Source organism: Hydrogenophaga bisanensis (assembly GCF_042665135.1).
Lineage (GTDB): Bacteria > Pseudomonadota > Gammaproteobacteria > Burkholderiales > Burkholderiaceae_C > Hydrogenophaga > Hydrogenophaga bisanensis.
In genome coordinates this window covers 1-82,327 of record NZ_JBHTBX010000013.1, presented here as the reverse complement: position 1 = coordinate 82,327, position 82,327 = coordinate 1, and the positions used below count along the sequence as shown (strand labels likewise).

The 82,327-nt window shown below is 60.4% G+C and carries 86 protein-coding genes and 6 pseudogenes; 31 read left to right on the top strand and 61 right to left on the bottom strand.

The genetic code is table 11. The features are described 5' to 3' along the window. Both ACFQNJ_RS16515 and ACFQNJ_RS16510 read right to left on the bottom strand, forming a co-directional pair. The coding region (locus tag ACFQNJ_RS16515) for an RNA-guided endonuclease InsQ/TnpB family protein (RefSeq protein WP_382259525.1) at window positions 1-1,002 on the bottom strand (1,002 nt) is incomplete at its 3' end. Window positions 1,003-1,088: 86 nt separating this feature from the next. After that, window positions 1,089-1,922, bottom strand: coding sequence for an ATP-dependent DNA helicase (locus ACFQNJ_RS16510; protein ID WP_382259523.1), 834 nt, complete (start codon window positions 1,920-1,922; stop codon window positions 1,089-1,091). Between the two features lie 191 nt (window positions 1,923-2,113). On the opposite strand from ACFQNJ_RS16510, the gene ACFQNJ_RS16505 reads away from it, so the two are divergent. The 10 genes from ACFQNJ_RS16505 (at window position 2,114) to ACFQNJ_RS16460 (ending at window position 12,691) form a co-directional block, all read left to right on the top strand. After that, complete coding sequence (locus tag ACFQNJ_RS16505) at window positions 2,114-2,815, top strand: lysozyme family protein (RefSeq protein WP_382259521.1); 702 nt, start codon at window positions 2,114-2,116, stop codon at window positions 2,813-2,815. Between the two features lie 75 nt (window positions 2,816-2,890). Next, entirely contained in the window at window positions 2,891-3,631 is a 741-nt protein-coding gene (locus ACFQNJ_RS16500) for a toxin co-regulated pilus biosynthesis Q family protein (protein ID WP_382259519.1), read from the top strand. Between the two features lie 21 nt (window positions 3,632-3,652). Then, window positions 3,653-5,377: a hypothetical protein gene (locus tag ACFQNJ_RS16495; protein WP_382259517.1), complete on the top strand. Its 1,725-nt coding sequence runs from the start codon at window positions 3,653-3,655 to the stop codon at window positions 5,375-5,377. Between the two features lie 8 nt (window positions 5,378-5,385). After that, window positions 5,386-6,678, top strand: a complete 1,293-nt coding sequence (locus ACFQNJ_RS16490) for a hypothetical protein (protein WP_382259515.1) — start codon at window positions 5,386-5,388, stop codon at window positions 6,676-6,678. A gap of 23 nt (window positions 6,679-6,701) precedes the next feature. Beyond that, window positions 6,702-7,259, top strand: a complete 558-nt coding sequence (locus ACFQNJ_RS16485) for a hypothetical protein (protein WP_382259513.1) — start codon at window positions 6,702-6,704, stop codon at window positions 7,257-7,259. A gap of 102 nt (window positions 7,260-7,361) precedes the next feature. Then, entirely contained in the window at window positions 7,362-9,143 is a 1,782-nt protein-coding gene (locus ACFQNJ_RS16480; protein ID WP_382259511.1) for an ATPase, T2SS/T4P/T4SS family, read from the top strand. Continuing rightward, window positions 9,140-10,294, top strand: coding sequence for a type II secretion system F family protein (locus ACFQNJ_RS16475; RefSeq protein ID WP_382259509.1), 1,155 nt, complete (start codon window positions 9,140-9,142; stop codon window positions 10,292-10,294). The genes ACFQNJ_RS16480 and ACFQNJ_RS16475 overlap by 4 nt, the downstream gene beginning before the upstream one ends. A gap of 79 nt (window positions 10,295-10,373) precedes the next feature. Next, window positions 10,374-10,940, top strand: coding sequence for a type 4 pilus major pilin (locus ACFQNJ_RS16470; protein WP_382259507.1), 567 nt, complete (start codon window positions 10,374-10,376; stop codon window positions 10,938-10,940). Between the two features lie 23 nt (window positions 10,941-10,963). Beyond that, window positions 10,964-11,407, top strand: coding sequence for a hypothetical protein (locus ACFQNJ_RS16465; RefSeq protein WP_382259505.1), 444 nt, complete (start codon window positions 10,964-10,966; stop codon window positions 11,405-11,407). Window positions 11,408-11,416: 9 nt separating this feature from the next. Further along, entirely contained in the window at window positions 11,417-12,691 is a 1,275-nt protein-coding gene (locus ACFQNJ_RS16460; RefSeq protein WP_382259503.1) for a hypothetical protein, read from the top strand. Window positions 12,692-13,523: 832 nt separating this feature from the next. Here the strand turns inward: ACFQNJ_RS16460 and ACFQNJ_RS16455 are convergent. The 9 genes from ACFQNJ_RS16455 to ACFQNJ_RS16415 all read right to left on the bottom strand — a co-directional run bounded on the left by ACFQNJ_RS16455 (window position 13,524) and on the right by ACFQNJ_RS16415 (window position 18,977). Beyond that, window positions 13,524-14,123: a CAP domain-containing protein gene (locus tag ACFQNJ_RS16455; RefSeq protein ID WP_382259501.1), complete on the bottom strand. Its 600-nt coding sequence runs from the start codon at window positions 14,121-14,123 to the stop codon at window positions 13,524-13,526. Between the two features lie 121 nt (window positions 14,124-14,244). Beyond that, window positions 14,245-14,457 (bottom strand): hypothetical protein, encoded by a 213-nt coding sequence (locus ACFQNJ_RS16450; protein ID WP_382259499.1) that lies wholly within the window; start codon window positions 14,455-14,457, stop codon window positions 14,245-14,247. Between the two features lie 22 nt (window positions 14,458-14,479). Further along, window positions 14,480-14,776, bottom strand: a complete 297-nt coding sequence (locus ACFQNJ_RS16445; protein WP_382259497.1) for an H-NS histone family protein — start codon at window positions 14,774-14,776, stop codon at window positions 14,480-14,482. 109 nt (window positions 14,777-14,885) lie between these two features. After that, on the bottom strand, window positions 14,886-16,073 hold the full coding sequence (locus ACFQNJ_RS16440) for a hypothetical protein (protein ID WP_382259495.1): 1,188 nt from the start codon (window positions 16,071-16,073) through the stop codon (window positions 14,886-14,888). 3 nt (window positions 16,074-16,076) lie between these two features. Continuing rightward, entirely contained in the window at window positions 16,077-16,556 is a 480-nt protein-coding gene (locus ACFQNJ_RS16435; protein ID WP_382259493.1) for a polymer-forming cytoskeletal protein, read from the bottom strand. Window positions 16,557-16,561: 5 nt separating this feature from the next. Next, complete coding sequence (locus ACFQNJ_RS16430) at window positions 16,562-16,924, bottom strand: hypothetical protein (RefSeq protein WP_382259491.1); 363 nt, start codon at window positions 16,922-16,924, stop codon at window positions 16,562-16,564. A gap of 26 nt (window positions 16,925-16,950) precedes the next feature. After that, window positions 16,951-17,268 (bottom strand): hypothetical protein, encoded by a 318-nt coding sequence (locus tag ACFQNJ_RS16425; RefSeq protein WP_382259489.1) that lies wholly within the window; start codon window positions 17,266-17,268, stop codon window positions 16,951-16,953. Between the two features lie 88 nt (window positions 17,269-17,356). After that, entirely contained in the window at window positions 17,357-18,418 is a 1,062-nt protein-coding gene (locus ACFQNJ_RS16420) for a ParM/StbA family protein (RefSeq protein ID WP_382259488.1), read from the bottom strand. 25 nt (window positions 18,419-18,443) lie between these two features. After that, window positions 18,444-18,977 (bottom strand): hypothetical protein, encoded by a 534-nt coding sequence (locus ACFQNJ_RS16415; RefSeq protein WP_382259486.1) that lies wholly within the window; start codon window positions 18,975-18,977, stop codon window positions 18,444-18,446. A gap of 936 nt (window positions 18,978-19,913) precedes the next feature. On the opposite strand from ACFQNJ_RS16415, the gene ACFQNJ_RS16410 reads away from it, so the two are divergent. After that, on the top strand, window positions 19,914-20,831 hold the full coding sequence (locus ACFQNJ_RS16410; protein ID WP_382259484.1) for a DUF1173 family protein: 918 nt from the start codon (window positions 19,914-19,916) through the stop codon (window positions 20,829-20,831). A 144-nt stretch (window positions 20,832-20,975) separates the two neighbouring features. Here the strand turns inward: ACFQNJ_RS16410 and ACFQNJ_RS16405 are convergent, their stop codons facing one another. The 11 genes and pseudogenes from ACFQNJ_RS16405 to yfdX1 all read right to left on the bottom strand — a co-directional run. Continuing rightward, the gene (locus tag ACFQNJ_RS16405; protein ID WP_382259482.1) at window positions 20,976-21,632 is read right to left on the bottom strand and encodes a LysR family substrate-binding domain-containing protein; all 657 of its coding nucleotides are present in this window, start codon (window positions 21,630-21,632) and stop codon (window positions 20,976-20,978) included. Beyond that, on the bottom strand, window positions 21,633-21,908 hold the full coding sequence (locus tag ACFQNJ_RS16400) for a LysR family transcriptional regulator (RefSeq protein ID WP_382259480.1): 276 nt from the start codon (window positions 21,906-21,908) through the stop codon (window positions 21,633-21,635). 192 nt (window positions 21,909-22,100) lie between these two features. Next, window positions 22,101-23,252: a S1C family serine protease gene (locus tag ACFQNJ_RS16395; protein WP_382259478.1), complete on the bottom strand. Its 1,152-nt coding sequence runs from the start codon at window positions 23,250-23,252 to the stop codon at window positions 22,101-22,103. A gap of 24 nt (window positions 23,253-23,276) precedes the next feature. Continuing rightward, complete coding sequence (locus ACFQNJ_RS16390; RefSeq protein WP_382259476.1) at window positions 23,277-24,242, bottom strand: zinc metalloprotease HtpX; 966 nt, start codon at window positions 24,240-24,242, stop codon at window positions 23,277-23,279. Further along, window positions 24,223-24,717, bottom strand: coding sequence for a heat resistance protein PsiE-GI (gene psiE-GI, locus ACFQNJ_RS16385; RefSeq protein ID WP_382259474.1), 495 nt, complete (start codon window positions 24,715-24,717; stop codon window positions 24,223-24,225). Before psiE-GI ends, ACFQNJ_RS16390 begins: the two co-directional genes overlap by 20 nt. Further along, window positions 24,714-26,429 (bottom strand): heat resistance system K+/H+ antiporter KefB-GI, encoded by a 1,716-nt coding sequence (kefB-GI, locus tag ACFQNJ_RS16380; protein WP_382259472.1) that lies wholly within the window; start codon window positions 26,427-26,429, stop codon window positions 24,714-24,716. The genes psiE-GI and kefB-GI overlap by 4 nt, the downstream gene beginning before the upstream one ends. Window positions 26,430-26,432: 3 nt before the next feature. Beyond that, the gene (trx-GI, locus tag ACFQNJ_RS16375) at window positions 26,433-26,873 is read right to left on the bottom strand and encodes a heat resistance system thioredoxin Trx-GI (protein WP_058159135.1); all 441 of its coding nucleotides are present in this window, start codon (window positions 26,871-26,873) and stop codon (window positions 26,433-26,435) included. Next, complete coding sequence (locus ACFQNJ_RS16370; protein ID WP_382259470.1) at window positions 26,863-28,008, bottom strand: hypothetical protein; 1,146 nt, start codon at window positions 28,006-28,008, stop codon at window positions 26,863-26,865. The genes trx-GI and ACFQNJ_RS16370 overlap by 11 nt, the downstream gene beginning before the upstream one ends. A gap of 79 nt (window positions 28,009-28,087) precedes the next feature. Next, window positions 28,088-28,699: a heat resistance membrane protein HdeD-GI gene (gene hdeD-GI / locus ACFQNJ_RS16365; protein WP_382259468.1), complete on the bottom strand. Its 612-nt coding sequence runs from the start codon at window positions 28,697-28,699 to the stop codon at window positions 28,088-28,090. A gap of 96 nt (window positions 28,700-28,795) precedes the next feature. Further along, a complete protein-coding gene (yfdX2, locus tag ACFQNJ_RS16360) occupies window positions 28,796-29,683 on the bottom strand; it encodes a heat resistance protein YfdX2 (protein WP_033936157.1) in 888 nt (295 codons plus the stop codon). A gap of 103 nt (window positions 29,684-29,786) precedes the next feature. Then, window positions 29,787-30,392: pseudogene (gene yfdX1, locus ACFQNJ_RS16355) on the bottom strand (heat resistance protein YfdX1); the annotation flags it as partial. A 68-nt stretch (window positions 30,393-30,460) separates the two neighbouring features. Here yfdX1 and ACFQNJ_RS16350 point away from each other — a divergent pair. Further along, window positions 30,461-31,999 carry an IS3 family transposase gene (locus tag ACFQNJ_RS16350; protein WP_382259466.1) on the top strand — a complete coding sequence of 513 codons (1,539 nt, stop codon included), beginning with the start codon at window positions 30,461-30,463 and terminating at the stop codon, window positions 31,997-31,999. Window positions 32,000-32,035: 36 nt separating this feature from the next. On the opposite strand, the pseudogene ACFQNJ_RS16345 reads toward ACFQNJ_RS16350, so the two are convergent. Both ACFQNJ_RS16345 and ACFQNJ_RS16340 read right to left on the bottom strand, forming a co-directional pair. Continuing rightward, window positions 32,036-32,482, bottom strand: a pseudogene (locus ACFQNJ_RS16345) (Hsp20/alpha crystallin family protein); the annotation flags it as partial. Window positions 32,483-32,514: 32 nt separating this feature from the next. Then, window positions 32,515-32,796, bottom strand: a complete 282-nt coding sequence (locus ACFQNJ_RS16340) for a helix-turn-helix domain-containing protein (protein WP_382259464.1) — start codon at window positions 32,794-32,796, stop codon at window positions 32,515-32,517. Between the two features lie 284 nt (window positions 32,797-33,080). Here ACFQNJ_RS16340 and ACFQNJ_RS16335 point away from each other — a divergent pair. Continuing rightward, a pseudogene (locus ACFQNJ_RS16335) lies at window positions 33,081-33,374 on the top strand (IS110 family transposase); the annotation flags it as partial. 121 nt (window positions 33,375-33,495) lie between these two features. Here ACFQNJ_RS16335 and ACFQNJ_RS16330 read toward each other — a convergent pair. Further along, window positions 33,496-33,925, bottom strand: a pseudogene (locus ACFQNJ_RS16330) (transposase domain-containing protein); the annotation flags it as partial. A 139-nt stretch (window positions 33,926-34,064) separates the two neighbouring features. On the opposite strand from ACFQNJ_RS16330, the pseudogene ACFQNJ_RS16325 reads away from it, so the two are divergent. Next, window positions 34,065-34,358: pseudogene (locus ACFQNJ_RS16325) on the top strand (LysR family transcriptional regulator); the annotation flags it as partial. Between the two features lie 62 nt (window positions 34,359-34,420). Here the strand turns inward: ACFQNJ_RS16325 and ACFQNJ_RS16320 are convergent. Beyond that, a pseudogene (locus ACFQNJ_RS16320) lies at window positions 34,421-34,702 on the bottom strand (poly-gamma-glutamate hydrolase family protein); the annotation flags it as partial. A 226-nt stretch (window positions 34,703-34,928) separates the two neighbouring features. Here ACFQNJ_RS16320 and ACFQNJ_RS16315 point away from each other — a divergent pair. The 3 genes from ACFQNJ_RS16315 (at window position 34,929) to mobH (ending at window position 38,654) form a co-directional block, all read left to right on the top strand. Further along, window positions 34,929-35,687 (top strand): type IV toxin-antitoxin system AbiEi family antitoxin domain-containing protein, encoded by a 759-nt coding sequence (locus ACFQNJ_RS16315; RefSeq protein ID WP_013721903.1) that lies wholly within the window; start codon window positions 34,929-34,931, stop codon window positions 35,685-35,687. Then, window positions 35,680-36,600, top strand: a complete 921-nt coding sequence (locus ACFQNJ_RS16310) for a nucleotidyl transferase AbiEii/AbiGii toxin family protein (RefSeq protein WP_013721904.1) — start codon at window positions 35,680-35,682, stop codon at window positions 36,598-36,600. The genes ACFQNJ_RS16315 and ACFQNJ_RS16310 overlap by 8 nt, the downstream gene beginning before the upstream one ends. 203 nt (window positions 36,601-36,803) lie before the next feature. Beyond that, window positions 36,804-38,654, top strand: coding sequence for a MobH family relaxase (mobH, locus tag ACFQNJ_RS16305; RefSeq protein ID WP_382259461.1), 1,851 nt, complete (start codon window positions 36,804-36,806; stop codon window positions 38,652-38,654). Window positions 38,655-38,680: 26 nt separating this feature from the next. Here mobH and ACFQNJ_RS16300 read toward each other — a convergent pair whose 3' ends face one another. After that, window positions 38,681-38,980 (bottom strand): helix-turn-helix domain-containing protein, encoded by a 300-nt coding sequence (locus ACFQNJ_RS16300; protein ID WP_003282197.1) that lies wholly within the window; start codon window positions 38,978-38,980, stop codon window positions 38,681-38,683. Between the two features lie 105 nt (window positions 38,981-39,085). On the opposite strand from ACFQNJ_RS16300, the gene ACFQNJ_RS16295 reads away from it, so the two are divergent. After that, entirely contained in the window at window positions 39,086-39,712 is a 627-nt protein-coding gene (locus ACFQNJ_RS16295; RefSeq protein WP_382259459.1) for a LysR substrate-binding domain-containing protein, read from the top strand. Window positions 39,713-39,759: 47 nt separating this feature from the next. On the opposite strand, the gene ACFQNJ_RS16290 is transcribed toward ACFQNJ_RS16295, so the two are convergent. Next, entirely contained in the window at window positions 39,760-41,616 is a 1,857-nt protein-coding gene (locus ACFQNJ_RS16290) for a tyrosine-type recombinase/integrase (RefSeq protein WP_382259457.1), read from the bottom strand. A gap of 529 nt (window positions 41,617-42,145) precedes the next feature. On the opposite strand from ACFQNJ_RS16290, the gene ACFQNJ_RS16285 reads away from it, so the two are divergent. Continuing rightward, entirely contained in the window at window positions 42,146-42,544 is a 399-nt protein-coding gene (locus ACFQNJ_RS16285; RefSeq protein WP_382259455.1) for a helix-turn-helix domain-containing protein, read from the top strand. Beyond that, window positions 42,541-43,893, top strand: a complete 1,353-nt coding sequence (locus ACFQNJ_RS16280; protein WP_382259453.1) for a HipA domain-containing protein — start codon at window positions 42,541-42,543, stop codon at window positions 43,891-43,893. Before ACFQNJ_RS16285 ends, ACFQNJ_RS16280 begins: the two co-directional genes overlap by 4 nt. A 138-nt stretch (window positions 43,894-44,031) precedes the next feature. Here the strand turns inward: ACFQNJ_RS16280 and ACFQNJ_RS16275 are convergent, their stop codons facing one another. The 3 genes from ACFQNJ_RS16275 to ACFQNJ_RS16265 all read right to left on the bottom strand — a co-directional run bounded on the left by ACFQNJ_RS16275 (window position 44,032) and on the right by ACFQNJ_RS16265 (window position 45,901). Beyond that, window positions 44,032-44,634, bottom strand: coding sequence for a hypothetical protein (locus tag ACFQNJ_RS16275; protein ID WP_382259451.1), 603 nt, complete (start codon window positions 44,632-44,634; stop codon window positions 44,032-44,034). Between the two features lie 266 nt (window positions 44,635-44,900). After that, window positions 44,901-45,362, bottom strand: coding sequence for a DUF7673 family protein (locus tag ACFQNJ_RS16270; RefSeq protein WP_382259449.1), 462 nt, complete (start codon window positions 45,360-45,362; stop codon window positions 44,901-44,903). Between the two features lie 95 nt (window positions 45,363-45,457). Then, window positions 45,458-45,901, bottom strand: coding sequence for a helix-turn-helix domain-containing protein (locus ACFQNJ_RS16265; protein ID WP_382259447.1), 444 nt, complete (start codon window positions 45,899-45,901; stop codon window positions 45,458-45,460). A gap of 121 nt (window positions 45,902-46,022) precedes the next feature. On the opposite strand from ACFQNJ_RS16265, the gene ACFQNJ_RS16260 reads away from it, so the two are divergent. After that, a complete protein-coding gene (locus ACFQNJ_RS16260; protein ID WP_382259445.1) occupies window positions 46,023-46,334 on the top strand; it encodes an HU family DNA-binding protein in 312 nt (103 codons plus the stop codon). A 63-nt stretch (window positions 46,335-46,397) separates the two neighbouring features. Here ACFQNJ_RS16260 and ACFQNJ_RS16255 read toward each other — a convergent pair whose 3' ends face one another. The 4 genes from ACFQNJ_RS16255 to ACFQNJ_RS16240 all read right to left on the bottom strand — a co-directional run bounded on the left by ACFQNJ_RS16255 (window position 46,398) and on the right by ACFQNJ_RS16240 (window position 49,105). Further along, the gene (locus ACFQNJ_RS16255) at window positions 46,398-46,769 is read right to left on the bottom strand and encodes a hypothetical protein (protein WP_382259443.1); all 372 of its coding nucleotides are present in this window, start codon (window positions 46,767-46,769) and stop codon (window positions 46,398-46,400) included. Between the two features lie 35 nt (window positions 46,770-46,804). Continuing rightward, window positions 46,805-47,410, bottom strand: a complete 606-nt coding sequence (locus ACFQNJ_RS16250) for a hypothetical protein (protein ID WP_382259442.1) — start codon at window positions 47,408-47,410, stop codon at window positions 46,805-46,807. A 303-nt stretch (window positions 47,411-47,713) separates the two neighbouring features. After that, entirely contained in the window at window positions 47,714-48,445 is a 732-nt protein-coding gene (locus ACFQNJ_RS16245) for a hypothetical protein (RefSeq protein WP_382259440.1), read from the bottom strand. A gap of 54 nt (window positions 48,446-48,499) precedes the next feature. Then, the gene (locus tag ACFQNJ_RS16240) at window positions 48,500-49,105 is read right to left on the bottom strand and encodes a hypothetical protein (RefSeq protein ID WP_382259438.1); all 606 of its coding nucleotides are present in this window, start codon (window positions 49,103-49,105) and stop codon (window positions 48,500-48,502) included. Between the two features lie 176 nt (window positions 49,106-49,281). On the opposite strand from ACFQNJ_RS16240, the gene ACFQNJ_RS16235 reads away from it, so the two are divergent. The 3 genes from ACFQNJ_RS16235 (at window position 49,282) to ACFQNJ_RS16225 (ending at window position 51,585) form a co-directional block, all read left to right on the top strand. Further along, entirely contained in the window at window positions 49,282-50,418 is a 1,137-nt protein-coding gene (locus ACFQNJ_RS16235; RefSeq protein WP_382259436.1) for a PilT/PilU family type 4a pilus ATPase, read from the top strand. Between the two features lie 119 nt (window positions 50,419-50,537). Then, a complete protein-coding gene (locus ACFQNJ_RS16230; RefSeq protein WP_382259434.1) occupies window positions 50,538-50,993 on the top strand; it encodes a hypothetical protein in 456 nt (151 codons plus the stop codon). Window positions 50,994-51,021: 28 nt separating this feature from the next. Then, window positions 51,022-51,585, top strand: coding sequence for a chalcone isomerase family protein (locus ACFQNJ_RS16225; RefSeq protein WP_382259432.1), 564 nt, complete (start codon window positions 51,022-51,024; stop codon window positions 51,583-51,585). Here ACFQNJ_RS16225 and ACFQNJ_RS16220 read toward each other — a convergent pair. Next, window positions 51,582-52,427 carry a hypothetical protein gene (locus tag ACFQNJ_RS16220; RefSeq protein ID WP_382259430.1) on the bottom strand — a complete coding sequence of 282 codons (846 nt, stop codon included), beginning with the start codon at window positions 52,425-52,427 and terminating at the stop codon, window positions 51,582-51,584. The two genes, ACFQNJ_RS16225 and ACFQNJ_RS16220, sit on opposite strands and share 4 nt — an antisense overlap. Before the next feature lie 613 nt (window positions 52,428-53,040). Between ACFQNJ_RS16220 and ACFQNJ_RS16215 the strand changes: the two genes are divergently transcribed. After that, window positions 53,041-53,514 (top strand): hypothetical protein, encoded by a 474-nt coding sequence (locus ACFQNJ_RS16215; protein WP_382259428.1) that lies wholly within the window; start codon window positions 53,041-53,043, stop codon window positions 53,512-53,514. A 43-nt stretch (window positions 53,515-53,557) separates the two neighbouring features. Here ACFQNJ_RS16215 and ACFQNJ_RS16210 read toward each other — a convergent pair whose 3' ends face one another. From ACFQNJ_RS16210 to ACFQNJ_RS16135, 16 genes are all read right to left on the bottom strand, one after another. Next, on the bottom strand, window positions 53,558-54,778 hold the full coding sequence (locus tag ACFQNJ_RS16210) for a nuclease-related domain-containing protein (protein WP_382259427.1): 1,221 nt from the start codon (window positions 54,776-54,778) through the stop codon (window positions 53,558-53,560). Further along, the gene (locus ACFQNJ_RS16205; RefSeq protein WP_382259426.1) at window positions 54,775-55,092 is read right to left on the bottom strand and encodes a hypothetical protein; all 318 of its coding nucleotides are present in this window, start codon (window positions 55,090-55,092) and stop codon (window positions 54,775-54,777) included. Before ACFQNJ_RS16205 ends, ACFQNJ_RS16210 begins: the two co-directional genes overlap by 4 nt. 25 nt (window positions 55,093-55,117) lie before the next feature. Next, a complete protein-coding gene (locus ACFQNJ_RS16200; protein ID WP_382259425.1) occupies window positions 55,118-55,366 on the bottom strand; it encodes a hypothetical protein in 249 nt (82 codons plus the stop codon). 115 nt (window positions 55,367-55,481) lie between these two features. After that, a complete protein-coding gene (locus tag ACFQNJ_RS16195) occupies window positions 55,482-55,778 on the bottom strand; it encodes an ASCH domain-containing protein (RefSeq protein WP_382259424.1) in 297 nt (98 codons plus the stop codon). 43 nt (window positions 55,779-55,821) lie between these two features. Further along, window positions 55,822-56,085: a hypothetical protein gene (locus tag ACFQNJ_RS16190; protein ID WP_382259423.1), complete on the bottom strand. Its 264-nt coding sequence runs from the start codon at window positions 56,083-56,085 to the stop codon at window positions 55,822-55,824. Window positions 56,086-56,118: 33 nt separating this feature from the next. Further along, a complete protein-coding gene (locus ACFQNJ_RS16185; RefSeq protein ID WP_382259422.1) occupies window positions 56,119-56,505 on the bottom strand; it encodes a hypothetical protein in 387 nt (128 codons plus the stop codon). Between the two features lie 211 nt (window positions 56,506-56,716). Then, a complete protein-coding gene (locus ACFQNJ_RS16180) occupies window positions 56,717-57,253 on the bottom strand; it encodes a hypothetical protein (RefSeq protein ID WP_382259421.1) in 537 nt (178 codons plus the stop codon). Beyond that, a complete protein-coding gene (locus tag ACFQNJ_RS16175; RefSeq protein ID WP_382259420.1) occupies window positions 57,250-57,627 on the bottom strand; it encodes a DUF2628 domain-containing protein in 378 nt (125 codons plus the stop codon). The genes ACFQNJ_RS16180 and ACFQNJ_RS16175 overlap by 4 nt, the downstream gene beginning before the upstream one ends. A gap of 21 nt (window positions 57,628-57,648) precedes the next feature. After that, on the bottom strand, window positions 57,649-58,668 hold the full coding sequence (locus tag ACFQNJ_RS16170) for a hypothetical protein (protein ID WP_382259419.1): 1,020 nt from the start codon (window positions 58,666-58,668) through the stop codon (window positions 57,649-57,651). Window positions 58,669-58,767: 99 nt separating this feature from the next. Further along, window positions 58,768-60,570, bottom strand: a complete 1,803-nt coding sequence (locus ACFQNJ_RS16165; RefSeq protein WP_382259418.1) for a hypothetical protein — start codon at window positions 60,568-60,570, stop codon at window positions 58,768-58,770. A gap of 530 nt (window positions 60,571-61,100) precedes the next feature. Continuing rightward, window positions 61,101-61,448 (bottom strand): MarR family winged helix-turn-helix transcriptional regulator, encoded by a 348-nt coding sequence (locus ACFQNJ_RS16160; protein WP_382259416.1) that lies wholly within the window; start codon window positions 61,446-61,448, stop codon window positions 61,101-61,103. A gap of 18 nt (window positions 61,449-61,466) precedes the next feature. Further along, complete coding sequence (locus tag ACFQNJ_RS16155; protein WP_382259414.1) at window positions 61,467-61,805, bottom strand: hypothetical protein; 339 nt, start codon at window positions 61,803-61,805, stop codon at window positions 61,467-61,469. Then, entirely contained in the window at window positions 61,798-64,500 is a 2,703-nt protein-coding gene (locus ACFQNJ_RS16150; RefSeq protein ID WP_382259412.1) for a DEAD/DEAH box helicase, read from the bottom strand. The genes ACFQNJ_RS16155 and ACFQNJ_RS16150 overlap by 8 nt, the downstream gene beginning before the upstream one ends. A gap of 3 nt (window positions 64,501-64,503) precedes the next feature. Continuing rightward, window positions 64,504-66,108: a site-specific DNA-methyltransferase gene (locus tag ACFQNJ_RS16145; protein ID WP_382259410.1), complete on the bottom strand. Its 1,605-nt coding sequence runs from the start codon at window positions 66,106-66,108 to the stop codon at window positions 64,504-64,506. Window positions 66,109-66,248: 140 nt separating this feature from the next. Beyond that, the gene (locus tag ACFQNJ_RS16140) at window positions 66,249-66,896 is read right to left on the bottom strand and encodes a DUF4124 domain-containing protein (RefSeq protein ID WP_382259408.1); all 648 of its coding nucleotides are present in this window, start codon (window positions 66,894-66,896) and stop codon (window positions 66,249-66,251) included. A 22-nt stretch (window positions 66,897-66,918) separates the two neighbouring features. Beyond that, window positions 66,919-69,423, bottom strand: a complete 2,505-nt coding sequence (locus ACFQNJ_RS16135) for a helicase C-terminal domain-containing protein (RefSeq protein ID WP_382259406.1) — start codon at window positions 69,421-69,423, stop codon at window positions 66,919-66,921. A gap of 79 nt (window positions 69,424-69,502) precedes the next feature. Between ACFQNJ_RS16135 and ACFQNJ_RS16130 the strand changes: the two genes are divergently transcribed. From ACFQNJ_RS16130 to ACFQNJ_RS16115, 4 genes are all read left to right on the top strand, one after another. After that, window positions 69,503-70,372: a hypothetical protein gene (locus ACFQNJ_RS16130; protein WP_382259404.1), complete on the top strand. Its 870-nt coding sequence runs from the start codon at window positions 69,503-69,505 to the stop codon at window positions 70,370-70,372. Next, window positions 70,369-71,169, top strand: coding sequence for a type IV CRISPR-associated protein Csf1 (csf1, locus tag ACFQNJ_RS16125; RefSeq protein ID WP_382259402.1), 801 nt, complete (start codon window positions 70,369-70,371; stop codon window positions 71,167-71,169). The genes ACFQNJ_RS16130 and csf1 overlap by 4 nt, the downstream gene beginning before the upstream one ends. A 65-nt stretch (window positions 71,170-71,234) precedes the next feature. Continuing rightward, complete coding sequence (gene csf2, locus ACFQNJ_RS16120; protein WP_382259401.1) at window positions 71,235-72,473, top strand: type IV CRISPR-associated protein Csf2; 1,239 nt, start codon at window positions 71,235-71,237, stop codon at window positions 72,471-72,473. Continuing rightward, on the top strand, window positions 72,470-73,123 hold the full coding sequence (locus tag ACFQNJ_RS16115; protein ID WP_382259399.1) for a hypothetical protein: 654 nt from the start codon (window positions 72,470-72,472) through the stop codon (window positions 73,121-73,123). The genes csf2 and ACFQNJ_RS16115 overlap by 4 nt, the downstream gene beginning before the upstream one ends. Before the next feature lie 2,090 nt (window positions 73,124-75,213). Here the strand turns inward: ACFQNJ_RS16115 and ACFQNJ_RS16110 are convergent. The 8 genes from ACFQNJ_RS16110 to ACFQNJ_RS16075 form a co-directional block, all read right to left on the bottom strand. Beyond that, the gene (locus tag ACFQNJ_RS16110) at window positions 75,214-75,507 is read right to left on the bottom strand and encodes a transcriptional regulator (RefSeq protein ID WP_382259397.1); all 294 of its coding nucleotides are present in this window, start codon (window positions 75,505-75,507) and stop codon (window positions 75,214-75,216) included. Next, the gene (locus ACFQNJ_RS16105; RefSeq protein WP_382259395.1) at window positions 75,504-76,178 is read right to left on the bottom strand and encodes an ERCC4 domain-containing protein; all 675 of its coding nucleotides are present in this window, start codon (window positions 76,176-76,178) and stop codon (window positions 75,504-75,506) included. The genes ACFQNJ_RS16110 and ACFQNJ_RS16105 overlap by 4 nt, the downstream gene beginning before the upstream one ends. 125 nt (window positions 76,179-76,303) lie before the next feature. Continuing rightward, complete coding sequence (locus ACFQNJ_RS16100) at window positions 76,304-76,513, bottom strand: YqaE/Pmp3 family membrane protein (protein WP_382259393.1); 210 nt, start codon at window positions 76,511-76,513, stop codon at window positions 76,304-76,306. A 57-nt stretch (window positions 76,514-76,570) separates the two neighbouring features. Beyond that, window positions 76,571-77,002 carry a hypothetical protein gene (locus ACFQNJ_RS16095; protein WP_382259391.1) on the bottom strand — a complete coding sequence of 144 codons (432 nt, stop codon included), beginning with the start codon at window positions 77,000-77,002 and terminating at the stop codon, window positions 76,571-76,573. 68 nt (window positions 77,003-77,070) lie between these two features. Continuing rightward, window positions 77,071-77,544 carry a hypothetical protein gene (locus tag ACFQNJ_RS16090; RefSeq protein ID WP_382259389.1) on the bottom strand — a complete coding sequence of 158 codons (474 nt, stop codon included), beginning with the start codon at window positions 77,542-77,544 and terminating at the stop codon, window positions 77,071-77,073. A 34-nt stretch (window positions 77,545-77,578) separates the two neighbouring features. Beyond that, a complete protein-coding gene (locus tag ACFQNJ_RS16085; RefSeq protein ID WP_382259527.1) occupies window positions 77,579-78,052 on the bottom strand; it encodes a DUF1643 domain-containing protein in 474 nt (157 codons plus the stop codon). A gap of 64 nt (window positions 78,053-78,116) precedes the next feature. After that, on the bottom strand, window positions 78,117-79,466 hold the full coding sequence (locus ACFQNJ_RS16080; RefSeq protein WP_382259387.1) for a helicase associated domain-containing protein: 1,350 nt from the start codon (window positions 79,464-79,466) through the stop codon (window positions 78,117-78,119). Between the two features lie 317 nt (window positions 79,467-79,783). Further along, window positions 79,784-79,972, bottom strand: a complete 189-nt coding sequence (locus tag ACFQNJ_RS16075; RefSeq protein WP_382259385.1) for a transposase — start codon at window positions 79,970-79,972, stop codon at window positions 79,784-79,786. A gap of 44 nt (window positions 79,973-80,016) precedes the next feature. Here ACFQNJ_RS16075 and ACFQNJ_RS16070 point away from each other — a divergent pair, with 44 nt between their 5' ends. Both ACFQNJ_RS16070 and ACFQNJ_RS16065 read left to right on the top strand, forming a co-directional pair. Next, entirely contained in the window at window positions 80,017-81,342 is a 1,326-nt protein-coding gene (locus ACFQNJ_RS16070) for an RNA-guided endonuclease InsQ/TnpB family protein (RefSeq protein ID WP_382259384.1), read from the top strand. A 50-nt stretch (window positions 81,343-81,392) separates the two neighbouring features. Next, window positions 81,393-81,719 carry an SLOG family protein gene (locus tag ACFQNJ_RS16065; RefSeq protein ID WP_382259382.1) on the top strand — a complete coding sequence of 109 codons (327 nt, stop codon included), beginning with the start codon at window positions 81,393-81,395 and terminating at the stop codon, window positions 81,717-81,719. A gap of 41 nt (window positions 81,720-81,760) precedes the next feature. Here ACFQNJ_RS16065 and ACFQNJ_RS16060 read toward each other — a convergent pair whose 3' ends face one another. Next, window positions 81,761-81,961, bottom strand: a complete 201-nt coding sequence (locus ACFQNJ_RS16060; protein ID WP_382259380.1) for a hypothetical protein — start codon at window positions 81,959-81,961, stop codon at window positions 81,761-81,763. Window positions 81,962-82,327: the final 366 nt, after the last annotated feature.

Here is an 82,327-nt window from a genome sequence, read left to right as displayed (position 1 = left end):
GCGGCTGGTGTAGGCCGGGTTGACCAGGATCACCTGGCCACCCCTGCATTGCACCTTGTACGAGATCTGCCGTGCGAACTCGCCCCACGCCGCATCGAGGATGCTGCGGTTGAGGGCGGCCTTCTGGCGCACGTTCTTCCCCGGCTGGTCGGCAGTGCCCCTGGCACTGGTCGACATGTTTTTCACGCGCAGATCTTCCAGGGCGATGACCGGGTGCCGCCCGGCAATCTCTGTCGTGAGCTTGTGCAGCCAGTCGCTGCGCTGGCGGGCAATGCGCCGGTGCAGGCGCTCCAGGCGCTCTGCCGCCTTGCGGCGGTTGGCAGAGTCCTTCATTTTGCGCGAGACAGAGCGCTGGTACCGGCGGATGCGCACCTGCTGGCGCGCGAGCGCCTTCAGCGGCGCCATCACCACCCCCTCGGAGGTGGCGGCAAACGCCGCCACGCCCAGATCGATGCCCAGGGTGGGCGCAACATCCAGCGCAGGTAGGGTCTCGCTCACCAGCACCTGGATGCTGGCGTACCAGTGGTTCCTCTCGCGGGTAAGGCTCACGTTTCGCAGGATGCCAGCCACCGGCTGGCTCATGCGCATTCGCACCCAGCCGAGCTTGGGCAGCTTGATCCGGCCGTTGGCCGCATCAAGGCTGAACTGCTTCGCATCGGGGAAGCGCACGCCGGGCTCCTGGCCGCGGCGCTTGAAGGAAGGAAAGCCGCCCGTCTTGGCGAAGAAGCGCTTGTACGCCTCGTCCAGGCGCTTGAGGGTCTGCTGCTGCGGGTGGATGGGGCCTTCGGCCAACCACCCTGTCTCGGCCGCGTTGCGCCAGGCGGTGAGCCACTTACACATCTCGCCGTACGCAGCATACTTCTCGCCGCGCGCGTGCCGCGCCCGCTGCTCGGCCAGCGCCTGGTTCCACACCCAGCGCAGGCCGCCGGCGATACGCCGCAGCTGCGCTTCGTGCGCAGGGCGCAGCCGGAGCTGGAAGCGGTAGGCTCGAACGCTGGACATACGTACAGGTTACAGGAGCAACCCGAAACACGCAAACGGATCCGAACGCGGGAACGGGTTCGACTGCAGGCTACCGCCTGCCGACGCTATCCCTCCCCGCCCTGAACGGCGGGGCTTGACGCGAACCGGGTCAGCAACTCCGCCGGGAAAAGACCGAGGTCCAGACGTCGGGCAAAGGTCCCCAAGAGCTTGGTGCCCAAATGGTGCGCCTCATCGAAAACGTAGATCGTGCCCTCCTGGGCTAGGGGGGAGCTGGGAATGTGGGCCAGGCAGCTGAGCAGATAGTCGTGGTTGGTGATCACCACATCGGAATTGCGAATGGCCTCCTGGGTCAGGTAGTAGGGGCAATCCTCGTACAGGTGGCAGCGCTTGCCGGTGCAGGTGGCTGAGGTGTTGTTGATCCTGCGCCACTGATCCGAGGAAAACCTGACGGGTGCTGTGTCTCGAAGACCATTCCACTGCTTGGCTTCAAACATGCGAGCGGCGGTGTCCAGGTCGGCATCCTCCTGGCCGTTGAACATGTCGCGTGTGCTTGTCGCATCGTCGAGGCGATGAGGGCAAACATGTCGCTCACGGCCCTTGGCCACAGCCATCCTGATCGGCTGTCCTCCGCAGGCGACGAACGCTTGCGAAAGCATGGGGATGTCCTTGGCCAGCTGATCCTGCAGTGAAGCCGTGGCGGTGGAAACCACCAGGGTGCGCTTGTCCAACTGGGCGGCCACCAGTCCTGGGATCAGATAGCCAAGGCTTTTGCCGGTTCCGGTTGGCGCCTCCACCAGACCGACTTTCTCCCCCATGAACAGGCGCAAGGCGGCGGTCATCATCTGTTGCTGCTGAGTGCGAACGATGAATCCTGGCAGCTGAGACTTGAGCTCACGGTGGACGTCGGCAACCAGTTGGGCGTGAGTGGAGTGAGTCATGGATGGGGCCAATAAGGTACTCACTCATGCTGCAGCACGAACCTACGAAGTCAACTTTTCGTCTCCGTTAGGTGGGAGGCAGCCAAATCAAATGAAGGCTTCGTGGGGCCTGCATTCGAGAAAAAAAACTGATCGCGGCGTTGTGCAATCGGTTCATGCCAACACTTCGGCCCGTCTCAACCGTTGCAACCATGCTTGCTGCCCTGTGCTTTGTCGCACAGGTGCACGCATCAGGCATGCGCTCCGGGCACGTCCTGGTGTGCGAGGAAAGCCGGGCTGGCGTTGTAACGGTCACCGAAAGCCAGTATCCGCAGTTGCTGCAGCTGGTGCGCCAGGGGCGGGCGACTTGGGCACCGTCTGTGCTGGATTCGGTCACCAGTCACGCAATGGCCGAGGGAAAGGGCATCTGGCGGCGGTTGACCCCGGGGGCTCTATTCGAAGCTGCAGGAACTGCGACGCCATCGGCGGTGATGGCGTCCATCGCCATGCGCGAATCTGGGCGTAGCGGCTGGTATTGGCCCTGGACGATCAATCACGCGGGCAAATCCCTCTACTTCGACTCGAAGGAAGAGGCCGTCGCCGCTGCTCAGCGGCTTCTGCAGTCGGGTAGCACGAGCTTCGATGTGGGCCTCATGCAAGTGAATTGGCGCTGGAACCACGAGAGGTTCACAGGCCTGGCGGATGCGTTTGAGCCGCTGACCAACATTCGAGTGGCTGATCAGATTGTGCAGGAGCACCTTCGCCAAACCGGCTCCATCGGTGAAGCCGTCGGGCGATACCACTCCAAAACGCCATCGCTCAAGCACCGGTACCTGACGGCGGTCAATCAGCAGTACATGGCGCTGGCCCGCGTTCCCGCCAGTTCACTGGACGAGGCCTGCCGCAGCGGATGAGCGCTGTCTCACTACCGGAACCAGGGCATTTCACTTATCCATTTTCAACACGCACGTGCAATCGAGAGGTATTTCATGATTCGAGGACTGGTGATTCTGGCTGCATTGAGCGTTGGTTGTGCATATGCGCAGCCGCGCCTTCAGGTGATTGGCGATCTGGGGCATCAGCCTGTATCGCCTGTTCAGCAACGCGTGGAGGGAAGCTTGGTGACAGTGGCCAAGATGATCGCCCCGCATGGCTGGGTGGGCTATGCAAGTCGATCGCTGGATGTCAATCGACGCAGCACCATTGATGTCCAGCAAGGTGAGCCATGGACGGGCGCATTCGAGCGCTGGCTTGCTCAGGAACATCTGTTGGCGCGCGTGGACACCTCCAAGAAGCAGTTCTTTCTTGATGCAGATCCCTCTGCCCGCAAAGCGCAGCCTGCAGGCGCAGCTGCCTCAGCTGCTGCAACTGTGGTTGTTCCTGCAGCCGCTCCGACCCAAGCAGCCGTTGCTGTTCCTGTGATGGCGCCGGCACCTGCTGCCGCGCCTGCCGCCGCAGTAGCTGGCCAACGCTGGCAGGTGCGCATCGAAGACATCAAGCTGGAAAACACCCTCAAGAGGTGGGCCCAGCAAGCCAACTACCAGCTCATCTGGGACACGGACCGTGAGTTCCTCATCCCCGCCAGTGACGAGTTCATCGGCAACTTCGAAGACGCACTGGATCGCTTGCTGCAGTCGCCGGCCATCCGAAAGTCTGAGCACCCACTCGAAGCCGTCATCTACAGCAACAACCCGCCGCTGGTGCGCATCACTCGCCTGGGCGAACAGTAATCCATCAAGGAAATCAGTCGCATGAACGCATTCAAACCTCTCTCCCTCGTGGTTGTTGTGGCCGCGATGTCCGCGTGCAGCACCCAGATCGAGCGCGATGTCCGCAGCAACGCTGCAGCTACCCCGACGCACCTCCATACGCAGCCACTGGCCAGTCCTGGGGTTCATCCTCTGGGCTCCCCAGCGTCAGTTCAGTCCAGTGCCGCCTCATTGAACCGCGACCGCCTGGTTCGAACCTCTGCCTCGCCTTGGATCGGTGGAGTTTCTACCGTCACCAAGCGAGATGCCCGTCTACCCGCTGTCTTCGAGCAGAAACACGTCCTGGACTTTGGCAATGAGCGCGTGTCTCTTGCCACCGTTGCTGCTCGGCTGACCCGTCTGACATCCATTCCGGTGCGCATTCGCGGGGATGTCTACGAGGCGATCGGTGCCGAATCCGTGCCCGTGGTGGGGGATCTGTCGAAGCTGATGCCCGCACCCATGGATGGAATCAAGCCTGGGGCCGCGCTTCCTGCTGCTGGCGCAATGCCGGCCGTTTCCGCAGCGATGCAGCCGCTTAGCCGCGCAACACCCAACAGCATTGACGCCGTCGAGATGCGTTGGAACGGACGGCTTCGCGACTTTCTGGACCACCTGACGAACACCCTGTCCTTGAGCTGGGAATACCAGGACGGCGCCGTTGTGATCATGCGACTGGTGACCGAGTCCTACCAGCTGGCCACCACCCCTGGCAAGCAGACCTATACCCTGACTGCCGGTGGAACAGGTGGCGGCACCAGCAGCAGCGATGGTGTCAGTGTGACCTCCCAAGCCGGTACCCAGATCTCAAGCACAGGCATTCTGGACGTCAAGGAATCCATCCTCAAGACGGTCAACAAGATCATCGAAGGTGTGCCCAACAGCTTCGCATCCTGGTCGGATGCGACGAGTCGCCTGGTGGTTGCGACATCCAAGGAGGGCCAGGCCCGGGTTCGAGAGTACCTCGATCGTGAAAACAAGGCGCTGCGCCAGCGGGTCAATGTCACCTTCGACATCTATTCGGTACGCAAGAACGTTGGTGATGAGCAGGGTGTGAACTGGAGCGCTGTCTTCAACAGCCTGAACACCCGCTACGGGATCGAGTTCCTCTCCCCCATGCAGCTGACCAGCAACAACTCCGGCGGCCTGAAGATTGCGACGACTTCCCGAGACCTGACCACCACGCACGACGCGATGCTGAACCTGCTGGCGCAGCACGGTGAGTCTGTGCAGCACCGCCCGGTCTCTGTGACCTCCTCGCAGGGGGTGTGGGATAGCACAGGCAGGCTCTCGACCACCGGCTACCTCAAAGAAACGACACCAGGCAACTCCAGCGGTACGGGCGCAGCGGGTGCCCCTGGTCTGAAGACCGACATGATCACCACCGGCGACCAGTACAGCGTGCTGCCGATCGTTCAGTCAGACAACACCACGCTGGTGCGCTTCAACATCACGCTGAGTGATCTTCTGGGCCTGTATGACGTGTCCACAGGTTCTGGAGACACCTTCCAGCGCGTGCAGACACCCAAGGTCGAAGCCATCACCAAAGGCAGCATGGTCAACCTCGCGCCGGGTGAAACAGCTGTGATCACCGGTCTTTCCCGTCGGGTGTCCAACCGCGAGGAAAACAGGTTGACCGAAGACGCCCCGCTGCTGGCCGGGGGCTCGCGACGGGCCTCGATTTCGACCGAGCACCTGCTCATCCTGGTTCGCGCAACCCCGCTGTGAGGTGATCGATGAGCGTCATCGTCTTTCAGGACAAGAAGCTTGCGATTGCCTCAGGATTGCGATGGTCGCTCCTGGCACAAGACAGCAAGAAGAAGCAGAACCGGACCGAGCAGATCCGTGCGCGCGTTCGCAATTCCAACGGTGCCACGCGGTATGTGACCACTACTTCTGCTGAGGATGCACCCTACATTGGGCTGTATACCCCGGATCGGATGGGAAAGGCACCCAAGGGTGACATCCACTCGATTGCCCTGGTGTTTCTCCATGCCCTTCTCAAGGCGCATCGTGGCGAACGCAGCACGATCAATGCTGCGTTGGTCATGGACGTTGAGAATGCGCAAAGCACCAAGAAGGCGGTGGTCATCATTCTCGGTGGGAACATCGTCCACGACACGGTCGAAGACCAGTTCAGGGCGCACGCGATCGTCGAGCAGAACCAGAACGAGCTGGGTGGCTTCCTGCAAGTGCTCAGCACGGAAGGCGATATTCCCGGGGCGGCCCATGTCTCGTGGGAAGACTTGCTGGTCCATGCAACCAAGGAATCCAAGACATCCCCTGTGCCCCAGGGGGCGCTGCTGATCCCTGCAGTTCTTGGTGTACTCCTTCTTGCTGGTTTGGGTGCCGCCTACCACTTCCTGGTCATCGTGCCAGAGCAGGAGGCTGAGCGGCGCCGCAAAGCCCAGGAAGCCGACAAGACGCAGCAGTACTTGCAGCAGTTGGCTGCGGCGATGCAGAACGCCGGTTGGGTGTCCACGTCCTACATCAATCAGCTGCAGGCCATGCGCAGTGATCCGTACTGGATCAAGGGCTGGTCATTGGCCAAGCTCGACTGCCAACACCAGTCCCAGAGCTGCCAGGAGCATTGGGTTCGTCATGGGGGCAAGCTTCCAGAGCTCGTGGCCCAGCGTGCCAACAGCGTCTATCAGCCTCAGACCAACCCACGCGACAGCGAGGCTTCTTTCTCGCGTAAGGCTGTGGTTGAGCCTGCTGTGCTCACTCACGACTTGATCCCCGCAGATGACAACGAAGCTGACATGCGACTGCGGCCGGTGATCAACGAGCTGGTCAATGCCGGGATGGCCGTACAGCTGAGTGCACCAACGGTCTGGCCCAGCTTTCCCATGGCTGGCGTCAAGCAGGACGTGGTGATCAAGCGCAGAAAGATGACCATCAATGCGGACTACTACCTGGCCGAGCAGGCAGTGCGTCAGCTCCCGCCACATGTCATTCCCGACTCCATCTCCTTCAAGACGATGGACCCTTTCACCGTCCAGCTGACTGCCCACGTGTACGTCAAGTAAGTCCCGAGTTCGAGGCCTTTGTCATGATCAAACCAATTTACCTCATCGCAGCGCTGCTCCTGACGGCAGGAACCGCCTACGCACAGCAGTCGGTCGTTGGTGCCCCCAAGGCGGTACCAGCAGATGACAAACAGTTGACCTATCGAGATCCGGCAGAGCCGATTTCGATCGGCGAGATGTCGGACAAGCAGGCGGCTGCGGAGACCGAGAAGTTTCTCAACAAACTCGGATACACCGGCGTCAAGCATGTGGAAGCTGTCAAGTCGGCGGTCGAGGCGGCCAAGGTGGAGCCTGAGACGCCACCTAACCAGATGAAGCTGCTGGGTGTCTACGGACAGGACGGCGCTTTGTCTGCCGATCTGTCAGTCAATGGCCAAGTCCACAAGGTAACGGGACAAGCGGCGGCCGGCATCGTCAAGGTGCTTGAAGTCAAGCGTGATGGCCTCAAAGTCACTTACAGCCTGAACAAGCGCTGCCCGGTGCGTGTGGCAGATGAGAAGACCGGTCGGATCACCAAGAAGCGGGTGCCTTGTGTCAACGAGGCCAATCTGGCCATCGGTGACTCCATCGAGTGGCGCTGAAGGAGAGCGAACATGCTCGGCTCACTCCTGCGTAGGTCTGATCCCGAAAGGGAGCAAACGCGACAACCGACGCGTGTCGCTGAAAGTCCCTTCGCCGCGTCCATGCCTCTCTCACCGGACTCCCTTCTTGGCCCGGACGTGAGCGACTTCGTCGACAGCGAAACCGAAGAGCACAAAACGGTCATCAAGTCCTTTGATGCCTTCCCAGGCATCAAGCAGGTGATGACCACGAACGATGCATCGGAAGAGGCTTTGCGTCTTCCCTCCGAGGTGCGCGACTTCATCATTGCTGTGCAGGTGGACTCGCGCGCTGGGCGCATCTACATCGATCCAGCCAAACGGGCGCTGGTCAACAAATACATACCCGGAATACGCGCTGCGCTCAGCGCCTTGGGTATCAGTTCAGGCGGTGACCGCGTCTATCTGGCAGATAGCGCAGTGATCGTTCAAGTCCGAAAGAGCCAGGAACGCGTCCACGAGCGCAAGGGTGGCAGCATCGGAGCGCAAGGGCAGGGCGCGCAGCTGTTCCGACGTTGGATCGCACACTGTCACGCCGAGAAGGCCAGCGACCTGCATGTGAGCATCATTGCCGGAGGCAAGGGGTTGGTGCAGATGCGTGTCAACGGTGAGATGGAGGATCTCCCCGGAACGTCCAACGGACTGGTGACAGAGGGGGATGCCCTCTCGGCCCTGCGCAGTGGCTACGACGCGCTGAGCGACAAGAACTCCAACAACCAGGGCACGTGGTCGCAGACCACCACGCTCAGTTCCATGATTGACTCGACGCTGGGCATTCCGAACCTGCGCGTGCGTTTTGCCCAGGTGCGAGGCTTGCATGGTCCCAAGGGTGTGATGCGCTTGCTGCCGACGACGGATGACGGCAAGGGCATGACCTTCGAGCAGATGGGATTCGCGGACGATCACATTCGCTTGTTCGAACGTGCCCAGCGCATGGGAATGGGTGCAGTGGGTCAAATGGGGGTTACCGGTAGTGGAAAGACCACCGCTGCCAAGGCCTTCATCGAGACCCATCCCGGCTTGGGAAAGATGGCCATGTACCAGGTGGCCGATCCTATCGAGCTGCCGATCGACGGATTGCACCAGATCTACGTGCAGCGCGACCTGCTCACCATCGCGGACAGTGGCAAGAAGGATGCCTACTCGGAAGTCATCGAGTCATTGCTGCGGATGGACCCAGAGCTAGTGGATGTGGGAGAAGTGCGTGACCTGCTGTCAGCACGTGCCATGGCCAACGTCGCGAAGTCGGGCCACATGGCCATGTTCACCCTGCACACCGGCTCGATCCAGGGCGCCATCACCCGACTGACTGACCCCAAGATCGGTCTCTCGCGTGAAGAGCTGACGGCCGGTGACATGCTTAGTTTGCTGTGCTACCAGTCGCTGGTACCGGTGCTGTGCCCGCACTGCAAGATGGGGTTGCACGACTTCATGACTGATCTGGTCAAGCGCAAGGATGTGGCTTCAGCACGCGAGCTTCGCACAACCAAAGACACGGTGGACCAGCTGACCAGTCGCTTCAAGTTCGATCCGGCGATGCTGCGCTTCCGTAATCACGATGGCTGTGAGCATTGCCGTCATCGCGGAACTTCAGGCCTGACCATCGTCGCCGAAGTGCTCATGCCAGAGGCGCCGTGGCTCGACTATGCAGCCAAAGGCCTGGATCGCGAGGCCATGCGGTGGTGGCGTCGGGAGCACTCCAACGGAGACGTCTTTTCCGGCGCCCAGGACGGCAAGCTTGTCATGGAGCACGCCATGTTCAAAGCATCTCGGGGAGAGATTGATCCACGGGTGATCGAGACCTACGGGCAGCTTCGAACCCTGGAAACCCATGAAGAACTCAAGCAGATCCGGAGGGTGGCATGAGCCTGGCCAATTCATTGAAGCGGTGGTGGACACTGCGCGGGTTCTGGGCGGAGCGTCCGGACTTCTATCGTGACGTCGCCCGGTCGCTGGAACGCAAAGAGCTTCTTCGAGACTTTGTGGAGGGGGAGCTGGAGATTTCGCTAAACCCGATCACTGCGGACAAGGCTCGTGCGGAAGGCCTGAAGTACATGCGTGACGTGATCGAGAGCGGTTCTGTCACGCTGGTCGATGTGCTGCAAGCGACGATGCCGGCCGATGATCGGATGGCTCTGGGGACGATGCGTACTTCCTCGAAACAGACCGAGGGATTGCGGCACTTGGCAAACACGATCGAAGAGCAGAAGAAGCTGACGAAAGTCATCTATGCGGCCCTGTTCGCGCCCATGGTCCTGGTGCCCATTGGCTTCATCTTCGCCTTTGTGGTGGCTACCGTGGTGTTTCCTGAGTTCGCCGCGGCTGCGCCTCCGGAAGTATGGAAAGGATTCAACCTCGTTCTTCGGCTGTCGGCTGACTTTGTGGCCAAGGTGGGGCCCTGGATCATGGCTGCAGTCGCTGCATTCAGCGTGTGGATGTTTGCCTACGGGTTCTCCAACCTGACTGCGGACTGGCGCTATGAGGCAGAGAAGGCAAGAGGCTTGAAGGCCTTCTTGTGGAGCCTCGTCTTCCCTGGCCAGTTCGCGCTGCGCATGTACCGGGACATACAGGGTACCAAGATGCTCACAGATCTGGCCTTCATCCTGCAGACCGGCGCCCTCTTGAGCGAGGCCCTGGAGACGATGGCAGCTGACGCACAGCCCTGGATGAAAAAGCACCTCTACAAGATCCTGGATCACCTGCGCGACTACCCCTCGGACTACGTCGGTGCTTTCTCGCACGGAATTCTCAGCCCGTTCCTCACTGGCCGAATTCACAGCACGCATCGACTCGATTCACGAGGGAAATTCGACCTCATTCTTGTCGAGATTGGCTCCAAAGGGCAGGAAGATGCTCGTGAGTCGGTCAGGCGCTCGGCCACCAAGATCAACACGATCTTGCTGGCCCTGACGCTGGGAACGATCTTGTACTTCTACGGCGGCCAGATGGTTGTTCTGCAGTCCATCCAGGATGCCACCAGTCCCTCGGCAGTGATGAAGAAGGAGGCTGGCCGGTAACCGTTGAGAGAGTACCTGTTGTCCGATTTCAGACCTTTGCCCAGAAACGTTTTCTTCACCTTTACTCAGGAGCTTTGACATGAACCAGATTCACACCAGCACCAAAGTGCACCCCAAGAAGGCCCAGCGCGGCGCGACCTCCATCGAGCTTGGACTTGTGCTGCTGATCATCATCGGCCTGATCGTGGCAGCTGTTTGGGGCTTCCGCGAGAACAAGCGCCGTACCTCGGTCAACGAGAACACGCAACAACTGCTGCACATCTCCTCGAACATGATCACCAAGTACGGCAAGCCTGGTCGCTACGCTGATGTGACCACGGCAGTGGCGGTCCGCGGTGGTGTCATTCCTGCAAACCTCCGCGATGGAAATGCTGAAACCGCGACCAACGCGTTTGGTGGTGCGATTGCGGTCACGCCGCAGTCCCTGACGGGTGCCAACGACTCCATGCAACTGGCGTGGCCTGCGGTTGTGTCCAACCAGTGCTCCGACATCGTCTCCAACGTGGTGGGCGAATTCCGACGCATCGACGTCGGTGGTGCGACGGTCAAGCCGGACAACGGCCAGCTGGACATCGCTGCACTTGAAGCAGCCTGCGACGCGGGTGACGACACCATCGACCTGACCTTCTTCATCGGTCGCTTCTGATCATCAACCAAGAGGACAGCTGTATGCGTTACCTGAAACATGCGATGGCCCTGTCTCTCGCCTCTGCTCTCGCAGCATGCGGAGGTGGTGGTGATGAGAACGAAACCGTGGCCGCTACCTTCCAGACCAACGTGGTCAACGTCAGCAGCCAAACCGTCAAAGCTGGCAACATCATCAACGGTGTGGCCGAGTTCAAGACGTTTGGCCCAACCATCGAGTCAGTGGTCTGGAGTGTGATGGCGACCACCGACTCTGTGGGATCTCTGGCATTCAGTGACGCTGAATGCGAGTCGCCGGAGATCAACAACCGTGATGTGAGCGCTGACAAGAAGTCATCCCTGTGGCGTTGCCAGACGGAGATCAGTGCGCCCAAGGGCAGCAAGGGCAACTTCCGTGTTTTTGCAACCGCTACCGATTCCAATGGCAATACCGCCAAGGATGAAATCCTTGTGACGGTGACCCCGTAAGGACTGGCGATGGCGAGAGCAAATATGCCGCGTTTTTCGACCGGCCAGCGCACTCAGCGGGGCTACTTGATGCTCTCGCTGTCGCTTGCCCTGATCATTTCAAGCCTGTTGGCGGTGCAGGCATGGCGCCAAGAGCGCCGCCAGGATGACCACAAGACGGCTGAAGCCCAGGCGCTGGTTCTGAAGAACCTGCGCAACAACTACGAGACGCTTCTGTACGAGGTCTACACAGACCTGCAGGCTGGTAACGCTATCACACGAAACGGTGTGACGATCCCGTTTGGCTTTGCACCTGGTCAAGCCATGGCACCGACTGTGGCGCAGTTGGAGGCAATGGGATTGGGCGTCAACGGGATGGCCAACGGCGGCAGCTACAAGTCGCTGCTGGATGCGGGTTTTGTCGTCCGACAGGAGAGAATCCCGGCCGGCTGTGAAACCGCCTCACTCAACGGCAGCGAGTGCCAGATCACGGGCCTGATCTGCTTCGACCGGCCCTTGCGCGATCCGAAGACGCCTGTTGGTTCAGTGGACGGCGAGGCGATTGGGCGAATGATGCTGGCCCTTGGTGCAGATGGTGGTGCATCGCTGACTGGTGTTGCTGGTGGCCAGATCATTGGAAGCCAGGGTGACTGGGAAGTCCCGAACCCTGTTGCTGGATCTCCAGAAGGCGTCGTCTGCTCGCGCTACGGCTTCGGCTCCAGCCTGTTCATGAACTTCCTTCGCGTACGGGATTCACGTGATCCGCAGTTCCAGAATAACGTGACCATCGCGCGTGGCCTTCACGTTCAGGAAAACGCTACGGTGAATACCAGTTGTGCCGGCCGAACAGAGGGAACCGCCGTTTGGGGTGAATCCAACGGGAACCCTGTCTGGTTGCGCTGTGAAGGTGGCACCTGGGTCACCGGAAATGGCATCACCTATGCCAACGCCGGCGACACCTGTACGGCAGAGGGCACATTTGGCATGACTCATACCGGGGTACAGCTGGTGTGCTCGGCCGGTAACTGGGTGATTGCCGATAACAAGGGGCTGCGTGCGGCAGCTTACTACGGCCATGGCTCCACGGTTCCAGTCCCCACATGTGGTCCTGGGATGACGCCTTCGGCAGTGATCTCAGCTGTCTCGGCCAGCAACATCATCGGCATCAACAACGCTGGCAACAACACAGGGAGCTTCCAAGCATCGATCAATGCAAGTTGGGGGATCACCGTGACTGGGGCGGACGGCACACCGGCCGGCAACAGCGCGACCGCATTGGTTCTCTCTTTCTGCAATCCCTCATGAGGAGCGATCAGCTATGAACTTCAAGTATCAAGTGCTTGCGTCCCTGTTTGCCTGTGCCCAAATTGCCGCACAAGCACAGCCGGCTCAAGGTACGCCTGGATCAGGGTGGAGCATGGATCCATCAAGACAGGGTATGCAGGATCTTCGAGCAGTCAGGCCTATCGAGGGTTGTATGACTCCTGGCGGACTTCAGCGGATCATTTCCAGTGACGAACCGGGTTCTGGGGCATTCTGGTGCGGCACGCCACCGTACTGTTTGACTCAGGCCGCAGTTCCAGGCAACTGGCATTGCACCATCGTGCAGTACTCCCGTCGTGATCCGCGTGGTGACCCAAACGGCCGGCCAGGAGCCAACCCTGTGCGGAACCCGGATGATCTGCGTTGTGTCAACACTGGGAACCCGCCGGTCAACGGACGGTGTCCGTTGCCCCCACCACCGCCACCCCCACCGCCGCCGCCAGATGATCCGGGCGATCCTCCTGAGCCCTACGATCCTCTACCTGGTAGCTGCGGGCCGTCAACTCACACCTATGGGTATTGGACGGCACGCACTTGTGAATTTGGGATATGCGACGGGCCTAACCTCGTACCGTCTGCGCGTTGGCGGGTGCCTGGTGCGAATAATGGGACTGTCTTGGTCCCATATCGTGGGAGCTACGGTTCAATCACCAAGCTGTGCAACGATGCATGGTTCATCATGGATTACCGTACTCAAGCCGTGTGCAGCAATGGAAGTTGGCGCTTCCAAGGAGGCTTTGACTGTTCTTCCGGTACTGGAGCAGACTGAAATCAAGGTAGGCAAGAAAAACCGCTCATCTAAGAGCGGTTTTTTTTAGTTTGCACCGAAGACTACCGTGACATATGCCGAGCTACCTGCTAACACGCATGCACCACCAACTTCCTTGTGATCAGACTGCATGATGATGCTGCAGTGTCCCGGGCTTTGCGTCCAAACCTTTACGAGTTCTCTCGCATTTCCGGCTCCCCGTCCGGTAGTTTTCATCAGAATCTCTCCACTACCGCCATTCACGTAGCCGCTAGCGAGCACTCGTTCAGCCGGCTGTGAACCATCACTTCCAGTGTGGCTAAAAAAGTTTTTCGATGCCATGTCACTGCTGTGGCGCACCGACGCATCAGCCAGCCTTGTATTCCAGAACCCAATTGCCGGTGCGGCCGGCATAGCGGTGGCACCACAGTTGCGAGCTTGGGCACGGGCAGCGTTGATTTCAGCGATCAGTGCTTGGGCGAAGCCGGGAATGTTGCAGGTCTGGCCACCAGGCATACTGACCGAACCGACATCGACGGTGCCGTTGCGTCCGACCACCGGACTGCCACCACTTCCTGCGCCATCGTCATCACCTCCACCGCCACCACACGCCGCCAGCGCAAAGGTAACTGCACTGAGGGCTGCGAGTTTGAAGGTCTTGTTCATCTACGTTCTCCTGTTGTGTTGGGATGACTTCAGGATCTCACACATCAACCCCAAGTCAAATCTGAAAAACTTACTGGAAAGCCGATCACGCCGATCGCTCAGTGCGTGAAAACTCATGGCTTCACTTGTTTTGAGAGGACAGGGATTCCAGTAGCTTCCTGTCATGCTCGTAGTCGGCCTTCTTCCTGGCCTTGTATTCCTTGATGCGCTGTTCCTGGGCTGCTGCCTCACGGTCAGCTGCGCTGTCGCAACCGGTCAGCAGGATCATCCCTGTGACCAGAACGCCTAGAAAACGAAACATTCTTCCTTCTCCCTGAAAAAAGCCGGCGATCATCGCCGGCAACCTGTGAACTGCATCAGATGCGGTATTCCTCAATGCTCTTGCCAGCATCGATCACCTCACGAACCCACTGAGGCTTTCGGCCAGGTCCGCCCGACCAAAGTTCGCCATTCGGACCGCGGTACTTGGGCTCAGCCTTGGACTTGCTCTGTGCTGGCTTGGACTTGCCCTCCAGGTCAGCGACCGTGATGCCGTACTGATGCATCTTGGCTCTGATGTCTGCGATCACACTGGCGAGTTCTTCTTTTCGGACCTGCTCGGCCTTGGCCATCAACTCCTTGGCCTGGCTCATCAGTTCGCTATAGGTGCTCATGCGGAAACTCCTGTTTTGGTTGGACGGAATGATAAGTGCGCCTCGCTCAGTGGCAGCGGGCAAACATGCAGGGCTATGATTTCTGATAGGTGACAGCTGCAACAAGTCGCTATTCGGCCATGTAGGCGCCTGTGCTTTCGTTGACGCTGACCAGACGTTTGCCGTTGGGCAAGACTTCACCGATGCGCACATGGGTCACTTGCTGGCCAGCACGAACCAGAAGTCCCCCGGTGAAGTGGGAAACCACAGAGAAGGGACGTGAGACCGGAGCTGTCACCTCCTTGGCGTCGGTGCTCGTCTTGGCTTGAGACGTCGCGGCAGGGCCTGCTGTGGCTTTGGCGACTTTCTTCGCGGGCAGATCCACAAACACACCATTGACGCTCTTGACGGGCTGTTTGGCATCGGTGGCTGGATCGACTTTCGATCGGGCACTGTTCACCGCGGCGACCAGCTCCGGGGAGACAGCGGGTTCTACCTGTTCCGGCTCCACCCGGGTGGGCTGGGCGTCCGATGTCAGGTTGCGGGGCAGGGGAGAGGCCTTCGGGGCTGGGCCCACAGCAAGTTTCGGTGGTTGTACCACCCTTGCTGACGGCGGTGCCTCGATGGGCAAAGGCATCAGCACCACGGGTTTGACCGAACGCGCGGCGCTGGCGACTTCGCTGGGAACCGTCTTGGATTCCGATGGGCCGGTCGATGCTCTTGTCGGCTGGACCTGCGGGGCTGGAGTCGCTGGCGCAGCTGCGGGTGCAGATGTGACGGTCGGTGTGGGTGCCGAGGAAGCGACAGCAAGTGTGGCGACGTTGTGCGCCGAATCGTCATCAGGTTCGGACTCTGGTGCCTGGGCGGGTGCGGCCTCAGGTCCCGCCGTCGTCGAGCCTTCTTGATCGCCTTGTGCAGCGCCTTCCATCTGGGCAAGGGTCTGAGGGGTGACCAGATCGGGCGTTTGAGTGTTGGCATGGCCTACAGGTACAGGCGTGACCGGAGTCGGGGCGGCGATCTGACCTGGCGTTTCCTGCGCTGGAGCCATGGACTTTGCCAGTTCAATCACGCCTTGAGCAATCACATGCCTGTTGTCTACGATGGCAGTGGCCGCCACCAAGCCAAAGGCAGTACCGGCCAGCGTCAGTCGCACAGTGCGGTTTTTCCAGAAGTTCATCTTCATGCGCTGGCGACTGGCGACATCGATCACATCTCCAGTGTTGATGAGGTAGCGGTTTTTAGCGCCCTTTGCCCTTGCTGCAGCTTCACGGCGTGCTGACTCAATGTGCTCTTGTTCGTCTGGGAAATCTGTGGACATGGCTCAGGCCTCTTCAGGGAGATGCTGCTGCCGGACAGCTTGGTCGAGGGGGTGGGTCTGAATTTGGGGACGCACCAGCTCAGCGCGAGCGGTCATGCGCTGCACTCTCAGCTTTCTGCGATCGACCAGTGGACCAATGATCAGTTCACCGCCATAGCGGATGAATCCCGCAACCCGCGCGGTGTTGGTGATCTCCACGTCACCGGCGGCCTCGATCTCGCCGGCAAAGTCTCCCTCGATCAGCACGTCCTGACCTTCGATATGACAGCTGAGCATTCGGCCCAGGACTGAGAGAGCAATGGGATTGTTCTGCTGAGCGACGACGCGACAGTTGCGCATGCTGGCGTCGATCTGCATGCCACCGCGGACGTAGATGGTGCCGCCATCAAGGATGATGGTGTTCTGCAGAACCTCGTCTGGGGCTTCAATGCGTTGAAGCACCTCGGCCTTGCGTGAGGCGGTAAAGAGCACGTACTTGGCCATGGTGGTCAACGTCCCTGATGGATCGGACTGTCGATCATGTCGGCGGGATCGCGCTCAGTGCTGAGGAACTTCTGGAGTTCATCATTGAGGGCGAGCGTGACCAGCCGAAGGGCTGATGCGGTCCCCATGAACAGTCCGATGGTGAAAACCACCGTCAACCACCAGGTCAAGCTCGAAGGAGCCGATTCTGGCAAGACGGATCTGACCAAGAGCGCCATATGGCCGACGGCCATCCAGGCAACAGTCGCTCTTACCGACCACCAGCGAATGATCGCCAATAGCCGAAGGTTCGCTGTGTCAGGGGTATCACCCGCTTCACGCAGTGACTGGTACAGGCGCTTTCGCGCGAACGTGAGCTGGAAGACCATGTCCAGCACCACGAGTAGCCTCAGGATCAGCGCTTGTCGTGACCGCGCTTGGTCATCTCTTGCAGTGCCTTCTCGCGCAGACCCTGGCGCACCATGTCGCCCTTCCACATCAGAACGCCAAAGGTCCCCAAGAGAATCATCATGAGGCCAAGCGGAATGAGCAGGGAGAACGGGCCTTTGTCGTCCACCAGGTTCACCAGCAGAGTCCCCACGAACACCTGGATCACCGAGGCCGTCACCGCTCCGCGAGCGGTCAGGTTGTCCCCGAACTTCTCGTTGAGGTGATCGATCACCTCCTCCGTGTCCGTCTTGTCGAACAGGTCGATGTTGTTCTTCGGCTTCATGTTGGTCAGTCCTTTCAGTGATGAGTTGACTTGTTGGGTTCACGTTCGATGTACCTCCAAGATGACACAAGAATGGTCCAAGTCAAGTTCAGGCGTTCTGGTCTTCGAGTGCGTCACAGCCGGTGAGCCAGTAGCCACGGGCGTTGGACATGACACTGGCTGGCATGGTCTCGATCTTGTAGCCGGGCAGCTTGTCCTTGAGGGCGGCCTCATAGAACTTGGCGCCGCCGCCGGTCAGGAGAACGCGGGAAAGGCGAGCGCGGTTGGCATCGATGCGACCGAGGAACGCGGCGATCTCGCGCTTGGCAGCATCGGCCGCGACTTTCCGGTATGGCTCGGTGTCGATCACTTTGAATCCCAGATTGATGCTGCCGGACTCCAGCCCTTCCTCGATTTGGTCGAACTCCAGACTGCCGGTGCCATGCTCATAGCCGATGCGCTGGCTGACCTCACGAAGGATGTTGGAGACGCCGCCGTCGAAGCTGCCGCTGAGCTTGAGCTCGGGTGACATGCCGTTGCTCACGAACCAGTCGAGCGTGCGATAGCCCGGGTCGATGATCATGCTGAGCTTGCCGGACTGGTAGATGGGGTCATCTGCCGAAGCATTCTGCGATGCAGCCCGCATGCCCCCGTAGGGCTGAGGCAGGATCAGGCACTTCTTGGCAGTGACGGCGATGCTCGATGGGCCATTTCCACGCAGATGGCGAGCCACGGGGATCTGACGTGGTTGCAGGGCGATCTCGTTCAAGCGTGCCCCGCGGCTTGCGAAGCCACTGACTGGCAATCCCAGTACCAGCATGTCGATCTCGCTGGTGAAGCGCCCCAGCTCACGCATGGCCAGATGGATGGCCACACGCAGCAGCACCTCGTGCTGGTCGGTCTCGATGTAGTTGGGGTCCAGCGCACGGGCCTCTACGCCCATGGTCGCGGCTGGACCCGCGTAGTAGGACTGGCCGTTGAGCTCGATGAGGACACGGTCGGGGTTGCTGCCGATGCCGGTCGATTCTTCATCCACCACGACGGGGGGAGTGATCGAGCGAAAGCAGATTTCGCCCCACCGGGACTTGCCCTGCCGGTCCAGGGTGTGGCTCCAGACCACTTTGGTGTTGCCGTAGCCGATGTCGATGGCAATGACGGTGCGCGGATTCATTGAAGTGCTTCTCCTGGTATCTGGTTCAGTGGTCGGTGTTCTTCGAGAGCGTCAGGTCGAACGCTTTGATGGCGTTTCGATACGCCTTCTTGCGCACCAGGTCGTCGGCGGGATCGACGCTGGTGGCTTGGGTGTCCTCGGTGCTCACCGGTGTGGTGGCGGTGGGTGCGGGTGTGGGTGAGTAGGTCGCTGTGGCCGGGGAGGGCGGCGTTGCATTCGATGTTGTGGAGTCGGTGTGCAAGCCCAGGCTCTTGGCCATGAGGGACTTGAGCCAGGTGGCTCGATCGGAATCAGGCATCGTGCCCAGTCGAGCGATGACCCATTGATGGCAGGGATCTGACTCAACGAGGTTGATCCGTACGGTTAGGGAGCGAGGCAGCTGACCGTCAGCTTCTGGCATGGATGTGAACCACCGCGGAAGCTGCCCTGTCTCCAGCAGCATGGGCAAAGCACTGCGAATTGCTCGTGCCCGATAGCCCTCGTCTTGGTGGTAGGCCAGACGAAGGAACACCGGGCTCAACGCCACTTCGGTCTTGATGAGAGTGATTCGAATCTTCATGGTGTCCTTCCTGTGCCGACTTCCGGTTCTGGGTGCCGATTTCTGGTTTTCTGTGCCGACTTCCGGAATGCAGTCCGATTTCCGGTTTCCTATGCCGATTTCCGGCACGGGCGACCAAGGAAAGTCTCACCGACCATGGCGTCTTCGCGCGCTCGAAAGCGTGTGTCAAAACATCCGCTTTCATGGTTCGATTTCGAAGGGACTAGCTGATAGACTGTGCGCACGCCCAAGAGGGCACAGATCACCAAGTCCGCAATTGCGGGAAGATCTGGAGGACCACACACGTGGTCAACCACTGTGAAAACGACCTCGGCAGCTCCCACGCTGCTTTTTTTGCTGGCCCTGATGGCGCCGGCATTACTTGGGTCTCACAGAATTCAAGTTCAGAACCATACAGAGTGTCAAAAACACGCAAAAAAAGCTAAGCGCATCAATGGCTTACGCGAGTTTGTCAGTGGCTGAACGCATACAGAACGGTTTACTGAACGTGGGTTTTCAGTGGATTTGTGAGGTTTGCTGATGCTGTTGACGGTTGAATCTGAGCTTTGAAGACTGCCCGTCCAGGTAGCGCTGGGCACCCTTGAGAGTCACCCATGAGGGGTGAATATGGGGTGAGATGGGCATCTCCAGTAGGGCTGGAGCAGAGGGGTGGGTAACGCCACACCGCAAACAAAAAGGGGGCTGGTGCATCCCCCGTCTGCCCTTGGTTGGCAGGATGCACTCGATTGGGTCGCGTGAAGGTCCTACTGGAAGGGGAGAGTTCTACTAAGGAACGCCTGTCCAACCCGGATACCGTGAGGTCCGGGGGTAGCAAGCTGAGGCACAGGCTTGCTATCAAACCGATTTCGTTTAAGTACCGTGCTGTGGAAGTCTGATCGGTTTATTGGTTGGGGGTGGTTGGCAAGGTCAGTGTGAACCTGTCCAGGAGGTGATGTGATGCTTGATGGGTCTGGTCATCGGGACCGAGTCCGGATTGCTGGTGAGGTGGTTTGTCGTGGGTTGAGGGAGGAAGACCCTGGCCGCTGGCAACGGTTGCTGCGCCGCGCTCTGGGATCTGCTGAGCGCCCCCATTGCCTTTGCCGTGGTGGGTCGGTGTCATTGCCGATGGTCATCGCTACGCATGGCCGCACCCTGGTGATGAAGCGCATGCCAAATACAGGGATGGATCACCACCCTGATTGCGAGAGCCATGGCGGCCATGAGAGCCGGGTGGCCGGCGTTGGGAAGACCTCCGGTGCGCTCAGACCACTGCCCGGGGGATTGCTGGATGCGAAGCTGGATGTCCCGTTGCACACCCTGACCGGAGCAGGCCGCTGCGCACCCCCCTTGGCGAAGAAACAGGAAGGGCAGTCCAGGGACCTGGTGTCACGCAGCGCCATGGGCCTTCGGGACTTCCTTGTGCTGGTGTGGGAGCGGGCTGGACTGACGTCGCTGCCGCCTGGGGCTGGGGTAGGTCGCCGTCTGGGTGAGGTCTACGCAAAGATCGGCGAGGAGCTAGAAGAACTGGCGCTGTGTGGGCGACCTGCGCGGGAGAGGGTGTTTGTCCCGGATACCCGGCTCGATGCCCAGGCGATGGAGAGCAAGCGCGAAGAACCGGGTGTTCTCTATATGCAGCTACAAGCGAGTGCATCAGAGGGAAGGCGCCCAGTGCTCCTGATTGTTGGCGAGGTACGCGACCTGTTCCCCAGCCGGTACGGGATGGGAATGAGGCTCAAGGGCATGCCTGATGATCGCCCTGTGTGGCTCAGCCGTGGCGACCTCGAAGACCTCTTGGAGAACTTCCCTGGGGTCAAGTCCTGGATGGAAGAGGCCGCTGCAGGTCAAGGGAACATCATCGTGTTCCCAACTCGTTGATTGATAATGAGTTTTCCGCACTCAGCGAACCGAGATGGACATAATTATGGACTGAAAAACCACGCTTGGTCAACGCGCGCTCCGAGCAAGTCCAGTGCGAGCCATGGACAGCCAGCAGTAGCCAATGTACCCGAGCGCTCAACGTCACGAGGCCGGTTCATCTCCCTTTGGCAGGAACTCCTCGCGGGCGCGCTGCAGAAACCGCTTCATGGGCTCAGAGGGTTCGGCGCTGCGGCGCAGCAGGTAGGTGGACAGCATGGGCGGCGTGCCGGCCAAGGGGCGAACGGTTATGTCGGGGCGGTTCAGGGTCTGCACCTGCGAGGCAATGGCGAAACCTAGGCCATAACCGGCACCGACCAGAGTCAGCATCACGCCTAGGCTCGTCACCTGATCTACCAGCTTGAGCGGCTTGGACGCACCTTGAAGCACCGCCTGGATCTGGTGGTGGCAGCCCGATCCCGCGTCCGGATGGCACAGTACCAACGGAAACTTCAAGGCTTCATCCAATGGCACTTCCGCGTGCGCCAACAAGGGGTGGCGCACGGGCACGATCACCGACAGAGGATCGGTCCACACGGGCTCGGCGACAAGGCCTTCGCTCACCGCGTCCGACAGCGCAAAGCCGATGTCCAGCAGATCGTTGTGCAGGCCCTTGAGCTGCTGCGCGAAAGGCAGCTCGAAGACGCGAATCTCCAGTTCGGGCTCTTCCTCGCGGCTGCGCGCCAGCAAGGCGGCAATGTGGGGCTGCGCCGGCGATGCGCAGATAACCCTGATAGCCCTGCGCCGCCGCCTTTGCGGCACTCACCACGGCTCAACGGTGGCCAGCACACGCCGGCACTCACCGAGGAACACTTGACCGGCCCAGGTCAGTCGCGTCTGGTGCGCGCTGCGGTCGAACAACTGCACGCCGAGCGTGGCTTCGAGATTGCGCATTGCGGGCGACACAGGCGATTGTTCTACGCCAAGGCGCTCGGCCGCTCGCGCGAAATGCAGTTCTTCCGCGACCGCAACGAAATAGCGCAGTAGTCTGAGTTCCAATGCGGCCTCCTGTTTGCCTCGTTCCTGGCCTGCGTTCACCTCATGCGGATTGCGCCTCGCTTTCTCCTTCGATGATTGGCAAGAGGTTCCGGCGTTGCATGCTTGCCTATTCGGATAGGCAGATCGCATCCGAAAATAACGGAGGTTGAGGCGGAACGCTACCTGGCCGAAGACCTGAGAACCTCAATCGCCGCGACGCTGCACTACCGCCTGATCACAGGTTCAGTTCAATCAATTCCCGGGTTGCAGCTCCACACGCACCTCGCGCGATTTGCCGGCCCGTTCCACTGACAAGACCACCACATCGCCGACCTTCCTGTCGTCTAGCCGCGCGAGCAGCTTGGCCACATCGTCCGTCGCCTTGCCATCAACATCGATGATGCGGTCGCCCGGCACGATGCCTTGAGGCGTGACTTCGACACCCGCGAGGCCGGCCTTGTGCGCTGCCGAACCAGGGGTAACACGCAACACGAACACGCCCTTGCTTCCGGTCAGTGCAAGCAGGCGCTGATTGAGCTGTTCGTCCACCTCAATGCCCAGCGCCGGACGGATGTACTTACCGGTCTTGATGAGTTGCGGGACTACGCGCATGACGGTGTCCACCGGCACGGCGAAACCAATCCCGGCCGAGGCGCCGGAGGGGCTATAGATCGCCGTGTTGATGCCGATGAGCCTTCCTGCCGAATCGAGCAGCGGCCCACCGGAGTTGCCAGGGTTGATGGCGGCGTCGGTCTGGATCAGGTGATCGATGGCCGGGCCGCCCGCTTCTCCGGGTAACGAGCGGTCGAGCGCGGAGACGATGCCGGTGGTGAGCGTCCAGTCCAGGCCGAAGGGGTTGCCGATAGCGAACACCTTCTGACCCACCTTGAGGTCGGCACTGGTGCCGACCGGCACGGCCGGCGGGCGCTTGAAACCGACGCCAATCTTGAGCACGGCGATGTCGTGCGCTGGGCTCGTCCCCACCAGCGCGGCCTGGTAGTCGCGGCCATCGGCGAGTTTGACCGTGGCTTCAGAAGCACCCTGGATGACGTGGAAGTTGGTGACGACGTGGCCGGCATCGTCCCAGACAAAGCCCGAACCGGTGCCGCGCGGCATGGAAAAGACATTGCGAGTCCAGACGTCGCGCACCAGCTGCGCGGTGGTGATGTAGACCACCGAAGCGCGCGATTCTTCGAACAGTTCGATGGTGGCTTTCTCTTCCGCCGCCAGATCGCCACGCGCCGTCACGGTGCGTTCTGCCGCCTCGCGCGGACTGAACCAGGCCTCGATGGCGGGCAGAAACTGCCACAGCAGCATGAGCGCGGCAATGCAGGCGGTGATGAAGAGCCAGCGACGGATGAAGGGGTCCGGTGCGGGGCGTGGGTACGGGTCGGGGTAGGCCATGAGAAGTCTCCTGTTGATAGGCAATCAGCGCCACAGCCCGCTCGGGTGCCAGCGCGGCGGGCGCGGCGTCACAGCGGATTCCGGCAAGAAATGGGGCGCGTGGAGTGGCAACGCTGATGCTGACCCAGGCGCCAACGTCAGTAGGCGTGAGATGCGTTCTTGCGTGGCCGGATGCGTGCGCAACCAGGAGGGTTCGGGATTGCCCCATCCCGGCCACAACCAGGCGCGCCAGGAGCGGCTGACCCGCTCGATTTTCGCCAGCGCGGACGCAAGCCCCTGCGGTTCGCCAGTCAGTTCCGCAGCGAGGCGGTCAGCGTCGAACTCACGCACGCGAGACAAGCCGAGCTGTGCGAGCAGGGCCAGCTGGGGCGATGCGGCCAATAACAATAAACCAGGCCAATAGACCTCCGCCGCACCAACCAGCAGCGCGGGCAGGCTCAGCAGGATCGCGATCTGTCCCATAAGGGCCAGTAGGCTCGTGAAGCGACTGACGGAATCCGCCAGCCCCATGACGCGCAGATCCTCACTGGCGATGTGCGCGATCTCGTGCGCGGGCGCACCCGTCAGCTCGCGTGGGCTCAGGCGGCGCAGCAGGCCATCGGTGAGGGCGATCGATGCATGCTGCTTCGAGCCGGTGGCGAAGGCGTTGACGACGGCACTGGGCACGTAGTGCGGCACCGGCGTGGCGGACAAACCCGCACGGGCGGACAGTTCGCGCAACAGGGCCCAAATCTCGGGGGCTTCGTGCGGGTACAAAGCCCGTGCGCAGTACAGGCGCAAGGTCAAGACGGATGCGGCTGCCGGTTCCAGCAACAGCGTGCCTGCAACTGCAAACAGCGCGAGCCACAGGCCGCTTTCCCCGAACAGCAGGCTTCCTGCGGCGGCTGCGATCCCGACCAGGGTCAGGCTCAACATCCCGGTCTGCAGGCGGTTGAGCCAGCGATGTTGCAACCACGCAGCGCGCAGGTCACTAGGATGATGACGATTCATGCCCAGATTTCTCGGCGACGCGGTCGTCGCGATCGCGCAGCAGCCAGTAAGTGGTACCAAGCGCCAGTGTGGCGCCTGCCAGCGCGGCGATTTTGGCGGGACTCGTGTCGGGGTCGAGGACCACGAACTTGCGTGCCAGCGCGATCAGGCCGATGAGGATCACGGTCTTGACCTGGATGATGCTGTCCCGACGCAGCGCCACGCGCACGATGGAATGCTTGAACTCCATAGCAATCAAAAGCGTCATGATCATGCCGAACACGCTCTGGAATACCTTGTGATCCAGGGGATTGAAGGCATCGAGAACCAGCAGCGTGAAGACGATGGAGATGAGCTGGAACAGCGACACCACGATGATGACGGCAATCACCGCCGACAGCACGAGCGCGACGACCTGCTCGAAGCGCTCGTAAAAACTCATGATGGCCCACTGGTCACGCAAGACCTGAAATGGGTTAAGGCGTGTTGATTTCATGACGATGAACTCCCTGGAAAACGGCTGCTGTCGAGACGGCGGCGCATTGCGCTGATGTGTCCTTCAATCAGCTCGGTCGACATGCCAAGCGTCGACATAACCTGTTCCGCCAGCCCAATAGCTGCGGCAAAGGATTGCTGATACACGCGCACGTTGGGCATGGCGCGAAATGCATCGGCCGCGGTCGTAATTCTGCATGACACCCACAAGGTCAGCGCCGGACGGCGCTCGGCAATCGCCTGGGCGATGCGCAACGCTTGCTGGGCATGGGCGAACGTCAGCACCACCATGTGCGCATGCGTCAAGCCGGCAGCCAGCAAGGTATCGGGCCGACTGGCATCGCCATGGAACACCGGCGCGCCGGCGGCACGCGCGGCCTCGACCTTCTGCGCGTCCGCCTCCAGCAACAGATGCGCCACGCCGGCGTGGCGAAGAATCTCGCTGACTGTCAGGCCAAGCTCGCCCGCGCCGCACACGATGACATGGTCTCGATATCGCGCCGTCTGCGCGGCGATCTCAACTTCTTCAGCCTGGGGTGGCTGAATGACGCCGCCGGTGCGGCTCAAGAACCGGGCAAGTACATCGTGATGGCGGATCAGCAGCGGTGCCAAGGCCATGCTGAGCACCAGCGCGACCAGCATGGGTTGTACGACGGTCGCGGGAATCAGATGCTGCTGCAAGACCATGCCCAACAACAGCAGGGCGAACTCGCCGCCATGCCCCAACGCTATGCCCGTGCGCCAGGCATCGAGGGCGGACAAGCGCGTCGCCCGCAAGGCCAGGGTGTTCAGCCCGATCTTGACCGGTACCAGCACTGCCAGCCACGCGAACACCGCCAGTGGTGCCGAAAGAATCTGCGCTCCGTCCAACTGCAGGCCGATGGTCACGAAGAACACCCCCGACAACACATCGCGAAACGGTTTGAGGTGGCTTTCCATGTGGTGACGGAAGTCGCTCTCGCCCAGCACCATGCCGGCCAAAAACGCACCCAGGGCGGCGGATACGCCGACCGCGTGTGCAGCAGCGGCGGCAGCCACCACCACGCACAAGGAAACCAGCACGAAGGATTCTTCGTGGCCCTGCCGCGCCACCCAGCCCAGCAGGCCATGCAACAGACGACGGGAGGCGAGGGCCGCTGCCGCGAACAACATCAGCACGCCCAACACTTCGAGCAGCACGCTCTCGATCTTCGGCGACTCGCCGCGCGCCCAGATCGCCAGCAGGGCCAGCAGGGGCACGCTGGCCAGGTCCTGAAAGACCAGCACGGCGATGGCGCTGCGGCCGTGGCGGGTGGTGAGCTCGCCTTGGTCGGCCAGCTGCCGGCTGACCAGCGCCGTGGAAGACATGGCCGCCGCAGCGCCGAGCAGCGCAGCGCTCTGGGCTGGCTGCCCCAACCCGATCAGCATCAGGGTCAGAGGTGCGGCCACAACGACCATCTGCAAACTGCCAGCCACCAGTACGGTCTTGCGAGTGAGCCAAAAGTGCCCGAGGGAGAATTCCAGTCCGACCATGAACAGCAGTAGCGCCACTCCCAGCTCGGACAGAAAATCAAGCGCTTCTCCCGGCGCGATCACGCCGGTGACTGAGGGGCCCAGTAAGGCGCCGGCGGCGAGGTAACCCAGCAAGGCGGGCACTCTGAGCGCAGCCGTCACCACGGCCGCCAGACTGCACGCAGCCAGCAGACTCAGCGTAACGCTCAGCAGGCCCTGCATCGGTCAGCGCCCAAGCTGTGCCGATACCCAGCGCACGATGTCCTGCGCGCCCAAGGCGCCGGCCTGACGCCCGATCTCCCGCCCACCCTGGAACAGGGCGAGCGTCGGAATGCTGCGGATGCCGAACTGCGCGGCCAGGTGGGGTTCTGCCTCGGTATTGACCTTGGCAAGCCTGACCCTGGGTTCGAGCTGGCGCGCCGCTTGCTGAAACTGCGGGGCCATCATCTTGCACGGCCCGCACCAGGGCGCCCAGAAATCGACCAACAGTGGCAGGTCGCTGCGCTCCACGTGGCGCGAGAACGTCGCCGTGGTCAACTCGATGGGTTCGCCCGTGAACAAGGGCTGCTGGCAGCGGCCGCAGTTGGGATGTTCCGATAGCTTCGCAGTCGGTACGCGGTTGATGGACTGGCAATGCGGACAGACGAGGTGAAGATCATTCTTCATGGTTCGCCTCCTTGGACCACAGTGAGGCTGCCGCGCTTCGGGTCACAGACAATGCCGACCAATCAACGCCTTGGAGCCAATCGTTCCCGTCTTTGCTTACTCCGGCCTCTTCCAAATGAGCAGCGATGAACGCTTCGGCCTGCATGAGCCACCTTTGGACAGTATCTTCCTTACTAGGAATCAGCAGGATTTCAGAGACGCTGCTGGCATCCAGCCCGTCCACACGGATAAGCAGAAAAATGCGCCGCCACAAACGCGGCATGTCCTTCAGCAGGTCGAATGCAAAAGCGAACTCGCTCGACCGATCAACTAGCTCCTCCTGTTCCGCGATCGTTGCGGCATCGGGATGCTGACTGTCAGCGATGATATCGGCCAGCCTGAGTGTGTCATCGGGCTGATAAAATTCGAAGACTTCCTCTTCCACCATGGCCTCGGCGACGTCCTGGGCATCCGCTTCGACCGGCGCGTCCAGAGAAACGAATTCGCCAAATTGCCGGCTGATTGCCACTTCGTGATCCAGGACGGCGAACAGATGCTTCAGAAGACCGAAGTAAGCCGCTTTTTCTTCCGGCACGGATTGCCATTCCACCTCAGCTTGGACAATCGCTTCATCCACCACGTCGCGCAGCGTCGGATAATCGCGCGGTAAATCGCCGACGGCACGCAGATAAGCCAGCTCACGCCTTGCGACAGCCTCAAGTTTCGACAGTAGAGGCATTCGGGTCACTTTGGCCTCATGGGCGGCTGACGCGGGTTTTGCGGCAATTCGCACCTTGAGCTCGCGCAAGCGCTCGCGTCGTGCTTTGCGCTTGATTTGGTCCTGAGCATGCAGCCGGTCAAAATGCTTCTTGGCCTGACGGAACAACGACTGTGCGAGCATCTGCGCGAGGGGCGTCAGCTCGTCATGTGATGCAGTAACGCTGACAATCTTTTTGCCGGGCAGGTGCATATAGCCACTGGCCAGAAATTGCCGCTTGGTCTTGTCGCGATCAAGGACGATTTGAAGTCGCACTGAATCTTTAGTGTGTTTGTCGAGCAATGGCTTGAGGGCGTGCTCGATCACATTTCCCAAAGCTCTCTGCCATGGTTCATGAAACTCTTTGTCGATAGCTCGATAGCTATATTGAATCTGCATGTATGACTCCTTTGATGTCATTTCTATGGAGGCGCGAACCGAAAATGCTCATATCCATAGAATTTAGTTTGACCCGATCTTATCCCTGGCGCGTTTTGCGAAGACGCCAACTCAAGAACAAAAGCGTGACACCAGAGACTGCCGCATAGAAGCCCAACAGCCAGCCTGCGGCCAGGAATGACTCGACCGGACGGGAAAAAAACATCCACAAGACGATAGCGCCAAGGACAATCGAGAGCAGTCCACTGAAGGCAAGCCAGATTTCACCCTTGATTTCTTGACGCAGCCGAACGGCGGCGGATATCTCCAGCACACCGGTGAAAATCGCCCAGAACCCCACGCTAGCCCATAAAAAAGAAGCCATGACCATCGTGGCGACCCAAGGAGCAACCAGGACGACGACGCCGGTAAGTATGCCGACAATGCCGCTGAACAGCAGCCAGCCCCAGCGCTCTTTTTTCTGGATATGGCGCACCGCTGCAACCAAGTTGAAAGCGCCATTGACCAAGGAAAATGCGCCGAACACTAAGGTCATGGCCAACAGAGCCGATTGTGGCATCCAGAACGCAAGGGCTGCGAAAATCAATGCCAAGACACCGCGCAACGCAAAAATCCACCAATTTTCGGTCAATGAACACAGTGTTTTGGTGGGCTCATCCGCACTCGAATCGGTGATCGTGTCTGTATTCATGCTATATCTCCTAAAGATCTAATGGGGTGAAAAAGCAAACACTCCTGAGCCAAGAGAGGGGCGCGACGCGCCCCTCTTACGCCCTATCCAGCGGTTTCAGAACAACTTGGACAGCTTTGCCTTGATTTCATCGAGCCAGCCTTTTCCGCCGCCTCCCCCAGCCGTCTTTTGCTTGACTTTCTTGAGTTCAGCATACAGGGGCTCAAAGTCCTTCTTCTTTCCATAGCCCAGCAGTTCTGCCATTTCCAACTGCTGCCGCGCTTCGTTCAATAATGTCTCCAGGCGCTCATTGGACGCTTCGCTCCGCTGACCATCTTCTACCAAGGTCTCGGCGCGCTTCAGGAGCAGCCTGGCGCGCAGGGCGGGCAGCGGATGCACGCTGCGCGTCTCGACCAGCGTGCTGAGCGCTGCCTGCAGCGCGGCTTTGGCTTCTTCAATCTTGCCCTGATCGATCAGCGGCACGACTGACTTCACGGCTGCGGGATAGGACGCCAGAGGGATGTTGGTGACCGCGATCACGATTTCACTGGCCAGCAAAGCCAGCACGTGACGTGCCTGTTGCACCTCGCCATGTTTGAGGGCATCCAGCGCCTCGTCGGTCATCGCCTCAATGGTTTCCGTGTTGGCGAACAAGTCGTGCACGATGGTGCGCACATCAACGGGGGCCAGGGCGAGCGTGGGTTCGCGCGCAACGATCAGCTCCAGCTTTCCCGTCACTTCGGCCAGCGTTGCCAATGCGCGTGCAGCGTCCTTGCCGTCAAGTGCGGCCAGCGCTGATTTGGTCAGCGCCAAGGCCGAGACGGCCTCATCGAGGACTTGTTTACGTTTGTCTGCCGCCTGCGAGTCCGTTTCCTTCTGAACCTCAGGCTGTACCTCCGTGACGACTTCAGGCTTGGCCTCTGGACTGACAGGAAGGCTGCTTACCGCGGCCTGTTCGTTTATTTCTTTGTTCGTCGCATTGGGATTCGATGTTTGCTCATTCATGGTGATATGCCTCGTATGAGTTAGTGAAAATAGGCGAATCTATTGGGGGCTGACTGCGAACATCGCGAGACTGACCGACCGAACAGTCGGCCCCTTCATCACCTCAAAACAGCTTTTGGAGGCGCGTCTTCAACTCGTCGAACCATCCCTTGCCGCTTTTGCCACCAGCCGACTTTTGCTCAATGGACTTCACCTGATCGAAGATGGGTTTGAAATCCGCCTTCTTGCCATAACCCAGGATCTGCGCCATTTCGATCTCCGTGCGCACGGACGACAGCAAGGTGCTGAGCTCCTCGTTCTGCTTGGCATCGCGCTTGTCGGTCTCGGCCAGCTTTTCAGCTTTTGCCATCGCGGCTTCAGCCCGTAGCACGGGCAGAGGAAAGGCGACCGAGGTCACCACCAGCGTGTTCAGTGCTCGGGCGAGTTCCGCCTTGGCGTCGTCGATCTTGCCGCTGTCGATGAGCCGTGCGGCCGACTTGATCGCAGCCGGGTACGTTGCCATCGGCAGGTTGCCGGTTTCGATCACGATTTCGCTGGCCAGATTGGCGACGATGGGCCGGGCCTTTTGCACCTCGCCATCACCCAACAACTCCCGAGACAACTTGACCGCTTTCTTCACCGATTCCACGTTGGCGTGGATATCGTGGGTGATGACGCGTACATCGACCGGCGCCAAAGCAAGTTTGGCGTCGCGTGCCAATACCAGTTTGTTGAATCACGAGCAAAACTGAGCCAGTGGGGGTGCGGCTAAAAACTTGGACTACCTGGAGGTAGTTCATGTATTCCTACGAAGACCGCATCCGAGCCGTCAAGCTCTACATCAAGCTTGGCAAGCGCCTTGGGGCCACCATCCGTCAGTTGGGCTATCCGACCAAGAATTCCCTCATTGGCTGGTACCGGGAGTACGAGCGGAGCCAGGATCTGCGAGTCGGGTATTCGCGATCGGGACAGAAGTATTCCGATCAGCAGAAGCATGCGGCGGTGAAGCACTACCTTGATCACGATCGGTGCATTGCCTCGACCATGCGGGCATTGGGATATCCCGGTCGGGAACTACTGGCCGAGTGGATTGACGAGCTGCACCCCGAAGTTCGCCACCGAATGGTGGGCCGGGCACCGAACACCCTGCACTCCGACGCGCTTAAGAGCGCAGCGGTGATTGAGCTTTGCACCCGAAAGACCAGCGCACAAGAAGTTGCCCAGAAGCTGGCGGTGTGTCGGCCTACGCTGTACAACTGGAAGAATCAGTTGCTCGGCCGCGAGGTACCCGCATCCATGAAACGTCAAGACAATTCACCGCCAGTGTCTGATGTTGCCGAACTGCAGCGTCAGGTCGAGTCGCTTCAACAGAGTATTCACCGCCTTCAGCTCGAACATGACATCTTGAAGAAGGCCAATGAATTGCTAAAAAAAGGCCTGGGCGTCAACCCTCAGCTCCTGAGCAATCGGGAGAAGACTCTGCTGGTTGACGCCCTCAAGCCCATCTACTCGCTCGCAGAGCTACTTGGCGAACTTGGCCTTGCTCGCAGTTCCTACTTCTACCACTGCGCCCGCCAGCGAAGGCCTGACAAATATGCTGACGCCCGCGTTGCAGCTGCCGATGTGTTTCAGAGCAACCACTGCAGCTATGGTTACCGGCGCATGCGGGCGGCGCTGGGCAGACGCCGCTTGTACCTGTCTGAAAAAGTCGTGCAGCGTCTGATGAAGCAGGAGGGCTTGATTGTTCCCGCGCGCAAGAAGCGTCGATACGGGTCCTACCTCGGAGAGATCAGCCCTGCTCCAGACAACCTGTTCAATCGTGACTTCCAGGCGGCGGCACCGAATGAGAAGTGGCTCACCGACATTACAGAGTTCCAGATACCGGCGGGAAAGGTTTACCTCTCGCCTGTGATCGACTGCTTCGATGGCATGGTGGTGAGCTGGACGCTTGGCACCCGACCGGACTCTGAGTTGGTGAACACGATGCTCGATGCGGCCATTGACACGGTGCAATCGTGCGACAGCAAGCCGATCATTCACTCCGACCGTGGTGCTCATTACCGGTGGCCGGGCTGGCTCGATCGGATGCACAGTGCGAAGCTGACGCGGTCAATGTCGCGCAAGGGGTGCTCACCGGACAACGCAGCCTGCGAAGGTTTCTTTGGGCGCCTGAAGAATGAGATGTTCTACCCGCGTGATTGGAAGTCGACCACCATCGAGGTGTTCATCCGTGCGGTGCACGAGTACATCCTCTGGTACAACGAAAAACGGATCAAGATATCGCTGGGCTCCCTCAGCCCCATCGAGTACCGCGAAAGTCTGGGCTTAATCAACTAAAACCAGTCCAAGATTTACGCCGCACCCCCCCCGGCTCAGTTTTGCTCGTGATTCAACACTGCCGTAGGAGCGCTCCACCCGGTGGAAACCGCCGTCTTTCGTTTCCTGCTCCTGACGCTTTTCACCGCGCACCAGCAGCACGTCGTTGTCGAGCGTGATCTGGATGTCTTTTTCCTCGACGCCGGGCACTTCCAGGGCGATCTTGTACTGCTTGTCGGTCTCCTGGATGTCCAGCGCCGGCTTCAGCAGGCCCGGCCAGTCCGACGGCCAGCGTGGCATGGCCAGCGTCGGGAAACCGAAGCCTCGAAACGTGTCGTCGAACAGGCGGTCGATTTCGCGATGCAATTGCAGGATGGGGCTGACCGGCCCGCCTGCCGCCGGCAGGTCATTGCGCTGCACCGGCAGTGAGGCGGTGCTCTGTTGTTCTTCCTGCTCCTTTTTGAACCAGTTCCAGGGAGCCAATTTCTTGAAATCAATGTCCATGTCATACCTCCAGAAATCAATTGATGACTCACTCAATCCGTTTGCCCGCGGCGACGGACAGCGCGCCCTGGCGACACGGGATGTTCCGCTGACTTTGGCTGCTTATCTGTGCGTATCACCTCCTTCTTTCTGCCTGCTTGGATCTGATCATTGATCCATCGATCGATTTCACTTTGACGAAACCGCCACGTCCCGCCGACCTTGAAGGCCGGAATCTCCCCGTGCGCGGCGAGCCGATAGAGCGTCCGCTTGCCGACTTTCAAGTAGGCAGCCGCCTCGTCGAGTGTGAAGATCGCCTGCTGGCGCGCTGTCATACCACCCCCAGAAGTTCCGTCTTCGTGCAGCCTCGCTCGAGGAAGTTCTTGCAAGACTTTGCAAGATGTTGCGCCTAACATGCAGAAAGTCAAGAGCCAACATCCAGCGATCTGCTGGCCGATTGATGTGACTCAATCGTAAGCAGCCAGGAAACAAATGTTGGCTGCCACCGCGATGGTGCTCCCCAAGTCATCAATCTGCAGCCATGTGAAAGGGGAAGTCCATGAACGAGATTGCGCGAGTCGGGGTGGATCTGGCCAAGCGGGTTATCTAGGTGCATGCGGTGGATGCGCGCGTGGTGGTTGCCAAGGCGCTGGCCGCTGACAAGTTTGCGGCCTGGTGCGCGGAGCTGCCTCCCGGCTGCCTGGTGGCCCTGGAGGCCTGCGGCGGTGCGCATCACTGGGCACGCAAGCTGCGCGGCTATGGGCTGGATGCGCGGCTGATTGCAGGCCACTTCGTCACGCCCTACCGCATGGCCGGCAAGGGACGCAAGAACGGTGCGGCCGATGCCGCAGCGATCTGCGAGGCGGCAACCCGCCCGCACATGCGCTTCGTGCCGGTGAAGCCGCCGGCGCAGACGCTGCTGACCAGCCATCAGCTACGCAAACCTCCCGATTCACTCACGCAGCTGATTCCTGCTTGCCTAGGGACGACCATGTAAGCGGCAGATGGTCGGAGTCCTTTGCGACCAGCACCTACGCGAGCAGCCCGGAGGTGGGGATGCCCTTGGCGATGATCTCCGCCGGGACCGGCGCCTGGGTCAGCGTTCGGCACCTGTGCGCAGGTCCACTTGCCGCGGATGTGGCACTCGACCGTGAACACGCCCGGCGTGTAGTCCAGCTTCTCGCTGATGCGCTTGAGCGCACAGCCGCACGCGCAGCGGGTGTTCTCGGGCTCGTGGTGGCAGTCCACGCGCGGCAGGTCCGCCGGCAAGGCGGTGCGCTTAGGCATCGCGCCAGGCGTAGCCGGCGGCTTCTTCTTGCCCAGCAGTTCCTGGAGCTGCGCCTCAGCCGCGGCAAGGTCGGCGTCCAGAGCCTCGTCGAACAGCGCGCGTTGTTCGGCATCGAGCTGCTCGCTCTTCTTGCCGAACTTCAGGCGTCGCAGCTGGGCGATCTCGAACGAGAGCTTCGCCGTAGGCGCTGACATGGGCGAAAAGCATCCGAGCATCACCCCCCAGGATGGCTCTCATCTCGATACAGAGGTGAATCCTCCGCACTATTCGGCTCCCTACGATGATATGGACTGATCACATCGGTAGGGAGAAAGCATGAACTTACGCCATCTTCGCTGCTTCATCGCCGTAGCCGAGGAACTGCACTTCGGCCGGGCTGCTCGACGGCTGCACATCGAACAGTCTCCACTGTCGCGCACGATCCGCCAGATGGAGGCGGATTTAGGGGTGCCGCTGCTCAACCGCTTGCCACGCAGTGTTCGTCTCACACCGGCGGGACAGGTCTTCCTCGAAGAAGCCCGGCGCGTACTGCTGGCCTTCGAGCAAGCGCAGACCAAGGCACGCGCCGCAGCGAACCAGCGGAACACGCTGCGCATCGCACTATCTGGTGACACGCGCTGTGCCTTGCCGCCGCAGCCGTGGATCGCGACCACGTGGTCGCAGGCGGATAGCAGTGCCAGGCAGCGCGGTTCATCAAATTTGTGGCTGGTCAGATGAAGTGCAGCGTAGTTGCCAGCCTGACGAATTCCTTCGAACAGATAGAGATTGATGTCCGTGCCAGCGACCGCTCGCGCGATGTCCGACGTGAACTGCTCAATACCTCCGCCATGCGGTGCGATGACGGCGATGGATGATCCGGCGAACGGGCGTACATGCACCCTGTAGTCCGTTTCTTCGGCTTGCGCGCTGGCTAAGTCGGCATAGCCGCCATATCCATCGGCAAGGCTACTCATCGCGCCCCTCGACTGGGCGTGCCGGCCCTTGGAGCGATGCCAGCAAGATTGGGCACAGCGGCTCAGGCATCAGGCCCCCGTTCGAAGGATGCGGCTGGCCGAGCCGGGTTGGCTTGGGTCGCAAGGCGATTAGATTCTGCATTAGAAATCAAACCTTATGCTACTTTCTCTGCGAGTTCTAGCGATAGCTCTAGGGGCCGATTGGATTCCGTGCTATCTTTATAACATGGATGGAAATTCTAGGCACCAAGTAATCAAGCGGCTGCAGGCGGGACTCCCCCGCGGGGCGCCGTTCGACCTTGCCACCCTGAGCCAGTTCGGGGTGTCGCCCCAGCTCGCCGCCCACTATGCCGACGGCGGGTGGCTCGTGCGCCTGGCCCATGGCGTCTATGCCTTCCCGAACGATGAGTTCGGGGTCTACGGTGCGCTGAAGTTCCTGCAACAGCGCGTGCCCGGCCTGCACGTCGGCGGCAAGAGCGCCCTGGCCCTGCAGGGGGTGCGGCACAACCTGGGCAGCCGGGAGGCGCTGGTGCTGTGGGGCGACGGTCGTTTCGCGTTGCCGGCCTGGTTCACTTCGCGCTTTCCGGCCCGCTATGTCCACGCCCGCCTGTTCGACTGGCCGGACACGGCGCTGGCCGGCAAGACCCTGACCACGCCGCCTGGCCTGCCCGAGGATCTGCGGGTGGCAGCCCCCGAGCGTGCCGTTCTGGAGCTGCTGTACGAAGCCGGCGTCAAGCAGAGCCTCGAAGAGGCCCGCAACCTCTTCGATGGACTGCGTTCCCCCCGCAAGGACTTGCTCGGGCAACTGCTGTCTTGCTGCGCCAGCGTGAAGGCCGTGCGCCTGTTCCTCACCTGGGCGCGCGAGACCAGCCTCGTGGATGTCGATGCCCTGCTGGAGCAGTACCCGGTTCGCACCGGCAGCAACACGCGCTGGATGAGCCGGCTCGATGACGGCACCTTGCTGAGCCTGAGACCTCATGGATAAGACCTACGCGGACACCGTTCGCCTGCTGCTGGCCGTCGCGCCCGACGTGTTCGCCAACGACATCTTCGCCATGAAGGGCGGCACGGCCATCAACCTCTTCGTGCGGGACATGCCGCGCCTTTCGGTGGACATCGACGTGGTGTACCTCCCGTGGCAGACGCCGCGCGACGAAGCGCTGCAAGCCATCAACCAGGAGCTGGCCGCCATCGCCACGCGCGTTGCGCCACTGGGCGTGCAGACACGCCTGGTTCGCGCCAAGGACCTGGGAGACACCAAGCTGATCGTCGAGAACGACGCCAGCCAGGTGAAGATCGAGGTCAACGTCGTGTTCCGAGGCAGCGTGCTGCCCGTCGAGCGGCGGCCGCTGAGCGCAAAGACCAGCGATCTGTTCGGCGTCGAGTTCGAGCTGCCGGTTCTGGCACCGGACGAGCTGTACGCCAGCAAGCTGGTGGCCGCGCTGGATCGGCAGCACCCCCGCGACCTGTTCGACGTGTGGCAGCTCTACGAATCGGGCGACATCAGCGACGGCATGGTCGAGTGCTTCGTGATCTATCTGGCGGGCCACAACCGGCCGCCCCACGAAGTGCTGTTCGGCAACGACAAGGACATCGCCGGCGAGTACGAGCGGGCCTTTGTCGGCATGACCGAAGTGGGCTGCTCCCTGGAGACACTGCTCGACGCTCGCGCCAGGGTGCGGCGCGAGCTGCCACAGCGACTGAGCACCGCGCACAAGCAGTTTCTGAGCGGGCTGGCGCGCGCAGAACCGGACTGGTCGCTGGTGCAATGCCAGCACGCCGCGCAACTGCCGGCACTGCGCTGGAAGCTCGCCAATCTCGAAACCTTCCGCAAGCGCCGTCCCGACGACTTCGCAGCGCAATCCGCCGCCCTCGACACCGGCTTGGGCCAGAGCTGACGAACATCCCGCAGCTTCCGGCTTGCCGGGATTGCCCCATGCCGCATTCATCGTGGCACCCGCGCAGCAGCGGCCCTATACCCAAAAGCTTCCGACAAAGGCCAAAGGGCTGGGAAGGGGCAAAGGAAGGGCGCCAAGGGGAAAGGCCCTATCCTGAAAAGGCCAAAAGGCGCCCCCGAGCAGCCCGTCATCCGGGGTTCGCCATGCTCTCGCTGTTCCAGCGCAAAAGGGTGCCACCCACCGCCGGCACGCCGCCCACCTCCGCCATCGAAACTCCGAAAGGGTCGATGCGGCCGGAGTCGGCCGCATCGCTGCTGGCCACGCCGCGCCGGCAGAAACTGCTGGAACACATCTGGCAGCGCACATCGCTCTCGCGCCGGCAGTTCGCCACGCTCTACCTCGCCCCACTGGAGCGCTACGCCGAGCTGGTCCAGCAGTTCCCGGCCTCCGAGAACCACCACCATGCCTATCCGGGCGGCATGCTGGACCACGGCCTGGAGATCGTCGCCTATGCGCTGAAGCTGCGGCAGTCATACCTGCTGCCTGCGGGCGTCACGCCAGAGGCACAGGCAGCCCAGGCCGAGGCCTGGACTGCAGGCACGGCCTACGCGGCCCTGCTGCACGACATCGGCAAGATTGCCGTCGATCTGCACGTCGAGCATGCCGACGGCAGCGTCTGGCATCCCTGGCACGGCCCGCTGCGAAAGCCCTACCGTTTTCGTTACCGAAAGGAGCGTGAGTACCGCCTGCACAGCGCCGCCACCGGGCTGCTCTACACGCGCCTTCTCGATCGGGACATCTTCGACTGGCTCAGTGGCTATCCCGACCTCTGGGCCGCGCTGCTGTACGTGCTGGCCGGCCAGTACGAGCATGCCGGCACGCTCGGCGAACTGGTCGTGCAGGCCGACCAGGCATCGGTCGCCCAGGAACTCGGCGGCGATCCCAGCAAGGCGCTGGCGGCGCCCAAGCATGCGCTGCAACGCAAATTGCTCGACGGCTTGCGCTACCTGCTCAAGGAAGAGTTCAAGTTGAACCAGGCCGGCCCGGCGGACGGTTGGCTGACCCAAGACGCCCTGTGGCTGGTGAGCAAGACCGTCTCCGACAAGCTGCGCGCACATCTGCTGTCGCAGGGGATCGACGGCATCCCGGCGAGCAATACGGCGGTGTTCAACGTGTTGCAGGATCACGGCATCGTGCAACCGACGCCGGATGGCAAGGCGATCTGGAAGGCTACCGTCACCAGCGACGCCGGCTGGTCGCACGCCTTCACCTTCCTGAAACTCTCGCCGGCGATGATCTGGGATGCCGCCGACCGGCCGGCGCCGTTCGCAGGCCGTGTGCAGGTCGAAGAGGAACAAGCGGAGCCGCCGTCGCTGGCGCCGGCGGTGGCCGATGGGCCGCGCGTGGAAGGCACCGAAGCTGCACCCGCGAGCACGGCGCCGATCGCATCCGCAGCCATGGACACCGGCGTGGCCGCGCTGCTCGACCTGCTGGGCGACACCGCTCCGCCCACAGCACCGGAGACCCCGAGTTGTCCTGTCGCCGAGCCCGAGCCGGCCCCTTCGACCGTGCCCACGCCACAGATGAGCCTCGCGCCTTCCCAGGATCGCGCGGAGTCCTCCGGGGCGCACTTCATGGCCTGGCTGCGCCAGAGCATCCAGACGCGCAAGCTCATCATCAACGACGCCAAGGCCCTGGTGCATACCGTCGCCGGTACGACCTACCTCGTCAGCCCCGGCGTGTTCCAGCGCTACGCGCAGGAGTACCTTCAAGTCGCCGCGCTGGCCAAGCAGGAGAAGCTGGAGGGGTGGCAGTGGGTGCAGAAGCGCTTCGAGAAGCTGGGACAGCACCGCAAGCAGCCGAGCGGGCTGAACATCTGGACCTGCGAAGTCACGGGGCCGCGCAAGTCGCGCCGGCTGCACGGCTACCTGCTCGTCAGCCCGGATACGCTGTTCCAGGAGACGCCGCCAGACAACCCATACCTGCGGCTCCTCAACGAGGCCGCAAAGCGCGAAGATTCAGCCCTTGGGGGCAAGGACGACGATCAGGCGTAGGCATGCGACCGCTGTGCGGGCCGGCTTCAATCCGCGGATGGGGCCGACTCCGCCAGCTTGGCTTCGGTCAGAGTCATCAAGTGGGCGGAACTGCATTTCAGCGCACGGGCAATCTTGAGGATGAGAGGGAGCGTGGGGACATGCTCGCCGCGCTCGATCTTGCCCATGTGCGACCGTTCGATGCCGGCCATGTGGGCCAGCGTTTCCTGAGCGATACCCTGGTTGGTTCTTTCTTCCCGCACGGCAGCCCCAAACGCGATGGCTGGTTCCGCTTCGTAGGTAGTGGTGCCGGTGGGGCGGCCCCTTTGGATCGAACGCTTTGGCATTGCCAAGAGCGTCGAACACGGTCACGATTTAAACCACGTTAAACTTAACTCATTCAACGGCTTCGAGATCAGTTGCCACGAGTTCACCGCCTGGGGGAGCTGGACGTGGAATCGAGTGACATCACCGCCGAAATTCGCATGGCCGTCCTCGGCGAATGGGTGCCTCCCCAGCTCGCCGACGTGCTCGCCCTGCAGCGTGCCGAAGAGCCGGAGACCCATGCCGTCCTGGCCGGATGGACAGATCCCGGTCGAGGCGCGGAGCTGCCGGGCGACGGCTTCGACTTCGCCTTGTCTGCGGTTGCCCGGCAGTGGCCTGGCTGGGTATGCGAGCCGCTGTGGCATGACACGCTGGCGGTCGCCGTGGCCAAGCGCTCCCACCTGCTGGCCTACCGTGAAGTGCCGTGCCAGGAAGTGCTCAAGCAGCCCTTGATCTGCGCGCAGTCCACGGCCGATGAACCATGGCGCATGACCGTGCAGCGCGTGTTCGAGAACGCGCTGCAGGAGCGGGAGCAAACGGTGGAGACATTCGATGTGGCGATGACGCTGGTTGCCGCCGGGTACGGGATCGCCATTGCGCCTGCCGCGAGACTGGCGAGCTACCTACGCCGAGGCATCGCCGTGCGGCCGCTGGCCGGCGCACCAACGATCGTGATGGCTTACCTGCTGCGCCGCAACGCTTCCTTGTCGGACACCCAGGCAAGATTCGCCCGCCGCGCGCGCTTGGTGTCCTGACAGACGCGCGGGAATCGCGGTTTCGCCACGATCCCGCATTCCTGCTGCTAGGCGACCCCGACTCGCGACGGGGTCCATTCGCTATCCTTCACGGCTGTGCTCACTGCCATGACGAGCTTGTCGAGATTGCCGGCCGTCACGCGCTCCAGTGCCGAATGCCCCCGCAGCATCGAGCGCGGTTGCAGCAGTGCATGGTAGATCTGCCAAGGGTCCGCACCCCTGGTCAACTTCAGGACGGACTGGATCAGCTCGTGCTTGAGTGGGTCGAGGTGCCAGTCCGGCACGCGCTGGCCGCGGTTGCCTACGTTCAACGCCAGCAAGTTGCCCGCCTTGATCTCGTAGCTGATCCACCTGCGGGATTTGCCCGCCATCTTGGCAAACGCAGCGACGGGAAGGTTGTGCGGCGCCTCGAAGACATCGAACAGCTCCATCCTCTCGCGCTGTATGTCGGACAGCGGTTCCTCCATGACGGAACGCGGCAACGGCACTGCGGGCAGCCGATGCGTCTCGGCTGACACCAGTGGCATCGCGTCTCCCGGCCTGGTCACGATCAGGAGCGGCGCCGACGCGGCCGCTGGTTTGGGTGGCGCACTCGCGGCTTCCTCATCCGAGAGGACGGGCACGCCCTCCAAATGAATGGTGAGCGGCATGCTCGCTGCCTCGACCATGTTCTGCTCGAAGAGATCGAGCCGGTCGGCCCAATCCTGCATCATCCGCCGCCGCTGCTCGACGTACTCGGCGTGGTTGTAGGTGGCACTGACCTTGTTGGGATCGACGTGCGAGAGTTGCGCGTCCACCCACACCTTCGGGTAGCCGATCTCGTTGAGCGCGGTGGACATCGTGCCACGGATGCCGTGCCCGGTCAGCAGGTCGCGATAGCCCATGCGCTTGAGCGCGCCGTTGAGCGTGTTCTCGCTCATGCGCTTCTTCAACTCGCTGTCGTGGCGGAACAGATAGTGCTGGGCCGGTTTGAGCTGTTCGAGCAGGTGCCGGACGATCTCGATGGCCTGCACCGACAGCGGCACGATGTAGGGTGGAATGTCCTTGGGCAACTGGCGCTTCCTGCGCATGTCCACCTGGAGCTGCTTCACGACCTCGGGCGGGATGATCCAGAGGCCCCGATCGAGGTCGAACTGATCCGGCGTCGCCAGGCGCAGCTCGCCCGTGCGCACGCCGGTGAATAGCAGCAGCCGCAGACCGAGCTGGGTCTGCAGCCGGCCACGATACTTGCGCAGGCGCTGCAACAGCTTCGGCAACTCGGCCATGCGCAGGAACGGGTTGTGGTTCACCGGGGGCAGCGGCAGCGCCACCACGTCGAGGTCGGAAGCCGGGTTCTGCTCCAGGCCCGGCACGACCACCAGCGCGTAGCGGAACATCTGGTTGAACCACGTCCTGACTTTCTCGGCGACGGAGAGCGCCTTGCGCCGCTCGATCCTGGCGATCACTTCCAGCAGGTCAGGGCGTTTGATGTCGTAGATCGAGCGCTTGCCCAGCAAGGGCAGCACATCCTTGGCGAAGACGCGAGGGAGGATCGAGAGGGTGGTCTGCCGGCCCTTCTTGAGGCCGAGTTCGCGGTGGGCAAGCCACTTCTTGTAGATCGCCTCGAAGGTGTTTTCACCGGCGAGTTTGACCGCGGCGCGCTTTTGCTTGCGGTGAAGGCGCGGGTTGATGTCCTTGGCCACCAAGGCGCGCGCCTCGTCACGCAGGGCGCGTGCCTCACGAAGGGACACCTCGGGATAGGTGCCCAGCGACATGCGCTTGGGCTCCTTCATCCAGTAGTAACGGAAGTGCCAGCTCTTGCTGCCGGTGGCCGTCACGGCCAGGGAGAGACCATCGATGTCTGGAAGTGTGTAGGCCTTGCCGGTGGCTTTGGCTTGGCGGACCACCAAGTCTGAGAGTGCCATGCTCTAGCTCCTGAACATGAGTCAGGAACCAGATGCTTAACCCATCGACCTCAGCGCCCTAGCAACAATCCGGAAGCCGTCGTGCCCGCAAAAATGGACACAAAAATGGACATAAACGTCGTGGCTTCAGGTGGATTTCCGTGGAGCCCACTGGAACATCGAGGTGTCAAAAACTCAACCAGAATCAACGACTTACGATGCTTCTTGGGCTTCCTCAGAATTCCCTGGAACGATGCAGTGGAGCGGGTGAAGGTCTCCATACCAAGGCCATGGTGATCGCTGGTGTCCAGATAAGCAGGGATGGGAACCTTAACTGGGTGTACGGTGGCTGGATGGAAGTCGGCCCGGACTACCTACCACATGGGTGATGGGCTAAGCAAACCGTCCGGGAAACTGGGGGAAGGTCAAACAGTTTCGGAATATCAGGAAATGTTTTGACAAATCCTTGGCGGCAGTACAAGATTTCGGTTTATCAGAAACTTCTTTCCCATGGGATCGAAGCTGTAATCAGTTTCTGAAAGTCCGAAATATGGCTACTCGCACACGCAAAAGTCACCTCCTGCTTGGAACTGACGCCACGCCATCCAGCGGCACCATGTTGGGCTCAGCACACAGGCGAATCGCTCTCGAGGCAGTCCCGCTGGTCCAGGAGCTACGAGGTGCCGATGTTATTGGACTGCAGGTGCGGGCGCATCGCAAGAAGCAAGGCTTGCGCATCGATGATGCTGCGGCGCTCACTGGCGTTTCGGTAGACCTGATGTCCAGGCTTGAGAATGGGGCGGGCAGCGTCCGCCTTGACAAGCTCATGAGCGTCCTTGATGGCCTTGGCCTGACATTGCTAGTCCTTCCCAAGGGACATGAACTTTTACACCACCTGCCCACGGGAAAAGTCCTTGGCTCAAGTGACACCACCAGCTCAGAGTCATGACTGTTCATCACCTGTGTATCTGGCACCAGTCAGAACTGGTAGCCACCCTGACTCACGACACGATGGAGAACTCATGGGGTCTTGTCTACGCCCCAACCTGGAAAATACGGCCTAAGGCCTTTGGGTTTTCACCTGCCCTGTCGCTGGATGCAGAAAAACACGACTCGCAATCAATCCGTCGCTTCATCGAAAACCTGTTGCCCGAGGGCCGGGCACTCGATATCGCAGCCTCGGCAAATGGCGTTGGCAGGTCCAACATTTATGGGCTCATCCATGAGCTTGGCGCAGAGACCACCGGCGCCTTTCGCTTCCTGCCAGAGCACGTAGACGGCAGGCTTGAGCCCGCACACGCTGAGCGTCGTCAAGTGAGCATTCAAGAACTGGATGCGCGTATCAGAGACCGCGACAAGGAAGAGTTCGTTGTCTGGGATGGGAAGGTTCGCCTCTCTGTTGCCGGCTACCAGGACAAGCTGCTTGTCTATGTCGACGGAAGAATTGAAGACGGGGGGGCAATGTACCTGCCTGACTACCCTCTCGCGTCGACCCACATACTGAAGCCGCAACCCGTTGACTCAAGATTTCCGCACATGGTGGTTAACGAGCACTTCTGCATGTCATTGGCAAAAGCGATGGGTATGCCGGTGGCTGACGTATTCCTACTGCGAACCCCTCGCCCAGTCTTGGCAGTTACACGCTTCGACCGCACGCCTATCAAGACGCCTGCAGGTGTGCCCAGTGTTGCTAGGCGCCATGTCATTGACCTTTGCCAGGCTGCGGACGTGCCGGTCAGCTACAAGTATGAGCGCAACATCGGTGGCTCTGGAGTTGCAGCACAGTACCGAGACGGTACGAGCTTCCCAACCCTCTTCAACCAGCTCAAACACATCAACAACAAGGCAAGCGACAAGCTGCTGATGATGCGCTGGGCACTGTTTCAATTGCTGATTGGCAACTGTGATGCCCATGGGAAGAACTACTCATTTTTCATGGACAACCAGGGCCTTAAAAGCGCACCCTGGTATGACCTGGTCAGCGTCGTTCAATATCCAGCCATCTCGCACGAGCTGGCCATGGCATATGGGGACGTCTTCAATATTGAAGAAGTGAAAGGTTTTGCTCTCGCCGACTTTGCTGTGCGCTGCAATATCGACCGCAAGCTCATGCAGCGCGAAGCAAAGAAGATGGCATCGAGCGCTCGAAAACATGCTCAAGGGCTTGCGCAGACCGGCCCTTATCTGGAAGAAGAATCGGACTTTGCGGCTCAGCTCGCCAGCTACGTCCTGCTGCAAGCAGACCGCCTTGAGCAGTACGCGGGGGAAGCTGTTCACATCAAGTCCGCCCGGCTCTAAGTGACACCACACTGGGACTGCCATCAAGGGTGTCCGGAATTGTCTGTGTGAGGCATACGATGTCAATCACCCCGGGGAGGAGCTGGCGCTGGGAGGTCGTCCAGGCCAGCTCAGGCACCAACGAGCCACGGACCGGCCCTATCGCGAAAGCGCTGCCGCGAAGAAGATCTGTGAGGCCTTGCGTGCTGCGCGGTGCTCGGGCAGCTCTCTTGACACTGCGCTCCAGGACGCCTGGCCGTGCCGACTGACCACGGGCATCCGATCTCGGCGGGCGACCGCATTGAGCATGACACGGGTGGTGTCATCCAGGGACGCCTGTTGCGGGCCAGTGCCTTCGTTCAGCGATTCGTCCAGGAAGCGGACGAAGGCTGCGTCCACGCGAGCCCACCTGTCCTTCATCACCCACAGAACGTGTGCCGGCCGGTAGCACTCTGGTCCTGGGCTCTGTTGGCGCTCGCGCAATGGAATCCTCAGACGCTCAACAAGCACATGACGCGGCATGGCCTGAACCACGATCGGTTCGGCTTTGACGATGTCGCAGATGTCCTCAGGCGCGACCCGGGTCATGAAGCCGCCGGGGGAACGGATCTCCAACTGCTCGCCGACGACACATTGGAAGAACCAGAACGGAAGGTCGATCACCCCGGGCGAGTCGAACCTTGCATCACGCAGCGCCGAGCGGGACTGCAGTTGGACCTTGGACAAAGGTGGAATGGCCAGGAGGGATGCAAGGGATGTCATGCATCCAAGGTACCAGGCAGTAGGGTGATTTCAAGTTGCATCCCCCGCTGTTCGAGCAGACCCCCGCCTGTTTTAAGGGGGGGCAGGTGGTGAACTCGGCGTTCCTTGGGTGGGCTCGACGCGATTTCTGCTGCGCACGCAAGCGAGTTATCCACTGTTTGAATTCCTATGTATTACAAAATAGGACCGGACAAATTTGTCCGCAAGTTTTTTGGATATAGACGCGCGAGATAGCCGACTTTTTGGAATAAGTGGATTTCGGCCGCTCAGGACAGGTAGCGCTCCCTGAGTTCTTTGAGGTCCATCTCCATCTTCGAGACGTCACGGATGCCATGGCGCTGGGCCATTTCCTCGAAGCGCTTGCCACCGTTCTCGAAGTACCGGTGGACCTCCTGGAGTGGCTGGCTGTCCATCCGAAGCACCGTCATGCAGTCATCGAACAGCTCGTAGTCCAGGCCGCGAAAGTCGGTGAGATCGAATGGGAACCGGGTGCCGTTGTAGCAACCCAGCAGGAACGCGGCGACGCGACGGGACTGGCCGGTGTCGCGCTGGGCAACCTCAAAGAGGCGCATGAGGGCCTGCTTGCCGGGCTCCTCCATTGCCATGCGCTCCTTGCGCCGCGCGAGCACTTCCTGCAGCAGACCGTTCATCGCCGTCTCGCTGTCGGAGCCTTCGCTGATGCGCGGGGCATCCATGGCGGGAGGAAGGTTGTTGAGCTTGGAATTCATGGACTCACTCTCCTTTGACAGCGCGGGATGTGATCTGGTGACTTCAACACTGGTCAACGAGGCCGACGTCTGCACGAGTGCCAGGTCCGCGCGGCTCAGCTCACGGCGGCCAGGCGCTGGGCCGCTTCTCTCTTGCCCAGACCGCGAAGGCCTGCGATGCGTTCGGCCTGCGCTGCTCTTGGTACTGCCTTGCCGGCTTCCCATCGAGCGACAGAAAGCGCGGAGCACTCCAGCAGTTTGGCCATGTCTGCCTGAGACACACCCAACTTGGCGCGCTGCGCAGCGAATCGCTCAGGGCTGAACGCCCGCGTGCGGCGGCTCCTCGGTTCGGCGGGCGCCTGCTCCGGCGGGGCGACCTTCTTGACCACCTTGCCTTGAGCCCTGAGCTGGGCACGCAGCTCCTTGACGTCGCGTTTGAGCGCGGCGATCTCTGACCGGTAGGCGTGTGATGACCTTTTCAGGGCCAACAACTCGTCGCGAAGGATCTTGCGGGTGACCCGCGAAATCTCGGTCTTCAGGGCAGAGGATAGGGTGCTCATGGCGCAGATGGTAAATCACAGGCCAGACGGACGGTGGCCAACGGGCGCCCAGCCGCGCATTTTCACAGCATGGCGGGTGGTATAACCCGCGGCTTGTCATTCACACTGGAGATCCTGAACCATGAACCGCGCAGAACTCGTCGAGATCCTGGCCACCAAGAACGAACTGTCCAAGGCGGCTGCCAACGCCGTGCTCGATACGCTGATCGAGACCATCCAGACCGCCGTGAAGAAGGGCGATTCGGTTCAGCTGGTGGGTTTCGGGACCTTCAAGTCCGTCAAGCGCGCGGCCCGTGCAGGCAAGAACCCGGCCACGGGCGACAAGATCAAGATCCCGGCGGCCACCCTGCCCAAGTTCGTCGCTGGCGCCAAGTTCAAGGACGCCGTCGATCCCAAGGCTGCCAAGCGCCGCGCTGAAAAGGCCGGCAAGTAAGTCGACATCCGGCCCGCAGCTTCTCCGTGGGGCTGCGGCCGGGCATCATGGGGCGCACCGGCTCTACGGTGTCTGGGCGCCACCCATCGCAAGCTCCTTGGCAAGTTGCTCAAGGGCTGCGATGTTGATCGCTGTGATGGCCTGGTTATCGGCCAACGCCTTGGCCACCAGGTGCGCCAGCCACAGATCGTTGCGCTCAGCCACGGGCGCGGCTTGGGCGGCCATCTGTCCCCGGCGGCCAGACATGAACTGTATGGCTCGCAAGGATGACCAGCTGCTGCCCAGCGCAGTCTTGAGTTCCTGAACGGGAACATCCACGGGCTGACAAGTCATCATGGCCAGAATGACTCGGCTGCACAGCCGGGCCTTGGGCACCTCCAGGGGCGCATTCAGACGGGTTTGCTCGATCTTGTGCTGAAGCGACTTGGAGGTCATTCGGGCGTGAGATGTGGTCGGTGGATGTCTGGATGCTATCTGCGCGAGACAGAGATCGACCAGTTGTTCAAGGGGATGCCTTGGATACTCGATCCCCATATGTGCATGAACTCGACCTTCAGAGGGCCGTCGTTCCAGACGTAATGGGTGCTCCTTGTGGGGGGGATGGACTTCTCGGCCATCGCTGGCGCCCCGATCGAGTTGCGTAGTGTCGCCATCACCCGCTGCGCTTGGACGGCTGTCACCGTGCATCCTGCACTCGGTGTGGCCGGGTTCGAGCTGAAGCTGATGTCGGCCAGGCAGATTCGCTCTCCCTGGAAGCGAATGAAATCGTCGTGCTTGGTGGTGCACATGTCCCCAGCGCAGAAGACAGCTGGATCCTTCAATCGTACCTTGGCCAGATCGGCAGGCTCGAGCTGGAAGAACTGAGCGCTCTTGCTCTGACTGGCCTTGATGTCTTTGGTCGCAGCCAATGCGGCCGTGCGAATGCGGTTGCAGATGGATTCCGAGGTCGCGTACACATAGGCTTCTGGCCCTGTGCGTGTCTGCACCTCAACGCTCATGATGCGTCCCTCGGCATGCTTGGCATCCTGAACCACCCGCATGCTGGCGGTACCGAAGTGGCTCGCCAGCGAGCTCAAGGGCTCTTCGTTCAAAGGGATGCACCCAGGGCGATCAGCCACCTGAACGTTGACCCAGTACCAGCGGGGGCGCGGTGGCACTTGAGGGGGGACCACGCTTTTGGGCTTCGCTGCAGGCGGGCTCTTGCGCGAATCAGCCTCGTCAGAGTTGCGGGGCCTGGCCGAATCCTGTGGCGCTTCTGCTGGCTCCTCGTCCGAGAAAAGCGAACTGAGGTTTCTGTCTCGGGGCTGTGCCGAACTGGCCGAGGCGGCGACGGCGAGGATGAAACAAAGGGTCGGTCGGATCATGTGAGCGGTTGTACATCAAAGCCGGGTTAGGCCTCTGGATCGAGCCAGGGCCGACGCACTCAAGCGCAACTGCCTATCTTCTTCTGCCGACAGAAGTCGCCAACCCTCCACGGACACACACGGGAGGAGATGCCGCAAGGGCTTATTCGGGCGCATCTGCTGCAGGATAGCCACCGGATGACCTCGGTTGCACACGCCATGGTCGACTTGGTAGCCGACGACGACCATCGGGACCCCCTTTGGGGATAGCCAGGTTTGTCCAAACGTGAACGCTCCATGGTTGCTGATCTTCATGCCCATAGTCGGGTCAACGAGGAGTGAAGACTCGTCGAGCGGATAGAGCATGACCCGAGGCCAGGCCAAAGATCCATCCACCTTGTGGTCATGGAAGCGAATCATTCGTCTGCCAGCAATGATCGATCGAAGACCATCCTCGTAGGCTTCCATGACACTGTAGTCTCTTCGGTTCCAGTCCCACTTGAATCGGTAGCCTCCACCGAAAATCCTTTTCAGGGTCCGGCCTGGTTTTCGATCCATCTCCAACTCTCGCGTCCTGATCGTCCGAAACTGAATGAGCAGATCAAGGTCCGATGGGTTCGCAGCACCCTTGGCGGTACTGCCAAACACCCAAAGACGGTCGATCTTGAGGGCCTCGTGGAAGCAGCCCGGTGTGCTGATGATGCCCCCCAGTCCTCGCAGGTGCTCGCCGATACTCATCGCGTGGCGAATTGCGGTATCGCGCTTCATGCGCCGTCTCCAGCTGGTTGAGCCATTGCGTTTTTCTGTATTGCGAGCGACGCTTCAGATGGTGCTTGAAGTGGCCACACGATGGATGTACTGATCCTGATGACGCCTCCTCAGATAGGCCAGAAGCCGCTGGTAGGACGTGGTGTGGCTCAGGTTGAAGACCGGGATCGAGTGACTGGCCGCGAGCATGATCGAGAAATGCGAGTGACCCGTGGCAACGCCGGCGCCCGCGCTGCCATCGAAGCCATCCTGGGTCCAGCAGATGACGAACTCGACCGGTCTGCGCATTTGGTCACCCAAGATGAGTGCCACGCGACCGGCAACCATCTGTTTGAGCTCGGGGCTGAGGTACTTCCAGAGCGGGTGTACCTTGGCGGCCATCGCATGGTGATGGTCACCGGGTACCAACCCGGACTCGTCGTAGCCGTTGAATCCCTTGTGCGGTAGCCAGATCTCTCGGGAGCCTCCAGCGTTGGTGCACCCCCTGGAGAACGCCGTCTCCGCACCCGCTGAAGCACCAGAGCGCAATTTGTAGCCACCGCGTGCCAGACGCCAGGCCATCTGCTCCATGAAGGCAGCCACAGGTGCGGGCGTGGAGCGTGAGCCGATGCCCGCATAGGCCGGTTCCGGGCGAACCAATAGAGGTGGGTTGGTGGTCATCTGGCGAGCTGGGTTGACCCCTTGAGCATGCCATCTGTAACAGCTTGTGCAAGTCCGAATCTGACACCCGCGGTAGAGCCATTCGGCTTATAGAAGGCTCTGCTGATTCAAGAGCGTGTCTGGCAAGGGCCACTTTCGACACCGTAGTGAGCCGAACGGGACTGAACAATCTGGCCATGGATCGAGACCAGGCCACCAAGTTCATGTACGAGCTGCTCAGGCTCATGCTCTCGCGCGGGGGAAGCGACCTGTTTCTGACCGCTGGCTTTCCTCCCGCCATCAAGGTCGATGGCAAGGTGCATCGAGTCTCCTCGGACTCGCTGCGTGATGCTCACACACTGGCGCTGGCGCGGGCCATCATGAACGACAAGCAGGCGGCCGAGTTCGAGCGCACCAAAGAGTGCAACTTCGCCATCTCGCCGCCGGCGATCGGACGCTTTCGGGTCAGTGCCTTTGTCCAGCAAGGCAAGATTGGCATGGTGCTGCGGACCATCCCGGCGACCTTGCCCAGTATCGATGCACTTCGCCTTCCAGCGGTCCTCAAGGACGTGGTGATGAGCAAGCGCGGACTTTGCATCCTGGTGGGCGCCACCGGCTCGGGCAAGTCGACGACGCTGGCGGCCATGGTCGACTGGCGCAACCAGAACACTCACGGCCACATCATCACGATCGAGGATCCGGTCGAATTCGTGCACCCACACAAGAACTGCGTGATCACCCAGCGCGAAGTTGGCATCGACACCGAAAGCTGGGAAGCGGCCTTGAAGAACACACTGCGGCAGGCGCCCGATGTGATCCTGATGGGCGAAATCAGGGACCGCGAAACCATGGAACACGCGATCCAGTTCGCGGAAACCGGTCACCTGTGTCTGGCCACACTGCACGCCAACAGCGCCAACCAGGCCCTGGACCGGATCATCAACTTCTTCCCCGAGGACCGCCGGGCCCAACTGCTGATGGACCTGTCGCTGAACCTTCGCGGCCTCGTCTCTCAGCGCCTGATCCCGCGTCAGGACGGCAAGGGGCGATTTGCTACCGTGGAGGTGATGCTCAACTCTCCCCTGATCGCCGATCTCATCTTCAAGGGTGAGGTCGCCGAGATCAAGGAGATCATGAAGAAGAGCACCAACATCGGCATGCAGACATTTGACCAGGCGCTCTTCAAGGCTTTTGAAGCTGAGTTGATCACCTTCGAGGATGCCCTGCGCAATGCCGATTCCGTCAACGACCTTCGGCTTCAGATCAAGCTCAACAGCCAGCGTGCAAGGAGTCATGACCTTGCCCAAGGTACCGAGCACTTGGCCATCGTATGAAGAACACGGCGCACTGAAGTCACTCACGCCTCACCAGCTAAGCCTCGGCCGAGGAATCTGGATTCACCCACCAACCCTGGAAGACCAGGTCATTTCATCCCAGCAGAGAAGGTATCCACATGAAGCATCTCAACTACGCAGCCAAGTTCGCAGCAGCAGCCATGACGGCAGCCCTTTCATTCGGTGTGCACGCACAGGCGCCAGCGAAGGGCGCATCGTTTGACGTGGAGGTCCAGTGGAAAGCCATGCCCAACAGCTCTCCTGACGCAGTGGTCAACGAGGCGGTCGTCAAGCAAGTGATTGCTGACGGTCTCAGCAGCTTGAATATCAAGCCCTCGTTCGTGAAGAAATCGAATGATCACGTCTACATCAAGATCCGCGTGTACTACCTGCATGATGCGGGCACTGAAACAAGGGTGTTGACCGGTGTAGCAAGCGCGATGACCAAAGCGGGCGAGGTCTGCAGCGTCGACGCATATTCCTGGCACCGGGGTAACAACATCCCCGCAGGCAACATCATGGACAACCTGAAGAGCTGGATGCCTAGCTTTCAAAAGAACTGCAGGCTCGTCTGAGTGGTTGGCTTCGATGACCGCACAGTCGATGCGACATCTTGCCCTGGGGCTGGCCATGGCCACGCTCGCATCCCTGTCCTGGGCAGCGTTTCCGGCCAAGGTGCAGACCGCTGGTGCGGATCTTCAGCTCAATGGCCAGGGCATTCGCTATCGGGTGGTATTCAAGGTCTACGAGATGGCGCTGTACACGCCGCGGCCGGCGGCCACGGCTGAGCAGTTGCTGGCCATGCCAGGTCCCAAGCGCCTCTCGTTTGTGGCGCTTCGGGAGCTTCCCGGAACAGATCTGGGGATGGCATTCCTCAAGGGACTGTCTGCCAACTCGCCAAAGGAGCAGGTCCAGCGGCATCTGGCCTCCACCAGCCGCTTGATCGAAATCTTCTCGGGCAAGTCCAAGCTCATGCCAGGCGATCACTTCGCCATGGAGTACCTGCCGGGCAAGGGCACACAGTTCTTCATCCTGGACCAGCCTCAGGGAGTCCCCGTCGGTGATGAAGAGTTCTTCCGGATGATCTTGCGGATCTGGGTAGGCCCTTCGCCTGCCGACCACCAGCTCAAGGATGCCCTGCTGACTGGTGATCGTTCTCGACCTTAGTCCACCAGCCGCTTCTTGATGAACTCGCCAAAGTCATTGTTCATCACGATGGCTGAGCGTTTGCAGGCCTTCACCGGCTCCACGCCGCGACCTTGCTTACAGACCACGTCAAGCATAACCACAGCTGAGGTTCCAGCACCTGGAACCTTCATGGCGGTCGCGCCCATGGCACCATCTTTATTGGGGTTGTAGGTCTCGATCAGAGTATCGTTGGCCAGCTGGATGCGCATGTCCGAATTCGTTGCGATGAAGATCTGGGTCAGCGCGAATGCCTTCTCGCATTGAAGTCGATCTTTGCAATGAAACACTGCATTGCGCCTGGAAGCTTCGAGCTGGCGGTCCAGCTCCTTCAGCTCTTCGAGCTGCTTGGCCAGCGCATCGGCTTCCTTCTGTTTGGCAAGAGCCTCCGCTGCTTTGCGCCGCTCCTCTTCAGCGAGCAGGCCTGCCTGATATCCAGAGGAAAGGTTCTCGAAGTTGGAGCTCGCCACCCGGTACTCCGCATCTGTGGCAACGAGGCGATACATGCTCAGGCGGTACTTCTCGATGGCCACACCCGTCGCGTAGCCCTGCTTTTCGAATGAGGTCTTCAGGGCCTCGGCAGTGAAGGTTTGAGCCGCTGCAGATCGTAACTGTGGGGTGTCAGCATAGAGCTGAAGTGCCTTTGTGCGCACAGCTTCGTTGGGGGAGGCGAACACATCTTCGAGATGCCTGTATGCGACCACCCAGTTTCTCTCCGAGATCGCGCGTTCAGCCTTCGCGATGGGCGAGGGCGACTGTCCAAACTGAGGGCCAGCACACCCAGCCAGCACTGAAATGAGTGCCACAGCGAGCATCCTGCTCATCAGCTGACGAAAACTTCCTGTCATTGCCTATCCTGTTGGGTTCGAATTGTCGAAAAGACAGTATCGCTCAGGACTTAGGCGATGACTCGTTCAGAGCCTTCGTGAGCTCGTCGACAGTTCCTTCGGTGTAGACCCGATCGCAGCCCAGGTGAGCATAGAAGCGGACACCATCGGCGCTGGTGATTACGCCTATGCCAGGGTGAAGGTTGTTTGGGATCCGAAACTTGGCTTCCGAAGCGGCTTTCTGTGCGTCCTGCTCTGCCCACCGTACAACTTCGTCATCTCGAATGCGTTGGCGGTCTGCAAGGACGTCAGAGAGATAGATTGGTTTGGGCATGTTCTACGGAGTTCGATCGATAGGGGGCTCGGGTTCAGCTCAGATGGATGCTACGGTCTGACCCGACGGCGTGCTGAGAGAAGGCTGTTTCGCGCTCATGGCTCCCAGGATAGTTGGGAAACCAGGCTGTTCAACTTGCCATGTGGGGCTTCCCTAAACCATCGTGATCAGGCTGATTGCTTGGTCCTACGCCCCGATAGGAGCTTTCCAAGCCCAGGCCCACAGCCGACCACTTCGCAAGTGGCTATTGGGAGAACATCACGTAACATCTGCCCGATGAGACTGTCCTTAAATCTATTCCTTGCTGTAGCAATGTCGGTTCTTCTGGCATCTTGCGTCACGCTGCGCGAACCATATTTCTATCCAATCAACAGCACTGCGTCGGCTTTGACTGCCCAACCATTCAAGGCAAAAATGGTCCCGGATACGGGTGGCGGTTGGACAGCTGGTTCCATAGAGGTTGCTGTCCCTGGCGGAGAAACCTACCGTGGGCGATTCAGCATCGCGGCAGGAGGCTCCGTAGGTGTCTCCACTTCAATGTCGAGTGTTCTCGTTCCTGGAGCTATGCCCATCACAGGAACGGGTCTTGCATTTGGCGTTTCGCAGAACACCAAAGGCCAGGGTGTCGCAATGGCGGTGAGCCCTAGCGGAGCTTCATTGCAATGCGAGATCACCCAGGACTTCACGACGTTTCATGGATTTGGAACCTGCCGTTCAACGGATGGCGCGGAATATCGATTCATGTACTGAGTCACTTCGGTGAGTCCCTATTACGGTCGCAGTGCAGTGGGACCTAAGTGATCCAGCGTGATGCTGCGATGGCCACAGCGAACGGCACAGCACTGGCCAGAACGACGCCAGTGGGGCGAACGGCCACCGCCGGGGGCTGAATCAAGCCCTGCTGCGATCGAAGCTCCTGGAGTCGGCTGTAGAGGTCCCGCACGCGATTTGTGCCATCACCGGGGAAGTTCTCAGCCAGCCAGAGCATGTGGTGGATCTTGGCATCGGGCCGCCGATCCATCTTGGCCAGTAGTGCATGCCGCACCTCTGCGAAATCGATGGGGGCGCCATCCTTCCTCGCGCGGGCCTGGATGTGTTGGCGCAGCATCAGGCCGAGGTCGGCCGCTCCTGTCAGGTAGCGGGTATCGAGCTCCAGCGGCACGGCTGCCGGGCAGAGGTTGGGCAGCACGACGACGCTGTGCACCGGCACAGAAGGGCCCAGCAGCGCTTGCAGTCGCTTGACCTTGCCCGCGGACTGCCTGTGCGCCGGCGGCAGCAATGAACCATCCGTGGTGCGGTGACCGCCATCAGGCTCGATGTGCTTCCAGCCCTTGACCTCGACGACGTAGAGGCCGGCATCGGTCAGCAACAGGTCGTCCAGCTCCTGGCTGGGCGTGCCGTGCGCGTCTGGCGGCAGCACGATGCATGTGATCCCATCGTCGGCCGGTCGCCAGGTGCTGTGGCGGGAGCCGGCGGCCTGGCGCAGAAGGTCCAGCTGTGCTGCAGCCAGAGCCTCGGCGTGGCTTCCCTGACTGATCTCTGCATCGATCTCGGAGACCACTCGGACGATTTCGGCTTCTAGCGCGCGATCCCGTGCTGCGTTGACCATGGCAGCCAGCGCCGCGTGCAGCCGGGGGTACAGGGCTTCAACGAAGAGTTGCCCGCCCAGGATCCACCGCGGCAAAGACAGGGGAGAGGGGGCAACGCGAAGCAGGCGCTCTTCGACGGCCGAACGGTCCATCAGTCGACCCCTCTCGACCTCAAGCAGGAGTTTTTTGGCGCCCCAGAGTGTTCCCAGGGCCAGCCGCTGGGTCCGACTTGCGGCAGCAGAGGGCGGGTGACGCTGCACCTGAGGGCCTGCCGTCAGGGCAGCAGAGGTGCGGGTTGAGACCAGGGCGGCCGGGTAGTTGGCCAGCCGCCCGACTGCACGCCACAGGAGTGTCGCCAGCGCATGAGCCAATCCCAACACAATCCCGATCAGGGTGCCCACCGCCCAGGACAGCGCATGTGTCATTGCAGGCTACCGGTGTGAGCTGCCCAGGTGCCCTCATCGTCGCCGGCCGCCGAATGATCTCCGTCGGCCGCATGCAAGCAGACGTGGCCAGATGTGCTCGCCCAGTGGGCATGCTCAGTGACCAACACCCCCTTGGGATGGGTGTTGATGGCAGCGCCGGGTGCTTCGCTGCCAGTGAGGATCTCGGTGTGCTCGCCGGCCAACTGGCGAAGCAGGTCAGCGACTTCCGGATGATCTCCTTCAAGGAACGCGACGGCGTTCAGGATCTGATCGATAGATGGTGTCTTCACGTTGAGTTCTCCCTTGTCGTTCATGGGCGCGGATGCCGCTCCCTCGCGATTAGCCACGTTTGCTCGCACGGTCGGCCAGCATCAGTTGGGCCTGCGTGACTGCCCGCTGGGCGTGCTCGATCGAGGCGATGATGGTCCGCACCTGGGGATCGCTTTGATCGACCTGCAGTTCATCTCTGGCTTGCCTCAGATGGCGTGCCGCGCTTTCGAGCTCGGCCTGTGTGGAGCCTCCCAGGCACTTGGCGATGAATGCGTGAGCTTGCCGGGCGACTTCATAGGGACTGGCGGGTGTGGTCATGCTGTATCGGGTGCTTGTGGCGTGGGGGGCTCCACTTGTCATTGACGTTGGCCGTCCTTGATCACTGGAGATCGGATCCGGGACATCCACTGAAATCAGCGTACGCGATGAATCGTCAGGTGCAACTTGAAAACACGCTGGATACCTGCACGTTGATGGCGTAGACCTCGACAGGCTCCGGACCAAAATGCGGGTGAGTGATCGTTGTTTCCCGCATACCGCGCCATGGGAGCACCAGGCGTTTTTCGGAGTCACTGCTGCTCGGGTAGCCAAGCGTGAGGACCACGCGAGCAAAAGTCTTGCCCTCCAGGCGCTTGCGCCAGAACGGCGTTTTCAGTCTGAACTCCTCCGACTTTGTGCCGGCCTTGATGGCGTTGAAGTACTCCGCCTTCAATGGCAATACAAGGTCCATGCTCTCTCGCGCGTTCGTATGAAAGCCGTCGACGAAGGAATGCTCACTGCGCCAGCGTGATGGTCAGGCCAGCAATGACGACGCCCGCGACGAGCCAGGCTGCCGCATAGCCGAGATCAGGAGGAGGCTTGATGCCAGTCACCAGCTTTGCAACGATGGGATCTGCAATGGGCACTTCACGATGCCACCGAAGCCACAACCCGCGATAGGCATACCAACTCGCAGCGACGATGCAGCCAGCAGCAGCCGGCAAGGCAATGTACGGTAGCCACCAGAGCAACGAAACAGCGGACTGGGCAACTGGCATCGAACCTCCTCTTGCAACACCTCGCCGTGGACTCTACAGCCCGGGTCGCGCCTCGAATTTTGCCCCGATTGGCGATGAGATCACGTCATTGAGTTTGTCTGCGTTCATCTGCTTGGCAGCAAGCGTGAAATCTGCGGCGACAGCGATGTCGTTGTTGATCTTTTGCTCGATGAGCTGCAGCTCCTGCAGTTTCTCGGCGCTGGGTGTCGGGTAGGCCCTGCGCCAGTCCCGCACGAACTCGGAGACCTTCGCGTCCTTCTTGGCTTCCAGGCGCGTGAGGATGTCACCTTGCTCCTGGACGAGCTTGGAATTCGATTCAGACTGATGGATGGCCAGCTTCACATCTGCCTCGCGGCCGAGGCCGTCAGAGAGGATCGAGACCGCGAACAGGGCGACAAGGGCAAGCAACAGAAAGGGCATGATGTCTCCATGAAAAGGTTGTTGCGGGATGCATGAACCGCTCCCGCGTCAATGGCCGTTTTCATCGTATGTATTTGCCCAGGAATGCAACTTCTGCGTTTCACTTCTCGCCTGGGTGCGTCGGGCGATTCGCAGGGCCTCAGGCAGCCTCACCGGAAGCCGTACGCTCCATAGCCTGGATAACGTCTGCTTGCTCGGGGCCCTGTGGTGCTCACCGGACGGGAGAGATCACCCCTGTATTGAGGTACTGCTCATATCGGCCGCAGTGGCGTGCCACCTCTGCTCCGGTTGTGTAGCTGTTGAGTGCCGCGTCGGCCTCCTGCCACTCAGTGCAAGTCCGGCCAAGCTTCGTGCCCGTGGGATCAGCCGCCCGCTGTTGGCGCAATTGCTGACGCCGAGTAGCCTCCTGCTCGGCTTGAACCTGCCTTGCGCGCTGTGTCTCCTTCTGGGCGGCTTGCGCCTGCTCACGCATGGTCTTGTTCACCTCTGCCAGGGCTTGGCGTGCTTGGTAGTCGGCGAAGGCGCCTATGGCCATCGTGGACAGGATATTGCCCACAGCAACGGCCAGGGCGATGACGACGAACCAGAGGAGGTAGTTGACCTCCGGATTGCTGGATCTGCTAAATCTGGGTTCCATGTGGCCTGCCTGAACACTGCTGTGATGGGGAGTCTTGACTGGAGGAACGTCGACGGTGAGAACGGGCTCCTGCCGACCACCATCCGATGCGGGTGTCATACGCTCGTTCATCGGTTGTCTGAAATTGCTGCCAGGGCAGCCTCAGGCGAGTCGGCCTGGATGGCTTCCTTGAACGTGAAGTTGCGGTTGACCAGATTGGCTTCCCGCCAGGCGTTGCCCTTGAAGGCTGGCACGAGCCACAACGCGAAGTAGCCGGCAGCGATCAGCAGCAAGAGCACGACAGCGACCATGCCTCGACCAGTCTCCTTGATCAGGTGCTCGAAGAAGTAAAGGGCCACGTAGACGGCCACATAGCCGGCGGCATGGCTCCAGAGGTTCTTGACTGCCATCCAGATGACACCGAAGAAGAAGGCTGGCCAGGAGAAGCCGACTTTGACGGCCTCGGCGGGCAGGGAAGAGTGCGTATAGATGTTGAAGGTTTTCACAGTTGGGTGGGAGAAAGATATCTAGGCGCCAGGTTTCGTGGGTTCGACTTTATTGAGGGGTTGCGCTTCGGAATTCGACTCAGTGCCATTTTTCAAGTCTTCAAGAACCTGCGCTGGCGATATTTCTGGCGCTAATTCAAATCTCTTTCGTAATTCATTCAAAAAGAGGCTGATTGTCTTGGTGTCGTTTTCAAAGCCGGCGTTCAAGAGTCTGCGTTTATGGGTGAGATCGTCTGCTGCGCTTTTGGCTGTCTTCTCCAGATCGGATTGGATGCGACTGAGAGCCGAATCAGCTCTTTCTGGGTGCCCATTTTCGGCGTCCTCGAATGCTTGAATCAAGGAGTTAATGAGTTTGGGGTTGCCGAGATAGTCGATAACTGCGGAATAATGTTGGCCTGTTGGATGTTTTGGCGTCGATTTGATGAACTGCTGATTGAGTGTGGAGAATTGGTCGTTAAGGCCTAAAACGGTAGCCAGTTCGTGGCTGGCAAATGCGACCTCTCGCTCGCATAGTGCGATTTCGTCTTGCAGCTTTGATAACTGTACGGATGCTTTCGTGTAGTGTTCGAAAATCTCCTTGACAATTGGCAGTATAAACTTGGTATTGTCAAGCGAGAGTTTCTCTTTCCGATTTCTGATATCCTTTAAGTGCAACAACACAAGCTCGCTCGTGTTGGAGACTATCCTGGCGTTTGAAGTGGCTTCAATTCGAAGCTCATGGCATTTGAGGCTTTTTTGTCTCAGTGGCTGATATAGTTGGGTAACTGCAAATGTCCTTAGAGCCTCCTGCGCCTTGAAGGACTCCAGATAATTTATTGTCAGATATGCAGCTGCTGCCGCCCCAAGAAATGAAGTTACCAGGGTGATGGATGCCCCCGCTAGAGTTCCGGTTGCCCTTGCAATGATATTAGAAAAGCTTGAAGCAATTAAACGCCACTTCTTCTTTGTCGGTGGCGTTTCGTTCTCCGTTCTTGCTGCGGGGAATGATTTGAGTCTTGCTCTACTCGCTATGTGTTGATTCTTTTTTGATATCCACAGCATTTTCGTCCTCCACGATCGTTGCTGATCTGAACTTATGACGCGACCGTGTTGTGTTTTGTTTGAAGGCGCACTACCACGGTTACACCAAGAGTTAGATCATTAAGCTGATATTGTCTCCGATTTGTCTTCGGAATCTGGGATCGAATAAGTTTTGCCGGGCACATCGAAGATGATGTCGAATCGCTCACCTGGCCCTATGCCTAATGACAGAGCAGCCTTTGCAAGCTGCCGGATCTGGTTCGCGGAGCCGATAGTGATCTGGGGCAACACACCATCTTTGTGCTCGAACACGCCCGTTATCTTCCCTGAGAGGTAGCTCGGCAGATACACGACACGCAGGGTGGGTGACACGGTGGATGCCGACTGCGTCACGGTTGTTCGAATCGGGGCAGACAAATCGATCTCTTGCATCACCAGCTCGGCGTATGGTGACCGGGCATACTGCTCAGCTGTGCGGCGTTTCCGTGCCTCCATAAGCGCTTCTGCTGGCAATGGTCGACCTCGAACGCCATAGATGGAGTGGTCGAGCTTGCACACCGCCGCTGACATTGCAGCGATTTGGCTTACCGCTACGTTGGTGACACCCAGGTTACCGATCAAGTGTCCTGCAAGCTCAGCTCGAGTGGCAGCACCCCCATGCTTTTCGATCACCTCGACTGCACCTACCTCGGTCCTCGAAAGTACCTCGTTGGGATCGATCGTCGTTCTGGCGGTGTACTTGTTATGGCCGTTGGCTTTGAGCCAGTCCCACCCCGAGAAAAGCTCGGCCAACACGTGCAGAGGTGGCAAAGCCAATGTGCGCCCGTCTTCGCGATGAAGCCATCTGTCGTCTGTCATGAGTGCTGAGGCGACGGTGTCCAAGTCGACGCTTCCGTCGGCAACTGCCATGATCTTTCGCATACGACTGGCGGTCGCGCTGCTCTCGCTGTCTGCCAGGGTGAACCACCCGGAATCAGTATCCAGCACACGAAAGCCAGGTGCATTTCCAAAGACTGTCTGAAGGGTCTCCAAGTCAGGGGCGATGCCTTGCTCCAGGGCAAGTAGCCCAGCGATGCGCAGGTAGTTGGTGCATCCAACGAACGTGCAGTCGCGTCGGGCGTGAGCCAACGCGTCTTTGGCCCATGAGGCCGGCGCATCGTACGCTTCGACCAGGGTGACCGGTTTGTATCCATCGTGAGTTCGCGCTCGTAGCGCCGTCTCCCGAACCGGGCTCTTCAGATCCATGAGGTCGGCAAAATTCATTGCCGCGCGAAGACCGTATCCCTCTCCCAGGAACGGGGCAAGCTGCACATTGGCATCCTCCATGGAAAGCGGCATGACACGCGAGGCCGCATTCAAGAGACGCTCCAGGGCTGGCATCTGGACTGGATGAGACCGTAGCCCGACGAGAACGCCGTCGCAGATCTGGCGAACTCTCTCGCGAGTTAGGCCGAATTGTTCACCCACCTTTTGAAGTTCGAGCCCACTCAAGCCGCCATGTCGGGCCAAGAAGATCTCCGTCCAGCGCTTCTTTGTCTCCTCTTTCCCTGGTCGAGGAGAGGCGTGCTCCATGGCCCAACTTGTGATGTCGGCCAGCTCTTGGGCCCACGACGCACTGTCGGCGGCCAGAAGCCGCTGACACACATCATGTGCTGCTGCGGGCATCTCCTTGCGTTCAAGATGGCCACCAAGCCATTCGGACAGTGTCTGGTCATCCAGTCTCGGGAACCTCAGATCGTGGGGATGCAGCGCCTTGACCCAGGCAGAGGAAAGACAAGCCTCCATTCGCTCCCGGAGGGCTGGGTCTACTGGAATCAGGGTGTGCATCTGGGCGCCGCTGGAGGACGAGCCTCGTTGAGGCGCAGGGACCCAGTAGAGCGCTTCCAGTTTGGCCAGCACCCCGAGTACGTCCGCAACGGGCATGCGCAAGTGGCTTTTGACGGTCCGTAGCGTCAGTTGTGGGAAGGCCTGCACCCCTTCTTCGTCTCTGACCAAGGGCAGCAGTCGTAGGCGCTCCTCGTCAGTGAGGGCTCTGCGCCACTCTTCTACGATGCTTACGTTGACACTTGCGTCCCATATCGCATCAAAGGTCTCCCGCTTGCGTCTGACAAACTGGGCTCGCAAGTGGCTTGCGGTTTTGCAGTTCGGCAAGCCCGGCCTCCGCCACGCAAGCAACTCTCGAGCTTCGACCGATCCCAAACTGCAGTCAAGTGGCCTCACCACAAAGGCCACCGCAAAACTCGGCAGCACTCGGGCGTGCCTTGGACTGGGCGCTCCGTCAACTTCCAGTGTCACTTTCAATCCCCTTTGTGTTTGTTCTATTGTTGCGGTCGAGGGCTTTCAGATACCGCGATCCGGTCTGCTATCAACACGCCACGTTCCTTCTGGGATCACGGCTGTGGAGCACAGGTGTGGCGCATATGGAGCGTCAACCGGGCCCTGAACCCTCAGGTCTAGCGGTTGATCACGTCGACCACTGAGCGAACCAGGCTGGCTCCTGCGGGCGAGAGGTTGTGAATCTGCTTGCGACGATCTGAGGGGGAGTAGCCCTTCTCGATCAGGCCGAGACCGACTTTTTTCACCTCGTTGTAGGGACCCAAGGTCTCCAGGTGTCTTGAGCAAGAGGCAAGTGTGTTCCCAGAAAGGTTTGCCAGTTCGGTGACACTGAGGCCTGGGTAGTGAGCCACGGTCACAAGGGTTGCTGCCATCTGAACGGGCATCTCCGGATAGGCTTTTCTGAACTCGTTCAGGATGAGCAACAGGCGGCCCAGTGCAACAAGATCAGGCTGGTGGTTGGACAAACGAAGCTCCTATTCAAATCAGGAAAAAGTAGATTGTTTTGAGGCCGACCATGTGCGTAGCAGGTCGATCTCCATGTGCACGACAGAGGCTGCCCATGCGCCGACAGAGCCATCCGATGCTGTCCACGAGGATGCCCGCCAGCGACGCAGCGAGCGTGCGACTTTGACGGCCTGAGCGAAGTCATACAGAAGGGGTGCTTCCCGATGGATGATGACCTCGCCAGGCCGCTTGTCCGGGCAGCCGTCATACCAGCGCAGTTCACCCAGTCGGAGCAACTGAGAAATATCTGGCTCGGATTCCGGATGACCGATCCGACCATTCTTGACCAGTCGATCCGGTGTTCCTTGGTCATCCAAGCTGCGAATCAATCCAAGCCCACTGCTTGTCTTTGACCATGACAAAGCGGCAGCGATCTCCAGACAGACTTGCCCAAAGATTGCCGATCAGACGGTCATCCTCTGCGGAAATCCAGCGATCTCCACCCTTGTACTCGACAGCCAGAACAGGCCCTGGCTGTTCGTTAGAAGAGGGTAGCTGGCAGATGAAATCCGGATAGAACCGCCCGTCTGCCTTTTGAAGGAAGAACGAACTGCCTTCACGGCGCACGAGGTTGCGTACCCAGAACTGAATGCGGCCCTGTTGTGCCCAGGTGTCCAGCTGACAAGCGCACTCGAACTCTTCCTTGCTGTCAAAGTCGCCTATCCGGCCGTAGTAGTGCTTCCTGAAGTCGAAGTGGCCAAAACGTCCGTCATAGTCACGGCTTGGGGCGTAGGCCTGGGCATGGAACTCGAACGCGTACTGATCCGTGACAGCGACCCGAGACGCTGCATCGTCACCGAACAGAGTGCGTTGGAAAGCGGCGGCAACGGCTTTCTTGCGAAGCTCACGGATACTTGCTTCCAGCAGGTTGCGGATCAGGAATTTCTGCAGATTGGCGCGGGCCAATGTGAAGTCATCCTGGCGCAGGAGGTTTGTGAGCCAGGCAGCGACAAAGGCCTGCTTGCTTGCATGGGTCAGCGATGGCTCAGGTAGGTTGCGGCAAAGCCAAGTGGCGATGCGAACCTCATCCCAGTTCTCGGGCTGATAGACAAGACCCAAGTCACGCTGCAGCTCCGGCAGGAAGCGCGAGACCATGTGTCCGCGCTCATCGATATCGACCTCGCCGCCCTGGGTTACTTTCAGCGCTGCGTTCAGAGTATTCAGGTCATCAGCTGAGGGAGTTGCATCGACAGGCGAGAGATCCCATGGGTATTCCAGTATCTCTGGGTCATCGAATAGCGCCAAAGTACCTTGCGTGCGCAAGGCCAGTTGGGGAACGAGCAGACGATCGCCAGCTTCAGCCGGTGTGAGGAAGAACTCCACGGCCGTGGTGCGGCTGACTTGAGCTGCCTCAATGATTGCAGCAGCGGCTGTTTCAGAGGTGACAGAGGCCTTGAGAGCGTTGGCATCCTCTTCAGTCAGTGGCGTGCTGATGGTCAGAGTGTTGAGCTTGCTGTCCCAGGTCACCTTGTCGCGCACCACCTTCGGAACGGCTTTGAGATCAGGCTTTTCTGTCAGGGTGATGGCCACGGGCCTGACGATCACACGTCCAGCATATCCATCGAGATCCAATCGAGCCTGCTCGGCGGTGGAGGCTCTGACGAAGTCAGTGACTTCTCGCCGCTCGAATCCAGCGCCAGCTACCAGGCGATCCCGCAAAGCGCCAGCTGTCTCTGCAAAGTTTTGCGAGACCACGAAGGCATAGGATTGGTTCAGTGCCTTGGCATTGCGATGGCTGGCCCCAGGCTGTCGAAGCACGCGTCCCAGCAGCTGCTCTACCGCAGTGGCCGATGAAAGAGAGGCCATGCTCACCAGGATATAGGCGAACGGGCAGTCCCATCCCTCTGCAAGCGCTTTTTGGGTGATGACGAACTTCACTGGACAGGTGGGGTCTGCAATGCCCAGTTTGTAGTCGGCATCGATCTGTTCCAGGCCTCTTTCTTCGCCCGTGGCGACCACGATCTCATTGGCGGGGATGCCGTGGTTGGTGATCAGCTCGTTCTTGACCTTCTCGAAGTCCAGTGTCTCGATGCCACTGCGCCGCGGCTCGGACTGGATCAACACCAGTGGGCGAAGATATGCTGAGCCGGCACGGCGCTCTTCATCGGCCAGTCTGTGCAGGGCATCGCGGCGGCCAATGGCATCCGCCAGGCACTGTTGCCAGTTGGGTTCTGTCTCCAGTACCACCGGCAGCTTGATCATTTCCTCGGCCTTCAACTCGGCGGCGGACACGCTGTGAAGCACGTTCGTGGGCGTCCGTTCCAGGTCTGGCGTGGCGGTCAACTCCATTACCCCGCTGGGCCGGAAGCGTGCCAGCATGTCGAATGCCAGCTCGGTGCGACTGTTGTGTGCTTCATCTACCACCACAAATGGGCGGCGTAGACGCAGTACGTTGGCCAGTGAGTAAGGAGTGGTTCGCTCGCTGTCCTGGCCATCGGTGAGCAAATCCTCGCGCTGCGTCGGCGACAGGTTGTCGAAGTGATGCATCAGTGCGCCGCTGGACTGGTACACCTTGCGGCATTCCTCTTCCTCGACTTGGAACGCCTGTCGCGTGGCCACTATCACGGTGGTTGAGGTATCCAGTGTGGCACGGGTCACACTCTTGGCCTCGTCCAGGTCAAGAACAGTGATCGGTCCCACTTCGCGCAGCGCAGTGTGATACGGGTGGCTTCGATCCTTCAGAGCCTTGATGGTTTGCTCACGGATTGGCTTGCTGGGAACCAGCCAGAGGATCACACTGTGTTCGCATCGCAGTAGATGCGTATTGACCAGGTGAACGCTCTTTGCCGCCAGCCATGTTTTGCCTCCCCCGGTGGGAACTCGAAGGCAGAAGTAGGGCATGTCAGCAGGGAACCCCGACAGCCCGTTGTAAGGGCTCCCACGGCCCCACAGGCGCTCAGTGATGGCGGTGAATGCGATCGACGGCGAAGGTAGCTCGTGACAGGCCTTGAAGTAGGCCTCCACGCTGTCCAGGACTTCCTGCTGGTACTTTTTTGGGGCGAATGTAGACATGGATTACACCTCCAGCGCGTAAGGGGTTTGCTTGAAGGTGATCCTCTCGCGTGTGGCACGTGAACCCAAGCGATTGGCGGCGGCGTAAATGACTTTTGGGCCGGCGAACTTTGGCAGTACCTCGAACACCGGGCCTGTCAGCACGTTACCGCCGCCCACCGACTTGTCCTTGAGGATGCCGTTGTAGAGCAGGTAGATGGCGCGGCCTTCGTGTACACCCAGCAGGGGAGAGTCGGCCGTACCGGTGAAGCCGGTACCTGTTTCTGCAAACCAGACGAACTCGGCCAGTTGCGCGAATTTCACATCGGCGCGGATTTGGCCGTCCGCGGTGAACAAAGGTTCGGCGGACAGGCGGCAGAACTGGAATCCACTGCCAGTTCCGTTGACGGCTTGGCCCTTGGCGTTGGTATAGCCCGTAATGGCTCGCTTGGCGCGTTCTGCTGTGATTGCGCTTGCTACGTCAGGCAGCATTTCGACTTGGATGAACCGGCGTGTGCCGCCATCCTCCGCGTTTTGCTTGAGAACCGCATGCCCGGTCGTACCTGATCCAGCAAAACTGTCGAGGACGATTGAATCCTTGTCGGTCGCGATCTGCAAGATGCGCTGAATCAAACGGGTTGGCTTTGGAGTGATGAAGACGTCATCCGAGGTGTCAAAGTCCACCAGTTCGAGTAGTTCTTTCTTCGCTTCCTGGGTATGTCCCACGTCTTTGTAGAACCACATTGTTTGCGGCACCACGCCATCCTTCACATCAGACAAAAATCGCTTGAGTTGGGGAATGGAATCCCCCCTTATTCCCCACCATATGCGATTGTCTTGATCCAGCTCTTGGAATCGTGCCTTCGAAACAGTCCAGTAGCGCCCTTTGGGAGGGGCTTCAATAACGCGACCGGAAGGGCTTGTTACCGAATATGTGCCATCACCATAGTAGTTACGTGCCGAGAGGTCGCTGGTTTTCCAGATTCCTCTTGGATCGTTATCTGGATTTTTGTAAGCTGCATTTTGCTCGTCAGTGCGACCAAGCAAGTTTGGTTTCCAAATGTTCGCCTTGGCTGCGTAGATGACGATGTAGTCGTGGTCCTCTGAGAGATGACGTGCAGAGTTTTTTGGTGAATAGACCTTCTGCCAAAGCACAGTGGCCACAAAATTCTTCGCCCCAAATATCTCATCCATCAACAACCGTAGCGTCGCCACCTCGTTGTCGTCGATGGAGACGAAAATTGCTCCGTCTTCGCGTAGGAATTGCTTGAGCAGCACGAGGCGTGGGTACATCATCGAGAGCCAGCGGTCGTGCCTGTCCAGCGTCTCACCTTCCTTCCCAACTACCTCGCCCAGCCACCTGCGGATCTCCGGGCTGTTGACGTTGTCGTTGTACACCCATCCCTCGTTGCCGGTGTTGTAGGGCGGGTCGATGTAGATGCACTTCACTTGGCCAGCATAGCGAGGGAGCAGGGCCTTGAGCGCGTGCAGGTTGTCGCCCTGAACGATGAGATTGCCAGTGTCAACTGGGCCACAGGACAGTTCAGAAACTGGCTCAAGCAGGCGAAACGGCACTTCTTTGTGGTGTTTAACAACAGCGTCTTTGCCTATCCAGTTCAACGTTGGCATGAATCTCTTTCTTCAACAGTTTATTTTTAGAGCGGCACTACGGATGATAACAACGGTTGTCTAAATCTCCTGTTGACCAAGGCCAACCTTAGATCGATGCCCCCCCACTATCAACCGGTATGGCCGACTGGTGTATTGCATCAATCCAAAATAAAGAGGAAGTCATCCTCGTTGACATCGAAGAAGCAGCTGTAACTCTTGAATCCAACATATCCCCCGAAGCTATTCTTCGCATTCACAGAAATGCGATAGGGGTGAGCCAACACCTTTTTATCAGAATTCGGTTTGGTGATGATCATGGGCTCCTGATGTCGATATTGTTGATCGAAGACTGCCGACATTGGATCCTTCAGACGTCGCTTGATAAACGATTTGCAGCGGTCAAAGTTATTCCTGATCGTTGCGGCTGAAGGCATCGGGCGTCCACGCAATGTTTCGAGTTCAGCCTTAAGGTTGTCTTCCTCCTCTTTGGCCTGCTTGGCGCGCTCTTGCTCCTGTAGGGCGCGAGCAGCCTCACGCTTCTTGGTGATCTCTTCGTTCTTTTTTCTTTCTGCCTCTGCCTTCTTGCTTGCGGCGTCTAATTTTTCCTCTAGGCGCTTGTAGCCCTCCAGCATGCCTTCAATGGTGTTGGGGTCTGGTGGCGGTGCCTTGATTTCAATCTCTTGTGTGTTTGCGCCGCATGGCTGCTGGCTGTACGTGTTGCCGCACTTGTAGACCTTCTGCGCGAAGGCAGATGATGAAGCAAGGGAAATGACCAGGATGGCTAGTGTTTTGTTGTTGAGAGTCATGAGGAAACCATTCGCGGTTTGATCAAAACCGCTCAGTCTTGAGGTACTGCTGCAAAACCAGGCGCAAATCGCCAAATCGATGAGCTGTTGTGGGATTGAGGATTCGGGCATCGAGCATCCAGATGCGCCGATTTTGCACACCTTCGCGGCGGATCAGTCGACCCAAGCCCTGGCGCAGTTTTCGCTGGGCAACCATGATCTCGGCAACAAACCCCATGCGGCGCAACCGGTCCATCTGTGTGGTGTTCTGGTCCAGGCCAAACGGCGTGCCGGGGATCACCAGGTCGGTCAGCAACAAGTCCTTGTCGGCTGGCTTGTCTGCATCGGTCAGGTCAAGTCCTGTCCAGGCGCCTCCCGTGGCCAGCCAGATGGGCCTCAGTCCTTCCCTGGACTTGCGCGTGAACTCGTCGGCGCATGAACTGACCCCGGTGCCAGGACTTTGGACCACCAGGCGATCGCCCGCCAGCTCCGGATGGAGATCTCGAATGACCTGTGCCAGCAGATTCAGGCGCTCGTATCCCGTCATTAGCACCAGAGTCCCGCCGGCGGCATCCTTGGCAGCCAGCGCGATGGCCGCGCCCACGTTCTCCAGCCAGTAGCGCATGGCGGTGGGCGTGGCACTGTCCCGAGGCGGTGGCATCAACGTGTGCAGCCGCTCGGCGCCGGGCAGGAACAGGGTAGGGGAGCTGGTCAGCCAGCTTGGCATGAAGCTGCCGGTCTGGGCCATGCGGTCCAGCGCTGAGACCGAGGCTGCGGCAAAGCGAGCGTTGGGCCCAGTGCTGCTGATGTGGTACAGGCTGCCCGACAGGTGCATGGCGCAGGGCGTCACATGCCATCGAGCGGCCAGATGGCGGGCCACGGTTGAAGGACCGAACGTGAGGTTGACGTAGTGGCGAATGGGGCTGAGCGAGAGGACCCCGCGCGATGCCCAGTCCTTGACAGACGTGACGTCCTTGAGGACCGCCAGGTATCGCTCAACCAGATCCATCGCCTTTCGCTGGGCAGGACCCAGCTCCACGGCTGAGGGCTGGCGCTTTGTCCTTCGTGGCTTCTTGCAGATCGGCTCGAGCGCTTCGATCAGCGTGGCCATTTCGCCAAGAGCCACGTTCCACTGGGCGGCAGTCGGCTCGCCTTGCCTTGGGGGGAGGATCTGCTGGTCCGGCATCTGCTCCAGGGCGCTGCGCAGGACCTGCAGGCGTGCTGATGCGTGCTCGATCTGCCTGTGTGAGCGGTGACCCTCCAGGCGCTTGAGAGCCGCACGCAGGTTGCTCAGCGACAGTGTGTGGGCGGCCAGGTTTGCTTGCGTCGGTTCGAACTCATGCGCCTCGTCGATGATCAGTGCGCCGATGTTGGGTGGCAGCAGTCCGCCTGACTTTTCAAAGCCCAGCATCATGTTGTCCATCGCGACCGCCGCCAGCGTGGTGAAGATCAGGTCCAGTCCACTGCCGGCATTGCCCTTGTGCAGTGTGTAGTGCTCTGCCGACTCGTCGGCATCGGCGACCTCGCTGGTGAGCGCGCACGCAGCCACATCAAGCTCCAGGTTGCCCGCGGCGCTGTCTTGCCTGGCAAGCTCTGCCAGATCGATCATCAACCCCGCCAGGCCTGGCTGCAGCTGCAGAAACGCCTTGCTCGCTCGGGTGGCGCCCGCCGGCATCCCTGAGTACAACCACTTGCGCACACGCGGGAAGCCCTTCATTTCGGGATCGGACTCCTCCAGTTGAAGCTCCAGCAGCGCTGGATCGATGAACTGAGCCCGACCGAGTCGCACGCCGACCCGGCGCACTCCCTGGGGGTCCAGATGCCGTCGCACAGCCAGCCACTCGCGCACGAGATGGGCGACGTTCTCGATGGTGGGGGCGCAGGCGACCACAGCGGCCGTCTTCTCGAAGAAGCTGGTGGTAGTCGAGCTTGGACTGTACGCATCGACCAAGGCCTGCAGGCGCTGCTCATGGGCCTCCTGGACGCGCTCCAGGTGCTTCTTGATGCCCTCGGGCAGGGTGGAATGCGCTGCCCAGTCTCGTTCGCAATACGGCCGCCGAGGCAGCCGGTGCTGATCTCTGGCGTCCAGCACAAATGAGGCAAGGTGAGAAATCATGCGCGCCTTGCCGGTGCCGGTGCCGCACTCGGAGAAAACCACTTTGCCGTTGAGCAGCAGGGGCGCGGCTTCCTCAATGACGCGTCTCTGGCCCGGCTTGAGTCCCTTGGCATTGGGCGAGAGCGGGGCTGCCGTCTGCTCGCTGGCGTCCAGCACGTCATCGGCCATGCGCTTGGACCAGTGCAGGGCGTAGAGCAGGCCGCCGATCACCCTGCCGGTGGCCAGCCCGCCACTGTTCTTGGCCAGAAAGCGCACCTCCTTGAGCAGTTCGCTGTCGATGTTGATGGCCACGTCGCGGGTGTTCGCAGGGATCGGTATCGGCTTGAGTCCCTGATTGAGGGCCAGCCGCAGCTTCGAACGGACGTGCGCTGTCAACTGGGACTCGTCGTCGATGCACACCGCAGGGACGTAACAGTAGACTTTTTCCGACATGGAATGAAAAAATTCCCATGAGTGATGATGGAATGAATATAAACTAGAAACCAGACCCTGACCACAAGGAGGTACTTCCATGCACATGCAGCTCGACATCGCACTGGGGGAGAGGCTTCGGTCACTTTTCCCTCGGGGCCAGCCCAACGAGACAGCCTTTCGCAAGATGGTTGCCGCGCTCAACACCAAGTACGACGTGGGCCTGCCGTCCTGGATATTCGGCTATGCCGACGATCAGACGGTGCTGAGTGATCGCTTTCCAAGCGTCTCTTTTGGCCTGAACCGAGACAGCCTGCGCTTGTCTGCCATCGGTCAGGACGCCTGCGAGGTGCTGACCCAGCGGGGCTACTTGCTGCAGGCGGCGCTCATTCGTGAGCTGCAGTGCCCGGTGCAGGTTGTCGACAGGTCGGGAGAGCACGCACTGAGCTACTCCAGGATGCCGCTGCGGTACTACATGCGACGCTTGGTGGTGGGCAAAACCCGTGTCGATTCGTACTGGTGGCGCAGCGCCAGTACCAACAACGGGCAGTGGTCAGAGAACGCGAAGTTTCGGCTGGCGCATCTGCTGGGTAATGCGCTCTGGGAACAGGCCTGTTTCCTGATGGATCAGGGCGATGAGCTCGGGGGTGACATCGGTGAGTGGCTCGAATCCATGGTGGGCTCCGAGGACCCCAGGACCAACTGGACACTGCGCTCCCAGTTCAAACTGCGCCTGGGCATCGAGTGCGTGGCGGTCGGCGATGGGCACACGGCTGTGCGGTCGACGGGTACCCAGGGTCTGCGAGTGATGCTGCGGGATGTGGACTTTACCGCCAAGGCCGACATCCAGGGACTGTGGTGGGCGGGCCGCGGACGCATCGAGGGGTGCGGCTTGCTGCAGCGTTCGCGGCGCACCGACATCCGCCGCCTGGCCCTGGCCGGTGAAAACACGGAGGCGGATCCCTCGTGAGCCATATCAGCCCTTTCTACCCCTCCGAGATCGCCTGCCTGGCCGGTGGCCTTGAGCCCGTCGGCGCTCCCCACAGTGGCGCCGACACCCATTGCGCGATGTGCGGGCGCCCGATCATTCACGGAACGCCGGCCGTGCCGCGCAAGGTCAGCAAGACCTTCACCAACTTCGAGTGGATGGAGGAGACCGATCACATCTGCGGCTGGTGTGAGCGGGTGATCGAGCAGACGACACTGCGTGCCTTTCAGCGGGTGGTCATCACCCCCAAGGGGTGTTACTCGATCGGCACGGACGCCAACCGGTCGTGGCTGTGGCTCACGCCGCCGCAGCCGCCGTTTGTGGTGATCATCAACTCCAGCACGACCGGGGCTTTCCACTACCTCTGGCAGACGCCGGTGACACTGGACAAGCGGCTGATCATGGCCAACTTTGACGGGGTGACGGCGCCCGTGCGCACCGCCGCGATAGCCAGGGCGGTGGCGGCTGCCCAGGTCTTGCGAGACACAGCACAGGCGGCCGGCTACAAAAAGATCCCCTTCAGTCCTTTTGTGCGCTTGGCCCGAGACGCCTACAAGGCAACACCCGGCGGACACGGCCGGCTTTCGGAGACGGCGCTGGAGCTGGCCGCCAAATACCCCGAGTGCGAGCGCGCTGTGCAGGATTTGCACGAGCTCAAGCCCGGTGAGCTCGTGGCGCTGGCGTCCATCCTCAAAGCCAAGCCCGTGGAGCCTGAGGCGCCACCCCTGCGCTGCGGACAGGAGCTTTTCAGCAAAACTGCCACTGAGCAAGAGGCCTGAGGCGCTTTTGCGCGTCGCGACACACACCGACTGATCGAACCGAACAACCTCAAGGAGTACCCAACATGAGCAAGCAATTTCCAGGCCGCTTCATCCTTGCTGCCGACATCACCCTGACCTCGCCGATGAACATCGCAGCAGCAGAGAAGGGACGCTATGTTTTTGACGGCGGGCGTCCCCGCATCGTCCGCTACGACGGTGGACCTTCGTCGCCAGGCCTTCAGTGCACGCTGACCCGGACCCACAGGGTGATGGTCGATGTCGGCGTCTCCGAATCGGACGATGGCGATAGGGCGGCGGGGCAGACAGGCGTGGACCTGCCTGTGATTCCCGCTTCCTCCATCACCGGCAAGTTGCGAAATCTGGCCGCAGGCTTGGTCTTCGAGAGTTTCAAGGAACGAGGCCTTCAGATCACAACCGACGTGTTCAACATGATGACCACGGGCAGTGCCACAAACGACATCAACGCCTCAGACGCGACGGCGCAGATCGTGATGCTGGCCCGAAAGGACGCGTTTCTCTCCAACTTTGGCGGCACTTCCTTCATGCTGTCCTCCAATGCGGTGATCTCCACTGGATGGCCCCTGGTGCAGCTCACGCGCGGCATGTTGATGTCACCAGAGCTGCTGCCCACTGAGGCTTTGCCCGACCTCAAGTGGACCCGTCAGATGACCAGTGCCCTGGCCATCGTGCGCAAGGACACCGTCCGCGAGATGAGGTCTCCCTACCTGACCGAAGTGATCGCGATGGATGATCTTGTGAGCTTTGCGCAAGCCAAGGCAGCCGAGGCTGAATCGACCAAGGCATCCAAAGCAGCGCAACGCGCGGCAAAGGCAGCGGGAGAGTTCGTCGAGGCGGACAAGAAGCGGGATCTGCGCACGCTCAGCTCCATCGAGACGGTGAATACGGGCATGTCCTTCGCGCTGCGGGTGCGGGTCAACGCGGCAACGCCAGCGCAATTGGGGCTGATGGTCTTGGCCTTCCAGCGCATGCTGCAGGAAGGTCAGATCGGCGGCAAGGTAAGCCGCGGACTTGGCCAGTTCATCTGCAACGCCAGCAGGATCATCGAGGTCGATCCACGCACCAATCGTCCTCTGGACAATGGCTCGCCCTTGTTCCTCTCCCGCGATGAGGGCTACGAGGTGGCAGGTATCTCAGACGATCAATCCAGCGCACTGGTTCAGGCCGTCATGGCAGGCAAGGACTACTTGCATGAGGTCGCGCCCAAGACACTGCAGGCCTACTCGGATGCCGTGACTGACTACCTCAAGAAGCTGTACGAGGAAGAGCAGGAGGCGGCATGAGCACACCCGTTCGAGTCGACTTCGACTTGCGCACGCCGATGGTGGTGTACGCAGGCGTCAAGACGCTCGATGCGCTCCTCTCCTGGGCGGCCGTTGAGCGTGCCAAATTCAACGGCAGTCTGCAGGAGTGGTCTGAACAGCATCAGCACGGGCTGCAGATCCATCGTGTTGGGCAAAGCTGGTGCCCCATGGCCAGTGAGCTTGACGTTGAGTGGGCCAGCGAAGCAGAGCCGCTGCACTACATCAAGCGCCAGAAGCTGGAGCCCTATGCCGTAGCATGGGGCGATGGCGTTCTGAAGAAGCGACCTGCTTTTGACAGCGCCAGGGGGACGACGAAAGCGGGGTCGATGTTCGTGAGCATCCGCTGGGTCAAGGCCATTCGTGCATGGGCAATGGTCGATGACATGGCGGTCTTCGAGGGACTGGTCCCGTGGATCACGCACATTGGCAAACTGCATCACAAGGACTTCGGTGCCGTTCGTGCTGCGACGGTCACTGTGGATGAGCAGGCGCGCTCAAAGTGGATGCGCAGGCCGTTGCCAGTGGGAAGCGAACACCTGTCGGACTCGCATGTTATGGTCATGGGAAAACTACAAAGTCCCTACTGGCAGCGAACTGGGTTTGAACCGGTTTTTGTGCCAGTGGACTGAAGATTGTCGTTGTGTGATAATCACTTATCACGGATCAGGTGGAGAAGCCTCTCAAACGCTGGGGTGCTCCAACAGTCGTCGGGCACTTCAGTTCAGCAGCATCGGTGGAGAAGCCTCTCAAACGCTGGGGTACTCCAACCCAACTGACTGTGGTCCTTTTGCGAGTTCTGGTGGAGAAGCCTCTCAAACGCTGGGGTACTCCAACGGAGATGCCCATCTCACCCCATATTCACCAGGTGGAGAAGCCTCTCAAACGCTGGGGTGCTCCAACCATAGCTGGGGAATCGCTGATTCTCTGGATGGTGGAGAAGCCTCTCAAACGCTGGGGTGCTCCAACAGACCTGCGGGTGATACAACGCGAGGAGCGGGTGGAGAAGCCTCTCAAACGCTGGGGTGCTCCAACTATGCAAGGTAGTTCTGTTGCGATGTGTGAGGTGGAGAAGCCTCTCAAACGCTGGGGTGCTCCAACATCTTTCGAGAGAGGGAGATGCACCATGAGGGTGGAGAAGCCTCTCAAACGCTGGGGTACTCCAACGCAGGGGGATGGTTGCCCTCCTCTCTCTTGGTGGAGAATCCTCTCAAACGCTGGGGTACTCCAACGGAGTCGCTACCTGTGTTGGGTGGCTTCACGGTGGAGAAGCCTCGCGAACGCAGGGGCGCTCCAACCACAGCCGTAGGTGACTGTTTATGGGGAATGGTGGAGAAGCCTCACGAAGGTAGGGGCGCTCCAACTGAACCCACTGCCGGATGGAAAACGGCTGCGGTGGAGAAGCCTCGCGAACGTGGGGGCGCTCCAACGAAGCGTCGCAGCATTTGCTGGTACGCGTGGGTGGAGAAGCCTCGCGAACGCAGGGGCGCTCCAACACTACGGAAAGATCCTGATAGACTGTGCGCAGGTGGAGAAGCCTCTCAAACGCTGGAGTGCTCCAACATCAGACGCTGCCCTGACCGGGCAAAAAACGGTGGAGAAGCCTCTCAAACGCTGGGGTACTCCAAGTCATGAGCGGCCCAAATTTGGCCTGCAAGGGTGGAGAAGCCTCTCAAACGCTGGGGTGCTCCAACCTTCGGTTGCCCGAAGTTGCAACAGACTGGCGTGGAGAAGCCTCTCAAACGCTGGGGTGCTCCAACGAGGTTTTGATCAATGTCTGTGGCGATGCGGGTGGAGAAGCCTCTCAAACGCTGGGGTGCTCCAACATCCGGAGTTGACGAGACGTGTGCTTCCCTGGTGGAGAAGCCTCTCAAACGCTGGGGTACTCCAACAAGCAGGAGATTGGAGAAGCGATATGTTTCGGTGGAGAAGCCCCGCGAACGTGGGGGCGCTACAAGATGAGCGATGAGATTGGTGGAGATGCCCTGATTTGGTGGGGAATATCCGGTTCGATGACATTAAAAGAGCGCAACTGCTGACAAAAGCCTCGTTTTTCGATGCTGTTGGACTCGAATGGGTGGCGAGAAGCCTTTCGAATGCTGGGGTGCTCCAACACCTTGCTCGATATGCCTTTGCGGCGAAGATGGAGAAGCCCCGCGAACGTGGGGGCGCTCCAAGAAAGCCAATCTTGACCTCGCCCCTGGTGTCGGTGGAGAAGCCCCGCGAACGTGGGGGCGCTCCAAGAGCGCTGTGGTGCAACTGTTGGCCAAGAGCGGTGGATAAGCCCAGCGAACGTGGGGGCGCTCCAAGGTCAGCATCCTCTGCAAACATCACAAATCCAGGTGGAGAAGCCCCGCGAACGTGGGGGCGCTCCAACTCGATGACATGAGGGGCGAGGTCAAGCTTGGGTGGAGAAGCCTTTCGAATGCTGGGGTGCTCCAACAATGCAGACAGCACAGTTGCCGGTCCACCGGGTGGAGAAGCCTCGCGAACGTGGGGGCACTACAAGATGAGCGATGAGATTGGTGGAGATGCCCTGATTTGGTGGGGAATATCCGGTTCGATGACATTAAAAGAGCGCAACTGCTGACAAAAGCCTCGCTTTCGATGCTGTTGGACTCGACCGGGTCGACCGGTGGTTGGCGCTTCGTCCAGCGCCTGGGCTGAGAATCCACGAAAGAGTAGGGGCGTTAAGGTATGGGTCAATACAGCGGCTTCATCATCATTTAACTCCCCGCGACGAAGCCGCCTGTAACTGCTCCAGCTCGGCCATTGCTTGACGCAGATGCGAAATCGCCTTACCAAAGGGCTGCCATTGCAGTCGCTGTCCTGCCAGCGATGCGGCAACTATTTGAAGGCACTTGCTGATCACATGCGGTGGGGCGCCCAGCACTTCTCTTTCATAGCGAGACAAGCAAGACCGATCACAGCCAAGAAGACGCGCGAACTCGACCTGCGACATGTCGCCCCGGGCCAACTTGATTAGCTCTGACTGGGTTTGGGGATAGCTGATCATCGCAATTCAACGCTTGGCGCGGCCTTCGTTGTCCGAAAGTTACTGGGTCGCAGCTGCAAACTTTCCACGATCTTTCGGGCTGTGCCGGTGCCAATCCCTTTGACGCTGCACAGATCCTTCTCAGAAGCCGCAAAGACCGCGCCAGCAGATCCGAAGTGCATCACCAGTCGCCTGGCCAACTCTGGACCGACACCAGGCAGACCAGACACGAGGTACTGGGACATGGCCCCATCGGGTGCCACCCGGGGCTTGGCAACCCGCGTGGCGACTTCATAGCCCAGGCCCTCGGTGAGGTGCTTGTGCATCCTGGCCAGCAGTCGCGCGCTGCTGTCCGAAGAGGGCAGGTGCATCACCTGGATCTCCCAGAAGATGCTCAGCGCAGAGACCGCGCCCAGGAGCGACTCGTAGTCGATGGCTGAGGCAACCGCTTTGAGGTCGCCCTCGATCAGGAGCATGGGCCGTTCAGCGCTCAGGCAGATCGCCTCGGCCTGCTCGAACAGCCGCCCGTCCATGATGGATGCCACGAGGTCGTTGGCCGTCTTGCGCTCGACCAGGAACGGTCCAAGCCGGTAGTCGCCAGCCGCCATTTCAGCGATCTCGGTGGGTATGCCCAGATTGTTCAGCAACCCTGGGATCGAGCTGCGAGTTTCGCGGGAGTCGATTGTGATCATGCTGTGCTCGAAGTGAGCTTGACCCGGTCGTTGAGTGGTCGAGCTAAAAAAAAGCCTCGACTTGTCGAGGCGCAAATCCCGGGCACAAGGGAGGAGAGAGCCCGGAAGGGAGGTTCAGGTGTTCTTCAGTTGCCGTTGCTGGTGCCTGCTTGGCGCAGAGCTTTCTCGATCTTCTTGTCGGTCTTGTACTGGCTCAGAGCGTACACCGACCAGATGGCGGCAGGCAACCACCCGATGATGGTGATCTGCAACAGCAGGCAGGCGATGCCGGCAAACGGCCTGCCGATCGTGAAGAACTGAAGCCAGGGCAAAAAGATGGCCAGAAACAGTCGCATGTGTGATCCCTCTGATTGTCGAAAAAATGGTTCAGTGCAGATTCTCGGCGAGATCCATCAGGTCGATGGTTGGCCAGCGGCTCGTTGGATGAGCGCCTTGGCATTGGCCAGGCGATCGCTGGCTTTGACGTACCACACGGTGGGTCCGAGCACGACAGCACGGGTGAGGTTCATCAGGCCCGCAGCCTCGATGATGTCCACCAGATCCTGCAGCCCATTCAGGAGGTCCTCGGCTGCCGCCTGAGTCGCTTCCTTGCGCTTTGCCTCGGCCAGCGCCAGACTGCACAGGTTGCCCTGGTTGTCCAGAAACGTCTGGCGCCCGGTGGGCGATCCATCGGGCGCGTGCTGGGTGAACACCTGGAACCCGTGGACGAACCGATCGGTGGCCACGTCGTAATAGGTGGCCTCCGAGTAGCGGGCGCCGGCGGGGTAGACCTTGCCAGGGCGATGGGGCTCTTCAAACAGGGTGGTGGTCGCTGTGCCTTGCATGTGTGTTCTCCGACAGGATGATCACCAGGCTCTCACAGATGTCCTGCGGCGCAAGTCTGAATGCCGACTCAATGGACCATGTGAGGGCTGCCCGCCGGTGGCATCACGCCCTCGGCAATCAGGCGATCACCGAACTGGGTGGGTAGCACAAGCATAAGGCGGGCCACCGTATCCGCGGGTAGTCGATCATCCGCGCTGTCGAGCCATGCCCTGCGAAGCGTCCGCGCGGCTGCTTCGAGAGCCTGTGCGGCGTCGAGCGCCTGATCGTCCCTGATGGCGATGTCGACCACCGGGGCACGGCCAACGGACTCAAGCTCATCGTGGCCGACCAGGTTGCAGGTCATGCCAACGTCGCCAAGAGTCTCGATAGCCCGGTTGATGTGGAACAAGGCTTGGTCGATCTGCACTTGAGCGGTGACCTGGATGCGTTCCGGAGACTTGTGGTCAGCACAGAGTGACTTGAGCCATACACCGGCCTCGGACAAGTCATCGTATGCAGCCTTGAAGGGGTACTGGGTGTACTGCTGTTGTTCGGTGTGCATGAGGATGGAATAGATTGGGCTCAGGTGCGATGCGTCAGGGCGATCCTGACTCCCACGGAACGGGCGTCAGCGATTGGGGGAGATAGAGCGGATGCGCCGGATGACCACGCTGTGTCAGCCGCAAGCAGTGCAGCTTCGGGAGCATGGCGCGGACCTGCTGGTCTCTGCCCATGAAGGAACCATGAGTTCCCCAGGCGGCCACCACCAGGTCGGCATTCGCAGCCAGATCGCGAAGGTATCGGTTGTTTCGTGGGCCGACGGGGTCCTCGGCCCGCTTCATAGCGCCCGGATCCGTGGCCCGGAAAGCGAAGAGGTTGGCCATGCAAACGGCGCTGTATCCCCATGACCTTGCGAAACCCACGCACCGGCGCACGGTCGGGTCATCGGCGTTCTCGTCAGCCGTGCTCGGATTGAGACCGATGAACAAGACATATGGGGCATGCTTGGACGGTGACTCTGCCCAGCTGCGCCAAAGGCTGTACCGGTAAGTCCGGCATGCGCTGAGCATGGCTGACCGGGCCGGGGGAGGGGAGATCCTGGATGGGGCGGGCATGGTCTTCATCGCTGCAGTATCACAGCGGCTCATGGTCGAGAGGGTGAAGGACAGGTCCGAACATGTCGCTCAAGGCCCTGCGATCGCGCCCCCAGGTGGCATTGACCTGTCGAAGCTGCTCGGTGTGCGAGAAGTTCATCAGGCCTTGCTCCATCTTGCGGACCATGTGTTCCAGGAACTTGAACAGGCTGTTGCGCTCGCTGTTCCAGACGACGTGTGGCGTGCCGGCGCCCTTGGCTTGATCGGTCCAGTCGACGAGCACATTCAGGTTGTCGTAGAAGCGCTTGTTGGCCGTAGTCAGGTGAGTCAGTCGGCGTGCACGGCCTTCCAGCAGGTCCTGCAGTACCCAAGGCTGGGGGGTGAGCTGGTAGGCGCATGAACCCACCCGTTTGAAGGACGTGCTCGTGATGGCCAGGCAGGAGGACTGATCCGCCAGCACCGCGTCGTAGCTGATCACGATCTGTCGACCTTCCGTGTCGGTGAAGAGTGCGCCGCAGCGGCTGCCCGACGCCAGATAGACAAGCTCACTTCGATGACAGTCGGTCAGCGTCAGGGCAATAGCGGCGATCGCCTGGGGCCTGGGAGAGACCATGCAGGTGACTGCGTGCATGGCATCGAGCATCTGGACGTCCAGGCCGGTGAGCCAGCCTTGCTTGACGCCATCATTGCAGTCAACGTCGACGCGCAGCACTTGGCCAAAGAGCTCTGCCCGCCGCAGCAGGGTCCGCAGAGCGCCCAGTTCGCCAGTCTGACCGGTGAGCGAGTTGTAGCTGTTCCAGAGAGCGCGCGGTGTCTCGTGCATCCTGGCATGGATCATCAGATCCACCGGTGGGGTTCTCTGGGCGGGCAGGAAGCCGTTGAACGATCGACCAGAAGCTCGGTTGATCTCTGCCTTGGTGGGGGCGTCGAAGGTAAAGCCCGGGATCTGCTTCTTGAGGACCTTGTGGGCTTCGCGGGCGCTCGCTGCGTCGCCGGAGGCCAGACCCCGCGCGCCCTTGGTCTGGCGGAACTCGGTCCACCATTTCGTCAGGCCCGCACCGCCAACCGTCTGGGTGGGCGCGTAGTGGCCATGCTCTTTGTAGAAGGCCACAAGCTGGTGGGCATAGTCGACGTCGGTCGGAACCTTGGCTGTCCTGGGTGCCACGAAATCAAAGCCGGCGTCCTCCAGCATCCTCTTTTTCCAAGCCATGAGCTTGCCCTGGTTGTACAGGGTGCGCTGCTTCTGGACCCATTTTTCGAGGGGATGACCACGCGGCGTCATTCCGTCCCAGTCGGTGGATTCCTTGAGCTGGCGGTAGTCGTGAAGGTGATGGACCCAGTCCTGTAGCTCGCGCTGGGGTCTTGGGGGCTCTTGCTGATCCAATTGCATGGCAACGAAATAGTCGAGTTGATGCGACTAGCGTCCCACGCGCGCACGCGAAATCAACAACGAAAACAGAGCCTATTGAGCGAGGATTCGCCCGTGCGGAAGCGTCCAACTGTCTCGTGGCAGTCGCGAGGTCACTTGGATGGGCTGTTGCGCTGCCAGTATGAAAAAGCAACCATGCTGCTCTCTGGTGTGTCTGAGGCTGTATAAATATACATATGTCAGGTGAGCAGGAACTCTACCCAAACGCGCCCCAGTGCTCCTTCCAAGTGACGCCGCAGGCGGCATTTGGTGGGAGGTGAAGGGGCGCAACGCTTGTCCTAGTGAGGAGCGCTTTGCTGCTGGATGTACTGCTCTTCCTTGAGCTGTAGCTGGCGCTCGCATATCTCCCGCAGCTCGGCGAGCATTGCGCCCGCCAGGCACTTTCTCCGATACTTTGTCACAACAACCAAGTGGTACTGGAGCGAATAAGTACAGTGGTAGAGGGTCTTGAACACTTGTTGTGGCATAAAGAAGCTCGCTATCGGTTAGACGCATCCGTTTCGACAACCAAGTGACCGCCGTCCGCCGCAAGGCCACCTTCCGTTTGTACCCCAACGCCGCCCAGGAGGCGGCGTTGGGACGCACCCTGGCGGCGCACTGCAAGCTGTACAACACGCTGCTGGAGACTGCGCGGCTGCGCCACAAGGCGGGCCTGCCCGCCTTCAACCGCACCAGCGTGAACGAGGCGACCAAGGCCGTGCGCAACAAGCAAGGCTGGATGGCCCAGCGCACCACGGCCCAGTCGGTCCAGGTCACCGGCGAGCGCCTGGTGCGCGCGTTCGACGCGTTCTTTCGGCGCCTGGCCGCCGGCCAGACGCCGGGCTATCCGCGCTTCAAGAGCATCGAGCGCTACCCCGGCTGGGGCTACAAGGCCCACGGCGACGGCTGGACACTGTTGCGCAAGGCCGAAGGTTTTGGCGCCGTTCGCCTGAGCGCCATCGGCACCGTCTCGCTGCGGGGGCGCGCCCGCTTCGAGGGCGTGCCCAAGACCGCAGAAGTCCTGCGCCAGGGCCACAAGTGGTACCTGAGCGTGACCTTTGAGGTGGCCGAGACGGCCGTTGCCCGCCCTGGCGGGCAACAGAGCATGGCGTTCGACTTCGGCCTGGCCACGCTGCTCACGCAGGTGGTCGGGGACCCGATGGCCGGAGAGGTCCAGACGGTGGAAAACCCGCGCTGGCTCAAGCGCAAGCTCCAGGCCATTCAGGAGACCCAGCGCGTCATCAGCGCGCTGGAGGCCAAAGCTCCCAGGAACGCCAAGCCCACCTGCGCGCTGCTGCGGGCCTACGCCCGGCGCCGGCGGCTTCACAGCCAGGTGGCGCGGCAGCGCCACGACTTCTATCACCAGCTCAGCGCGCGCCTGGTCGCGCGCTTCGGCCTCATCGTGACCGAGGAGCTGGCCCTGGCCAACCTGGTGCGCGCGCCCAAGGCGCGCCCCAACGAAGGCGCCGCGGCCGATGAGCCGCAGTTTCTGCCCAACGGAGCGGCGGCCAAGGCGGGCCTGAACCGTTCCCTGTTGGACGCCGCCCCCGGCGGCTTCCTCCAAAAACTTCGGTACAAAGCGGAAGAGGCTGGTTCGAAGTTCATCGAAATCCCCACCCGCGCGGTCAAGCCGACCCAGCGCTGTCACTGCTGTGGAGCGGCCAGCCCCAAACGGCTGGATGAGCGCCGCTGGCGCTGCGCCTGCGGCGCAGACCATGAGCGCGACGAGAACGCCGCGCGCACCATGCTGCGGTATGCCTATGAAGGCGCCTGGTGGGACAACAACGGGTCAGGAGCTGACCCGGGCGCGCAAACCGCGCCCAGAAACTCCATCCAAGCGCAAGCTTGGGTGGAGTAGTTCATTGGAAGCGGAACTCGACCATAAGCGAAGGCTTGACGATCGCGGTGGTGGGCCCGCGCACCATCAAAGGCCGGCATGTCGTTCTGGGTCTGCTGGAGCGGGTGAATCGCCACAAGTCGATCGCAGCGCTGGTGCACGGTGGCACACCTGGGCCTGAGTTGTTTGCAGCCCAATGGGCGGCCGAGAAGGGGTTGCGTGTGGCGTGCTGCGCTGCCGACTGGGTCACGCACCAGGAGCTTGGTGCCGTCGAACGGAACCGGCGGATGATCGAGCACTACCAGCCTGATGGCGTGATCGTCTTCTCGGGAGCCGTGTTTGGCGAGGACCTCGCCGCAAGGGCTGGGGCTGCCAAGATTCCGGTGATGAAAGTCTGACGTGGGCTTGCACTGTGCTCGCTGCAGCACAAGCCTGAAGATCAAAGGATCGTTGCGACGTCTTTGATCTCAGCAAATGAGCGACCAGACTTCTTCGGGTCACGAGCCTCGTTGCAAAGCTTTGTCCATGCTTCCTTGCTCACCGTGGCCACAGGCTTGCGAGAAGTACCAAAGACAAAAACCCGCCGGTCGGCCTGTCTAAGGCCGTCCTTCTGGTGACGGATTGTGTAGGGTTTGGTCATGGTTGCTGCTCAGAATCTGGAGCTTCTGGGCTACGTAGGGTAACAGTTTTCTCCAGGATGCGCTACCAGCAGAAAGGTCAAACTGCATCATGCGCTGAGACCCGTGCTCTTCCCACAACGCTTCGTCGTTTGCGATAACTTCTTGAACGCATGTGTAACTAGAGAAACGAAGGTCTTCAAGCACGTCTGTTGCATCAACAGGAGCATCGAAGCCAAATCGTGGCCATACTTTATATCCAGGCGGAGTCAAGCACCAAGTGCAACACCGATTTATTGAATTGAGGAATTGGGTTGATTGAGCTTGTCCAACATGGCCTGGTAGACGACGATCGGCGGGTAGAAGCCGTGGACGGCACGCGGGCGGTT

Excerpts from the sequence above, each read along its gene's own strand:
- ACFQNJ_RS16480 (WP_382259511.1), top strand. The coding sequence starts at position 7,362 with ATGCCTCTCTCACCGGACTCCCTTCTTGGCCCGGACGTGAGCGACTTC.
- ACFQNJ_RS16340 (WP_382259464.1), bottom strand. The coding sequence starts at position 32,796 with ATGACAGCGCGCCAGCAGGCGATCTTCACACTCGACGAGGCGGCTGCC.
- ACFQNJ_RS16435 (WP_382259493.1), bottom strand. The coding sequence starts at position 16,556 with ATGGCCAAGTACGTGCTCTTTACCGCCTCACGCAAGGCCGAGGTGCTT.
- ACFQNJ_RS16110 (WP_382259397.1), bottom strand. The coding sequence starts at position 75,507 with ATGATCAGCTATCCCCAAACCCAGTCAGAGCTAATCAAGTTGGCCCGG.
- ACFQNJ_RS16140 (WP_382259408.1), bottom strand. The coding sequence starts at position 66,896 with ATGACTCTCAACAACAAAACACTAGCCATCCTGGTCATTTCCCTTGCT.
- ACFQNJ_RS16475 (WP_382259509.1), top strand. The coding sequence starts at position 9,140 with ATGAGCCTGGCCAATTCATTGAAGCGGTGGTGGACACTGCGCGGGTTC.
- ACFQNJ_RS16455 (WP_382259501.1), bottom strand. The coding sequence starts at position 14,123 with ATGAACAAGACCTTCAAACTCGCAGCCCTCAGTGCAGTTACCTTTGCG.
- ACFQNJ_RS16170 (WP_382259419.1), bottom strand. The coding sequence starts at position 58,668 with ATGCTGTGGATATCAAAAAAGAATCAACACATAGCGAGTAGAGCAAGA.
- psiE-GI (WP_382259474.1), bottom strand. The coding sequence starts at position 24,717 with ATGAAATCAACACGCCTTAACCCATTTCAGGTCTTGCGTGACCAGTGG.
- ACFQNJ_RS16190 (WP_382259423.1), bottom strand. The coding sequence starts at position 56,085 with ATGCCAGTTGCCCAGTCCGCTGTTTCGTTGCTCTGGTGGCTACCGTAC.
- ACFQNJ_RS16145 (WP_382259410.1), bottom strand. The coding sequence starts at position 66,108 with ATGCCAACGTTGAACTGGATAGGCAAAGACGCTGTTGTTAAACACCAC.
- ACFQNJ_RS16200 (WP_382259425.1), bottom strand. The coding sequence starts at position 55,366 with ATGACCACACCCGCCAGTCCCTATGAAGTCGCCCGGCAAGCTCACGCA.
- ACFQNJ_RS16505 (WP_382259521.1), top strand. The coding sequence starts at position 2,114 with ATGCTTGCTGCCCTGTGCTTTGTCGCACAGGTGCACGCATCAGGCATG.
- ACFQNJ_RS16390 (WP_382259476.1), bottom strand. The coding sequence starts at position 24,242 with ATGAATCGTCATCATCCTAGTGACCTGCGCGCTGCGTGGTTGCAACAT.
- trx-GI (WP_058159135.1), bottom strand. The coding sequence starts at position 26,873 with ATGAAGAATGATCTTCACCTCGTCTGTCCGCATTGCCAGTCCATCAAC.
- ACFQNJ_RS16130 (WP_382259404.1), top strand. The coding sequence starts at position 69,503 with ATGCACATGCAGCTCGACATCGCACTGGGGGAGAGGCTTCGGTCACTT.
- ACFQNJ_RS16410 (WP_382259484.1), top strand. The coding sequence starts at position 19,914 with ATGCTTGATGGGTCTGGTCATCGGGACCGAGTCCGGATTGCTGGTGAG.
- ACFQNJ_RS16060 (WP_382259380.1), bottom strand. The coding sequence starts at position 81,961 with ATGACCAAACCCTACACAATCCGTCACCAGAAGGACGGCCTTAGACAG.
- ACFQNJ_RS16100 (WP_382259393.1), bottom strand. The coding sequence starts at position 76,513 with ATGCGACTGTTTCTGGCCATCTTTTTGCCCTGGCTTCAGTTCTTCACG.
- ACFQNJ_RS16310 (WP_013721904.1), top strand. The coding sequence starts at position 35,680 with ATGGATAAGACCTACGCGGACACCGTTCGCCTGCTGCTGGCCGTCGCG.
- ACFQNJ_RS16465 (WP_382259505.1), top strand. The coding sequence starts at position 10,964 with ATGCGTTACCTGAAACATGCGATGGCCCTGTCTCTCGCCTCTGCTCTC.
- ACFQNJ_RS16430 (WP_382259491.1), bottom strand. The coding sequence starts at position 16,924 with ATGGTCTTCCAGCTCACGTTCGCGCGAAAGCGCCTGTACCAGTCACTG.
- ACFQNJ_RS16440 (WP_382259495.1), bottom strand. The coding sequence starts at position 16,073 with ATGTCCACAGATTTCCCAGACGAACAAGAGCACATTGAGTCAGCACGC.
- ACFQNJ_RS16470 (WP_382259507.1), top strand. The coding sequence starts at position 10,374 with ATGAACCAGATTCACACCAGCACCAAAGTGCACCCCAAGAAGGCCCAG.
- ACFQNJ_RS16485 (WP_382259513.1), top strand. The coding sequence starts at position 6,702 with ATGATCAAACCAATTTACCTCATCGCAGCGCTGCTCCTGACGGCAGGA.
- ACFQNJ_RS16415 (WP_382259486.1), bottom strand. The coding sequence starts at position 18,977 with ATGAAGATTCGAATCACTCTCATCAAGACCGAAGTGGCGTTGAGCCCG.
- ACFQNJ_RS16445 (WP_382259497.1), bottom strand. The coding sequence starts at position 14,776 with ATGAGCACCTATAGCGAACTGATGAGCCAGGCCAAGGAGTTGATGGCC.
- ACFQNJ_RS16450 (WP_382259499.1), bottom strand. The coding sequence starts at position 14,457 with ATGATCGCCGGCTTTTTTCAGGGAGAAGGAAGAATGTTTCGTTTTCTA.
- ACFQNJ_RS16090 (WP_382259389.1), bottom strand. The coding sequence starts at position 77,544 with ATGCACACCGAACAACAGCAGTACACCCAGTACCCCTTCAAGGCTGCA.
- ACFQNJ_RS16270 (WP_382259449.1), bottom strand. The coding sequence starts at position 45,362 with ATGAATTCCAAGCTCAACAACCTTCCTCCCGCCATGGATGCCCCGCGC.
- ACFQNJ_RS16490 (WP_382259515.1), top strand. The coding sequence starts at position 5,386 with ATGAGCGTCATCGTCTTTCAGGACAAGAAGCTTGCGATTGCCTCAGGA.
- ACFQNJ_RS16225 (WP_382259432.1), top strand. The coding sequence starts at position 51,022 with ATGCGACATCTTGCCCTGGGGCTGGCCATGGCCACGCTCGCATCCCTG.
- ACFQNJ_RS16235 (WP_382259436.1), top strand. The coding sequence starts at position 49,282 with ATGGATCGAGACCAGGCCACCAAGTTCATGTACGAGCTGCTCAGGCTC.
- ACFQNJ_RS16275 (WP_382259451.1), bottom strand. The coding sequence starts at position 44,634 with ATGACATCCCTTGCATCCCTCCTGGCCATTCCACCTTTGTCCAAGGTC.
- ACFQNJ_RS16185 (WP_382259422.1), bottom strand. The coding sequence starts at position 56,505 with ATGCCCTTTCTGTTGCTTGCCCTTGTCGCCCTGTTCGCGGTCTCGATC.
- ACFQNJ_RS16205 (WP_382259426.1), bottom strand. The coding sequence starts at position 55,092 with ATGAACGACAAGGGAGAACTCAACGTGAAGACACCATCTATCGATCAG.
- ACFQNJ_RS16425 (WP_382259489.1), bottom strand. The coding sequence starts at position 17,268 with ATGAAGCCGAAGAACAACATCGACCTGTTCGACAAGACGGACACGGAG.
- ACFQNJ_RS16285 (WP_382259455.1), top strand. The coding sequence starts at position 42,146 with ATGGCTACTCGCACACGCAAAAGTCACCTCCTGCTTGGAACTGACGCC.
- ACFQNJ_RS16500 (WP_382259519.1), top strand. The coding sequence starts at position 2,891 with ATGATTCGAGGACTGGTGATTCTGGCTGCATTGAGCGTTGGTTGTGCA.
- ACFQNJ_RS16280 (WP_382259453.1), top strand. The coding sequence starts at position 42,541 with ATGACTGTTCATCACCTGTGTATCTGGCACCAGTCAGAACTGGTAGCC.
- ACFQNJ_RS16260 (WP_382259445.1), top strand. The coding sequence starts at position 46,023 with ATGAACCGCGCAGAACTCGTCGAGATCCTGGCCACCAAGAACGAACTG.
- ACFQNJ_RS16135 (WP_382259406.1), bottom strand. The coding sequence starts at position 69,423 with ATGTCGGAAAAAGTCTACTGTTACGTCCCTGCGGTGTGCATCGACGAC.
- ACFQNJ_RS16195 (WP_382259424.1), bottom strand. The coding sequence starts at position 55,778 with ATGGACCTTGTATTGCCATTGAAGGCGGAGTACTTCAACGCCATCAAG.
- ACFQNJ_RS16115 (WP_382259399.1), top strand. The coding sequence starts at position 72,470 with ATGAGCACACCCGTTCGAGTCGACTTCGACTTGCGCACGCCGATGGTG.
- ACFQNJ_RS16510 (WP_382259523.1), bottom strand. The coding sequence starts at position 1,922 with ATGACTCACTCCACTCACGCCCAACTGGTTGCCGACGTCCACCGTGAG.
- ACFQNJ_RS16460 (WP_382259503.1), top strand. The coding sequence starts at position 11,417 with ATGGCGAGAGCAAATATGCCGCGTTTTTCGACCGGCCAGCGCACTCAG.
- ACFQNJ_RS16300 (WP_003282197.1), bottom strand. The coding sequence starts at position 38,980 with ATGCCAAAGCGTTCGATCCAAAGGGGCCGCCCCACCGGCACCACTACC.
- csf2 (WP_382259401.1), top strand. The coding sequence starts at position 71,235 with ATGAGCAAGCAATTTCCAGGCCGCTTCATCCTTGCTGCCGACATCACC.
- ACFQNJ_RS16080 (WP_382259387.1), bottom strand. The coding sequence starts at position 79,466 with ATGCAATTGGATCAGCAAGAGCCCCCAAGACCCCAGCGCGAGCTACAG.
- ACFQNJ_RS16245 (WP_382259440.1), bottom strand. The coding sequence starts at position 48,445 with ATGAAGCGCGATACCGCAATTCGCCACGCGATGAGTATCGGCGAGCAC.
- ACFQNJ_RS16095 (WP_382259391.1), bottom strand. The coding sequence starts at position 77,002 with ATGCAAGGCACAGCGACCACCACCCTGTTTGAAGAGCCCCATCGCCCT.
- ACFQNJ_RS16255 (WP_382259443.1), bottom strand. The coding sequence starts at position 46,769 with ATGACCTCCAAGTCGCTTCAGCACAAGATCGAGCAAACCCGTCTGAAT.
- ACFQNJ_RS16395 (WP_382259478.1), bottom strand. The coding sequence starts at position 23,252 with ATGGCCTACCCCGACCCGTACCCACGCCCCGCACCGGACCCCTTCATC.
- ACFQNJ_RS16230 (WP_382259434.1), top strand. The coding sequence starts at position 50,538 with ATGAAGCATCTCAACTACGCAGCCAAGTTCGCAGCAGCAGCCATGACG.
- ACFQNJ_RS16215 (WP_382259428.1), top strand. The coding sequence starts at position 53,041 with ATGAGACTGTCCTTAAATCTATTCCTTGCTGTAGCAATGTCGGTTCTT.
- ACFQNJ_RS16105 (WP_382259395.1), bottom strand. The coding sequence starts at position 76,178 with ATGATCACAATCGACTCCCGCGAAACTCGCAGCTCGATCCCAGGGTTG.
- ACFQNJ_RS16210 (WP_382259427.1), bottom strand. The coding sequence starts at position 54,778 with ATGACACATGCGCTGTCCTGGGCGGTGGGCACCCTGATCGGGATTGTG.
- ACFQNJ_RS16420 (WP_382259488.1), bottom strand. The coding sequence starts at position 18,418 with ATGAATCCGCGCACCGTCATTGCCATCGACATCGGCTACGGCAACACC.
- ACFQNJ_RS16180 (WP_382259421.1), bottom strand. The coding sequence starts at position 57,253 with ATGAACGAGCGTATGACACCCGCATCGGATGGTGGTCGGCAGGAGCCC.
- ACFQNJ_RS16085 (WP_382259527.1), bottom strand. The coding sequence starts at position 78,052 with ATGCTCAGCGCATGCCGGACTTACCGGTACAGCCTTTGGCGCAGCTGG.
- ACFQNJ_RS16315 (WP_013721903.1), top strand. The coding sequence starts at position 34,929 with ATGGATGGAAATTCTAGGCACCAAGTAATCAAGCGGCTGCAGGCGGGA.
- yfdX2 (WP_033936157.1), bottom strand. The coding sequence starts at position 29,683 with ATGAATGAGCAAACATCGAATCCCAATGCGACGAACAAAGAAATAAAC.
- ACFQNJ_RS16370 (WP_382259470.1), bottom strand. The coding sequence starts at position 28,008 with ATGCAGATTCAATATAGCTATCGAGCTATCGACAAAGAGTTTCATGAA.
- ACFQNJ_RS16240 (WP_382259438.1), bottom strand. The coding sequence starts at position 49,105 with ATGACCACCAACCCACCTCTATTGGTTCGCCCGGAACCGGCCTATGCG.
- ACFQNJ_RS16220 (WP_382259430.1), bottom strand. The coding sequence starts at position 52,427 with ATGAGCAGGATGCTCGCTGTGGCACTCATTTCAGTGCTGGCTGGGTGT.
- ACFQNJ_RS16495 (WP_382259517.1), top strand. The coding sequence starts at position 3,653 with ATGAACGCATTCAAACCTCTCTCCCTCGTGGTTGTTGTGGCCGCGATG.
- ACFQNJ_RS16165 (WP_382259418.1), bottom strand. The coding sequence starts at position 60,570 with ATGCCCGTTGCGGACGTACTCGGGGTGCTGGCCAAACTGGAAGCGCTC.
- ACFQNJ_RS16075 (WP_382259385.1), bottom strand. The coding sequence starts at position 79,972 with ATGCCACAACAAGTGTTCAAGACCCTCTACCACTGTACTTATTCGCTC.
- mobH (WP_382259461.1), top strand. The coding sequence starts at position 36,804 with ATGCTCTCGCTGTTCCAGCGCAAAAGGGTGCCACCCACCGCCGGCACG.
- ACFQNJ_RS16350 (WP_382259466.1), top strand. The coding sequence starts at position 30,461 with ATGTATTCCTACGAAGACCGCATCCGAGCCGTCAAGCTCTACATCAAG.
- ACFQNJ_RS16265 (WP_382259447.1), bottom strand. The coding sequence starts at position 45,901 with ATGAGCACCCTATCCTCTGCCCTGAAGACCGAGATTTCGCGGGTCACC.
- ACFQNJ_RS16290 (WP_382259457.1), bottom strand. The coding sequence starts at position 41,616 with ATGGCACTCTCAGACTTGGTGGTCCGCCAAGCCAAAGCCACCGGCAAG.
- hdeD-GI (WP_382259468.1), bottom strand. The coding sequence starts at position 28,699 with ATGAATACAGACACGATCACCGATTCGAGTGCGGATGAGCCCACCAAA.
- ACFQNJ_RS16150 (WP_382259412.1), bottom strand. The coding sequence starts at position 64,500 with ATGTCTACATTCGCCCCAAAAAAGTACCAGCAGGAAGTCCTGGACAGC.
- kefB-GI (WP_382259472.1), bottom strand. The coding sequence starts at position 26,429 with ATGCAGGGCCTGCTGAGCGTTACGCTGAGTCTGCTGGCTGCGTGCAGT.